The sequence below is a fragment of the Proteiniclasticum sp. genome (assembly GCF_003514505.1).
Classification (GTDB): domain Bacteria; phylum Bacillota; class Clostridia; order Clostridiales; family Clostridiaceae; genus Proteiniclasticum.
Window position 1 is genome coordinate 1 of the sequence record NZ_DOPX01000026.1, and the last position, 115,343, is coordinate 115,343.

The window sequence follows — 115,343 nt, forward strand, 5'->3', positions numbered from 1 at the left end:
TTTAGCTGTGGGAGTGTCAAAGGGCAAAATCAGCCGGACGTAACAAGGTTGTTTCTGACCAGCTGGCCAGCTGAATCTCAATACAGAAAAGCTCCTGGTTCCAAAACCAGGAGCTTTTCTATGCGGCTTCATATTTTATGATTCAAGACTCTGAGAGGATTGCACGTACTCTTGAATTATTGTACATACTATTGGGTCTTTCATTGGGAATCCTCTGGAGGACTTTCTTCGCATTCTCCAGTTCTCCAAGATCATACAGGTACAGTCCATAGGTGTAGAGCACTTCTTCAAAATACACACCGTCTGGGAATCTTGTCAGATATTCTTCATACCATTTCTTTGCGTCCTCAGCTTTTCCCTGCCTCTGATACGTATTGGCAAGATAAAACACAGCTTCAGACTTGTACTCAGGGATCTCTCCATTGTTCAGAATATGGTGAAACGCTTCCGCAGCTCTGTCATAATTGCCTGCTCTAAAGTCAGAAAGCGCTTCATCGTGCACTGCAACCTCATCCTCTGAGAAGACTCTGCCTGGAGTCACTGGACCAGGTTCTTCGGTGACAGGCGGCTCCTCCTCTGGCTCTTCAACTACAGGTGGTTCCACTGGAGTCTCAACTGGAGTTTCAACTGGCGCTTCAGGCTCTGGATTCTCCTCAGGTTCTTCTACAGATGGTTCTTCCTCTTTTGCCACTTCTTCACCTGGCTCCTTGGGTGCAGTGAAATCCAGTGCTCTGGATAGACTATATCCTGCTACCCCAAGAAAAACGAGAAGAATCAGAAATGAGGCCAAGGATTTTCCAGGATTCTTTCTTTTTTTCACAGATAACACCGACAGCTCATCCAGATATCTCAAAGCCTTCTCATTGCTGGTGTCAAGCAGTAATGCCTTATTCATATATTCTCTAGCATCGTCCAGACTGCCATTCAGAAAATGGCAATGCCCTATATGAAGAAGAAGTCCAACCATTTCAGGTTCCCGTTCGAAAAGATCTTTGAATACGCTGATGGCTCTTGTGTAATCACCTTGATCTTCTGCTCGGATGGCTTCTTTATATAATTTCTGAAAATCCTGGGCAGTTTCCACTCTATACTTCAGTAAGTATTCCACAGCCTTGTTGTCCCTGGCCTTCACAGAAATACTCTTATTCCAATAGTACTTTGCTTTGTCAAAGTTGCAGAAGAGATACTCACAATATCCCAGAAGGTTCATTATTTCAGTATCTTCTGGATTTACCGATAGGCTGCTTTCCAATATATCTCTTGCTTTTGAAATATTATTTTCTTCTAATGCGACTTCCGCTTCTTTCAAATTCTTGCTTGCTTGTTCCATTCGCTACCTCTCCTATCCTGTCTTCTGGCCACAACTCCACATGGCACAGTGCAATCAAATGGTATCTGATTTCTGTTCTATTCTATCGTAACTCTAGGGGAAAATCTATGACTTCCAGGTTATTTTCACTTTTTCATCAGATTATCTTCATGAATTTCATACGTTTCAACCCCAAAACAGGAACCAGTTTTAAAGCTACAACTTTGAAACTGGTTCCTGTTTGATCTCGTCTTTTTGTATTGTCTGGACTGCTGGTATTTCCAGTATGCATCAGAAGAGACTAATCCTCTGTGACCTTTCGTATTTCCAATATACTGTCATTATAGGACAAATCCCGCATTACTTTGAGTATATCGAGAGACTTTGGCAAATTCAGTGTATATATACACCCTTTGACGCCTTCTCCAGAACCTCTAATAAAATCCATATCGATGACATGTATGTTCTTCGTATCAAAATAGGTGTCAATAAACTCAATGGTCTTTGATTTCTTAGTGAACTCTACTTCTAGCTTGATGTTTTTTCCACTATGAAACAGTCTGTCCTGAATTTTCTTCAGGGAGATCAGCACAATGACACAGATTACAAGGGCTGCCATACTGATGATGTAATATCCGTATCCGATGGCTAGGCCCAGACAAGCTACCAGCCAGAGTGTTGCTGCTGTAGTCAGCCCTTTAATGGACCCTTTAGTATGAATGATTGTGCCCGCACCAAGAAAACCGATTCCGCTGATCACCTGAGCAGAAAGTCTTCCATAATCCGCTCTAAGAATGTCCTGGAGCCTGCTGTCTTGTAGAACCCTCTGAATGATCTCTTCATTCATGGTTGCCTGAATCAGCGCAATAACGCAAGCACCAATACACACCAGTATATGGGTCCTGAAGCCCGCTGGACGGTTTTTATACTCTCTCTCATATCCAATGAGCCCTCCTGCGAAAACTGCGATACCAAGCCTGAAAAGCACTTCTCTATAATCTATCTCAATCACCTCCTGTTCGTTTTATATCTTAGATTCAGCGCATCTAAACCTTTACATTCTTGTTTATATAGAAGGTCTCCTTATCTTCATAAGGAGACCTCCTCAGTGTATTAAAGATCTTGTATCATATATTTCACTGATGGAAAAGAAAAATCAGCTCGAATTGGACTGGCTTCATAATCTTCAGTTTTGGTCTCTCCAGAGAATACAACCACAGCTGTTATGCCTGCATTGATTCCAGTTTGAACATCTGTATAGAGGCGGTCTCCCACCATGACCATTCCAGATTTATCAAGACCATATTTGTCTGCAATGCTTTCCACTACCTCTTTATTGGGCTTTCCAATGACCTTCGGCTTTTTTCCGGTGGATGCTTCAATAAGGGCTGCCATGGCTCCTGCATCCGGCATAAAAGCATCGTTCGGCAAAGGACAATTAAAATCAGGGTGAGTCGCAATATACTCTACTCCAGCCGCAATATACTCGCATGCTCCCCAAAGCTTTTCATAGGTGAGCGTTGTATCGAATCCAAGCACCACATAATCCACTTCCTGATGTCTTTCTTTCACCAGCTGAAAGCCCTCCATCTCAAATTCCTCTTCCAGAGCAGGCGTCCCGAGCAAATAAATTCTGGCGCCTTCTTTCTTTCTCTTGAGGTATCTTGTGGTGGCTTCCCCTGAGGTGAAGATGTCTTCCTTGTCCGCATGTATTCCCAGCTTGCCTAATTTTTCCACATACGATAGTTTATTTTTCGACGAGTTGTTCGTGAGAAAAATATATCTCTTTCCTTTCTCCTTGATGGTCTCAAGAAAATCCAGAGCACCGTCTATCAGTTCATTTCCGAGGAAAATCGTACCGTCCATATCAAGAAGAAAAGTCTCTTTATCTTTTAATCTATGCAAAACATTTCTCCTTTAATTGAACAAGTTATAGGTGAACAGTGCAACTCCTTCAGAGTAAGTAATGAGAAGCAATACTGCAATAAGTGCAATAATAAACGGCCATACTTCTTTAAGGAAGTCTTCCAGCTTTAACCCGACAATAGTGCATACCGTAAACATCATGGAACCAAATGGCGGTGTCAAACCTCCAATCATGATATTCACAATGAAAATCATACCAAAATGAATTGGATCAATACCAAAGGATACAACCGCCGGTACTAGAAGTGGCGCAAGTATTACCAGAGCCGCTCCACCTTCCAGGAACATTCCAATAAACAGAAGAAGTGCATTAATAACCAAAAGAAGCACAATCGGGCTATCCGTCATATTCATGAGGAACTCCGTAATCATCTGAGGGATTCTTTCTAATGTCAGATAATATCCAAATACTTTAGCACTTGCAATAATAGCCATTACTCCACCGGTACCTTTTACAGTATCCATAAGAATAACAGGGATATGCTCCAGCTTAAGCTCTTTATAAACAAAGAATCCAACAATCACTGAGAAGAATACTGCAACGGCTCCTGCCTCAGTAGGTGTGAACATCCCCATTCTCATACCCATAATAATTACGAATGGAATAACAAGGGCCCAGATTGATTTGATAAACTGTCTGAGAATTTCACCAATACTAGCCATTTTTTGTCTTTGAGGAGTATAGTTACGCTTTGCTGAAATGATATGAACTGCAATCATAAGCGCAATCGTCATAAGGATACCCGGCATATAAGCTGCAAGGAACATATCTCCTACGGTCACATTCGCAATCAGCGCATATAGAATCAGATTGGTTCCAGGAGGAATAACTGGGCTGATGGCTGATGATGCTGCGGTAATCGCTCCGGAAAATGGTAGAGAAAACCCTTTCTTTACCATTTCAGGAACAAGGATTTTAGATTGCATCGCTGCATCTGCGTTCGCTGAACCAGAAATACCACCCATGAACGCACTAAGCAGAACATTTACCTGAGCAAGTCCTCCTTTTGTATGACCTACAAGAACATTGGCGAAATCCATCATCGCACCTGATATTCCTGAATAGTTCATGACAGAACCCATCATGACAAAGAAAGGCACTGCCAGATATGGGAAAGATTCAACTGCTGTTACATACTGCTGAATCACCATTTCTGTAGGCATTGAGTTATTAATGAAAATAAAATAAAAAAGTGATGATCCTATCAGCGAAAACGCAACAGGAATGTTCATGAAAAATAATACAAAGAGAACTATAACCGGTAATAACGCTTCCATTACTCTTCTACCCCCTGATCCTCTGGATCACCAATTTCCAGTTTGACATCCCTCTTCAGGAATACTTTTCTAATGCTCTGCACCAGGAAGTAAATAGAGTAGATGGTGATTAATCCGAACGAAATTACAATAGCAACATATATGAACTTATAAGATAACTCTAAAGCAGCCGTTATCTTTGTGGAATTCATAAAGTAAAGGAAACTAAGGTAAAACATAGTTCCTGATAATACTGTCACTACACTTGAAGTAATCATCAGAACTATTGGCTGATATTTATCTGGAACCAGATTGGTCAGAACTTCAATTCCAATAAGTCCTTTGGTCTTATATGCAGACGCAAGCCCAAGAAAAATTACCCAAACAAATGCTCCAACCGCTACTTCTTCCGTCCAGTTGAAAGTAAATCTTAAAAAATATCGGGTAAAAACATTAATAAGTACAAGAACCGAGGTGATGCTTAAGAAAACTGAACCAATAATCAGTTCAAAATGAACAAAAAAATTACGTAAATGCCCTTTCATCGTGTCCTCCTATTAAACTTAAATTTAAATGCCTAAAATTTTCAATAGCATTCCCCTGATCACAGAGGAATGCTATGAAAACTACTATTCAGCTATTACTGTCCAGCTTTAATCTTGTTCAGTTCCTCTATGATTTTTTCATAGATGCCAGGTGTCCACTGTGGGAACTTTGTGTATACTGGCTCTGCAGCCTTCAGGAATGCTTCCGCATCAACTTCATGGAAGTTCACACCTTCAGCTTTCAGAAGTTCTGCAAACTCGGATTCAGCCTTCACGGTTTCATCCAGATTGTCCTGCATACCCTTTTCAAACTCTTCAGAAATAATAGTTCTCTGTTCTTCGGTCAGTTCATCCCAAAGCTTTGTGGAAAGAACTACTGCAGATACACCAAGAAGGTGGTTGGTCAGAGAGTATTCTTTCACGTTTTCATACTGCTGTGTTCCATAGTAAGTCATGATGGAACCTTCAACACCGTCGATAACACCCTGCTGAATTGCAGCATAGGTATCTGGATATGGCATGGAAACAGGGTTTCCTCCCATAGCTTCGATGGTGTAAGTATACAGCTGGCTTGTGGGAACGCGGATGTTAAGACCCTTCATATCTTCTGGGCTCTTGATTGGCTTCTTGGTCATCATGCTTCTGAAACCAAACACCCAATCCAGTGAAAGCACCTTAGCACCATGCTCTTCTTCCAGCTTCTTGTTCATATCCTGAACCAGAGGAGTTTTTGTCATAGCAAAATACTCATCAAATGTTGTGTACAGGAATGGTCCTGTTACAGCATTGTAGTCAGGCACGTAGTCACCAAGGAAGTTTACACCATCCACCAGGATCCAGTCTGCACCGGAGACAACCTGCTCCATACCATCTTTACCGATTGGAAGAATTCCACCGGTGAAAAGCTTCAGTTCCAGAGAACCGTTGCTTCTCTCATTTACTGCCTCTACTACTTTTTTCAGAGAGATGGCGGTCTGCTCATCGTCTACAAACTTAGTGCTGACGGTGATCTCTTTTTTCTTTGGTGCTTCAGATCCTGTGCCTGATTCACCCTCATTCTTTGCGCCACAAGCAACAATTGTTGTAGCCATCAGAACGGTTGCAATGAGTGTTGCAATTTTCTTCATATAGTACCCCCTAATATTTGTTTGAAACCATATAAAAGCACTGAAGCAATAAGTACCTCAGTACTGATAACGATTTCCTGTTCATTGTTAATTCATAATAGCACAATGTTAAATCCATGTAAAGCTTTAAATTGATGCTTTATTTTATAAAATTATAGTGGTAAAATAAAGGTTTATTTCTTCAGAATAAAAGTCCATGGAATCTCCTAAACTGGGACTCCATGGACTTTTGTCCTTATTGTCTGTTCCACTTCACTTTTGGTCTTTCCTTATGACCATAAATTCGAGGCATGAACTTCTGATCAATGAATGGCGCAAGACCATTCATAATGAGAATTGCAAATCCAACGCCTCCCGGATAGGTGAAAAAGAACCTGAAAAGCGCAGTCAACACACCAGCTCCAACAGCAAAGACTGTCTTTCCTTCTGGAGTCAGAGCCCCCGAGCTGTAGTCTGTCGCCATATAGGTAGCGCCGAAGAACAAGGTGCCCGAAAGCGCATGGGACATCATAAACTCAAAATCGAAGGAAGAAAAAATCCCCATGAGGAGCGTTGTGGTTAGAATGTAGAGCACGGGTATTTTCGGATTGATGATTCTTCTTAAGATCAGATAGAGCATCCCCAAGAGAATCAGTGCTTTACTGGTTTCTCCCACATTTCCCCCAAGATTGAATCCGAAAAACAGATCCCTGAGACCTGGAACCATTTCAGGAACAGAGGTCACACCCCCACCAATGTACTCCAGCGGAGTAGCGGCGGAAACGGCATCAGGTCCCGGAAGGACCCAATTGGTAATCCATGGAGAGAAAAACGCCTTGAGCATGACTCTCGCAGCTACAGCCGGATTAAACACATTTCTTCCGATTCCTCCACCAAACTGCTTTACAACCACGATGGCGAAGACAGATCCGACGACAACACTCCACCATGGGGCGCTGACCGGAAGGCTTAGACCAAGAAGAGCACCTGTCACGAGAGCGCTTCTGTCTTGAATGGTGATTTTCTTGTAGGTCCATTTCTGATAAAGATATTCACTGAGCACTGAAGTTCCCATCCCCAAAGCAATCATCAGGATCACTTTAGGTCCGAAATAATATACGGCTCCAGCTGCAGGAAAGATCAGGGCAATGAGCACTTCAGTCATGATCTGAGCTGTGGTTCTTGGCGTTCTGATATGAGGCGAAGCTCCCTGTTTCAATTTTTTTAGAAGTTCCATTTTAAGCTCCCTCCTTTTTCTTCTCATCCAATGTTCGGATGGCCGCCTTGGCATCTCTGATGTTCTGCAGAAGAGGAATCTTGGAAGGACAAATATAGCTGCAGTTACCGCATTCAATACAGTCCATGGCACCTAAGGCCCTGGCCTTTTCCAAATCTCCCCGTCTGTACGCCTCACTGATGAGGACAGGCTGAAGGTTCACTGGGCAGACATGAATGCATTCCGCACATCTGATGCAGTCACTTTCTTCTCCGATTCTGGACTCCTTCTCATTGAGCGCCGTAATGGCAGTCATGGCCTTCATCACAGGTATTTGAACATCTGAGAGCGTTCTTCCCATCATTGGTCCTCCACTTAAAAGCTTCTCAGGGGACTGGATAAAGCCTCCACAATCCTTCAAAAGGCTCTCCACGGGTGTTCCGATCCTTACCAGAAGATTCTTTGGACTTTTCACTGGCGTACCTGAGACAGAAACCACTCGTTCATAGAGCGGCTCTTTGAACGCTATCGCCCGATAAGAGGCTCTTGCAGATGAAACATTCATCACAACGCATCGGACTTCCGCAGGAAGCCCGGCAGGCCTTACCTCTCTGCCTGTGAGAAGCTTAATGAGATTCTTTTCAGATCCTCTGGGATACATGGTCTTCATGGGCACTACCCGAAGATTTGAAAGGTGCGCACCTGCATTCTCAACCGCTATTATGGCATCTTTTTTGTTATCCTCTATGGCTACATACACATTCTGAAGTTTCGGGAAAAGATACGATACGGTCTCAATTCCTTTGATAATCTCTTCTGTATACTCGAGCATCACCCGATGGTCTGAGGTGGAATAGGGTTCGCATTCTGCTCCATTGATGATCAGCGTGTCAATGACACTGCCTTTGGGAGGATTCAGTTTCACTGCTGTTGGAAAAGCTGCTCCACCCATGCCTACGATACCCGCCTCCTGAATTCTTTCCAGTATCAGCGCAGCCTCAGTGATCTGCTCTGCTTCAGTTTTAATGTCTGCACTCAGCGTATCAAGACCGTCATTCTCCACTATGATGCAATCTGAAAAACCATTTAATGTCGGTCTTTTTTCAATAGCCATGACTGTTCCGGATACGGAGGCATGCACATTGGCTGATATCATCCCTGGAGCTTTTGCAAGAAGGGTGCCGATACACACTTTCTCACCGACGGATACCACGGGTTCAGCGGGTGCTCCAATATGCATGGACATCGGATAAATCAGCTGCTTTGGAATCGTTGCTTGTTCAATGGGTAACCCATTTGTTCTTTCCTTCATCTCATTTGGATGACTGCCCCCATGCTTTCCCATAAAAAATAATCTCATGAAATCATTCCTTTCAAAAGTTCCCTGGAGTTATGGTGTTCATCATACCCCATCTATTCTTAGTATATTATATTTCACGTAAGAGAGGCGGTAATTCACAGATAATTCAAAAAATCCCTCAAATAGGAAAGCCCTTCCCGGGATTTTCCAAAGAAGGGCTTTCTGAAAAAGTACAGTTTTATGCTCTTATAAGGTGCAGCAAGGAGTCTCCCTTCTTGCTGAGTGATATGATTTTCTGATTGGCGCTGCCAATAAAGGGTCTGTCTACTGTTCTTTCATCCAGTATAAAAGGCCCGTCTACAAGAAGGTCCGTTTCTTGGAGAAGTTTCTTCACGGAAGGAGTGTTCATCTGGAGCTTAATAAGGTCCATGTGCGTATAACCCGTATACGTGATGACATTTCCTCCAAGCTTATGAATCTCCTCTCCAAGAAAAGCCAAGGCTTCTCCCTGCAGAAATGGTTCTCCTCCAGATATGGTTATACCGGCTGCGCCACTGTTCTTGTATGCTTTCACAATCTCGGAAGCACCAATGAGTTTTCCGCCTTCTACACTATGTGTCTCAGGATTATGGCATCCTTTGCAGTTGTGCACACAGCCTTGGGTAAAAACTACAAATCGGAGGCCTGGTCCATCTACAATGGACTCCTCAATGATTCCAGAGATTCTGATCATCTTTTCGTCTGAATCAGTTTTCAACCGGTGATTTTGTGAAAGTCTATCAGACATGTTTCACCCTTTCCTGTACTTCTGATCGTTTTGCATCATTGAAACGGTCTAACGTACCTACGAGATACCCGGTGATTCTTCTGATTCTTTCAAATGGAACCTCCAGTGTTTCTACTCTATGGCATTTTGGACAGGTGTCGCCAATCACTCCCTGATAACCACAAACTGGGTCCCGATCCAGAGGATGGTTGATGGAACCATATCCTACCCCTTGATTCTTCATATGTCTGATGATCATTTCCATCGCAGAAGGATTAAACCTGGCATTTCCATCCAGCTCCACATAAGTGATATGCCCAGCATTGGTAAGCTCATGATACGGTGCTTCCAATGAAATCTTCTTCAAGGATCCAACGGGAAAATATACTGGCACATGGAAAGAGTTTGTATAAAACTCATGATTTGTGATTCCAGGAAGACATCCAAATCTTTTTCGGTCAATGTTTACAAATCTTCCTGAAAGACCTTCAGCAGGCGTTGCCAGAAGAGTGTAGTTCAGCTTTTCTTTTGAAGCTCTCTCATCACACTTCCTTCTCATAAATCGGATGATCTCCAGACCAAGTTCCTGTGATGCCTCCTCTTCTCCATGATGGGTTCCGCGTAAAGCAACCAAGGTCTCCGCAAGACCGATAAAGCCAACTGAAAGAGTGCCATGTTTAAGAATCCTATCAATTTCTTCTTCTGCACCAAGAGTTTCAGAGTCAATCCAGACTCCTTCTCCCATAAGAAACGGATAATTCTCCACTCTTTTTCTCTTCTGTATTTCAAAACGGTGTCGAAGCTGTCTGAAGCAAAGTTCCATTCTATCTTCCAGAAGTTCATAGAATTTCTCCAGCGATCCTTCTGCCATGATGCCGATTCTGGGCAGATTAATGGACGTAAAACTCAGATTCCCTCTACCTTTTGTCACTTCCCTATCCGGGTCAAAAACATTCCCCATGACTCTCGTTCTGCATCCCATATAGGATACTTCAGTGTTGTCGTCTCCTTCTTTGTAATACTTGAGATTAAAAGGCGCATCCAGGAAACTGAAGTTCGGGAAGAGTCTTTTGGAAGAAACTTCAATGGCTCTTTGGAAAAGATCATAGTTAGGATCCAAAGCTTCACTGCTGATGCCTTCTTTTACCTTGAAAATCTGGACTGGGAAGATTGGTGTTTCTCCATTTCCAAGCCCATCTTCCGTAGCCTGAAGGATCATACGGATTACAAGTCTTGCTGCCGGTGTGATCCCAGTGCCATAATTGATGGAACTGAACGGTACCTGTGCTCCCGCTCTGGAGTTCATGGTATTGAGATTATGAATCAGCGACTGCATAGCCTGATAGGTGGAACGTTCGATCTTTCTTCTGGCAAGATCGAGAAATTTCCATTCAAATGAAGATGTGTCCCCAGACTTCTCCAGTCCAGCCAGGTAGATGTGAAAATCATTATAGCTTTCAAACTCTGGAAGAGCACCTTTATCCTCAAAACTTCCAAGAAAGAGCTCTTTTTCTTCTCTAAGGTCTTTCATGATCTTTTGGAAAGACTTTTCCACTCCTTTGGCCATGGCATTATCAAAATTCGGTATAGACTGCCCCCCGTGCATTTCATTCTGATTGGCCTGAAGCGCAATGCAAGCAAGAGCAGCATAGCTTTCAATGCTTTGTGGTTCTCTTAAAACGCCATGTCCAGTGGAGAAGCCCCCCTTGAACAGTTTATCCAAATCAATCTGACAGCAGGTTTCGGTAAGAAGATAGAAATCCTTGTCATGAATATGGATATCCCCCTCTTCATGGGCTTTGGCCATTTCTTTGGGCAGTACATAGTGGTCAATAAAATATTTTGAAGACTCCGAACCATACTTCAGCATCATCCCCATGGCGGTATTTCCATCCACATTGGCATTTTCCCGTTTGCCATCATCTGATGCCGCATCCGTATAGGATAGTTTTTTGAATCGTTCCATGAGATAGTCTCGACTCTCACGCAAACTTGCTCTCTCGCTTCGATACAGAGTGTACGCCTTCGCAGTCCTGTACACTCCTTCCTTCATCAGTATAAGCTCAACCAGGTCCTGAATTTTTTCCACTTCTGGCATTACTCCAGTATCTAGAGAAGATACGACAAGGTTTGTCAAGTAATCCAGTTTATCCCCAGTCAGCAGTTCTTCAGGCACTTCACGGTTTGCCTTTTCTATGGCTTCTCTTATTTTAAAATAGTCGAAAGGTACTGTGCTTCCATCTCTTTTTCTGATTTCTCTTGGTGTCCATAAAGGTGTACTATTATTAACCATCTCGTTTCCCCATTTCTAAATTTTTAACACACTTTGTATCATAACATGATTCCATCGTATGTATTTTCTGATTTCATCTGGTTTCTTCTTAGAAATCCCAAATGAATGTCTCCATGTCTTTATGTGAGCGCAGAATCAGCACGTTTTTTCTGCATCACCTCTCTTTCGATCAAATAAAAAAACCTGGCAACGCCAAGTTCAAATCCTACAGAAAATCTGATTTTGCTTGACGCGAGCTGTGCTTACCTCTGATAAAGGATCGGACTATAACCGTTGCGCGACAGTGCTGGAATCTCACCAGGCTTCACTTTCATCAGACACATATTTACTTTATACACTACCATACCCTCATTGAAAGCACAATCCTTGAAACTTTTTTCTGACTGCTCTGCCCTAGTGCAATAATCGTGTTGATCTCTCTATCCATGTGAAGAAAAAAGGAGCGGCCCTCTATAAAGCAGGCCTGCTCCAGCATCAATATCTTCTCTATGAAGGTTCACAGTTTTTCAATACTACACTGCTTTTTTATTTTTCGATGGACTTTTTTTAAATCCAGTCTTGTTTACATGGCTCTTCTTCGAAAAACTCTGTGAAGACTGGTTTACTCCTGATTTCTGTTTCTGCTTCTGCTGCTTTTGCTGTTGCTGTTTTTGGTCCACAGGTTTTGTCTGTGTATCCACAGCATCGAGAATCTCCAGTGGATACTTATGGTCTTTCACTTCAGGAATCCTTTTGCTGATCAATTTTTCAATATCCCTTAAAAGATTTACCTCTGCAACATCACAAAAGGAGATGGCAATGCCTCCAAGCCCCGCTCTTCCAGTTCTTCCGATTCTGTGGACATAAGTCTCAGGAACCTCAGGAAGATCAAAGAGTATCACATGGGAAAGTTCTTCTACATCTATCCCTCGGGCAGCGATATCTGTCGCTACCAGAATTTTCGTTTCTCGGTCTTTGAAATTCTTCAGCGCCAGCTGCCTTGCTGTCTGTGACTTGTTTCCATGGATGGCTTGAGCTTTATAGTTCATTTTGACAAGAGCTTTCACAATTTTATCCGCTCCATGCTTCGTTCTTGAGAAAACAAGAACACGGTCCATCTCCAGCGTTTCAAGGAGACTGGTCAATAGATGGATCTTATTCACCTTATTCACTTTATAGACACTCTGTTCTATGGTATCTACCGTTGACGCCACAGGAGTAATGGTGACCTTAGAAGGTTTTGATAAAATTGAGTTTGCCAGCACCTCTATTTCCTTCGGCATGGTAGCTGAGAAGAAAAGAGACTGTCTGTCTGACGGAAGATGGGTGATGATTTTACGGACATCGTGAAGCATCCCCATATCCAGCATCATATCTGCTTCATCCAGCACAAAATGCTCTACATCTTTTAAAGAAATGAACTTCTGCTGAATGAGATCCAAAAGTCTTCCTGGCGTTGCTACAAGTATATCAATCCCTCTACCCAGCACTTCAGTCTGTGGATTCTGGGATACACCACCAAAAATAACCGTGGTCTTCAGTTTCAGATATTTGCTGTAGGTCTTAAAACTGTCACTGATCTGAATGGCAAGCTCCCTCGTAGGTGCAAGAATCAGTGAACGTATTTTTCTTTTTCCTGAGAAGGTCTGTGTTTGGGATAAAGCTTCCAGAATGGGCAATGCGAAAGCAGCCGTTTTCCCTGTACCTGTCTGTGCACAGCCAAGGAGGTCTTTCCCTTCTAAAAGAAGTGGTATGGACTGTTCCTGGATTGGCGTGGCATAACTGTACTCTGCCTCTTTCAGCGCTTTCTGAATTGGTATGGATAGATTTAAATCGGTAAATAACATAAGTACTCCTTTTGCAGCATCTTATTGTGCTGTATTAAATATTGCATCTTATAAATTCTGGCAAAATCAGAAAAACCATAAAAAACAGGAACACACAATGCGTTCCTGTACATTGAATCCGATTCATTTCTGATGACCAAAACATAATACTGCAAAGAAGTATACAAATGGTCTCTACCTGAAAAGTTGCTTTTAAAAGTATATCATACTTTTTCATTATTTGCTTGATAATTTTTAGCACAGCTTATTTCGAGCTTATTTCGGCTTGTTTCTACCTGAAGTGATATAGTATTCAGAAACCATCCCAAATATCAATTCGAGATTTAACTTCATGAATGCACTCTATTTCCCCTTGGTTCTCATCTTCTCAAAATAATAAATGCCATTCATGATCAATGCGCCTAAAGCAATGTATGCTGCATAGCTGTCTTTCGCACCATGTATGGTGTAGTACTCCACATAGCTCAGACCACTCTCCAGAGCTTCCTGCCGATAAGATGCTTGAGGCCACAAGATCAACCCATAGACAGCAATGGCAAAAACAATGTTCATAACCAGCATTTTTTTCTCTCTCATAACAGCACTCCTTCATTCATATATCTAATAATATAACATAAGCTTTTTTTTGTAAATTCTAATATTTTTGATTTCTGTTATGGTATATTCAGTAAAACCAGTGAAATATTGTATATACAACCGAGGAAAGGGCCGTTCTTTTGTGATTCTCCATATTTTTATTGATTTTTAAGAAATGCACCGTATAATGTAGTATATACCTTCATGGGGATGTATTGGCTTCGACGGGGGTATGGAGCACTTGATAAGCGAGTAGAAGGAAGCTATGGACCTGCTTTAAAAAACTATGGCGAAAAGATAAACGCAGAAGATAATTTTGCACTAGCAGCTTAGTCTGCTACGTTCTACCCGGGATGTCCGCTGCCTGGGATAGAGCGCCGATTAGCGGAAAAACGAGCCTGAGTAAGCTTTGCCTCAGGAACGGAATAAATGAAGCTACCAACGGCCAAGTCTGCTTGTAAACTAAGTCGGAGGGAATTTTAATTACAAAGCTACACTCGTAGAAAGTCCTGTTCTTCGACTTTCGGACAGGGGTTCGACACCCCTCATCTCCACCAGTGCTATCCATAACTGGAAAGCTTTAAACACCCTAGCTCATAATAGAGTTAAGGGTGTTTTTATTTTAATTAACAATTTGTTCGCAAACACCTCTTGATTGCTTCGGAATACCGATGCATAATAAGAACATAAGATAAAACAAAATAACGGAGGTAACTAAAAATGAGAACATGGGAAAGAGACATTTACTACATCGAGGAAGAGGCATTCGACTACAGCCTGCACAAGTTTGTTGTGTACACCCATGATGGTGATGTAATCGCAGAGATCGTTCCAAACTCAATCGAAGATATGGAAGTGGTAATTGCAGACCTGAATAACGGCGCTGATGTTCACGGATGGGAAAATGGTCAGGGCGAAACAATCGTAATACCAGGACGCTAAATTCTAAGGCCCAGAGGGAGCCTAAATCCCTCTTTTTAATGTACCAGGAGGAAAAGACTATGAAAGCAGATCTAAATGTTATTGAGTGGCTCATCAACAGATCAGGTATCAGCAGATACTCCATCTCTAAAGCAACAGGCATCGGCCAAGCGACTTTATCAGACCTTGCAACGGGAAAGACCTCTCTAGATAAAATGACCTTAGGAAATGCCATAAAGCTCACAGAGTATGCGAGTAAATATAATGATATGGAAAGGAGCAAACACATGGACTGTAAGTATTTTGCATCACTAACCAACATCCAGGGAGCTACCTTCGATACGGAAGGATTTGACACCATCGAAGAGGCTAAAGGATGGGCTAAGGAAAGAGGACAGACTTTTTATTTTGGGGAATGGCATGACTACACCGTGAGGATCTATGAGACTGGAAAACTTGATCCCATCGAGGAATACAAAGAGAGGTAGCTTACATCGCTATGAAAAAGCTTAAGGATAACCTTACAGGAAGAACCTTTGGTAGGCTTACAGTATTGGCACCCATTGATGTTAAAGTTGACCGCGGGAGAACTCTTTATGAATCTAGGTGTGAATGTGGTAAGACTATAATTACTAGAAGAGACAATCTTTTATCTGGAGATACAAGAAGCTGTGGATGTCTAAAACTTGAAATAACTAAAGAGCGAACATCTAGAATGAGATCTGTGAATCTAAAGAATGGTACTAACACAGGAAGAATTAAGGACAATAGTATACAGCGCAATAATACATCAGGAGTACGAGGTGTATCCTGGCACAAGAAAAGCGGAAAGTGGACAGTCAGAATTCAGGCAGCAGGTAAGTCAATTTCTCTCGGCTACACTTCCAATCTGGAGGAAGCCAAACAAATGAGAAAGGAAGCTGAAGAGAAGTACTTTAAACCATTACTAGACAATAAAGATTAAAGGGAGCTGAATGCTCCCTTCTTTACTTCATAAGTTTCTTAGGTACCAGTGCATTGTATCTCTCTCATAAGAAATCTTAATCTTGCTCGGGTGATCATCTACAGTGCAGTCGCAGAGATACTCGTACATGACATTACCGTTCCATTTGTTAATCTTCTTGTCTAGAACCTTCAGCACTCGTCCTTTGTATTGCGCACCACCTGCACCAAATCTAAATGTAACAGGTCTAGGCGGTTCACCTGGTTTTGAATAACTCATGACCTCAACTCTCATTAGCTCCTGCATTGATCACTCCCCCTTTTCAAACATTATAGAACATTTGTTCTTAAAATAAAAGAGAGAAATTCTTCTGGGCTGTCAATTAAGACCACGCCATCATTCTCCTGGAACGCTTCTAGGACTCGTGGTCGCACACTTTGTTTCAGTATATGGGACTTGTTGCAGCACGAAAAATAGACCAAGCCACCGATGGTGTTCAAATCATGGTTCTTCTCGCAATAAATACATTTCATAGTTCCTCACCTCCATAAGCTAACTATGCGAGGATCAATGAAAAAGCATCATTAAGCAACTATAATTTTTTCATAAGTGCTGACATTGCACCAAGCAAGATTAAACCAATGAAACTCAACGCTATTACAGGTGCTTTAGGGTATTTTGCACTATCAAGTAATAGTGCAGCAATCACAATAAATCCAATGAGAATAAAAAATAGCATGATCCTCTTAAATACTTTCATATTACCTCTCCTTCTGCGTAATTTACCATAAGTATATCGAACTTTCAGAGAGTTTCATACTTTAGATTGAGACTCTTATGTGCTATACTTCTATAAAGATAGACCCCTATCTTCCCCACACAACGAGGTGTGGGGTAAACTTTTATTGTGGAGGATATTATGGGAAAAACCGAAAATACAAAGTTACTGTTGGCAATACCATCTGAACTCAAAGAGCAGCTGCAGGCTGAAGGAGATAAGGTTCATAGATCACTAAACAATTACATTCTCTGGCTGCTTGTCCACAGGAATGACTCAGAAAACAAATAGAACTTGACCCTACACAAAAAAGTGTGGGGTTTTTTGTGCTCAAAAAAAGCCGGGGTTACCGGCTTACTGTTGTGTCTATTATAGAACGTCTTCTCCAGGATGCTTACTAATTAATTTCGTAATTGAAGTATCCATCTCTAATGCAAGTATTTTATCGTGTAACAATTGAAAAAAAGGGTACCCATCTTTTACTAGCTCAAAGTCTACAATATTAAAATCAAGTATACAAAATCTTGACTCAGTTTTTTCCTTACATAAATAGAACTTTTTAATTAAACCACTTGCATCTTGCCAATTAGTTCCGGTTACACCTTTATACGAAAAAAGTATTCCAAGTTGCTTGGATGTAGTTAAAAGTAAACTAGCAAATTTACCAACATAAGTTACATCAACTTTTTTTGAATAATTCTTACATTCGCATAAGAAGTTATTGAACCTTGGATCTAATAAATTATTTGCTATCATTACCTTAATTGAATTTTTCGATGTTATTACCTGATCTATCTCGTTTGTGCCTGTTCTAACTCCTGGAATAAGATGAAAATAATTGTCATAAACCCCTAGCAGAAATGAAACAAGGTCTTCCAGAGACGCTCTCTTTTCTTCAGTACTCGACTTGCTTGAGTTAATTCTTTTAAAGTACTCAAGCCTATCAGTATATTCTTTCATTTGATCGTCAGTAAGCTTACTAATTTCTTTTAACGAAAACTCTTCATTCATTTCTTTCGCTAGTTCTAACAATGTCATTCCTCTAGTATTCATTATTCCCCCAGAACTTTATATATTAAAATAGCACTATTAACTGAAAAAGTCTCTTCCCCACAGCTTTCACATATAAAGGTTTCAGGAATTAATGCCAATGTCTCAAACACTTCATTAATCCCACTATGTTTATTACAATTCCCACAATATAATTCATAATATCCTTTAACGTAACCAGCTTCTTCTAAATCGCTTAAAAATTGATATACTTGAAAGATGGTGACATTAAATTTCCTTTTAATAACTCCAGGATATATCCAAGATTTATTCTTATATTGCGTCAAAAAATTTTTAATTTCGACTAAAACCCTATCATCATCAATTGTCTTACTTAGAACTTGCTCTATTGGAACTGATATATTTGATAACATGATCCATCCTCTCCATTCCAATCAATACGTTGCTATAATAATGCTGGATTAAGCAATAATCCTCATTCATATAGCGAGTTACTACTTTCACATGTATGCTTCTTGTTTTAGTCTCATTTTCCCAAAGTAACTCGAACCATGGATAATCTGACATTTCTTCTATCTCATAAATAAAGTTTTTCAGTGCATCTTCTAAATCAGGATACTTCCTCAAATCATCAGCGTGATCTTTAATTATATCAACTAATTCACCGATAAATGGTAAAATGTAATCCTCATTATTGCCTACGCTTAATTCTGCTCTTCCACCAGACGACAAATTCATACTTTGACCAATTAACTTAAGACTTTTGTTCTCTTTTGCGATACCATGTAAAAACATTAAATCTATAGGTATTAAAGTGATGTTAAACCTATCTTTTAGATCACTACGTATCAGTTTTACTAAGTTAGAATAAAAGAGAGGATTGTTATTTTTAAATGGCATAAGTAAAGTATCAAACCTAATTTCAATTATTTTGATTGTGTTATGAAAAACAATAACTACTGGGTACTTCAACAATTCTTCTTTACCAGTTGTTGAGTTATAAGCGGAAAACGAAAAACAATATTTCAGAAAATCCATGTCATCAATTGTATATTTAATAGGATCCCCTAACTCTTTATGCGTATGATTTTCTTCAGTTGTATCTATAGTTTGAGAGTTCATCATAATTTGAGGTACAATACTTTCATAATTGTCAATCTCAAAAGGAATAGAATACTTATAATCTTTAATTATTTCCCAGTTTTCAAACTCTTTAACACCTTTTTTACTCTCTTTCAAAATCTTTAGCAGAGCTAACTCATTAACCATATCAGTGATATCCATTGCCTCTTCTTTTGATAGCTGTATTGGAACCTGCCCTGAATATGCTATTTCGGCTTTTATCATTTTTTTAAGAATAAACCGTAACTGTTTTTGGGAATATTTTTTGATTGTGTGTTGTAAGTATTCGATATAGCTTCCGTAATCCATTAAACTCATCCCCCATAATAAATTAAAAATGTATTTAATTTAGCATAAGCGATTTATTATTATATATCAAGACTTATTATACGTCAACAGTAAAAAGCACCCCTTTCGGAGTACTTTAATTACTACCCTATTCTATTTCTTCGCAAATCAATTTGAGTGATTATATTCTGAACTCTTATCATTTGTTCTTTTGAAACTAAACTCGTCTTGATGATGCACCTGTAAGGTTCAATATTGCTTCCACGTTTAGCTTTAAACATTATCCGATGCATTTTGTTTGATAATCTTTGTATAAAGCTAAAAGGAACAAACTCGACTGATTCACCAAGATACTTCTCAATATTCTTCTTGCTGATTAACCACGAGTCAATAAGAACGTCTTTTTGTTCATTCTTGCCTATTTCAATTACTTCGCATATGATTCGAAAAAGGTTCTCAATCTTCTTGTCACAATCATTTTCGACATGTACTTCGATGTAGCCTTGATAGTTTCTCCTGCATTTTGAAGGGAGCCCTTTTCCTGCTCTAAATCTGTCTGAACCAAATTTCAATACAAGAAGTAAATAAAGTAAACCTATAACATACCTTACTACTTCTGAATTAATAGCATAAGCAAAAATGGCTAATACACTAAGTATCAGTAAACTCCCTAAATAATACTCGGTATTTGATATAATTCTTCTCATTCGATCACCTCATTTCTTATATCGAACAAGATCATTATAATTTAAGTAGCAAACTAATATTTTTTTTGTGTTTTAGAACTTGTATGAGATTCACTTTATATACATCACCGACACCCACCGTTCCTTGCCGATTCGGTACCATGCACCAGACTGCTCATATAGCTTCACATTGGCGCCATACTTCAGTGCTCCCACCTTCGCACCTCCTGGAGACTTCCTGACATTCAATCCAGCTGTGGCCGTCACGATCCCCTCCTGTAGCTTTACCTCAATCGGCGTAGCAACCTTTTCTAAAGAGATCCAGTCTGCAGAGACATATCCGGTAGGTGTTTCCCACCAGCCTCCCTGGAGGCCGTATAAGGTCACTGGTGCTCCTTTCTTGAGCTTACCGATAATTGTGTTGCTGACTCCTCTCCCTGACCGCACGTTGAGCACTGAGGCCATGACGTACCCAGTGAGTGACTCTTTGAGATATGTGGTGCTGCAGTACCCTTCAATACCTTTATATCTGACCTTTGCCCAGTTACCAGATGCCGAGTAGATATCCACCTTAGTGCCTTGTGGCATCGTAGCCAAGATTTTAAAGTTGGTGCCAGGACCATATCTCACATTGAGGTTTTCGGAGCAAACCTTCTCATCGATAGGCTTATCAGGTGCTGGTACTACAGGATTGTCCATCGCTTTCTTTACATCATCGCGGAACATATCCATGGTGTAGCCAAACTTAGACCACCAGTGACGAGGATCGCTGTGATTGGATCCTATGCCTAGAAGCCTGGCTTCGTAATGGCCGATGACGTGATCAACCGGAATGTTATACTCTTTACACCACTGAGCGACTTTCTTGATAGTGTTGGACAGTACCTTCCGGAAGTATGCTTCCGAGTGGTCTTTGTCCTCACACATTTCTATCTGCAGACTATAACCATTTGCCTTGCCACCTACACCCCAAGCCCACATATTGAATGGGAGCAGCTGCCAGAACTCCAGATCATCAATGAATGCGTGTACCGCCACCATAATCGAGGATTTGTTCCATCGGTTGAACCACTCCTTGGCCATGACTCCTGGAGTCGCTGTAGAGTGGATAATGATATGTGTAGGCTTGATGCTGATGTTGTTCTTCTTGTTCCAGACGTAGCAGGGATTCTTCAGAATGAACTGTATAAACTCTTTCATGCTACTTCACCTCTTTCTTGATTTCTTCAAGTACTGATGGGCCTTTTTTATTACCTTCTTTGATCTGGATCAGTTTCTCTCTCAGAGGTTCATATACAATGATGCCAGCAGCCGCAAGATTCTCAATTAAAGATAATCCTTCCATGCCGAAATAGAAGAACATTGCCCCACCTCTAATGAGACCTTCTATGCCAAAGTACTCAGTAAGCATAATGTCCACCATATTTGCAAAGGCAATCATGATCCAAATTCCAACTTTCTTGTGAATCCCTTTAATTCCTTTTTCCGAAGATATGATTTTGAGGATGTTACCATAATAGATACCAGTGAAAATGTCTGCTGCCATGGCAAATGCTACTGCAAAAAATAAAATGTCCGCTCCACCTACCATAGCTGAGAATACACCTCCTATACATGCAATGATTCCTCCAAGGGACCATTCTTTCTTACTGTAAGCAAAGAGTTCCATAAATGCTGTTTTGATTAAATCCATTTTCTACACTCCTTTTTCTAAATTAAAAGGACCTTCCATTTCGGAAGATCCCTTACAAGTAGCCTAGCTGTCGGGCTATCTTTTCTAGTAGTTCGTCTTTTTCTTTCTGGGACAATTTCTTGAAGTCTTTACCCTTGAATTTCTCTCGTTCTTTCTGTTCTTTGTCTTTTACTTCTTTGGATTCCCATTTGATATTTGCCATGTTTACACCTCGATCCAGTTTGGAAACTTTTCGAATTCTGTCGCGTTTTCCCTGATGAAATTCATGACCTCTAAATACAATATTCCGTCTACAATTTCTGAGTGAGTAATAGGGTTGAATTCCAAAATTTCAGCCTCTATTTCCTGAACAATACCGTCAGGTAAACCCCTGAAATCAAACGTTTCTTTTTTCCCTTTATAGGTTGCTGTAACTATTCGATTTTCAAAAGAATAGGTTATATTCTCAAATCCTTCAGTAAATACAAAAATCGGACTGAAATATACTCTCATCACTTCCACCTCCCAATTGCAATAATACTAAACAAGATATTAAGAGCGCTAAATGATGTACCTCTAAAAGCTTCAACTCCCCCGACGTTATAAATAGTAGGCGCGGGGCTGTGATTTTTTCCTGTTATAACTGTTCCCCCTTGCCCATATGCTGTGATTGTAGTTGTTGGAACTTCTATGAAAGCCGCGGGATAATCAGGAACAAGTATCTGACCGGAAGCATAAAGTGCACCCCATTGGTTAGCTATTCCAGTATATACATTGTGCCTTTGAACGGTTATCATAAGGCCATTTTCGAATTTATAGGCGACGCCGTTCGCGTTGCTTAAAACCTGACAATTCGTGTTATTCCAAACTTTATTGACACCTTCTTGAACGAACATATCACCATCAATCATAAAATCTATCGACTGTTCTGAAGTAGTGGCTCCGATTGACATATACCCTTTGGTAAACTCCCCAGCAAGAGGGCCGTGCCATCCGCCTAAATATGATTTCCCCTGCATGCTTGAGGCTGTGTTCCAGTCGTGTGAATGTATGCTGCTAAACTTTAAAATGTTTGAACGTAAATATACCTCGAACGCATTTTCATATTCCGCGACTTTGCCTATCGCGATTCCTGTTCCTGAATAATGAAGGTCCATCAAAACAAAGGCGGTACCGATATTGACTAAACTCTGCGCGTTTCCGAAGTAATCACTCAAATAAATCTGAGCTTCAAAAGATTTGTTTTCGTCTGCTGCAACTATAGCAGTCAAAGTGGGATTGTATAAGGTCGTATTGACTGTAACATTTGTCCACGTAGTCGATCCTTTTTCACGATATCTTAGAATCGTAGTCTTTAGGTTTGTGTTGTTTATAGTTGAAATAAGAGATGTTCCTGTCATCTTGATGTAAGCGCCTTGGGGGTTTGGAGATCCATCTGCATTCGCACGGTACGCACTGAATGAAACAACTCGAGCCGAAGAATACGCCACCACAGAAATTGTTTTGGTAGCTGAAGCTGTCCTTCCTCTTGAATCCGTGATGGTCGTAATAATTGTGATCGTCCCACTGAAATTCAAAACACCTGATGTAAATGGAGAAGTGGTCGATGCACTTATCGTATTATTACCTGATTTAATCGTTGTTGTTCTTGATTTTATGGTGCTTCCATAAGATCCTGACTCGTTTAATGTTACCTTAACTTTAGACTTTCCTTGAACGTACTGGCTCTGATATAAATCTACTCCACTTGTCGATATTGAAACTGAAGGCACCATACTATCCGGTACCGTCGCTGTAAATTGTACAGTTTTGGTTCCAATCAGTGTGGTGCCGTTGTATGTCTCACAGGTTATGGTACCTACTCCTGAAGCTGCATTGGGAATCTGGTTTGCCAAGCTAAGCGGAATGGTCCAGGCATGAGAAGTACCAACACCATTAGCGATAGTACCGCTCGCACTACCAAAAGTATATTTTAAAATGTGAGTGAAAGAACTGGAGGCTCTTGGTGTGTTGATCGTTACCGCGCTTCCCATTTCGATATTTCCATCGGATAGGGTCGGTGTCGTTGCACGTGGGATGGTTGTCAGGTTCATTATCCCAGATCCGTTGGCGTTTCCTGTGCTGCTTCCGGACCATGTGATTCCAATATCCATGTAAAAACTGAATGGCACTTCGATCTTTGTACCGTCTGCGTTATGGTAGACAGTACTGGTTCCGGAGGCAATCGTCTTGTCTCCGCTACCTCCGAGGGTAGTCGTTCCGCTGGCCACCGTTACGTTATTAATTTTTACATTGTATGATTTGGAAGCGCTGGACGAAACGTTTGAAGGTCGGTGAAGTATTAAGCTCCATTCCAATACTGAGTAGTTACCATCAATGCTCTGGGATTTCTGGGTAACTATTAATTCTACTGTTGGATTATAGGCGTTAATACCAGGATTCCAAATTACATTGGCCATAAATTACACCACCTTTGTAATGGACATGTTTCCATTGGATCTAGGGACAAAACCAAAGTTTCCAATTCTTAGAGAGTTGATAAACTCACCGTCGGTCACATAAAGCTTATTATCTGACAGATATGCTACTCTGTTTCCAGTTTGATAGAATCCAAGGATATCATTCTCTAATTTCAAGGTGATTTGGTTTCCTGATTCGCCTAAGATTATATTTCCATCCTCAAAGCGAATGTACTTCCTGATCAATTCGAACTCAGCATCTGTCATGCCCTGATTGTTGTTAATCGTCTGTACCAGTTCGTTAAAGCCATACTCATAGCTATTCTTCGTCTGTTCAAAATCAGTCGATACTTCTTGTCTAAATGTTTCCAGCTCTGTCTTTGAGGTGTATATTTCACCAACCTCTGTTCTTAGTCCATCGGCTGTCTGCTCTAGTGTGCTTATAAGTTGTGTCGATACTTGGGTGACCTGTTCGTTGATGTAATCCTGGTCGTCCTCAGGTGCTCTGGTGTAGTCCGTGGCCACATTCCCATTTTCCAGCTTTATTTTATCAACCGTGGAATTGACAACCGTTCCGCTTGGCATTGGATATATGTTTATAAAGTCTCCGGTTGTAACCCCTGAATCTTTCCCTGTGAAAGTCAGAGAAAAGGTCCCGTCCCCGTTGTTTGTAAGTCCACCTAATGCTATTGATCCGCCGTTTAAATAAGCACTGAATCCGGTTTTTCCTGCTCCCAAAGATCCCCACAATCGAATGGTGTAGGTCTTGGTCGTTAGCATTTTTTCGCTCAAGTCGTACCGCTGTGTGGGGTAGGTCGAATTCGTCACCGGTGTGTCTGACTTTAAAAGAAGGTTTCGGCCTCCTACCTTGACGTTGTCGTAAAGCGGGGACCATTGGTAATCAGCAGCGTTAGTGCTTTCTGTTGCAGTGGTTTTGTTATGGGCCAAGCCCAGGAATCTCTTTCCCACGGGACTGTCGCTCATTCCTAATCCAGTCTCGTTATCTGCATACTTAACCCAGGTGTAGGTTGTTTGACCGTTGGTTCCAGCGGGTCCCTGTATTCCTTGATTTCCTTGCGGTCCTTGAATCAACGACCATGTGTAATCAGCGTAAGTACTGGATTCTGTCGCTGTGGTCTTGTTGTATGCGATTCCCATATACTTTTTCCCATCAGGGAAATTGCTCATTCCTGATGTAGGGCTATCCGCGTACTTGATCCATGTGTATGTAGCTTGCCCTTGTGGTCCTTGTGGACCTTGCACTCCTTGAGGCCCCTGATTACCCTGTGGACCTTGTGGTCCATGAACCCCTATAACGATAGGTTCAATGTAGGTGACTGTCGGTGCAGCACTCCAATCGAGTTTCTCATAATTCCACAAATACGGTTTACTTGTACTGGTTGATTGCATCGTTGTAGTCCAGCCAGAAGTAGACCGAGTTACACCCGTTGATGATGCACTAGCCAAATAGTACTCTGTAATACCTGTTAAGGAACGACCTGGAGCACCATCTGTACCATCAATGCTGTAGTTTCCGATAATCACAGGGACGGTGTTCGAACTCGATCCATCTGAAAAATTGATTTTCTCATAGTTCCAAAGATACTTTTTTGTCGAATCCATCGCCTGAATCGAAGTTGTCCATCCAGAAGTGAATGTAGTTACACCGCTGGAAGAGGCTGAAGCAAGATAATACTCTATTATGGACGATACGCTTGTTCCAGTGGGTCCAATAGGTCCTCTTTCGCCAGTAGCACCTTGAGGTCCTTGAGGTCCAGTATCACCTTTAATCTTTACCCAATTGTATTTTGTAGGATCATTACTGTCTGCCTGAACAAAGTCTGTATAGGTTCCGATATATAACTTATCCGTCGATACGGTTGTGCTAAATCCACTGGTTCCAGAAGCATTGTTGGCCCAAGCTGTATGGAAATATGGTGTTTGTCCATCATTTCCTTTGGGACCAGGTAAGCCATTTGAACCATCAGCTCCTTTTACCTTTGTCCAGTTATACAATGCCGGATTGCTGCTGCTTGTTGAATTCGTATCAACATAGATACCGATGTAATCTCTGCTGGGATCTACATGAGAGAAATCAACAGTACCATCCGCACTATTTGCGTATGCGATATGAGTATAAGTCGAAATCCCATCAGCTCCTTTGGGTCCTTGAATACCTTGATCACCTTTAGGCCCCTGCAGCCCCGGAAGTCCTGGATCACCTTGTGGGCCTGGAGGGCCTTCTAAACTGACAAGCCACTCTTGTATCGTTCCAGTAAATCCATTGGCTACTGCTGCTTCATATGCTGACTGACCTTCAGGCCCTGGAGTGAGTTCAATCTCTGAGACAGTCTGGTTGAAACCATCTATAGTCTGCTGCCATTCTGTTCTCGTAACACCATTTTCAATTACTTGCTGTATTTCTCCTGAAATGATTTTGATCTTTGTCTTAATATCTCGAATCTCAAGATTTGTGTTGGGTTTTCCAGTTGAGTTCTTCTCAATATTTGATTTTCCCGGTATCTTCACTGTTTCCCTAAGTCCACCGGTGTATTTCAGTTTCCGATTAAGGATATAGGTTTCCTCTCCATCCACGGTAACTTTGTCTCCTAGTTCTAAACTGAAGTCACCGATCCAGTTAAGCTCTCCTGCCTTATAATCAACTGTAGATATGCTAGAGAAGATGTTTTCCACAACGCTACTAGGGTTGCTCACAAAAATGTTATCAACGATGCTGTATATGTTGGTCCCTGTACCTGAAGATGCTGATTCTTCACCATTTTTGATAATCAGCTTATCGATGATACCTGGAGCAGACTCTGCTTTCTTCCAGTCTATGTAGTGATCCCCTGTGATATTAACCACTGATAGGGAACCAAGGGAAAGTATTGTCAATCGGCCCAACCTATTAATTCTTGCATATCCCCCAGCGAGTTCTGCAATGTATGCGAAAACCTGTCTACAGGTAATTCCCTCATAGACAGGTTCTTCATTAACAATATGATCAGAATTTGGAAATGTTGTTGAATCAAGTACTATTCCCGATTGTGATGCTGCAGAAGCTAATATCTGAGATAGCGTCGCAGGATAAGACAGATTGCTTGTATAGTCCATATCCGCCTTATACATTCTATCTACTAACTCCAGATAAATCTTTGAATTCTTCCTATCTGACTTCTCGACAGTGTATCTTCCAATCGAATGATATTCAACGGATGAATCCGAAAGAGTTACTCCTAATTGAATCTCTACTTCCTTGCCATCGAAGTCATAAAATATTGGACTCAAGGGATCATTACTTATCTCGATTTTTGCGACATCCATGTTTGCGGTACCGATTATAAAATCTTCCTCATCTGTCAGGTAGGAATCAATTTCAATCAGATCCACATCTTCAATGGTCTTATCCAGAAATAATAATCTAGCTTTGATTCTTCTGCTCGATGATTTTATAGCAGTTTTGAATCCAGTTGATGTGCTTATCAAAAGTATCACCTACCTTTCTATGATATTGAAAGAAACTCCTCTGTAGAGCGTTCCTGAATTTGTCTTCAATGCTATTGGTTGCTTACGAGATCCTGCATAAAATGTACCAGTATAATCTCCATCTTCTGCTGTATGGATCGTTGCCTGAAAGAATACGTGCCCCTTCTTAGGATTCACAGCACTTAATATCTGATTTGCTTCAGCCTCTGTGAGCATACCCCATTGTAAGGAAACTGAAATCTTATCATCCACAAAATCCCTAATCATCTTTCCGTTGTTATTTCTTCCAGCTTCTCCATCAAGGGAATTAATCTCCACCTCATAAGGTAAAGGAGATGGCATGTCCACCCCATTGATTTTTAATCCTGTTGCAAGTGCCATTATCTACCACCCCCTAATACTCAATAATCGGAAGGCCTTTCTGCCTTCTTTTTCTATTTAATCTTCTCATAACGACTCTAAACAGCACCTCACCATCTACGGTAGCTTCAAACTCACCATCTCCACCTTCTCCGCTTCCTCTGCTGTCATCAATTTTTGAGGCAAGCTTATCAATCCACTCTGTGTTCCGTTCTAATGGCATTACAGCTTCTTTACCTGCTTCACCGACCATTGCAATAGTTGGTTGATCTATGACTCCACCAGTGGCGAGTTTGGGTATGCTTAGTGTTGCCAAAGGACTTATACTGACTCCAGGGATTAGATTTATAAGCTTTATTGCTCTGTTAATAGCTTTAATAAACCCATTGATGGTTCTCTCTGCAAAGTTGATGATGGAGTTTACAACAGTCTTAAATGCGTTTCCTATTCCCTCACCTATTACCGTTCCGATGGTGGTAAAGGTGTTCTTTATGGTGGCCCATATTCCGGAGAAGAATGATGTAACGCTAGAAAAAGCATTCTTAATGCCATTCCATGCACCTGTAAAGATGTTTTTGAACCAAGATCCAACAGATGCAAACACACCTTTTATTCCACTCCAAATTCCGGAGAAGAAGTTTCCAACAGCGCTGAATGCATTCTTTATGCCATTCCACGCGCCTGTAAATACCCGGCTAAACCATTCTCCGATTCCATTGAATACGTTCTTTATTGTTGAGACTATGCCATTCCATACCTTGCTCGCGGTCTCTTTGATTCCTTCCCAAATCTTTTTGAGCCATGCGGAGATCTCGTCCCAGTTTTTCCAGAGCAGTATTCCTATAGCGATTAATGCAGCAATGGCAGCCACAGCAATTACAACTGGCCAACTTATAGCAGCCATAACCGCAGCCATAACACCACCAGCGGCGGATATAGCGGTCATAATTGGAGCAACAACAGCGGTTATCGCTGTCCACACCCCAATGGCTACATTAACCAACCCCCATGCGGCGGCGATTGATCCAATAATAATGGCAAGTGTTTCTACTGTTTTCTGATTTTCATCAATCCAAGACGAGAAGTTATCGAGACCTATAATCACGTTGTCGAGAACGTCAGTAATAACACCACCAGTCCACTCAGCGAGAGGCTGCAGCATGTTATCCCATAACCACTGGAACAAGGGCTTGAGTGCTTCAATGACGGAGTTTAGAACCTTAAGCGCACCGGCTAATATATCAATAAAAGCAGGCACAACCTTTGTTATGGTCCACTTTCCAAGCGGTATCAGGATGTTATCCTTAAACCACGAAAGACCTGCAAACAGGTTTTGTTTGAGAGTCTCAAATGCATCCTTAAGTCTTCCGAGCGCTTGCCTTGCAGGTTCGAGATAAGGATCTATTTTATCTATAAATGCTTTTAAGGCGTTCTCAAATGCGGATGTATTAATGCCCGGAGAAACGATAGGTGCTATGTCAGAAGCTCCACCGCCTCCACCACCTCCTGCATCATCTGCACCTGGAGTGGACAGGTTCGTGATTTCGTCAAATCCAGCAAGGGATAACTGCATATCCTTAGCAGCTTTCTTACTTGCTGCACCTACACCTGCTATAGCAGCCTTTTGCTTATTAAGGGCCTTTGCAGATGCTGTGGATGCCTTGAAGCTAGACCCACCAAGTACACTAAAGAAAGCGGCCATATAAGTGGTTACTCTAGCAAGGGCACTCATCATAGCATTGAGGGCCGGGAGGATTGTGTTGAAGATAGGGATAAAGGCTACTTGAAGGTTACTCTTAACCACAGCAAGAGAATTAGAAAACTGCTGATTCGTCGCAAGAGCAGACCCTAAGTAACTCATGAATCCACGGATGACTTTATATAGGGTACCCATGATGAGAACTCGTTTAAGAGCACTGTTGATCATACGGCCCATCTTATCGAATCTCTGACCAACTACATCAGCGGTCTTGCCGATAGGCCCTACATTCTTTGTTGCAGCCTTTGCGGTTTCTTTGATTTTGTTACCCGCTTTTTTAAATGAGTCACCAAGATTATTGGCAAGATTACCTGTGCCATTTAGCTTTGCATCCAGATCATTGAGTTTGAATCCCATCTTGTCTGATGCCTCTGTAAGCTTCAAGATGCTCAGCTCAGTGTTGTTTATCTGAGATGCGAGCTTATTCTTCAAATTCGGATTGAGCGCTCTTTCATAGCTCTCTTTGAGTCCTGCAAGCTTATCCTGCTGTATTTCAATCTTCTGGTTCACAAGGTCAAGATGCTGTGTAACCTTGCTTATTTCTGACTGTATGGCCGTGGTATCAATTGGAGCCTTTGCAGCTGCCGGAGGACCTCTTGGACTGACTGATGGAATCACAGGATTCATAGCCGGAATAACATTAGTAGGTGCTGTCTGTGTTTTTGGGACCTTAATTTTCTTTAGGATAGACTGCAGGCTCTTCACAAACTCTTCAGTCTGTTGCTTCATCTTTTCAAGCCCCTCACTGATAGATGCGTTAATATTCTTCATTGCACTATCAATGACCTTCTCCATGCCAGACAACATGCCGCTTGTAGCCTTCTCCAAAGATGATTTTAGAGAGCTTCCAAGGTTGTTCGCCATCTCGCTGATCTGTTTCTGCATGTCCCCCTGGAGGTCTACTTGCAAATTAATCTTACCTACACTTGTTCCTTCTGCCATATTGATCACCTCACTTTTTTACAAAATAAAACACCCGGTATTTCTCCGAGTGTTCTGATATTCAAATTTTATTTAAGCTTCCATTCATTTCCGCATTTCAGGCACTTCATGACGCCTACCTGTTTCTTGCTTGTGAGTGCGCCGACAACTGCGCCTGCTGGGCCTAATGCACTTCCAACGACAGCCCTGCCAACAGATAGCTTCTTGCGTCTGTCCAGAAATTGAACTGATGCGCTTTTGCACTTAGGACAGTAAGGAATGCCTTGAGCATCCATTTCTTTTATCCTTGCTTGTTCTTCCAAATGTTTTTCTTGTGCTTCTTTCATTGAAGCTTTGAGCATATCTTTGAATCCCATGTGTTTACCCCCAATATGTATTATTGAGAATATTGTAACTTTAACTAAAAGCATTTGCAAACATCTTCTCAAGGTTTTGCATCTGCTTTTCTAGTTCTTCCTCTGTATACTCAGTGGCCTGTCTTGCTCTCCATCTGGATCTCTCTGCCTTTTGTTCTGATGTAAAACCTTTAAGGACTTCTTTGTCTTCTTCAGCCCGTATCTGTACCATTTTCCCGAGTGCTGTATCAGCTGAAATGCCATGTAGGAGTCCGCAAAACTCTCTCCATGACATATCATCCACCTGGTTCAATCTGATGCCATACTGCTGCAGAAAAGAGGATTCTACGAGGTCCCAGTCTTCGAACATGTCATACCACTGGATTACTTTTTTCTCTGTTTCTTTACCTCTTCATCTGCAAGTTTTTCCATCTCTTCCAGCTCGATATCTGAGATTGCAGCCATGATTGCATTGACGATGATGGTAAGCTCAGGGATAGTGAGTTCTAGTTCATTCACAAGGTCTAGTGCCTCTTTTCCTAACCCCGCCTCAATGATCATGTCAATTCTCTTAAATTCATCAATATCTTTGTCCTCTGCAATTCCCTTAATCAGGATTGCGGAGTTCTTGGATGTGTACACCTGGAATGACCTGTCTTCGGTCAACTTGATTATAGGCTTCTCATTCTTCAGTCTGTTGACGATATCGTATACTTTAGCCATTGTTTTCCTCCTTGATTGCTTCTATTACTGGCGTTCTTGCCTTGTTCTTGTCACTGGATAGATACTCCACTCGTTCTTTGGATGCCTTGCCTTTTCTTGGGTAAGGATCTCCTTTTACGTAAAGGTGCATCTCGTCTTCCGCATCAATGAAATTTCTGATTACTTTATACTTCACTATTTATACCTCCTGATACAAATAAGAGGGAGGCAATCAGCCTCCCAATATTCTTTATGTGGCTGGGGTGAATGTTGGCTTTCCGTCACAGATAAGCTCAAACTCAAGACCATCAACATTAGTGGAGTCTCCTCCACCTGGAGTGGTTACATTAACCACGCAGTTGAAAGAAAGCTTTGCCCCTGATGGGAATGTCCATTCAGCCTTTGTTGAACAGTCTAGACCATCTTTCCACGCAAGGCTTGCCACATAGTCATTGCCTTCGTCACCCTCATTCCTCTTTCCGGAGAAAGAGATGGAGAGCTTCTTTCCTGTCATGAGTGCTCTTACCCACCCCTCAGTGTTCATAGGGGTCCATTCTTCAACGGTACCATCAATAGATGGGCTAAAAGTCTCAAGGTCAGCAATTGGAACCATATCGGCTGGCAGTGTGCTTGCAAGGCCTGCTTTGCCAATCTTAAATACATTTTTATAAACTGGATATACTCCTGGCATCTTAATACCTACCTTTCCATAATTATTTCGCAATCAATGACAAACTCAAATACTCCTGATTCATCGGCGCCTAAAAAGACCGCCTCAGCATCCCTCATATTGACTCTGATTATCCGCTTACCGTTGATTGCCCCGGCAGCAGACTTGATGTCGTTGTAGATCTCCTGTGCTTTTATCTGGCTTGTCAGTATGTTTCTGTTCCAGTGGACCAATATACGGATTGCGTGCCCTCTATAGCTGGTTTCCTGTCCTATCCCTCTAGGGTTCACAAAGGACCTGCCAGGATACAAAGCGCACCTCATATCTCCTACGTTCAGTGTTCCCACATCCCAAGTACCAGGAATAGCAGTGGAGAGCCATTCATCAAATTTATCTATTGTCATGTAATCAGCCCCCCTGCTTCTTGTTTCCATAGCACCATAAATGTATCTGTTATCCACTCTTTTCGAGGTCCATGGATCCATTCGTCAAGCCATCTACCTCGTGCGTTCACGTGTTTATCCATCCTAAAGTTATACTGAGGATTGAAATACAGTCGCCTTGCATATACAGCACCATAGCATAGATACGCTGTCTTATCCTGAACCACAGTGAAAGAGCTGCTCATGAGGTCTCCATGATCTCTAGGGATAACCTGAGCGAGTTCTACTTCCGTTTTCAGAGCATCAATCAACTTAGGGAGCACCTTATTCATGCTCTCCTGTAGCTTTGCAATGTTCGCCATGTTCAGTTCAACTTTAGCGGTTACTTTCATTTCAGCGTCACCTCAGTACTGTAAACTGAGCCATCAGGATTGAGAATCTTAAGCGTTTCATGTATCTGTCTCTTTGCTCCCTGATACACGATGTAACCCTGAAGCACTGGTTCTGATGGGTTTATATCTCCTCTAAAGATAAACTTCCCTGTGAGCTGAATCAGCTGCTTCTCTGCGGTCATTACAGACTTCCCCTTGGGTTCGTATATTGCCTTACCATTGTGTAGCTCAATTTCGGTAGGTCCATACTTACCAGGTACTTCTTTCACAACCGTACAGGTAGAGTTCTCAAGGAATGTTGGCCACGGTAGTTTTCCTCTCAAAGCTATAGCCTCCTTGAAGTCAGTCCTGTGGATTCGAGATAGCTCAGCGCTTTGTTGCTCACAAGGCTTCCACCAATGTTCTTTGTGCTGTCTTTAAAGCTCATGGAAATAGATCCGGCAGAGAATCCAGACATAGGGCTGTCAATAAAGTCGCCATAAGTCGTAATGAAATCAGCCTGAGAACAGACCGCCCTCTTGATAAGCTTCTTCTGAAACTCTGTGAGATTGTCGAATCCCTTGCCCTCGATTCTTCCGTAACAGGCTTTATTCATCTGGATTGATGCTTCTTCCAAAGCTTTTTCAACCAGTGCTGCATCACCTGTTCCACCGTATTCTTCATAATCACCATAAGTGGCATAGCTCACAGTCTCATCTCCTTTCACGTGGAAAGGGGAGGACTACTTGCCCTTCCCCTTAGCTGGTGTTTTGGGTTCTTCTTCTGGCTCAGACTCAAGAGAAGCAAGCCTTTCTTTCAGAGCTGCATTCTCTTCTTCGAGCGCGATCATTTCAGGTGTTTTCTTTACTGGCTGCTCGATCTTCTGAACCTTGCCATCTTCACCTTTTTCAAAGAGAGAGTACCCGGCATCCAGGTACTTCTCCTTATCATCAGGAGAGATCTTCACCTCTCTGTTTCCTTTAGTTGCTAGTAACATATGTCACCCTCCTCTTACACTTCCGCCTCAGCGTTGATTGCTACGCCAGCAACCTTCTGCTTAATGACAAAAAGGTCCTGATAGCTTCTGTTCTGATAAAGGTGTCCGAAAGCTGATTGTGGAGTTGCCCCCTTAGACCAGATATACACATCAGCAACCTTTACGGGCGCCACGATGGCTGTGTCAGGGTGTACCAGAATCATTCTGATTTGCTTAGCGGATACCGCAGGCACAAAACCTTCAGTGAAATCATAGGCGGTCTTGAATCTTACAGATGGAACCTTCACGAGTTCAACCTCATCAAGAGATCTTACATTTCTGTTGATTGCACGTTCTGCAGAAACATCAACGTTTCTCGCAATTTTTTCTGCATTCTTAATCATTGTGTAGTGTGCAGGTGTCAGGTACAGGATTCTTCCTTCCTGTGGTACTCCTGCCTCGTCCATGTCTTCCATCATTTTGTCAAACTCAGAAAGGATGTTAGCTTCGGTCAGTGCTGTGGTTTTAACCACACCACCGTGAGTTTTGAAATCCTGATACAGTTTAGAGTATCTGTATGCATCGGTTTCAGGGATAGCCTGTTCAGTGTTAAATGTTGAGGTTATGTTTGCAGCTGAAACAACTAAGTTTGTTTCATCGACATCCATGTCATCAACAAAGAAGGAAATGTCTCTGTCGTGGGTCAGCACATATGGTGTGTAGGTGTTGCTGACAGATCCCTTATTTACGGAACCATCTCTTGCATGGTCCTTGTAACCAGTCAATGCAAGAGTAGGGATCTTGATGGTCTCGGCGTTGATGAAGTTATACTTCTTATTTCTAGATAGTGCATCGGAAGTCAGTTCGTTTGCGTACTGCTGTTCAATCTGTCTCTCGAAGCGTTCTGCATAGTTAATTACGTTTGGCATATTTTTTACCTCTCTTTATTTTTTATTTTGTGAGTCCGAACGCTGCATTTATTGCAGCATCAATACCTGGTGTTCCCATGTCTTTACCTCCAGGGTTTCCTACTTTAAAGCCTGCAGCACCTTCAGCGCCTGCCTCTGTTGTTTCAGCCTTAAATAGAAAAGCCTTTGATGTCTTGAGATTGTTAATTTGGTCATCGAGTCCAATGATTGAACCATCATCGTTAATGACCAGTTTGTCCTTGGCCAGTAAGCCAGAGACTAGATCAGTGTCATGAACCTTGTCATTCAGCGCCAGTTTAATAGCGCTTGTGATTTGCAGGTCCTTCATTTTGTTCTGATACTCATTTGCCTGAGTGGTGTTTGTCTCTTGGAGTGATGCTATCTGAGCCTTTAGACTCTCCACATCACCAGTGGACTTCTTCAGTGTTTCAAGCTGAGTATCTCTTTCTTTGATGTTTGTGTTGAGAGTGTTCACCTGTTCTTCAAGTTGTGTGATCTTCACTTTATTGGCTTCGATATCTTTACCATGGATAGCCATAATGCTATCGATAACATCACCTTCAAGTCCAAGTGCTTTGAGTTCTTCTCTTTTCATGTTGTCTCCTTTCTCCTACGCTTTTTACGAGGTCGCTTCTCATAGGTTTCCCTTTACGTGGGATAACGTGATAGGCACTTAATTCAGCGCTATAAAAATCCACCCTGTTACAGATGGATGGATAATATATAGTTGGTCTAAATAAACAATTAGATTTCCATGATTTATTTTGAATTTATATTTATTATGTACTATTATAAAATTTGAAAGGGGGTGAAAAATATGGGAAATCATACAACTGGCGAAAAACCCGGAAAAGGTATCTATACTTGTACTAAATGCGGTACTAAGGTTAGACTTGATGATATGACAGATACCCTTCCACCGTGCCCAAAATGCCATAATACAAATTTCAGAAAGTAAGCAAGTTCTGAATCGTCAAAGGGAGGTGAAATGATGAGTAACAAAAAACAAACATCTGACAAAGTCGCAACAAAAGCTTCCGAAATTCTAAAAGACAATCGATATTCAGACAAGTCTAAATCTGTTGCAGGCAGTGCTCTTTCTCAAACAAAATCTAAGAAAAAATAATTAAACTCACTTATGTTTCCTCATAAGTTGAATTATCCAATCAAATATGAAAGGGGTGAAAATATTTGAAATATAATGCTGAGATACTAACTTCTGATAAGCTGAGACTTGAAGTTAAAGATTTACAGCTCATCACCGATGGTTCTTTCACGTTTACAGAGCAAAACTTTAAAGAATTCATTCTTCAAAGGAATAATTCTTACACATTCGTTGGTGAGGATGAGATTCTTTGTACCGATTTTGACAACATAGTTTATGTATCTATTATGAAGGCAGATTAATCCTCCCTCTCAGGCTTCCTCCTGAGTTGGGTATTGTCCTTCAAATGCTCCCTGAGTTGCTTCTGCAGTTCGCGGAGCCTCTTTTTTTCTCTATCTATATTCTCATCATCAGCCAGCCCAGCAATGATTCTTCTCTGCTCTCGTATAGATCTCTCCAGCCTTCTCTGTTTCTGCCCAGCACGATACCACTTCTCTGATTGCTCGTCATCTGGCACTTTAGGCGGTGTGTTGATGCCCTCATACCATGTGGCGAGGAGATCTTCACAGTTCGGGTGGAAGAGACCCTTCTCAATAGCAAAACTCAGAAGTGGATAGTCTCCATCTTCTTTCTTGCCACCTGAGTACACATCATCAATCAGGATCTTCCCTTGCCATGGTCTGCAATCCTCACACGCGGTTGCATGGGGGATGACAATGACAATGGATATCCCTAGTTCCTGCCTTTTCTTCCCCTCACCCATAAGATATGATCGGTGGTTTGCAGTCCTCAAAGCCATTTCAGCGTAAGAGGCTATATTGACCTCTCGACCGTTGGAATACTTGATTGAGGTGATTCCCTGCTTGAGAAAATCCTTTGTAGCCATGTCCACAGCCTTATTAATATCCACAACGCCATTGTTATGAAATACCTGAGCCTTGAAGATGGTCTCTCTGTAGATGTCATCCATCTTTCTCAGGACTGATTGTTGAGCCATGGTCATGTCTTTCTGGGTCGACTCAATAAGCGCATTGAGTTTCCGGTCATTGGTCTTAAAAAAGTTATCATCCAGTGGCGTAGGTGCTTCCTTCCATGTCTTGGCTGCCTCCTCCACCTTCTCCAATGTCTCTTTCAGTTCCTCGCCTTTTAAGCCGTCTATAATCGGTTCTAATGGCTTTGGCAGTGAAACAGCATAATTCTCCGCTATCTTGATTACTTCTCTCTGTACGCGCCCCTGTGAGGCTCTGTAGGTGTCCATGAGCGTATCGTTCACTGTCTTCTCGATAACCTCTGAGAAGTTGTCTATGATCTTCTTGTTTTCCCTGCGGTATCGTTCTAAGCCTCTCAGCTTTGCTGATTGCCACATCTCAAACTTAAAACCCTCTTTGATTTCCTCACCCTCATGTCTCTTGAGGTTTCTGGATAGTGAGGATAAGAGATACAGTTCCATTTCCTCGAAGATTGAGCGGATGTTATACTTCTTCTTCATCGGTTACTTCATCCTCTCCCTCCTTGTCAGGATCTATATCTTCTTTCGCGTCTGTGAGGTCAACATTGGCGGCACCATCGTTTCTGATTCTCTCTACTTCCTCAGCCTTTTCCTCATCGGTCATGGTGTCTCCGTACATCTCATCAATAGCCTTTTCCAGTGACATAACACCGAGGCTCTTGGCCTTACCCACAGTCTCTACCACGGTAGCAAAGTCAGGTGATGCGTATTCACCGAACGATACTGATACCTCGTATTCACCCGGTGTCTTCTTCGCTATAAGGTCTGAAACTTTCAGCACCATGTTCACTAGTTCAGGGATAACCTCATTCAGCACATCCACGATTCGCTGCCTTGTATAGAGAGTGGTCTTTTCCTTCTCTCTCTGTGCTTCTGCATTGTCTGTTTTCTTTAGGTCGATACCCAATGTGCTTGGGCTTAGGATGCCCTGCAAGCACTGATCCAGGTATGATGCATATGATTGCTGATAGGCTTCATAGTAGATGTCAGGCTGTACCTGATCTATCTTGTCGGTGGCGTTCTCCTTCATGCTGCTGCCAACGCCAATAAACTGATTGTCAAATGGATTACCCCTCAGCACGTGACCTGACTTAGGGTCTTTAGGTAAGAGATCCTCTGGTATATAGGTCTTCACTCGGCCCGCTCTGATTGCATCCAGCCACTGAGATATAACCTCATCCAGTGCGTCAAACATATCAGTCTTGCGGTCATAGATACTCTGGCCACGGTACTGGAATTTCTTCGAGGTGAAGAATTTCATCGGCACCGCCATGATAAACTCACCATCAAAGGTCACATCCTCGATGTAAAGCTCTGGCGCATCCTCGAACGGCACGGGCTTGTCATTGGCATCGTAAAGGAAGTACTTGATATACCCCTTGCCATACGCCTCGACGCGCTTGTAAGTCTTTTTATTGACTACATGAAACTCAGGGAACAGAACCTCATGAAGCCTGCCCCTCTTGTAGCTGTACTCCACATCGGACCCACTGACAAACTCCACTATAGGAACCTCAGTCACATCGGTATCAATCGTGCACTTAAAGGCACCATCACCATCTACTAAGGTATCGTTCACGGCTTCTTCGATGAGTTCCCCAAAGTTGTTGTCCTCTGCGATTTCATCCCATCTCACTTGGTTTTCACTGACAGTATCCCCTTCTATGGGATCAACCTCTACCGCGTCAAAATCACCTGCAACAATGCCTGAGAGTTTATCAGTGATTTCACCAGGTAGTCCGCTGTGAATCTTTCTTATGCGGTTATCCGATGATGGAACTGCACTCCAGAACCTCGCCTGAGTGACTGCATCTTGAACGATTGACTTAAAGAACTGATCCAGTTCTGATGGGTCACCTCGATACCATATACGATTCTTGAGGACGGTTCCTTTATGGTCCAGTACCTCATTGATTTGTATTGATGTCGGCTGTGCAGGGTTGATTCCCAGCCAGTTAAGCATCAATGATTTTATTAGTCCCACTACTTTACCCCTCCTGTTCCTATAATCCCCTTGAATGGGATGAATCCGTACTGACTGGCGTTTATTGTATGATCGTTCCGGTCTTCCGGTTCGTACTTATCTTCTTTCCATGAGTAGCTTTCCAGTTCTGCTATGTGCTTCACACAATGCTCAAGTACCAGGTAATCAACTCTGTTATTACTCCATATCCAACCAAGTTGTAGATGGATTCTGTCTATAACCATCACTTTCTTGTAAGCTGGAATGAAATTGTATAGACATGGGTTTCCTCTCTTATACTTCTGCGCCTCAGTGATTGTTGCTTGGTCTGCGTTGTCAATAAATACATCACGTGCGAACCCCCAGCGCTTTCTATTTCTTTCCAGGAATGCCACAAGATTAACCACCGTGTCCGATGGAGCAATCGGGATTTCTAGGTCTTTGTTGTTCCTCACTTCTTCATCCAGTATGATCAGTTCACCCTTCGTGGTGATGCCCTGGAAAATGAATGATATTGTATCCGGACTCTCTGATGAGTACGCTGTATCCACCCCACATGAGAACTGTTTGAACTTCAATGGATCCTGCTTGTCTTCCATTCTCTTCTTAAGCCATTCCAGAGTTTTAACATTCCTCTGCCTTGAGAAGTTGCTGAAGATAAGCCCTGTTGCCCTTCCTCTTAGCCCTTGAATTTTGTTCTTGTATAGCTTTGTACCTACTGGAACATTGAGTATGATCTGGTCAATCTTCTCTTTAGGCAATCCATGATTGTGCTTAAAAGAAAAGAACCAATGAACCCAACCGGGCTTTGGTTCCTCATTCAGCATATTTAATATCTCTATAGGCGTTCCATTCTTCCACTTATCAAGCGGTCTGGAACAGTTGATGTATTCTTTGTAGACCGGAAGGTTAGGATCATCAGGATTGAGCGTACCCATAAGATAATCACATCGCATGGATGCCTCTCTCACGTAGTCCATATCTGCAATATTGACCTCATCTATGTAAAGACATCCATACTGACCGCCCAGGGCCTTCTTCCACTTTTCCTTGTTGTAATAGCCTAAGACATAGATTATCTTGTCATTGTCTTTATCATCGTCCACAGAGAGCCTTAAGTGCGGTAATGCGTGTTCTCCTTTGCCGGATGGGTTATACTCCACAATCCCTTTCCAGATGTCCAGGATGCCTAAATCCTTTGTGATGATATTCTTTTCAATGGTCCCCTTGTCTAGCCCTGATAGGATGTGAAGCTTCTTGGGTGACTCCCTGACCTTGGTGATGAACTTGAACACTCCTACCGTGGTTTTACCTGCTGCGGTGGTTAAGTTCCCTCGAGAAACTCTACAGGAGCCTTACACTTTAAAAAAGCTTTGAACTTCTTGGATAGAATTAAATTGGTTTCATTCAAGGTCAACCACCCCCTTTAAAGGTCATCTTCGCTGATCTCTTCATCGTCATCATCTGAGAGCTGCTCAATGATCTTGTCCAGTTTCTTGGTGGCGTTGATATTGGTCTCGACCTCTTTCTTGTCCACCCACATGCCATATCTCTTTCCTAAGAGTTCCGCGGCTTTGATGCGGTCTTTGGCAGATACCTCAATATCATCAATAACCTGTTCTCCCAGGCCTGCACCTACAAGAGTTTCTTCCTTGTGTTCCCCTCTCATTACTGCGGTGAGATACTTTAGGACTTCTTCCTGTTTGGCGATTGCCTGGTCTTCTAGTTCCTGCATCCTTTGGTCTATATAAAATCGTATTTGAGGTTTCTTGAGGTTCTCTGCTCCTGTCTGGTAAGCCGCTTTTGGTGCGTACCCCGCATTGATAGCCGATTGAGTAGCATTCCCCGTTGCAATATACTCATCAGCAAACTTCTTCTGTTTTATGGTTAATTTACTCATGAGCCTCACTCCTTTGTATAATAAAAGACACCCCGTAAGGGTGTCTTTTATTATAAGCTATACATTTATGCCGTTTTCAACAGAATTTTCCATTAAATAATTTTCTGATTTCTCCAGCTTGTTGTTATTATCACTGAACCAATTGTTGATCATTTCCATAACACTATCCGAGTGAAACAGCAATGCCTCATATTTCGTTCTTTCTCTTTCTATCGCCAAAATCACTTGATTATAATTTTCTCTTAGTTCGTCAAGCTTGTCTATAGATTCTTCTGAGAAGCTCATTCTTCCGCTAATTTTTTCTTCAAAAGTAACTTCTGCGAATTGTAATAATATCTTTTTCGCTTCTTCATGCTTTTCCTTCAAACTCTTTTCAATTTTTTTCTGTACTTCATGAACTGCATCCTCAGCATAAGCATTGCTAGTAACAGTAAGGTTCATCATGATTCCTCCAATACATTTTCTTTGAGTATAGCAAATATATTGAGATTCAACAATCTTATTTATTCCTCATCTGCTTCATGACCCCATTCTCACGCTTGTAACATCGTTCTTTCATACAGTTTTTAATATCTCCATATGGGTACTCGAGTTTATTGCTGCAATGCATACAAACTAAATATCTACCTTCTTTTAGTGTATATTCAATCTCTCTTGTGATTCCCTTTGTGGCTTTCCCACACTTTGAGCAAATCATCTTAATATCATTGTCAGCCATCCGCTCACCGCCTTTGCAAAATTAAATAGAGACCCGTAGCACTTGAGTGAGTCTCTATCTATAAAAATATATTAAGGAGGCATACTTTTACAGTTCCACCTTAGCACGAAAATAGTTGCCCAGTCTTGCCCTCTTTTAATAACTCATATTCTTGTAAGGCCAATCCATGCATTCGAACTGTTCTGTAATAGCTATAGCCTATCGCCAAAGCGATATCTTCAAAACTATTGTCTTTTGATTTTAAGTATCTGATACCTAATATTCTTCTATAAGCAGGATTCTCAATCCGATTTATTGTTTTAATAACATTCCGTTTAAAATCATAAAGATAATCCACTCTCTTGTTAATCTCTTTCCTAAGTTCGAGCATCTTAGATACTCCATCACTCATCTTGTCATTGCTTCCACTAGACTTTGGCATATCAGACAGCACCGGTGTAATTCTTGTGATACTTGTATATAGCTCTTCTAGCTGTTCTAATAAAAACTTAATCTCACAGTCTAAATGGTGTATTTGCTTCAGTTCCTCTTTAGCGGTCATTTTAACCCCCCCTTACTGAGTCCTAAAAATCGAAGTCTGTATTTGTCTCTCCGGATATGCCGCTGGCGCCTTATAGGATCTCTTGTAGATGGATTCAATTTCAGTGATCACCGCATTGAGGACCTGTTCGGAGAATATCGTCTGGCCATGCTTCATGTGCAAATCATTGGTCTTATCCATCAGCACCTGCCAGAACTCATCTGTTCCGGTTGGAGTGCTATGGTCCTTAAAGAGCTTCCAGGAGTCCGTTATGACTTCATAGTATTTTCTAAGCTCTGATTCAGTCATGTTTTGGATCACTCCAATCAATTTTAGTTCCGCATACACTACAGTACTTCTGACCAGCGTATAATATTTCATTTCTAGGGCATTCTGGGCATCCAGGTCTTTCATGATTATACATATCCATGTAATATCTAGGTTTCTTCGGGACCTGTTTCTCAGTGGCAGCAATGGCAATATTTAAAGGTTCAAGCACTCTTATTCCATCCACTCTAGCTGTTACCAATGCTATTCTCATTCTTTTCAGAACATCCAACGTTTCCTCAGGTTTCACCTCTACACCTCCTCGATCTTTATATATATTCCCGGGATTCTCGCCCAGAACTTTTCGATGATCACACTGGAAAATTGCTGATCTCCTACTTGCAAGTATCCAAGTGCTTCCATACAATCTTCCAAGAGTTTATTAGAATTACCCGCATCTGGTTTTGTATCCTTATACTGCCCATCTCGTTTGCCTTTTATGAGTGGAAAACACCACTTAACTGTTAATCTAAGAGGTCCTTTTAACTTCCTCTCTGGAATGTGTTGACCAAGGTGCGCCATCAGCTTAGCTCTAGCAGCTTCAAGATCATCAGGTTCGTAAAATATTGGTTTCCCTTTTACAACATGTACTTGTTTTTGTTGATGCGTTACTGTAGGTGGAATCATATGCATAAAGAACTCAATCATCTTGAACTACCTCCATTTCCTCGTCTGGTGCCGGGTGAACCTCAGACCCACAAAATGGGCAGTTGATAATCTTCTCTTGCTTCCCATCCTCTTCCGCTGGGAACCCGTCATCTGCTACATCAGTATATAAGCGATTTCCTAAGATGTAGCTTATAATGATCACATCACCAAAATATATGACATTAAAAGACTTGCCTTGTTTGCAGTATTTGCAACCAGTAGGTTTGTTATTCATCCTGCACCTCGATCTCTTCCTTGAGCCATTCAGACAGTTTTTTTAACCCCTTTGTAAATCCATGGTTATTGTAGTAGATATAGAGAATCAGCTTCTCATCGCTGAGTGAACGGATGTAATCGGCTCTTATAATTTTTTTACTCATATTCTTGATAATCCTCCTCAATATTTCTCTTTTTCATTTCTTTCACAATTTCATTCATGAGTGCTGAGTGTGTTTCTCCGACTGCTGGATCATACATACCAGACATCATGATTTTGTATGAACTCTCGATAGCCTGTCTTTTTAAAACATAAAGTTCATCATTTTCGAACTTTGAAAATTTCCTGTTCATTTCATTCTCCTTCCTGATACTTTTTATCAATCTTTCTGCTTTGAAAATTTTGCTTTAGTCATTGGATGAAATGGGACACTCCGTTAAAGGGGGCATGTTCATCTGCCCCTTTACGGTGTACCCATCATGACGGGTGGAGCAGACCTGCGACAGACAAATATTTATATTTATATAGTGTTTTTGTCGCAGGTATTTTGTCCTGTGACAAAAACATACTTTTATGTTAGTGTCGCAGGTTAGGTGCTAAGGGTGTGTCAAAAACATGATTTATGTATTTGTCACAGGTTCGTGTCACAGGTCAATTTATTTTCTATGTACCTGTGACAAAGTCTAATTTTCTGTTTTTGTCGCAGGTTCATGTTTTGTGATCACGGTCTCTTTTCCGTCTTCTTTTAAGGATGAAAATCCACCATGTTCTTTTATTCTTCTCCAAACTGTCCTCTTGGAGATACCTAAATGATCCGCAAGCGCATCCGCTGTGACCTCTTTTCCGTCCATCGAAAGTGATTCAAAAGCTATATCTATTTCAGATATTCTGTCATTCTTTTTGTTCTCTGGAGGCTTCCTTTTTTCAATTGCTTTTTGCCATGGTGGAGTCTCTCCTTCTGGTTTCATATCCTGGAGTGCTCCGTCGCGATCTATCCTATGAACCGGGTAGTCGAACCAGAAGTTGACCGGATTGAACTTAGGGAACTCTCTCAGTGTTCCATCCACTCTCCACGCTGTGCGCTGCTTGAGTGCTGTTAGCCTCTGATTAATGGTATCTGTCCACTCCTGGATCTGATGCTTCTGCAGCGCTGAATCGATATGCTGTGTCATCTTGCTGGCGCTGAGCTCATCATCCTGGTTAACGTGCTGCTGGAAGTATGTCAGGTTATGCTTTTTGATGATCTCCACGGATACTGCAGCAATGACTTTGTTTTCTTCCTGCTTTTTAAATGCGTCGGTAAGCTCCAGCTCTGTGAGATCCAGAAGTGCGTCCGGATCTCTTGCAAATACTCCAGAACCTGATGCACGGTCCATGGCCTTTTTACCGCCCTGGGCGCCTTTAGAGTGATGATGGCAGTATATGACTGCAGTACCAAGCTCAGTGCATATCTTGTCAAACTGATTGGCGAAATGAGCCATTTGATCTGCTGAGTTTTCATCTCCAGTGATGACCTTGTAAATCGGGTCAATGACTACCGCGATGTATTCCTTTTTGGCTGCTCTCCTGATCAGTTTAGGGGCCAGCTTATCCATAGGTACCGACTTACCTCTTAGGTTCCAAATATCGATATTGTCGATGTTGCTTGGAATCAATCCCAGCCCCTGGTAAACGTCCTTGAATCTGTGGAGGCATGATGACCGGTCCAGCTCCAAGTTGACGTACAGGATTCTGCCTTGCTCGCATTGCCATCCTAACCACTGGTGACCTTCTGCGACTGCGATACAGAGCTCAATAAGCGCGTATGACTTACCGGCCTTAGATGGTCCAGCAAGCAGCATTTTATGTCCCTGTCTCATAACATTGTGTATGAGAGGCGGTGACAGCGGCGGGAGGTTGTTAAAGAAATCTGATAGGCTTTCTGGATCCGGTAAATCATCGTTGATTGCCTCTATCCATTCATGCCATTCATTCCAGGTAGGCTTTCCTATGTTTGTTGCGATAAGGAACTGTTTCTTTCCATTTCGGATCACTCCAGGCATCCTGGAGAGCCTTGATGGGTTCTTGTTCTGCGTATCTATGACGAGGCCATTCTTTTTACACACGTTATAGAGATAATCAACGCGCTTCCTGTACTCTTCATAGCTGCCAGCGTCTACTTTGACTATGGCATGGATGCTTTTCTTCCCGGAATGAACCAGGGCTGCTATAGGAAGGTCCAGTTCCAACATGAGAGCGTGCTGCTTATCGAGATCCATGGAGTCGGACTCTACCAGCGCGTATCTGTACTCAGATACATTGGCATTTGAAATACCTTTTCCATCCACTGGATTGAACCGGATCCATGCGCCTACTTCTTCCTTGTAGTCACCAAGTACACTGCCAATGTCACCATCGCATTTGCCTAGAGCATCTATAAGCTGTCCAGCAGTACGGTCCCAGTTACCTTTAGATGGCTTCCATTCACCGTCTGCGTTCTCGTATACTGTTGTTACGTACGAAACATTGTCAGATGTGTCAAAGAGCGTCTCTAGGTACGTGGTAAGTTCTCTGACAGGGTTCCAGTCTTTAGGTTCCTCGATTTCTTTGCCCTCTACCCAAGCCTTGTCTATGACCACGTAATCGCGTCCAATCTCATCATTCCAGTCCAGCTCCCTATCTTCTTTCGATGCTGGTAGCCATCCATTGTCTTTTGCCATCTGCGTGATCGTTGCGCCTGTGACTGGTACTCCGGTACCTCTAAAAGTTGTCCACTTCTGGAAGCACTCTCCAGCTTTATACCTGGAGTCATTGCGACTCCAATTATCCCAGTCAGCTGCAGTGTAGCCCTCATGTTTTAAGGCCATGCCTACATTTGTCCATTCCTGGTAGGAGCACATGCTTGGATTGATATAGCTTAATAATTCAGTTAGGTTAAGCTTGCTTTCATTCATACTGACTCCTTACCAGCCTGCTGCTGATTGTGTTTCTACAGGTGGTTTATACATTTCGGGTGTGATGTCATGAGGAACTTTCCAACCGTTCCCTGCTATTCTGTCAATAAGCTTTCTAGCACTCTCAAACTCCCATGTTCCTACGTGTTTGAAGCCTTTCCCCTCGAGGAATCTGATCTGTTTTGGAGTGGTAAGCCCTTCATTTCGTCTTGCAGATAGTCTGTCTAAGAGGAGAGCTGCCTTTCCTGCATTATCAATTTCATCTGGCATGATACCCATCTTTTCAAGTGCCATGACCTGCTGTTCTGATGCAGGTGCCATCTCCCACCCAAAGGATGGTACGTAATTTGTAAGGTCTTCTGCCTGGATGGACATTTCAAACTGGAGCGGATCCACAAGCTTCTTTTTGCGTTTTCGCATCTCTTCCAATTTCTTGGCCAAGGCTTCTTCTCTTTCTGCTACTATATCAGAGGCCGCTTTCTGTTCAGCTTCTTCCAGGTCCATAGGCATTCCTGCCTCCTGGATGTTCTCGGTCATCTTCTTGGCCACTTCGTCATTCTGTGCGATCAAGTGAGCCGGGTGGCACAATTCATGTCGCTCTGTATGCCATAGAAAGTCTAAAAGAAGGAGATCCTCTTTACCTGGATGTAACCTAGTGCCACGCCCTACCATCTGACTATATAAGCTTCTAACTTTAGTAGGTCTGAGGACTACGATGCAATCTACTGATGGGCAGTCCCATCCCTCTGTGAGCAACATGGAGTTACAAAGCACATCGTATTTCCCAGCTTCAAAGTCTGCCAAGACTTCTGCTCTATCTTCACTTCCACCATTGACCTCTGCTGCGCGAAATCCTTTTTCTTCCAGGATGTCACGGAACTTTTGTGAGGTTCTTATGAGTGGGAGGAATACTACTGTTTTACGGTCTTTGCAGTGCTGGATCATCTCCTCTGCAATCTGATGGAGATACGGATCCAGTGCGTTTCCAAGGTCCGCCGTCTTAAAGTCTCCTGCTTGCTGTCCTACACCTGTAAGGTCCAGTTTTAGTGGTATAGTGAGCGCTTTTATTGGTGATAAAAATCCCTCTTTAATCGCCTTAGGCAGCGTGTACTCATACGCAAGGCTTTCAAAATAACTGCCAAGGTTCTTCATGTCTCCTCGGTCAGGTGTTGCAGTCACTCCAAGGACATTAGCCTGGTTAAAATACTGCAGCACTCTCTGGTATCCATCAGAGATACAATGATGAGCCTCATCCACTACGATTGTATTGAAATATCCTGGATCAAACTGGCTCAATCTCTTTTCTCTCATTAGGGTTTGAACTGATCCGACTACTACTCGGAACCAGCTGTCTAAGCTTGTCTGTTCCGCTTTTTCTGTGGCTGTCATCAGCCCTGTAGACTTGGCCAGCTTGTCCGCTGCCTGATCTAATAACTCTCCCCTGTGAGCGAGGACCAGCACTCTATCGCCGGTCCTTACTCTGTCCTCAATGATTTTTGAAAAAACGATGGTCTTACCTGTCCCGGTGGGGAGTACCAGGAGTGTCTTTTTATTGCCTTTTTCCCATTCTTGGAGGACGGCTGTTTTCGCCGCCTCCTGATATGGTCTTAGTTTCATTTGTCCTCACTCCTTAGAATTTTCCGGGGTTCCATCCTCCTGCAGCTGGTGCCTGCTGATCTTCTGAATAGATCCATTTCTTAACTTCGTTGTACTCTTTACCCTCGTGAGTTCTGTTTCCAATCTCACAGCGTCCTCTGGCTCCTGGTACAAGGTTCCAGTTCATTCTTAATGGTTCTCCTTTTTTCTTGAGACCAAGTGATCCAAAGAAAGAAGATAGTACCCACTCAGTCTTAGAGTGCAAGAGAAGCTTATTCTTGATCACAACTTCACCTTCTGGTGTGTTGATAGCGATTGACACCTCTGCCATAGGGCATGCAGGCATTTTATCGGAACCATTGAATCGTGCACGCTCAAGAAGCTTTACCGTAAATGGGTATTCACCTGGTTCCAGGAGGATAAAAGCATCATCCTTTGTGATTGTGTCATCCCAGCCAAACTCTCTCTCCATGTTGTCAAAATTGTTGTTATTCATAATCAATCAGTCTCCTTTAAATTAAAATTCTACGTATAGGTTTTCTTTATTCTTTTTGATGATTTCATACACCTGGTTCCAGGCTGCTACTAGCACGCCTTGGATAAATCCTGGGTCATAGTTTGCGATTGGTGTGTCGGCTGGATAGTATCCCTTTTGACCAACTACCTCCTGGATCTCTGCGGTGCTCACATTGTTTGCTCTCATAAGTTGTGCAAGTGCTGGAGGGATAGCAGCTGTGATCCCCAGTGGGATATCATAGTTTTCGTCCGGAACAGTAGGATCCATGGTCTTTTGTTCAGGTGGTGCAACCACGGTCTCTTTCTTCACTTCCTGCACTGAAGGTGCCTTAGGTTCTTCCACCTTCGGAGGAGTGATGCTCATAGGCTGAACCTGTTCCTGCTGCTGTGATGCTGGAGCACTTCCATTAAGGATATGAGCAATGTTCGAAAAGCTGAAAGGTAATTCATCCTGTAGGTTATGCCGGTTCTTTGCGTCCCACCATGGAGTACGTGTTGTGTACATGACTCTCTGGTTACCCTGGGCTTTGTTTTTGCCCTTTGTGGCTCCTTGCCCATCTACATTCATGACCATGGTCTTGTAGTTTGCAAAGAGCAGTACATCAGCCCATTCCTTAAGGAGAGGCATAGTCTTCTTTTCCAATTTCATCTGCCAGTGGTCATACCCTCCGACTTCTTCCGGCTGCTCAATCTTTTTAATTTCCGCATGAGCTGTGATCACAATGTTGATGCCCCTATCAATGAGCTCCTGGAGAGCGTTCAGGAATCTTCCAAACTCTTCCTCTAGGTACACATAACCTTTTCCGTATCCAAAGTCCTCAATACCGGTCTTTTTGGATCCTGCTACAATATGCTCTATGGCCAATCTTTCTGCCCAGTCAGCAGTATCTATGGCCAGTGTCTGACAGATATGAGGATTAGCCTTAACGTAAGCCACCTGGTTCATAAGCATTGTCCAGGATGACGGCTTGTCAAATCTTGCTACGTCCATATGGCTTGTGGAGTCTTCTGTGTCGATAAACACTACTCCTGGTGCCTGAGCCGCGAAAGTGGACTTTCCTATGCCTTCGGGACCATACAAAACAATCTTTTGTGGCTTCTTGATAACTCCTTTGCTGATATTCATATTTCTTCCTCCTTAAAATTTTCCTGGCTCCCAAACGGGTGCTGTTGTTACTTCGTTTGCTACCGGTTCTGTTTCATATGGTGTATCGTCCTTGATGTTGTAGCCGTCCTCGATGATAATCTGGCATTCCTCACCGCGGCTGACTCTTGTGGCTATTGCCTGGAGTCCTTCTGATTCAAGCCATGCTCCAAACTCTTTGAGAGTCTTTACATCCATCTGCTCAAGTTTATCCAGGAGGACAAAACCACAGTCTGGATTGAGCTTACGTACGATTGCTGTAGCTACTTTGAGCTGATCGCTGCCGGACATTCCATCCCACATGTAGCCGTTGTAGAGCAGTTCTCCCTCCACTACGGTCAGCCCAGGAAGTGGGAGGTTCGAGTTCTCCAAGAGCAGGCTCTTTTCAGTCCTTACCTTGCTGAGCTCCAGGGATAGCTTGTCGTACTTTTCCTGGTACTCTTTGGCGTCATCCTCGGCCTTTTCTTTATCCAGGTTAGCCCTTACCTTCCGATTGATTTCCTCCACATTTCTGATGGACTTCTCCAGCTCCTCTGTGGACTCGTCATGTAGATCCAAAGCACTCTTAGTGGCGATATCCATGTCAGATAAGATATCAGCTTCCCTGGCTTTTGCCTCCTGCAGCTTACGCTCCAGATCTAAAATAACCTGCCTGATGTTGTCCGCTTGACTCTTGATAAACTCCAGGTTGCGTCGCTTCTTTTGGTTCTCACCATTCCTGGCGAGGATTTCCTGCTGTTGCTGGATCAGGTCTGAGATTGATACTGGTTCCTTAGGGGCATCTGTATAATATGGCTGCTCCTTTGCGTATTTGACCTTCTGGTCAGCTACGACACCCATGGCATGACGCTGGTTATAAAGCTCCTTCTCACGCTGCTCTATTTCAAAGAGTTTTTGACCAACCCCAATCACCTGCAGGAGAGTGTTTGCTTTTTCTTTGGAGGTTGACTCCATAAACTTTGGAAGGTCCAATGCGAACTGGCTCACGAATGAATCTAGTAACTGCTGACCGGCTTTCCCACCGGATGGGTCTGTTACTTTTAGATCACTGTTCTTGCCCTTTCGCTCCACAATTAGACCGTTGCTCATAACGAGCTTTAGGGATGGTGGCAGTGTGGAGTCTTTACGCTGAGGTTCTGATGGCTTGTACTTATTACCTCCGAGAGCCCAGGCAATGGCATCCAGCACCGACGTTTTCCCTTGATTATTGTCACCACCGATGATGGTGAGGCCGTTCTCTGTTGGGTGGATCCTAACGGCTTTAACGCGTTTAACGTTCTCAATTTCGAGCTTGTTAATCTTAAGACTCATTCAATTTCCCTCCAGATCATCTAGATTAATATTTAGTGGTTCTTCGCCTGCCTTATATTCAAGTTCAATTGGAACTATGCTTTCAGGCTTGAAAATAATTTTATACTTATATGGATTAACATCAGCGGTCCCAATCTGTTCCACTGTATATGTCACATTGTCGCTCAACCCCAAAAAGTGCTTTTGATACTGATCAGGTCCAATCTTCGCTGTAACTTCCAACTGCCTGTCTGCATTATCAATGTGGATGGACATGTTACCGATCATCTCCAGGATGTAGGTATTGGTTATGGAGTTATAAAACACCACTCTGCGAGTGACCCTGAACTCATCGGCTTCTTTACTGATGTTATATGACACCGTGTCCGCTTCACTGTTGCATCCGGTAAATACAGTACCGATAAGTAGAAGCATTACTGCGATGACAAGATGTTTCCTATTTCTCATCGATTTTCTCCTCTTTGTCTTGATTCTTTTCCCAGAGTGCCATAGCCTTAGTGATTTCCAAACAGAGCCGTGTTGAGCTACAACCAATTTCATCAGATAATACCTTGATGGAATATGATACACACTCTAGTAGTTCCCCTAGAGCACCTTCCATTTCACCTGACGTAATACCCTCGTACCTTGTGATGTTTATAGTTGCTACCGGTGTTCCTTTTATTTCTTCCATTTTTCATCCTCCTAGTGATATAATTTAGTTGATCAATTACCTTTGCCACTTTTAGGATTGCCGTCCTAAGGTGGCTTTTTCTATTTCTTCATCACATTCCCAATCTTTCATTGGATAGAGCGCGTCTGATCCGTCTGGCTTGCGCACTACATAGCAGTCCGTTGTCTGCAACTTAATCACTCCAGTCTCCTGATATCCACTTTCTCGGTGAGTCATGATTACGTTCATTCCTCTTCCTCCAATCTCAAATCCATTTTCAAAACAGTGATTTCGTTCTCCAGCCATGCCATGAATCTTTGTCTAGATGATTCATCCACTATTTGAGTTCCTTGGTACTGTGGATGTTTAGGCGTATAAATCGACCACCACATATTCTTCCCTTCAATCAGCTGATCTCTCAGTTTTTCTAAATCTTCAAGCTGTTTCAGTTTTTGGGAATTGATTAATATCTGCTCTCGTTTCATTCCTCTTCCTCCTCCTCATCCTCCCATCTAACTGGCATTGCGTATTCTTTTTGATGTAGGCTGTTGCTAGCCTCGCACCACAAAACACTCATAACTAATTCAGCCTGTTCATGGCAATAAGTTCCGAGTATCACCGTTTCACGTTCCAGTTTGGCCAGGATGTTGGTGTCTTTCTCGTTGACCTTGATTGACCTGAATCTTTCGACCTTTAAGACCTGGTCTCCGTTTTGGGATCTAATCCACATTTACTTCACTCCTCAACTTTTCCTCTGCAGCATCTTTGATTACATCCAGCAGCTCATTGGCTAGCTGACTAAGCATCGGCTCATATTTTGCTGTTACTTCAAGTGCCTTGTCTAAAACACCAAGCTGCTCAATTAGTGGTGTCAGATTAATGTCTAAGGTTTGAGACCCCTCGAATTGTACTAAAGTTAAATAGGTTATTTTTTGCATTTATTTCATTCCTCCTTCCAACAGTGCTTTTACGATGGCAGCAGTGCAGGCAATAAAGATGATCAGTTTTGTCAGCCAGGCTAAAAACTTCATACCGAGAGTAGAGCCAGCATCAACAGCGCAGTGAAGATCCCGACGATCATCACTACAGACATAGCTACAGCTTCGATCTTGGTCTCTTCCTCCTGGTACCGGCAATCTCTCCAGTCCTGGATGTCCTTGTAGTTTTTTCTCATGTGATCACTCCTTTCTCTCTTTAGTAATCTGATAAACGTATTCGACCAGCTTGGATATGTACTCTTCTTGATCAATGTCGGTTTCTGTTACAGTTTTACTGAGTAATTTTCCAGTTTTTCTGCAAATCTTCTTACGTACTGCGTAAACCACCTTTACCTCCTTTTAGGTTGAGAATACTCAACTTCTAAAGTAAAAAAATTTCACTTACCTCTTCATCAGTCAAATTAAGCTTAACTTTAATTTTGCGAAGATCATCCACAGTTATCCTAGTCTCCCCGTTGAGTTTTTTATAAACAGCCTGCGAACTGATTTCAAGTGCATCAGCAATATCCTTCACTGTACAGTTCATCTCGAGGAGCTTCATTTTGAATTTTGTCTCGTTCATGGTCTCACCTCCAATCGGTTGAGTATTCTCAACTTGTGTTTATTATAAAGGGGGTTGTTGCATAAAGTCAACCGCAAATTGTAAACTTTTTAAAATTGGTTGATTAATTTCAACCTCTAGTTTAAAATATAGACAACGAAAGGAGGTGAGTTATAGATGAAGCAAAATATCGGAATGTCCATTAAGACGAGAAGAGAACAATTAGATCTTACACAGCAACAGGTTGCTGATTACGTAGGAGTCAGCAAATCAGCAGTATCCAGATGGGAATCTGGAGATGTCGCGAACATGGGAATCGACAAATTATCGAAGTTATCAGAAGTATTATCAGTATCACCACTAGATATAATAAACGAATCAGATTTAACTCTAAAAATAGTACCAAACAAAAATAATACAGCACCAGTTCCGCTTCTCGGATCGATTGCTGCAGGATCTCCGATACTGGCAGAGCAAAACATTGAAGACTATTTTAATCTAGACAAAAAGATCAAAGCTGATTTTTGCCTACGGATAAAGGGAGACAGTATGATCAATGTCAATATCATGGATGGAGACATAGTATTTATTAAAAAACAGGAAGACTTAGACAATGGAGAGATAGGGGCTGTTCTGGTGGGAGATTCAGCAACGCTGAAGCGGTTCTACCGAATGGATGGAGAAGTTTACCTTCAAGCAGAAAACCCAGCATATAAGCCTATAGTGATTTCTGGAGAAGAAGCAATGATCCTTGGGAAAATGGTTGCGAGCTTGAGACAGTACAAATAGACAACAGGGAGCAGTCGCGAAGCTCCCTTTTGTTTTAATTTTAAGAGGTGATTGATTAATGAAAGTAGTTAGCTACTCCCGGTATAGCTCGGACAATCAAAGAGAAGAATCAATAGAAGCGCAACAGAGAGCAATTAACAAGTATTGCGAAGACAAAGGTTACACACTCACTAGAAATTACATAGACCTTGCACTCTCAGCAACCAATGATAATAGACCGGAATTTCAGAAGATGATCAGCGACAGTAAGAGCGGTTTGTTTCAAGCTGTTGTAGTTCACAAGCTCGACAGATTCGCACGTAATCGTTATGATAGTGCAATATATGGCAGAAAGCTACAGCAAAATGGAGTAAAAGTAATCTCTGTAATGGAAAACCTAGATGACTCTCCTGAAAGTATAATTCTTCGATCTGTTATCGAAGGGTACAACGAGTATTATTCTCTTAATCTTGCGCGCGAAACGATGAAAGGACTAAAAGAGAATGCCTATACTGCAAGACACAACGGAGGACAGCCACCTTACGGTTATAGTGTGGGGCCGGATAAAAAATACATAATCAATCCATCGGAGGCTGAAGCGGTCAGAGTCGCGTATAAATTATATTGCGATGGGCTAGGGTATATCCAGATTTCTAATGCTTTGGATGAATTAGGTTATAGGACCAGGACCGGAAAGAGATTTTCCAAGAATACAATCTATGACATGCTTGGCAACGAGAAATATACCGGGGTCTATGTTTATAACAAGAGAGCATCAACAAGTAATGGGATAAAGCAAAATAGAAAACACAAGGATCCGGAGGATATAATCAGGATAGAAGATGGAATGCCTGCAATTATTTCGAAAAATGATTACGAAAAGGTTATGCACATGAGGAATAAGAATAAGCGCATCGGAGGAAAATACAAGAGTGAAGAATATGCGTTATCTGGAATTATAAAATGCGGGAAATGTGGTGGTGCTATGGTCGGCAACAAGTACCAAGGCGGAAGAGACAGAGGTACGCTCTATGTCACTTACCAATGCAGCACGAGAAAAAGAACAAAAGGATGCGATATGAAGTCAATTAATCGAGATTACATAGAATCGGAGGTTTATCTGAACCTAAAGGAAGAAATCTTGGATAAGCTCGAGACCAAAGAGTTTCAAATCAATTTGGCCAACAGAATGGATGAAGGTGGAAAAGAGCTAAAGATAAAGTTGCTTTCCAGTCAGAAGAAACTGGATGACATAAATAAACAGCTCGAGAACATTGTTAATGCGGTTTCCGCGGGTATGGATCCAACGGTTTTTATCGATAAATCTAACGATCTAAACAAACAGAAACAGCAGTTGATGGATGTTATCAGCTCGGCGAAGTTTGAGATCATCGAGGAAAGTATCCAAATGGAAAGAGTTAGGGATACTATAAAAAGAGCTGAAATAGATAAGGATCTCACAGCACTATTTAAAGCAGTTATCAGAGAAGTTGTTGTGACTGAGGATGATTTTGTAGTTGAATATCTAATTATGGATAGGGTATAGCACCCCTCATCTCCACCATTATGATGGTCAAGAAAGCTTACATGGTTAAAGAACCAGTGTTATCAAGCTTTCTTGACCTTTATTATTATCTTTTTTTCTTCGATGCGTGATTATTGCATACACTCAAAACTCATATGACATTATAAATAAGTAGGGAGGCTGCAACTTGAAGAACGAAGAGATTATAAAAGAATATCATAATTATCAAAAAAAAATAGGAACTAGAATCAATCTTTATAGAGAAGTTACTCGGTTATTTGAAGTTAAATGCGCACTATATCCCGGTAGTCATATCGATATTTCTCCATCGTTAGTTATACCACATGTTATATATGTAGATAATTTCAAAGGAAGTATGCGTTTCTTTAAGAATATTGAATTAATAAAAGCAATTATCGAGGAACAAAAAGAATACTTGGAGAAGTGTGAAATATCATTTCTTGGTCAGGATTATACCCAGAAAATGTCCATCGAACCTGTAGATCTTATAATCTCCCAATTCGCTGGATTCGTTGGACAAGCTACTAAGCACCACTTAAAGGTTGGCGGTATCTTACTCTGTAACGATAGCCATGGAGATGCAACATTATCTAGATTTGATGACGATTTTGAACTGATAGGTGTCATGGATCAGAATAATACATTCAGCGACTCAGACTTAAACAAGTATTTTCTTAGATCAAGTGGTGAACCCGTTGATCTGACGGCAGTATATGAAAAAATGAAAGGGCCAAAGTACTCGTTAACCGCTGAAAACTATCTTTTCCGTAAGGTCAAATGATTTCCATCTAGCTGTATCAACGTTACTTTTTGCTTTGCATGTTACTTCTCCTGAAGAGACTTCATGCTTTGGGATAATATTCACATCCAACCCCATCTGATGCCATTGTTTCGGCTTCAGATGGGGCTTTTCATTCTCATATCTATGGGAGATTAGAAACTGTATTCAGTAAACATGTCTAAGATTATTGAGCACCATCTTCATGAAGTCCGGGATTTCATCTGCATGGCTTTTGGAGACATCTTGAAGGTCTTGACAAAAGCTTTGTAGAAGGTGGCATAATCAGAAAACCCACTCTCATAGGCAACTTCAGAAATATTGCGGCCAAGAAGTATCGCATTCTTCGCATGAACAAGCCTTTGCTGAAGTACTGTCTGATAGAACGTCAAGTTATGTTTTTCTTTGAAAAGGTGTGTGATTTTTGACTTACTTACACTAAATATCTCAGACATTCTCTGTAAGGATAAGTCTTCAACATAGTGCTCCTGAATGTAATTAATCATATCTTTCATAAGTTGTACGCTGTCTTTTTTCTCTACCGTTTTAAGCTTTCTATAGTACAAAGTTCTGTTAAGATGAACAAGTGTAGAGATAAAAAGCGCTTCGATGGCTGGAGAACAGCAGATATTATGTTGTACTTTCTCTGAATACATCATAAAGGCAACGGAATGCAGTCCTTGCCAAGTGGCACTTGGTGTTCTTAGTACATAACAGTTCTCTCCGTCCGGAAACTCAAATACTTCCTTGAGCTCTGGATATCTATAAACAAAGCTCCTCCAGAAGTTTTCTTTGAAGTATACAACAATAGAAGCTTTCCACTTCTCAATCTCTCCAAAGCTGGATACTTTTATGTCTGTAGACGCTTTTGTTAATAGAATATCTCCCTCTTCTAAAGAAATAAACTGGTGATCATGCATAAAAGAAAAATCGCTGCACTTACTGAATAGCAGCAGATATCTTTCAGAACAAGTCTCCATATTTTCATCCTCAAGTAGAAACTCTTCTAACGTGCATACACAAAGCTCCTCGTTTCTTTGGTCCATCTTCATCCTCACTCCTCCATTTCTTCAGAACTATACTGTATTAAAATTTTGCTATATTTGAAATGTTTTATATGATTATAGCAATTTTTTCAATGTATTCACAGTGTTATATTGTTATGAGAAAATACGTTTTCAGATGATCAACAATAATTACAACGAGGAGTATAGTATGAAAAAATTTGGTATAAGAGATCAGGTAGGATACCTCTTTGGAGACATGGCCGGAAGTTTTGTGAATCTTTATGTGGATGCTTTTTTCCTTACATTCTGCACCTACGTGCTTGGTGTGAGTCCTACTTTATGGCTTCCCTTTTCTTGGGTGCAAGACTGTGGGATGCAGTCAATGATCCGATTATCGGTTCATTCCCAGACAGATGGTCCCTTGGAAAATCAGGTGATAAGTTCAAACCCTACATTAAGGTTGCTATGTTTCCCTTGGCATTATCTGTAATGCTCGCATTCTACGATGTCTCTCTATGGTCCGAAACATCCAAACATATCTGGATAGTTGCTGTCTATGTGTTTTATGGTATGTGCTATACCGGAACTTCAATGCCCTATGGCTCTTTAGTTGCCGTAATCACAGATGATCCAGTGGAACGCACTAAACTTTCCAGAGCACGCTCCTTTGGCGGTCTCATCGTAGGTGCAGGATTCCTCTCTGCAGTCCCACAGTTCATATTCAATAAGGAAGGGCAAGTGGTTTCAGAAAACTTTTTCTATATCGGTATTTTATTTGGTGTTCTTTCATTACTTAGCTACATCCTGACGTTGAAACTCACCACCGAAAGAGTTCGCCAGAAAAAAGTAGAAACTGAGAAATTCAATTACAGCAAGGTTCTCAAAAGTGTACTGAAAAACCGCCCTCTCATCGGAGTGATGGTCGCAACAGTTGGAAGTCTTCTATATATCACCGGAAACAGCCAGCTTGGCGCGTACATCTATAAAGAGTATTATCATGCGCCTCAGCTCCTGACTCTTGTCTCATTAAGCTCCATTCCCATAATGTTTGTTGCTTTTCCAGTGATACCAAAGCTGTCAGCAAAATACGGAAAGCGGAATTTGATCCTTCTGTCCACCGCAGTAAACTTTGTATTTTCCTTGTTCTTGCTTATTGTTCCCATAAAAGACGTATATCTCTTCCTCCTTCTATATACTATAAGCAATGTCGGCCAAACGGTATTTATCATGCTGATTTGGGCTTTGGTCACAGATACTTTAGATTATCATGAATATATTACAGGAGAGAGAAGTGACGGCTCTTTGTTCTCCATTTACACATTTTCAAGGAAAATCGGTTCTACACTTGCGTCAACATTAGCCAGCATGATGCTGGGAATTGTCGGTTTTGTTTCAGGTGCCGCTGCTCAAACTCCAGAGGTTGCAGAAAACATCAGAACTCTTACAACTGCTGTACCTGTCCTCACCACTCTACTCCAACTCATTGGAATTGGTCTAATTTTCAACTTATCAAAAGAGAGAATGGATGAGATTCAGCTGGAACTGAAAAATAAACGATTATCAACAGCCAACTAAAGGAGGTTTCACATGAGAACTAGAATTTTTTCAAAATTGACCAATGACGAAGCGGAAGCCTACCTGCAAAATTACTCCACCATCATCGTACCAGTGGGAACTGTAGAGATGCACGGAGACTTTCCGCTGGACTGTGAGACGGTGGTTTCTGAAGCCATTGCCTTGAAAATGGCAGAAAAAACAAACTCTGTCATCCTGAACAATCTTCCCTACTTTTACGCAGGTGCTACACTTGCCGGCCGAGGAACTGTCCAAGTAGGAATCCGTGAAGGAATCGATTACCTTTTTGCCATCGCAAAATCACTGAAAAGACAAGGATTCAACCGTCAAATCTATCTCAGCTTCCATGGTCCTGCCCATATGACGCTCAGTCCATTGGTGAGAGATTTTTTTGAGGAGACAAAGACGCCCATACTTTTTGTGGATATCATTATGGCACTTATGAAGCACGCGAAAGACCTGATTCCTAATGGAAATTTCTACGATATTTACGTTGGAGCATACAAAATCATGGGAAGACTTGATGACGTTCCATTAAATCCCGATAAAAAGGAGGAATCATTGACTGAGTCATCCGTATCACAGTTCCAGAATGTCTTTTCCCTGGCCTATCAGTCTGCAGCAGTCGGATACTACTTCGGCGAGAAGTCAGACCACGCACAAACTCCAGTCATAAGAAATGCGGAACAAAGACTGGAAATGGCAGACCGTGGTGTGAAGATCATAGAAGATCTCGTCGAGAAAATTGATCTTCCGTCTATCCTAACCTCATTAGACCAGCTGGACGATTTCTACCATAGTGAAGTGCTGAAAAAATATGGTGAATGGCTCTAAGAAATTTATATACTGAAGTTTATCAAAGAAAGGAAGGATCTCCCTTCCTTTTTATATTTTATAGACGCACCTCTTTTCCATAGGCTCTTCAACTGAATCATTCATCTGTTGAGTCTATTTTCCGTATCTCGTCCTCATAAATGAAGTCGAAAATACCAAGAATTATACCAAGAATTAACAAATTAAAATGTTAATAAATATTTAACTTTTACATGTTATGGTGTAAAATATCAGTATCAGTAAAATACCCAAACAGGTGGTGATAAAATGACACTCTATATCATCGGAGACAGCTTGGTCACAGGATTTGGTGTTGCTAACGGCAAAAGTTGGCTGGACCTCGTTCAGCAAGAATCCACTCAGTCACTGATAAATAAAGGTAATGACGGCGATACAACTTCTGATATACTCCTCCGATTACATGAGGATGTTATTTCCCATACTCCGGACACTATGTTCATCCTTGCAGGAACGAATGATGCATTGGCAGGAAGGACAGCCAATACCATCTACAATAATGTGCTGCAGATCATAAAAGAATGCATCAACTCGGGCATTGTACCGATTATCATTCTTCCTCCATTTATTCATGTGGAAACAGCAGCGAAGCAACATCCTGACTCCAGGGAGTCCTTCGAAAGTGCTTCTACTACACTTAAAAGATACAGAAGACTCATCGAAGACTATTGTATTGATGAGAGAATCGATACCATTGACTTTAATAAAGCATTCATACTCTCAGACGTAGAACTGGAACCTGAACTGTATTATCTGGATGGGATTCATTTCACAGAAATGGCTCATAAAAAATTTGCAGACAAGTTTTTATATAAATATAACTATATTCTGGCTCATAAGAACCCAGCAGACTATATCATCAATTATGATACTGTCATTACCACAGAGAACTGAAATAAGGACCCGCAATGATGCGGGTCCTCATTTTTTTTTGCATTAGTTTTCTTCTTCTTCAACCTCAAAGAATATTTCACGGGAATCAAGATTCACATTGGAAACAAGCACACGAATCTTTTCCCCGAGGGCATACTTTTTGCCAGTCCTTTCTCCGATCAGTGTCATATATCTTTCATCGTACACATAGTAATCATCATAGAGGCTGGTTATATGAACCAGTCCTTCAATGGTGTTTGGAAGCTCCACAAAGAGTCCAAAATTGGTAACAGAAGAAATGATGCCCTCAAACACTTCCCCGATATGCTGCTGCATAAATTCTGCTTTCTTTAGTGCATCCAGTTCTCGTTCTGCATCAACCGCTACTCTTTCCATCTCAGATGCCTGTTTGGATGCTTCAGAGACAATGGGAACCAAGCTTCTGACACGCTTTTCATCGATCTTTCCATGCAAGAACTCCTTAATAATACGATGAATCAAAAGATCCGGATACCTTCTGATGGGAGATGTGAAATGAGAATAGTACGTGGCAGCTAATCCAAAATGGCCAATATTCTCTGGTGCATATCTAGCCTGCATCATACTTCTTAGAAGAAGCTTTGATAGAACTGGCTCTTCCTTCTTTCCTTCCACCTTCTTCAGAACTTCCTGCAACGACTTTGGCTGAATACCTGCATAGAGCTTCACTGGATATCCAAGATTATAAGAAAACTCTGTGAAGGCTTTGAGCTTTTCCTCATCGGGCTCCTCATGCACCCGGTAAATAAACGGCATATGAGTCCAGAACATATGCTCAGAGACTGTTTCATTGCAGACAAGCATAAACTCTTCAATGATCTTATTTGAAATCTCACGGGGATACAGCGATACTTCCACTGGTTTACCCAGCTTATCCAGTTTGATCTTGCTTTCAGGAAAATCAAACTCAATGGCTCCACGCTTTTCTCTCTTCTTTTCAAGGATTCTCTGAAGATCTCTCATGTCTTCGATCATGGGAACAAACTCTTCATATTTTGCAAGGGTTTCATTCATCTCTCCCTGAAGAACTTTTGTGACATCCTCATAGGTTGCCCGGAGCTTTGATTCTATAACAGACTCATAAATTTCATGCTCCACCACTTTACCTTCACCATCAATGATCATATCACAGCTGAGCGCCAGTTTCGGTTCAAACGGATTCAGTGAGCAAAGGCCATTGGATAGTTTTTCAGGAAGCATGGGTATCACCAGATCCAGAAGATACACAGAAGTCGCTCTTTTAAATGCTTCTTTATCCAGGGGTGTATTTTCCCGAACATAATGAGATACATCTGCAATATGAACACTCAGTTTGTACAAGCCGTTTTCAAGTTTCACCACAGATACCGCATCATCCAGGTCTTTTGCATCTGCTCCGTCGATGGTCATGATTTTCTCTCCACGCAGATCCCGTCTTTTAGAAAATTCTTTTTCCTCAGCAGTCTCCGAGAGCGTGTCTGTATAGCTGAGCACTTTTGGTGGAAATGCTTCTGGTAGGTTGAATTTTTTAACCACCGTCAGGATATCCACCCCTTTGTCTCCTTTTTTACCCAAGATCTCTAGGATAATGCCTTCGGGATTTCTGCCTTTCTCTGGCCACTTGGTGATTTCCACCACAACCACATCTCCAGTCTCTGCGAAATTACGGTTGCTTTTTGAGATGAAAACATCATGCTGCAGTTTCTGGTCCTCTGGGCTTACAAATCCAAAGGCTTTTGTCTGTTCGTATACTCCGATGATTTTACTGTTTTTTCTTTCCAGAACTTCTAGAATCTCACCCTCTGCTCGTCTTGTTCCTGCATTCTCACGAATGAGCTTCACTTGAACTTTATCTCCGTTCATTGCAGTTTTCAGAGCATTCTCGGGAACAAAAATATCCCCTTTCCCTTCTCCACGGAAAACAAATCCAAATCCTCTCTTGTTCACATCAATTCTTCCCACATAAACACCATAACGCTCTGGAAGAACAATCTTCTCTTTTTTAATTTTCAGAAGAGAACCTTCTTTTAGAAGCTCCTCCACGGTATTTCTAAGTACTTTTTTTTCCTGTTTATCAAACCCTAAAACTTGTGCCATCTCATCTATCGTCATAGGACGGTACTGATGGTCATTGACCATGGCCAGTATTTTCTCCACTAACATATATGCCCTCCAATCTATTGGTTTTCTTACTTTTACTCGTTATCTTTAGTATACAGAAAAAGTGTGAACGATGTTCGATATTTTTTGGAATACTATATAATACTTCATTATTTTACGAACTATTTACATATTTATTCCAGAAATGATCAAAAAATACAGCAATCAAGCAAAAAAAGCCGGTATATACCCGGCTTGGATCTCAGCTTCTATGAAACAATCAGCTTCAATAATATCCCACCATACTCCACAATGACGGGGGCAAACACCAGTGCGACGATAGACATCAGCTTGATGAGTATATTCATGGAAGGACCGGATGTGTCCTTGAAAGGATCTCCCACGGTGTCACCAACAATTCCTGCCGTATGAGCTTCACTTCCCTTTCCACCATGTTCTCCAGACTCAATATATTTCTTTGCATTGTCCCACGCCCCACCGGCATTGGACATCATAATAGCAAGCAAAACTCCAGTGACAACAGCTCCAGCTATAAGTCCTCCAAGGGTTTCAGCTCCAAGAAGAAGCCCCACCCCCACGGGAATGACAACAGCCAGCACACCAGGAAGAATCATCTCACGAAGGGCAGCTTTTGTGGAAATGGCTACACATCTGTCATAATCTGGCTTTCCTGAGCCATCCATGATTCCATCGATCTCTTTAAACTGCCTTCTTACCTCCATGACCATTTCATTGGCTGCCTTTCCAACAGAGTTCATGGTAAGCGCAGCAAAAAGAAACGGAAGCATTCCGCCGATAAAGAGTCCTACCAGACTTAATGGATTCAGAAGATTGATGCTGGATAACCCTACACTTTCTGCATAGGAAGCAAAAAGAGACAGTGCCGTTAGAGCCGCTGAGCCAATGGCAAATCCTTTTCCCATGGCAGCCGTTGTATTTCCTACAGAATCCAGCTTATCTGTGATTTCGCGCACTTCAGGTGGAAGATCCGCCATCTGTGCAATCCCCCCCGCATTGTCCGCTATGGGGCCATAGGCATCCACTGCAACGGTGATTCCTGTCGTAGAAAGCATACCCACCGCCGCTAGAGATATTCCATAAAGCCCCATGGTGGCATTCTCATTCCCTCCCATGACAAAGTAAGAGAGGAGCACTCCAAGGACAATCAGCACCGTAGGCACCATGGTGGAAAACATGCCAACGCCTAGACCAGATATGATGTTGGTTGCAGATCCTGTCACTGAATCCAGCGCGATGGTCTTGACACTCCTGAAGTCTGCCGAGGTATAGACTTCTGTGATTCTCCCGATTAGAATTCCGATGATGAGACCCGCAGTTACCGCGAAAAATGCATTGTAGGAATCCAGCACTACTTTACTTAAAATAAAAGTGCCCACCATAACAAGAAGCCCCGCCGTATAGGTTCCTGTATTTAGTGCTTTCTGCGGATTTTCCCCATTAGCCTTTGTTGCTATGATGATGCCTATAATAGAGGCTATGATACCTATGGATGAGAGGACCAGTGGAAATACGGCTCCATACTGTTCAAGGACCAGGTAGCCAAGGGTTACAGAAGAAATGATGGAACCCACATAGGATTCAAAAAGATCAGCGCCCATTCCAGCTACATCTCCCACATTGTCTCCGACATTGTCTGCTATAACAGCAGGATTCCGGGGATCATCCTCGGGGATATGCGCTTCCACCTTGCCCACAAGATCCGCACCAACATCAGCGGCTTTTGTGAAGATTCCTCCACCCACTCTGGCAAAAAGTGCGATAGAAGACGCACCTAAGGCAAATCCTGTAAGAGGAATCGCATCCTCTGAAAAGATTGTCAATAAAAACCCGATACCGATAACTCCTAATCCCACGACGCAAAGTCCCATGACTGCTCCACCGGAAAAAGCGATACGAAGCGCTTTATTCTGACTGTGACGTGCCGCTTCCGCGGTTCGCACATTGGCTTTCGTTGCAACCACCATTCCTAAAAATCCGGCTAGGATTGAAAAAACTGCACCCACAAGGAAGGCGAAGGCGGAACGGAGATCCACTGCAATAATCAGAATAAAAAAAACAGCGGTGATGAACAAACTGAGATATTTGTATTCACTCTTCAGAAAAGCCAAAGCCCCCCTGTGAATGTACTCAGAAATCTCTTTCATTCGTTCAGAACCACTGTCCTGTTTTCTGATGTGCAACGCCAGCAGAAAAGCCCAAAAAATCGAAAACATCCCAACAACACCCGTCACAAGAAAAACCGTTTCCATAACATACCCCCATAATATTATGATGAATGAGTTCTCATGTTCCAATGTTATTATAATTTTTCTAAAAATTCAATAAGTTTATCCAAGAAATCCTCATGAAGAGGTAAATTTTCCATACTGTAAGTGGCCAGATTTCCTTCCCGGTCCAGGGGAGAATCCTTCAGTATGTGATTCATGCCTGCAATGACTTCCAGTTTCCCCTCCTGGGAAGCTTCATAAAGAACAGACGCATCTTCCACAGGCACTTGAAGATCCCTGTCTCCGTGCATCACAAGCACAGGAACAGCTATCTCTTCCATGAGCTTTACAGGATCATAAGCGAACCAGGAAATGAGATAAGGCTGCACAGAGGGCCGAAAAAGAGAAAACAAGGAAACAGGAACCTTCGGAACCTCGACTCCATTTTTTAGAGAGGCAACAATCGGTTCTGCAAGGTCCGCCAGATCCTGATCTGCAGATTTCAGCTGATTTAGTATAAGCTCATCCGCGGGTAACGCGGACCCGGAAACAAGAATCAGCGCATCATAAAGAGACGCCTTCAACATAGCCGCTTCTGCGATCAATGCGCCTTCACTGTGTCCTAAAAGAATGAGTCTGGAATATCCAAGTGATTTCAGCTCTTCTGAAATCCTCACCACATCCTCGATGGCAAGATCGAAAGTAAGCTCGCTTTCTTTCTTCACAAGATCTTTGCTTCCTCCAATGCCTCGCTTGTCATACCGAAGAGTCGCATATCCATTTTGTGCAAGTGCTTCCGCAAGAAGCTTCAAATGATTGTTTCCTTGAGCCTGAGGGTTGTTCCCATTGCGATCCGTAGGTCCTGATCCCGGGACAAGTATCACCACAGCTTCTATGATCTTATCTGCAGGATACATCATAGAACCATGCAGTGTTCCTTCCTGAACCTGCAGCACAAATGGTTCCTCTGGAAATGCACTTTTCACATCATCTTTTTCTTCCTTGCCGCAAGCAGTTAAAGTCAGAAGACTTAAGGCAAACATAGTTAAAACTAATTTCGTTACATTCATACCGTATCTCCCCCAACGCAAAAATGCTGCCCGAAGGCAGCATTCATCACTAAATCATATTCATTGCTATGGTATTAATTGCAAACAAGATCGCAGTAATCACAGTAAGCTTCTTCAGGAAAGCTTCCCCGGTTCTTCCACGGTTTTTGCTGAAGAATGAGTCCTGTGAGCTTCCACCTGTAAGACCCTTCAGTCCGTCAGACTTGCTCTGCTGCATTAAAACCAGCGCAATCATAATAATGGCCAGAATAAATTCCACAATAATCAAAACAGTTTCCATACTATCCCTCCTGATTCACTAACATCTTATTCTAGCATACTTCTTCTTCTGCCACAATAAGAGGATACAATTCCATGTGATTTCTCTCTCCTATGATACCATAAAAGTCCTCTACCTCATAGATTTTGCAGAAAATAACAGAGGTGCTTTCAAAAGAAAGCACCTCTGACTATTTACGTTAAAGCACTACTTCTTCAGGTTGAAGAATCCGTTCAGACCTCTGTACTGAGCTACTTCATCCAGTTCTTCTTCAATTCTGAGAAGCTGGTTGTACTTCGCAACTCTTTCACTTCTGGCAGGAGCACCTGTCTTGATCTGACCTGCATTGAGAGCAACAGCCAGGTCAGCGATGGTCGCATCTTCAGTTTCTCCAGATCTGTGGGAGATGACTGCAGTGTATCCAGCTCTGTTTGCCATTTCAATAGCATCCAGTGTTTCTGTCAGGGAACCAATCTGGTTCAGCTTGATCAGAATGGAGTTTGCAACGCCTCTTTCGATACCCATCTTCAGTCTTTCTACGTTAGTTACGAACAGATCGTCTCCTACAAGCTGAATCTTGCCGCCAAGCTTTTCTGTGATCAGCTTCCAGCCTTCCCAATCTTCTTCAGCCATTCCATCTTCAATGGAGATGATTGGATACTTTTCAACCAGTTCAGCATAGTAGTCTACCATTTCAGCTGGTGTAAGCTTTCTGCCTTCACCCTTCAGGTTGTACATACCATCTTCGAAGAACTCAGAAGAAGCTGGGTCCAGAGCAATAAACATATCCTTGCCTGGTGTGAATCCTGCTTTTTCAATGGCTTCAATGATAACCTGAATTGCTTCTTCATTGGAGTTCAGGTTTGGAGCGAATCCACCTTCATCACCAACACCAGTAGCAAGTCCCTTGTTCTTCAGGATACCCTTCAGCACATGGTAAGTCTGTGAGCACATCTGAATTGCCTGGGAGAAGCTTTCTGCTCCTAAAGGCATAATCATGAACTCCTGAAGATCCACGTTGTTGTCTGCATGGGATCCACCATTGATGATGTTCATCATTGGTGCTGGAAGAGTCTTGGCATTTACGCCTCCGATGTACTGATAAAGTGGAAGACCTAAAGAGCCTGCCGCAGCCTTAGCCACTGCCAGAGAAACACCCAGGATTGCATTGGCACCAAGGTTGCCCTTGTTCTTGGTTCCGTCCAGCTCAATCATCAGCTTGTCGATCATCACCTGATCAAATACGTTGAGTCCAATGATTTCAGCAGCGATCTTGTCGTTAACATTCTCTACTGCCTTCAGAACACCCTTACCGCCAAATACTTCCTTGTCACCATCTCTCAGCTCAACTGCTTCGAACATACCTGTGGAAGCACCTGATGGAACAGCTGCGCGTCCTACAGTGCCATCTTCCAGATATACTTCCACTTCAACAGTTGGGAATGCTCTGGAGTCCAGAATCTGTCTTGCAACAACATCAATAATTTCTACGTAGTTTTTCATGAATGAATTCCTCCTTGGAATCAAATATATTTTTTGTTGGTTACTTGGTTAGCAGGGAATGTCCTGTCATTTCCACAGGAATCTCAAGACCCATCTCTTCCAGCATGGTTGGCGCTAAATCAGCAAGCTTGCCGCCTTCCATGAGTTTCTTCTCTGGATTGTTGGTCACATAAATTAGAGGTACTGGATTTGTTGTATGGGCGGTCATTGGACCACCAGTAACATAATCGATGAGCTGCTCTGCATTTCCATGGTCTGCTGTGACAAACACCGTTCCATTCTTTTCAAGAACCTTATCAATGACTCTCTTCATGAAGGTGTCTATATTCTCCAGAGCATTCACTACAGCTTCCATGACGCCGGTATGACCTACCATGTCAGGATTTGCATAGTTCAGGATCACAAGACCGTAGTCTTCATTGTCCATGGCCTCGCAAACTTTCTCAGTGATACCTTCTGCACTCATTTCTGGTTTCAAATCATAAGTGGCCACCTTTGGTGATGCCACAAGCACACGGTCTTCTCCAGTATTCGGCACTTCCACGCCACCATTGAAGAAGAAAGTAACGTGAGCATACTTTTCAGTCTCCGCAATTCTCAGCTGCTTGATGCCATGATCTGCCACATACTTACCTAATGTGTTGTCGAAATTCGTTGGCAGATAAGCCACATGGACATTCTCCAGTGTGTTGTCGTACTGTGTTAAGGTAACATAGGTCAGATCCAGAGTTTCTCTTTCAAAGCCTGCGAATACCTTATCATTCAGCGCTCTTGTCATTTCTCTTCCACGATCCGGTCTGAAGTTGTAGAAAATGACAGAATCACCATTTTTGATGGTGGCTGTGGGGTTTCCTTCTGTTCCAATCACAGTAGGCAGTACAAATTCGTCCGTCACTCCACCTGCATAAGTATCTACCATGCATGCTTCAGCGGACTCCTTGTATTCTCCCTTGCCATACACAAGAGCATTGTAAGCTTTCTCCACTCTTTCCCATCTGTTGTCTCTATCCATGGCGTAATAACGTCCACTGATGGTCGCAATCTTTCCAACACCAACCTCTGAAAAATAAGCTTCCAGCTCTTTGACAAACTCGATACCGGAGGTTGGGGACACATCTCTGCCGTCCATGAATCCATGAACATAAACACGGCTTAGGCCTTTATCTTTTGCAAGCTTTACCAGTGCTTTGATGTGATCAATGTGGGAGTGGACTCCTCCATTGGATAAAAGCCCAAGAAGGTGAAGATCTCCACCATTCTTTATAGCATTGTCCACAGCAAGATTCAGGTTCTCATTGCTGAAGAAATTCCCTGTCTTGATTTCGTGGGTAATTTTGGTCAGTTCCTGGAAGATGACTCTTCCGGCACCGATGTTCATATGGCCAACTTCTGAGTTTCCCATCTGTCCTTCGGGAAGACCCACCGCAAGACCTGAAGCCTCTATGGTAGTATGAGGATAGTTTTCCCAGTAGTAGTCAAAATTGGGAAGATTTGCAGCTTTTACCGCATTTCCCAGGGTGTTGTCTGTTAAGCCGAATCCGTCCAGGATCATCAGCATTACAGGTTTTTTCATGAATATTCCTCCAGTTTGTCTTTAGATCGCAGGGAAGAATGAGTCTTCCCTGCTCTTGGAAGCTTCGCTTCTTCACAATAATAGACTTAGAAATTTACAATCTTTGAAAAATCGTCTGCTAAAAGACTGGCTCCACCAACGAGTGCGCCATCGATGTCAGACATGCCCATCTGTTCCTTGATGGTGCTTGGCTTTACAGAACCGCCATACTGAATACGAACGGCTGAAGCGATTGCAGCACCATACAGAGTACCAACCATATCTCTAATTTGCCCAATGGTCTCATTGGCTTGCTCACTTGTTGCTGTCTTTCCTGTGCCAATGGCCCAGATTGGTTCATAAGCAATGACGGTTTCTTTTGCATCTTCAGGGCTTACTTCAAAGAACGCTTTGTTGATCTGATTTTCAATTACATCCTTGGTGGTTCCGTTTTCTCTTTCTTCCAGAGATTCTCCCACACAAAGGATTGGCTTCAGACCATGTCTGTATGCTGTTTTCAGCTTCATGTTCACAGTCTCGTCTGTTTCATTGAAGTACTGTCTTCTTTCAGAATGTCCGATGATGACATATTCCACTCCGAGAGCAGTCAGCATCGCAGGTGCGATTTCACCGGTGAATGCGCCTTTCTCTTCGAAATGCATATTCTGTGCACCCACTTTAACATTGGTGCCTTTCAGCTCTTCCACAAGTGCGGGAAGCTGAATGTAAGGAGCACAGATGACAACATCTGCTTCTGCATCCTTCACCAGTTCCTTCAGTTCTCTTGCAACTTTCACCGCTTCTTCCACAGTGTAGTGCATCTTCCAGTTACCAGCAATAATTGGCTTACGCATTATGTCGCCTCCTCTATTTATCGTTCAGGGCTGCAATACCAGGAAGAACCTTGCCTTCCAGGAACTCAAGTGATGCGCCGCCTCCAGTGGAGATGTGGCTCATCTTGTCACCAAATCCAAGAATGTTGACCGCAGCAGCAGAGTCTCCTCCACCGATGACTGTTGTCGCATCCGCTTCTGCCATAGCTTCCGCTACTGCGATGGTTCCTTTGGCAAAATTCTCAAATTCGAAGACACCCATTGGCCCGTTCCAGATAACGGTTTTCGCGCCCTTTACCGCATCTGCATAAAGCTTCGCGGACTTTGGTCCAATATCCAGTCCCATATATCCTTCAGGAATATTCTGGTCTTCTGTTGTTACAGGTTCTGCATCTGCACTGAACTTGTCTGCAACCACGTTATCCACAGGAAGAAGAAGCTCAACGCCTTTTTCCTTGGCTTTGTCCATCATATCCTTCGCGTAATCTACTTTATCTTCTTCCAGAAGAGAAGTTCCTACGGTATATCCCATTGCCTTCAGGAAGGTATAGCTCATACCGCCACCTATGATGAGGGTATCCACTTTATCCAGAAGCGCATTGATGACATTGATCTTGTCTGAAACCTTCGCTCCACCAAGAATCGCAACAAATGGTCTTACTGGATTGTTTACCGCTTCTCCCAGGAACTTCAGTTCCTTGTTGATGAGATATCCGGCAACGGCAGTATCCACAAACTTTGTTACACCTTCTGTGGAGGAGTGGGCTCTATGTGCGGTACCGAATGCATCATTCACATATACCTCACAAAGCTCGGAAAGATCTTTGGAGAAGGCTTCTCCATTTTTGCTTTCTTCTGTTCTGAATCTGGTGTTCTCCAGAAGAACCACGTCTCCGTCGTTCATCTCTGAAACGGCTTTACGTGCATTCGCACCTACCACTTCATCATCTGCTGCAAAAACAACTTCCTTCTCAAGAAGTTCTGAAAGTCTTTTTGCTACTGGAGCCAGTGTGAACTTGGCATCTGGTCCCTTTGGTTTTCCAAGATGGGAACAGAGAATGACTCTTCCTCCATTGTCCATGAGATACTTGATGGTTGGCAGTGCGCCTAAGAGTCTGTTTTCATCGGTGATGGTTCCGTCTTTCAGCGGTACGTTGAAGTCGCATCGGACCAGTACTTTCTTGCCTGAAACCTTTATGTCTTCAATGGTCTTTTTATTATAACTCATTCTTTTCACCTCGAATTTTATTACACCTTGAAAAGGTCTGGCCCCATAGCCAAGACTATTCGACCAGACCTTTCTGTTTTAAATGTTACTCAGCGTCTACCTTTGCTGCATAAGCAACCAGGTCTACCAGCTTGTTGGAATAACCCCATTCGTTGTCATACCAGGATACAAGCTTTACAAAGTTGTCGTTCAGGGAGATTCCTGCGTCTGCATCGAAAATACTGGTTCTTGGGTCATGGATGAAGTCTGTGGAAACCACAGCATCTTCTGTGTATCCAAGGATACCCTTCAGTTCATTTTCGGAAGCTTCCTTCACAGCAGCCTTGATTTCTGCATATGTTGCTGGCTTTTCCAGTCTGCAGGTAAGATCTACAACTGAAACGTTGATGGTAGGAACTCTGAAGGACATACCTGTCAGTTTGCCGTTCAGTTCAGGAATAACCTTTCCTACTGCCTTAGCAGCACCAGTGGATGATGGAATGATGTTAGCAGCTGCAGCTCTTCCACCTCTCCAGTCCTTCTTGGAAGGTCCGTCAACAGTCTTCTGTGTAGCTGTTGTGGAGTGAACAGTAGTCATAAGACCTTCAACAATACCAAACTTGTCGTTGATTACCTTAGCTAGAGGAGCCAGGCAGTTTGTTGTACAAGAAGCATTGGAGATTACGGTCATATCCTTTGTGTAGCTCTTGTTGTTTACGCCCATAACGAACATTGGAGCGTCAGCTGAAGGTGCGGAAATAACAACCTTCTTAGCGCCACCCTTCATGTGAGCGGATGCCTTGTCGATGGTGGTGTTGATTCCGGTACATTCAAGAATATACTCAGCTCCTACACTCTTCCAGTCGATGTTTCCAGCTTCCATTTCAGAGAAAATCTTTACAGTTTCTCCATTGACGATGAGGCTGTGGTTTGCTTCGTCCACTTCAACTGTTCCTGTGAACTGTCCGTGTACGGAATCATACTTGATCATGTATACCATGTAGTCTAAATCGATGAAAGGATCATTGATTCCTACCACTCTTACTTCTGGATTCTCTAGAGCTGCTCTGAATGCAAGTCTACCAATTCTACCAAAACCATTAACACCTACTAAAACTTCTGCCATTTTTAACTCTCCTCCTAAAATATGTTTATTTATTTAAAACTCATTGTATTGAGATTTTAATATCGATACGATTTTTCTTGCAGCGCCCTCATCTGTAATGAGGACTGCATTGTCATTCTTCAATCGGACTGCCTCAATGGCTTCTGCCTTTGATGAGCCCCCAGTTACGGCAATAAGATGTCTTACCTTACTGAAATCATCCAGAGATACACCTACAGAATTGATCTTCCTGATGACCCTGCCATTTTTCCCGAAATAGGCACCAAAAGCTTCTCCTACAGCACCATCCACTATGAGTTCAGAGATTTCATCCTCCGACAGGCCTCTGCGCTTAGCCATTTTGTCCGCTCTACCAATTCCAAGCACAACAATCTGGGCTTTCCGTATGAGATCCACCACTTCTTTGATTTCACGCTCTTTTAGGAGCACTTCCAGTGACTCACTGCTCAAATTATCCGGCACATTCAAAAGCTTATATCCTGCATTCACTTTCTCAGCTAATGCGGCTACCACATTGTTCGACTGAATATCCAGGATTTTTCCTAGGCTTCCTCGTGCAGGAACGATGAGATTGTCTCTGAAATCCATTTTGGGGAAGCTGGTCACCATTTCTTTGATGGTGCTTCCGCCCGTGAGCGCAATAATATCCCGGCTTCGAATGACACTGGATAAGTATAGCGCTGCCACGTTTCCCAGCTCTCTTTTCACATTCGGATCTTTATCAGAGTCTCCGGGAACCACGATGATTTTCTGATAGCCCAATTCTCTCTTGAGCACAGTCTCCATATCATCCAAACCTTTGATTTCAGAAACCAGTGCCCTCAGATTGTTCAGCATATCAATGCCTTTCTCTGTTAAACTGACACCAGGCAAAGACACATCAATGAAGTCCATGGACTTTAAGAAATCCAGATCTCCACGTACGGTTCGTTCTCCCAGTTCCAGCTTTTGGGACAAGGTTCGTCTTCCAATGGGCTGATGATTGAAGATGGTCCTTAAAATGTTGTAGCGCCTTTCAAGCAGCGCAGTGGCTTCAGGAATAATCTTCTGCTGAATTTTTAAGAAACTATTCACCTGAATTCACCCCTGCACTTTTTTGTCCCACCATATCCATTTTTGTCCCACAGGTACATTATACTCCATACACTCCTATTTTAAAATAGATTTATGTAAAAAAAGAGAAGAATACTGTAAACAAATCATTAACTCTCAGTGCATATTATGAATGGAATTGGAACCCAAGGATTTAATGTGCTTTTATCAGAAGTTCCAAACTTGTCATTCATCACGTCCTGGCGTACATATTTGTCCCACTGAAGTTCTGCCATATTATTAGTTCTACTAGCAGCCAACTCTGTGCTATAATAAAACCAATTAAATTTTACACAATTGGAGACTGTGAAGCCTCTTTATCTGAATATCAGGAGGTCCTATATATGACAAATCACGAAAAAACTACGGCACATACAAAAACGACGATGCTGATCTTCGGGGGAACAGGTGACCTGACCCACAGAAAACTGATCCCAGCACTGTACCAGCTGGAAATCAACGGGTTTCTCCCTAAGGATTTTTCAGTTATTTCCATTGGGCGCAGAGACAAATCATCAGATGAATACCGTAGTGAGATTCTGGAATCCACCAAGAAATTTTCTTCGAGAAACTTTGAAGAAGAGAGTTATGAGGAGTTCTCTAAAAAGGTATCCTATTTCAAACTGAAATTTGAAGATGCGGAAGACTACAAAGAGTTGAAAAACCTCCTTGAGCAGTCCAATAAGGACGAACACAAAGAAAACAGCTATCTCTTTTATCTGGCAGTTTCTCCCGATTATTTCAGCGAAATCGTACACCAGCTTGAAAACAGCGGTATCAGAAAAATGGACTCAGCATGGCAGAGGCTTGTCATCGAAAAACCCTTCGGTCAGGATCTTTCCAGTGCTGAAAACCTCAACGCTTCCATTTCAGAAGTGTTCGAAGAAAAAGACATTTATCGAATCGATCATTATGTAGCCAAAGAAATGATCCAGAACACCCACATGCTGAGATTCCAGAACGCAATCTTTGAATCCATCTGGAACAGGCACCACATAAACAATGTTCAAATCACTGTACTTGAAAAGGAAGGCGTGGGCACTCGAGGTGGATACTATGACCACACAGGTGCACTGAGGGATATGGTTCAGAACCATTTGCTGCAGCTTTTGGCAGTCACTGCGATGGAACCACCAAAATCACTGGATGCAGATGATGTGCGAAATGAAAAAGTCAAAGTCTTTGAAAAGCTGGTGCCTTTCCAGCCAGAAACCTTGAATGAGCAGCTGATTCTTGGCCAGTATTCCGGATACAAAAAAGAAGATAAGGTCTCAGATTCGTCTCAGACAGAAACACTGGTGGCCACAAAGGTCTACATTGACAATGAACGGTGGAAAGGTGTGCCTTTCTATCTACTCACTGGAAAAGCATTAAAGAACAAAACCGCTCAGATCACCATAGAGTTTAAGAAAAGCAGTTTATATGGTGAAGAAAAAGACAGTGAGCCAAATATTCTGGAAATCAAAATCCAGCCAGATGAAGGCATCACTCTTCATCTCAATGTGAAAAAACCTGGCGTGGTGGATCAGATGGCTATGGTGGAAATGGACTACTGCCAAAGCTGTCTCTATCTGTTCAATTCTCCTGACTCTTACGAAAAACTCATTCTGGATGCGCTACATGGAGACTCCACTCTTTTCACAAGATGGGATGAGCTTCAGCTCACCTGGAAGTATGTGGATGCCATATTCAGCTCTTTAGGCGAGGATCGCACCTCATATCTGGAATCCTACGAAAGAGAGTCCAACGGGCCTGAGTCCTTGGATACTTTCATACATTCAGGTGCAAGAAAATGGTGGTACCGGAATCGGGAATATTAGACAAAATAAAACAGCTGCACGAAGCAGCTGTTTTATTTTATCCACTATTTTAGGTACATATTTAGTGTAATGTAAGTTCAGGCATAGAGGTCGTGGTCACTACAGGTTCTCCATCCTTGTGGGAGAATTCAGCAAAGTCATACCGATACGTAAAACCAAGTTTATCTTTCATGACCACTGCAAGGCGAATCTGATCCAGCTTTGTCGCTTTCACAGAAAGGCTTCCCACACCTCCTTCATAAACAAGAGCATCAGGGATATCCGTGTCTGATTTGGAAAGATCGCCCCGCTCCATGACTACCCCGTTCTTTTCCAGGATGTACTCCGAGCGCACAAGTTCCCAATCTTTTTTCGCAGATATCATCAGTTCTGTGCTGAAGGACAAATTGAGCTCTTCTCTTTCGCCATTATAGGTAGAGTTAAAATCCAGCAGATTGAATGAAGTGTCTGCAATGTATGTCTTATATAGCTCAGGCTCATTGACAAGATTCTCAATCCGCTTCTCTCCATATTTCTCGACCATGAGATCAATGCGGATGGGCTCCAGAACATTGACTTCCCGGTCCACAGAATATGTGGTGTCGTTCAGCAGATGAGCCTCCATCAGCACAGCCTCCTGGTCTCCTGACTCAATGGAAGCGTAGACCCTGGCACTTGGATCCATGGACCTTAGTTTGAATTCTATATGAAGAAGGGCGGTTTTCTCCTCTTCATCCACCAGATCAGATATTGTCCAGTTGACATCCTCTAATATGGACTCCACATGACCACCAACCTTCATGGCGTCTTCCACCAAAGTGTCGATGTTGTCCTCCAGATATTTGATCCGATTGGTATTGATGTTCACTTGTTTATTCGCGCTCCAAACCACCTGAAGCAGCACCACATTAATTAGAATTGAAATCCCCAGAAAAACCGACACACCAGTCAGAATATGCTTATATCGCATGTTTTGCCCCCTCGTCCCATACGCTGCCCAAAGCGTACAGTCTCATTCTGTCCATCATTTACTGCAATAATTCCAGATCATCATAGATTATCATCTGATTCTTCCATTATTTTAGCTGATTTTTGTCAGTAATTCTACCAATTTCTTATAATATGCTTAATTTTTAATAAGAAACTGTTATTCTTTGATTTTTATAGGTGTCATCCTCAATGAGATCTACAACTGCAGAGGCGAAATCTTCCATGCTGATGAAGGATTTTCCTTCTCCATCCGTAAGAAGACGATCATCTGCTCCGATTCTATATTTCCCTGTTTTCTCATCAGCTTCAATGGTTTCTGCGGGACTTACATTAATCCAGTCAAACTTCTTTCCTTCAAGGCTTTTATAAATGTCCAGCGCTCTTTTGTGGATATCAGATATTGGCTTCACGAAATCAGGAAATCCTTCTTTTTCCATGAGCATTCTGCCGTCGGGTAGAAGAAGACTGCCTGCGCCACCTACGGTGATCAGCTTCTTTACAGCTGCCTTTTCTGCCACTTTAATCAGATTCTCTGTGGCGGTGAGAAAACTCTCCAAATCGTTTAGATCCGGACTGATGGCGCTGATGAGCACCTCATTTTCCAGTGCCATCACATGTCCTGAAATCACTTTCTCATTCATAATGTCACCCTCACATCCGATGATCAGTGTGCTTCCGGGCAGATCAAAAGCATTTCTTGAAATCGCTGTGATGACATAACTTCTTTCGATGAGTTCCATAAGAATTCTGGACCCTATTTGTCCTGTGGCACCGAGTATTGCTATCTTTTCCATGTTTTCCTCCAATTTAACCTGCATAAACTGCAGTGTAATTTAAATTTTACGCAATTATATTGTAAGACATTTTTATCATCTTAGCAAATGCAGCAGACTCATTATGTCAGATTTCTCATCCAGTTTCTTTGATATGGGTCAAAAACAAAGAGAGAAGGGCCACCTTTTCTCACGGTTTCCCCTTCTCTCTTTCTCTTTTGTTATAACTTATAGAGGCTTATGGACGTTCCTTCAATATCCATGGACAGGATACGAAGATACGCAGACATCTTATCTAAACTTGTCATCAGTTCCACCTTTGACTCTATCGCTGCTCTTCTGATTCTAAAGCCATCTCGTTTCACATCATTGCCTTTGGTGGGTGTATTGAGAATCATATCCAGTTTCTGCTGCTCGATGAGATCCAGGATAGATGGTTTTTCTTCCTCCAGTTTATGAACAAGCTCTGATTCAATTCCCCATTCATAAAGTTTTCTTCTGGTACCCTCGGTTGCGTAAAAGTGGAATCCAAGAGTCCTCATCATTCTGGCCAGGGGCTCAAACTTCTCCTTGTCCGCATCTCCAAGGGTGACGGCAATGTTTTTTCGTTCAGTCCTCAACTTGATGCCAGCCCCCAGAAATCCTTTGTACAGCGCTTCCTCCAAGGTATGGCCAGCGCCGAGCACTTCTCCCGTGGAACGCATCTCCGGCCCTAGGGAAGCCTCCACCTGGGGTAGCTTCTCAGTAGAAAACACTGGCACTTTTACCGTGGAGCCTTCAATCTCCTTATAAAGCTCTATACCGTATGGCATCTCTCTCAGTTTTCTGCCCAGCATTACTTCCGTAGCAATGGCTATGACCGGTAAACCTGTAACTTTTGTCATATAAGGCACAGTCCTGCTGGCTCTAGGATTCACTTCGATGATATAAAGATCCTCTTCTTTTACGATGAACTGCAGATTCATCATCCCCACGATATTCAACGCCTTTGCTAAAGTTCTCACCACTTGAAGAACCCTTTCTTTCATCTCCAAAGACACATTTACCGGCGGATAGATGCTGACGCTGTCTCCTGAATGGACGCCAGCATGCTCCAGATGTTCCATGATTCCTGGCACAAGTACATCTTCTCCGTCACATATGGCATCCACCTCCAGCTCCATCCCATCAATATACTGATCGATGAGCACCGGTGTCTTCTGGTCTTTCATAAAGGCATTCTTCAGATAATAGTTCAGCTCCTCTTCTCCATGGCAGATTTCCATTCCCTGTCCTCCCAGGACATAAGAAGGCCGGACTAAGACAGGATATCCAGCTTCCCGTGCAAAGGCCTCTCCCTGCTCCACATTCCAGACTCCTTTTCCTATTGGCCGTTTAATGGCATACTGCTCCAGTATCGCCTCAAACTTCTCTCTGTCCTCTGCAGCATCAATGGCTTCTGGTGCTGTACCTAAGATCGGCACATTTTTTTCCAGAAGGAATTTTGACAGTTTCACTGCAGTCTGACCACCAAATTGGAGGATCACTCCTTCAGGTTGTTCCAGCGCGATGATATTATAGACTTCTTCTTCCGTTAATGGTTCGAAATAGAGTTTGTCAGAAATATTAAAGTCCGTACTGACCGTTTCTGGATTGCTGTTCACAAGAATTGTTTCATAGTTGAGGTTCTTTAACGCTTTTATGGCATGAACACTGGAATAGTCAAACTCAATGCCCTGACCGATGCGGATGGGACCGGAACCAATGACCATGATTTTCTTTCTTCCCGATGGCACTGATTCTGACACCTGATCATAAGTGGAGTAGTAATAGGGCGTTCTTGCATCGAATTCTCCTGCGCAGGTATCCACCATTTTATAGGCGGGATGGATGTTCCACATCATTCTCATCTCAAAAATCTCATTGGGTGAGGTTTTTACAAGATCTCCAATCCCTTTGTCAGAAAACCCTTTCTGCTTGAGATTTCTTAGAATCTCCTCGGTGATGTTCTCCTTTTTCATGGATTCCAGCTGCTGCTCTAGTTTTACAATGCCTTGGATCTTATGGAGAAAATACCGGTCAATCCCAGTTTCCTGAGAGAGCTTCAATATATGCATCCCTCTTCGTAAAAGCTCTGCCAGATAGAAGATCCGTTCATCATTGGGATACATCACTTTTTCCTTTAATGTGAGAAAGCTCATATTTCTTGCTTCCTCATGGCGGAGTGCGTACTTTTTGATTTCCAGAGACCGCAGTCCTTTCAGCAGAGCACTTTCAAAACTGTTGCCGATGGACATGATTTCTCCTGTGGCCATCATCTTCGTGCCCAGCTTCCGGTCTGCTGTATAGAACTTGTCAAAGGGCCATTTGGGGATCTTCACCACCACATAGTCAAGAGAGGGTTCGAAGGCCGCGGTGGTTTTGTCTGTCACAGCATTGGGGATTTCATGGAGATGATACCCCAGCGCAATCTTCGCTGCAACCTTTGCAATGGGATATCCGGTAGCCTTGGATGCAAGAGCGGATGATCTGCTCACCCTTGGATTGATTTCTATCACCGCATACTGAAAACTATGGGGGTCTAAAGCAAACTGCACATTGCATCCGCCTTCGATACCCACTGCATCCACGATATGAAGCGCTGAACTTCGGAGCATCTGGAGTTCTTTATCTGTAAGCGTCTGAGCTGGTGCTACAACGATGGAGTCTCCTGTATGAATCCCAACAGGATCCACATTTTCCATGCTGCAGACTGCGATGGCGGTACCATTACTGTCTCGCATGACTTCAAACTCGATCTCTTTCCATCCTTTCACCGATTTTTCCAGAAGCACCTGATGCACACGGCTCAGCATAAGACCCTTTTCTGCGATGAGAAGAAGCTCCTCCTCATTTTCTGCGATGCCTCCTCCAGTCCCCCCCAATGTATAGGCCGGTCTAACCACGATTGGAAACTTGAGCATTTCCGCAGCTTCTTTCACCTCAGAAAGGTCGGAAACAATGAGGCTCTCCACCACCGGTTCTCCGATCTCTTCCATAAGATTTCTGAATATCTCCCGGTCTTCTCCTTTTCGTATGGAGTTGATGGATGTGCCAAGCACTTCCACCCCGTGGGCTTCCAGTACACCAAGATCGTACAGTTCCAGGGCCAGATTCAGTCCGGTCTGCCCTCCCATGCCTGGAAGGAGCCCCTGAGGTTTTTCTTTTTCTATGATTCTCGTAACAACCTCCACCGTCAATGGTTCCACGTAAACGATATCCGCCGTTTCCTTGTCTGTCATGATGGTTGCAGGATTGGAGTTCACAAGCACAACCTCCATTCCTTCTTCCCGGAGACTTTGACAAGCCTGGGCACCTGAGTAGTCAAATTCAGCACCCTGGCCGATGACAATGGGTCCAGAACCTAGGACAAGCACTTTTTTCAGATATTCTTTCTTAGGCATACTCTCTCTCCTTTTCCATCTCCAGCATCTGGTCAAAAATCACGCCTGCATCAGAAGGCCCCGGAGATGCCTCCGGATGAAACTGCACACTTCGCACCCGCAGCCTTTCTTCGCAAATCCCTTCTACAGTACCATCTTGAAGGCTTCTATGGGTAATGGATACCCCTTCTGGAAGCACGGTCACCACATATCCATGATTCTGACTGGTGATGAAGACCTTCCCGGTTTCCAGGTCTTGTACCGGATGATTGGCGCCACGATGACCATAAAGAAGCTTTTCCGTTTTTCCACCCAGGGCAAGGGCCAGCAGCTGATGTCCAAGGCATATGCCCAGCAGCGGCACTTTCCCCATGAGCTTTTTTACTTCCTGTAGAATCTCCTGGTATGACTCCGGGTCTCCTGGGCCATTGGACAGGAGAACTTTATCCGGATGCTCCGAAAGTATGACTTCCGCTTTGGTATCCGCAGGAAAAACTGTGACTGTCCAGTCTCTTTTCACGATCTCCTCCAGAATCCCTCTTTTGATGCCAAAATCCATCACAGCTACATGATGTTTTCCGCTTCCAAGGGTATACCGCTCTTTGGTGGTCACCGCAAGGGCCGGCTTCTCATTGTCAAAGCTTTGAAGCTTCTTTCTTATTTCTGTTGCAGTCTGTCTTCTGTCAGATAATAGACCTTTCATGGTGCCATGTTCCCGAAGAACTCTGGTCAGGGCTCTGGTATCGACAGATTCCATCCCGGGAACTCTGTGATGCTCGAGAAAATCTGGAAGGGGAATCTCACACCGGAAACCTGATGGCTCTTTTACAGCCTCCCGTACAATGAGCGCTTTCAGCTTGGGTCCATCGGACTGAAGATCTTCCAGGGTGATTCCGTAATTTCCTACCAGGGGCTGCGTGAGCACAACCATCTGTCCATGGTAGGAAGGGTCTGAGAGCAGCTCCTCGTATCCAGTCATCCCTGTATGAAAAACCACCTCTCCTATGGTTTCTTTCATTTCACCAAAAGACTGACCTTCGAAAACCATCCCGTTTTCCAAATGTAGAAAAATTTTCATGATTCCTCCTAAAATATGGTTCTGCTTCCGGGTTTCACAACTTCCATTCCACTTCTGCAAAGGGGACAGTCCTCTTTTTCATAGGTGCTGAACTGATAGGACACAGCACTGATTACAGGCAGATCCTCCAGCATGCTTTCTCCTCTTCGGTCGATGATGGATGCCACTGCAACCACCTCTGCACCATAGGCCTCCAGAACCTTCCGGGTCTCCAGTGTAGATTTTCCAGTGGTGAGCACATCTTCAGAGATGACCACCCTATCGCCTTTCTTCAATTCAAACCCTCTGCGAAGACTCATGACTCCATCTGTTCTTTCAGTAAAAATGGCTTCAATCCCCAGCTGTCTGCCAAGTTCATAAGCGACCAGAATCCCTCCCATGGCTGGTCCCACAATTTTGTCTATCTGCATTTCTTTCAGTTTCTCTGCTACAGGCTTCAGGATCACTTCTGCTTTGTCGGGGAATCTCAGCACTTTCGCACATTGCACATATCCTCCGCTGTGTTTTCCAGATGACAGCAGAAAATGTCCACTGAGCACCGCCCCAGTTTCTGCCAGTATTTCTTTGATCTTTTCTTCCATTTTCTATTCCTCCCACATTCCCTTTACACGATGCCTCGGATTTCTCCAATGTTCATCAGGTTTTCTTTTTCACAGTATCTTTCTAAATCTTCCACCATTTCTTTTCCCAAATATGGATTTACAAACTGTCCCGTTCCGATCATCACTGCAGCAGCACCAGCCATGAGAAAAGAGAGGGCATCTTTATAGGATACGATACCTCCCATTCCCACCACAGGCACTTTTACAGCCTTTACCGCCTGATGCACCATCCTTAATGCAATGGGTCTTACCGCAGGCCCTGAAAGGCCTGCATAGGTCTGATCAAAAACCACTTTCTTTTTATCCACATCAATGGCCATTCCCTGCACCGTATTGATCAGTGAGATGGCATCCGCTCCAGCCTCTTCACAAGCCTTTGCCATGTCCCCGATATGAGTCACATTGGGAGAGAGCTTGACCATGAGTTTATGTTTTGTGGCTTTTCTCACCGCTCTTGTAACTTTTTCTGCGCTCTTTGGATCCACACCAAAGGCCATTCCACCTTCTTTCACATTGGGGCAGGAGATGTTCAGTTCCAGCACATCTATGTCCGCTTCATTGAGAAGTCTGGCACCTTCCACATACTCTTCCAGTGTGTTTCCCCCCAGATTCACCACAAGCAAAGAGTCAATGGCTCTCATTCTCTTGTACTCTTCCTCAAGATATCTCCCCACAGAAGGATTCTCAAGTCCAATGCTGTTCAGAATTCCGGAAGGTGTTTCCCAGATCCGGATTCCTGAGTTTCCTTCTTTTGGGTAAAGCGTGAGTCCTTTACTCGATATCCCCCCCAGGAGACTTGGTTCGTAAAAGGAACGGAACTCCTCTCCATACCCAAATGTTCCTGATGCTGCAATGATCGGATTCTTCATGGTAAACCCTAAGAACTCTGTCTCCAGCCTATTCATAGAATACCTCCTCACCGGGGAATACCGGACCTTCTTTACATACTCTTTTGTTACCTTCCTTTGTATTGCAGGTGCAGCCAAGACAAGCTCCTACTCCGCAGGCCATATGTTTTTCCAAGGAGACGAAGACTGGTTTCCCGAACTCTTTGCCGTGGCTGGAGACTCTTCTCATCATCACCTCAGGGCCACAGGTGTAAAACACATCATACTTTTCATAGTCCACTTCTTCTGAAACATAACCACCGAAATTTAAGATGAGCGGAAGATTCAGTTCTTTGAAAACATCTACCACAGCATTTTCCTTCTGGAATCCGAGATACAGTGTAATCTCTTGATCCGGGTTCAACTCTCTCATGCGTTTTGCCGTATAGAAGAGTGGTGCTGCTCCCATACCGCCCCCCACCAGGGCAATATTCCGGCCTTCTGGAGTCAGATCAAATCCTTTGCCGAAAGGGCCATAGAAGTCAATCTCCATGCCTTGAGAAAGCCTTGAAAACTCTTTGGTTCCTTCTCCTATGACTTTATAAAGAAATGAGATGCTGTCTCCCTGAACATCAAAGATACTGAGAGGTCTCGACAGTAATGGAAAGCTGCCTGCGCTTCTTATCATAAAAAACTGGCCAGGTTCTGCATTCCCTTCATACTGTGCACGAAGAAGATACATCTCGTCGCCAAGAAATCTGTTTTCGAGAATTACTGCCATCCGATCAGATCCTCCTTCATGACAAGAGCTGCTTCACGGGCGAAGGAGGCAAAATCCATTCCTTCTGTTTTCCCAACATGAGCAGCGATGATTCCTCTGGAAGAGTTCACCACACCATTGATTCTTTTTTGGAACACTGGTCTTATATCCTCTCCTCTTCCACCCTGGGCACCATACCCTGGAATCAGGAAGAACATATTCGGGTAAAGCTCTGAGAGTTTTTCAAACTCCTTTGGATAAGTCAGCCCTGCCACAGCGCCCACCGCACTGAAGCCCGAAACACCCTGATAAGGTCTGCCCCATTTCTCTAAAAGATCCCCCATATGGAGATACAGCTCTTTCTCCCCTGAAATGAGTTCCTGAAGATCCCCTGCACTCTCATTGGAGGTATGGAGAAGTACAAAAATCCCTTTCTCCTTCTCCGTCAAATATGGATAAAACGGAGATACCGCATCTTCCCCCATATAGGCATTCACTGTGACAATGTCTGCTTCAAACTCCCCTGTCAGATGGGCTTTGGCATATTCTGACTGCGTAGCGAGAATGTCTCCTCTTTTGATGTCTCCGATGGATAGAATATTCTTCTCTCTCAGATATGCAAGGGTCTTTTTATAGGCTTCAAGACCCTGAAGTCCCATGGCTTCGTAATAAGCTATCTGAAGTTTGAAACAGGCAGCCAGATCCTCCGTATGGTCGATGATCTGCTTATTGAAGTGAAAAACCTTCTCAGATAAGGACCAGTCCTTCTCTTTCACTTCTTTTGGCAGATAACTTAATGCGGTGTCCAGTCCCACACAGATGGGGCTTTTTTCCAGAGCCTCTTTTTGAAGTCTATCGATGATCATAGTATATTTCTCCTCTCTTTATGGTCATTTTCACCTGACCTAGTACTCTTCTCCCAGCAAAGGGTGTGTTTTTACCCCGAGAGATCAAGTCGTCCGGATGGATCTCTGTGATTTTATGAAGATCCACCAGAACCAGGTTGGCCTCTCTTCCTATTTCAAAGGATCCCATGGGAAGTCCCAGTTTTTTTGCTGGATTCTCACTTAAGAGTTCCACCAGCTTGGATACTGAAAGGTCATTTTCCTGGAAGACAGTATGATACATGGAAAATGCATATTCAATATTGGATAAACCCGGCATGCCTTCCAGTTTGTCCTTTGCTGTATGTGGCGCATGATCTGTGGCTAAATGATCTATGGTGCCGTCTTTGATCCCCTCGATGAGCGCTTTCACATCTTCCTCTTTGGCAAACGGCGGATGAACCTTATAGGGTAGAGAGTGTGCAAAAAGGTGGTGGGGCGTGACTTCACAGGTGACTTTAATTCCCTGCCTTTTTGCTGCTCTGATCAGATCCACTGTTTCTTTTTCCGATACATGACATATATGGAGATTTCCACCAATCCTGCTGTTCAGCTCCAAGTATTTTCTTGTATACTCTGCCTCCGGCTCACAGTGGCAGGACACCGTGAAATCCAGTTCTTTGGAGTACTCCAGAGCTTTTTCCATAACTTCCATTGAGTCCAGGTTCTTCCCGTCATTTGAGAACATCGTAGTTACGGATCTCAAAGACTGAAAATCAACCAGTGCATTCTCAGTGTTTTGAAACTCCTCTGTCACCGCGGAAACCTGAGTCAGATCGCATAATGAGAGCTTCTTTGCTTTCTCGAGGTTTCTTATTACTTTTTCTTTTGTATCGGTGACAGGTTTCGTATTGGCCATGGCCGTAAGGTGGACGAATCCGCCTTTCAGTGCTGCACGCATGCCTGATTCCATATCTTCCTTCTCTGGAAATCCAGGTTCTCTCAGATGAGTATGAAGATCCACAAAAGCGGGCAGAAGTGCATAACCCTTTCCATCCACTACATGTTCTCCCAGAGGAAGCTGTTCCGGCAGAATCTCCTTAATGAGTCCATTCTCAATCACTAGGCTGCCTTTCAGTTCCTTTTGGGCATCGATCATGATCACATTGGTTATTATCATATCTATCTCCTTATAAGCTGGTATAGGTATCGCAGTAGCTGCATCGGTACATTTTTTTATCCACACTGCTGAGAAAGAAATCCGGATATGGAATCTCCTCCTGATGCGTGATGCACCTTGGATTCTTGCATTTCATGATTCCAGTGACTTTCTCTGGCAGTGTGAGCTTGATTTTTTTCACCCGCATTCCGTCTTCAATGTAGTTCACTGTGCTATTGGGATCCAAAAGACCAAGAACAGTCAGGTCTATACATAAATCTGTTTCTATCTTAATGAGGTCCTTCTTTCCCATCTTGTCACTGGGCACGTTCTGTAAAAGTACTACAACCTCTTCGATGTCCATGAGTCCAAGCTCCCGATAGATCCGGAATCCAGATCCATTTCTGATATGGTCAAGTACGATACCTTTTTTAATGTCAGATACATTGATCATGAAATCTCCCCCTTCTCCAGTAAAGTCATTATTAATGCCATTCTCACATACATGCCAAGTTTAGCCTGCTGAAAGTACACTGCTCTCGGATCGGAATCCACATCCTTTGCAATCTCCATGACCCTTGGAAGAGGATGCATGACAATGAGCTCTTTTTTCGCTTTTTGAAGTTTATCTTTAGACAGCACATAGAAATCTTTCAGTCGTTCATATTCTTCCGCACTGAAGAACCGCTCTTTCTGAACCCTGGACATATAGAGCACATCGGCTTCGGTTAACGCATCCTCCAGACTTTCCATTTCCATGTAAGTATCTGCAGACAAAGAATCTTTGATGTACTCGGGCATTCTCAGCTCCTTAGGCGAAACAAAGAGGAACTTGATTTCTGGGTATCTGCTCAAGGCTTTCACCAAAGAATGTATGGTCCTTCCAAAGAGAAGATCCCCACAGACAGCCACAACCAGATGATCCAGCCTTTTTTTATAGCTGCGGATGGTCATAAGGTCTGTCAGTGTCTGAGTGGGATGCTGGTGTCCTCCATCTCCGGCATTGATCAGCGGCATGGCTGACAGATACTGGGAAGCAAGTCTTGCAGCACCTTCTTTAGGATGTCTCATCACTGCCACATCTGCATAACACTCCACAGTTTTCAAAGTATCGCCCAGACTCTCCCCCTTCGCCACCGAAGACCCGCTCGGGTCATCAAATCCTATGACTTCTCCCCCAAGTCTTAACATGGCAGCTTCAAAACTGAATCGGGTTCTGGTGGAAGGCTCGTAAAAAAGACTGGCTAAAAGATTTCCTTTGCACACATCCAAATACTTTTCCGGATGCTGCTGAATCTTCTCTGCCAGTCTAAAGAGCTTTTCAAGCTCTTCCATTGTAAAATCCTGTGAGTCCAATAGATGCCTTGCCTTGTTCATTTTGTCCACTTCCTTTTATAAAAAATTCCATGAAAAAAGCCTTCCCGATAATTGGGAAGGCATCTACTTACGAATACACTCAGCAAGAATCTTCACTCCTGCTAAAATGAGAGGTGACCTGCCTGTATTTATTCTGCGAACAAAATACACCAGTCTCCTTCAATAATTCATACCTTCCTGATCTCTCGTATCAGATTAAAAGTAGTTTTTTCATTTCCCCCATTCTACTGGAGATGGGTCTCTCTTGTCAAGGATTCTACCGTAAAAAATAAGAAAATAAGAAAAATAAGATGTGCAGAAAAAGAACAGCAAAAAAAGGAGACGCTTACCTTGATAAGCACCTCCTTAACAGCTCACTTATTCCGCTTCGCCAAGGTATTTCTCGCAGGATATCGCTGCCACTGCGCCATCTGCTGCTGCAGTAACTACCTGTCTTATGGTGGTTTCTCTGATATCCCCTGCCGCAAAGACTCCAGGCACATCGGTTCTCATATAAACATCTGTGATGATTTCACCAAATTCATTCATTTTGATCTTTCCCTGGAAAAGATCTGATATGGGCTTATACCCTACAAATACAAACACACCTTCCACCTGAAGATGTGATTGTTCTCCTGTCAGCACATTCTTCAGCCTTAAACCTGTCAGAAGGCCTTTTTCCTCCGTTGCTTCTTCCACAACAGAATCCAGGATGAATTCAATCTTCTCATTCGCCTTCGCTTTATCCACCAGATACTGAGCCGCTCTAAACCCTTGTCTGCGGTGTATGATGGTCACCTTTGATGCAAATTTAGTCAGGTACAATGCCTCCTGAAGTGCTGAATCTCCACCGCCAATGACTGCAATGGGGAAATCCGTATAGAAATCCGCGTCACAGGTGGCGCAATAGGATACACCTCTGCCTCTCAGCTCTTTCTCTCCTTTGAATCCAACCATTTTAGGTTCTGCACCAGTAGCGATGATGACCGTTTTGGCCTGATATTCGCCTTTGGCGGTCTTGATCACCTTGATTTTCTCATCCAGCTGCACATCTATAATATCTTCTTTGATAAAATTCGTTCCAAAAGCTGCTGCCTGCTTTCTCATCTTTTCAGAAAGTTCCGGACCTGTAATCCCGATATCTGTTCCAGGATAATTGTCCACTTCAAATGTGGTTGCTACCTGTCCACCATAAGTTGCCTTCTCAATGAGTAAAGTGTCCAGTTTCCCTCTGCCTGCATATAAAGCTGCAGAAAGACCTGCAGGGCCTCCCCCCAAAATGATGGTATCGTAAATATGTGTCATAATGATCCTCCCCATGAATTCTCTTGTTCTATCATAATATAGATGTGGTTTTCATGCCATACCCTATTCTTATATTATACCCTATCCGGGTGTTTTGTAAATAGATTGCACGCAATTAAATATAGTGCTTGATAACGAGAAAGAGAGTGTCTTAGCGACACTCTCCATAACTTTATGCACTTAGGCAGAAAACGCCTACCAATTTAGGTCCAGCATGAACACCGAGAACGCATCCAACCTGTATCTCATAATAGCCAATGCCTTTATCTTCCAGATGTTTGATGACGGCTCTATTGGTCTCACTATCCAAAGAGTTGATTACCACAACTTTGGAACCTTCTCGTACAGGTGTGTTATCGATGAAGGATTTCAAAGCACTTAGTGCCTTTTTGCTTCCTCTTACCTTATCCATCATTTCAAGTTTTCCGTCTTTCAATGAAATCAGAGGTTTGATTCCAAGAAATCCTCCAATAGCGCCTACAGACTTGGGAATTCTTCCACCTTTGGCAAGAAACTCCAATGTATCAAAGGTAGCAAGAAGCTTTACTTCTTTTGCCGTTTTTTGAATTACTTCCACAACTTCTGAGAAGCTTTTCCCTCTTAAAATCATTTCCCCAGCTTCGACCAAGGATAGGAAAATCACACCAGAAACCCCTTCCGTATCAATGATGGTCACATCTTCCGTCTCCAGCATATCCTTAGCGATCACAGCCGATTGAAGTGTTCCTGAAAGGTGGGAGGAAATATGCACTGAGATGATCTTGTATCCTTCATCCAGATACTGCTTATAAACATCATGAAACTCCTGAGGATTCACCTGGCTTGTTGTAGGAAAAGGTCCTCCATTAAGTACCCCTTGATACATTTCTTCCAAAGAAATGGACTCACCATCTTTAAAACTCTGGCTCCCGATATGCACAGTCAGAGGCAATACATGAATATCATATTTTTTAATAAGTTCTGGGGTAAGATCACTTGTACTATCCGTAATCAGTTTAATTTTCTCCATTTGCTCCACTCCAATTTCTATTCTTTTTATTTGTCTTTCAAAATAATTTCTGTACTGAAAGTATACATTTTATGCTTTGAAGCTCAAAATAAAATGGAGGAAACTAAGAAAATTTTAAGAACTGATGGTTTTCCGGACACCTGACATGGACATGGCTTTGTGAAGAAGCACTGCAGCTCCTGTATTGAGAACTGAAGTAGGGAGGACAATGCCTACATACAGTGCGCTGAATGAAATGGGTGCTCCGCTGACATAAAGCCCCACTGACAAGAAGATCAGCCCACTGATCAGGGTTCCGAACAAGGTCCCTAGGAGTATTTCATTCTTTGGTTTCATGAGGTGAGAAAAGTTTTTGTGTACAGAGAAAAGTAACGTTCCTGTTATTGCTTTATCCACAAGATTGGCAATTTGACCTCCGGGAAATGTTGTGGTCATGGCAGTAATGATTCCACAGACCAGAGATACCGCCACTGCTTCTTTATAGGTATCCATCAGAAGCAGTGAGAGAAACATCATCACAAGAAGAAAATCCATCTTCATTCCACCAAGAAAAGGTACCCCTGGCACCAGCTGGTGAAGAATATAACCAAGAGCAATCAGCAGGGCAGCATACGTCATTTTTTTTACGTTCATAATCAAACATTCCTTTCAGATTCATATTGAAGAAGTCTTTTTGATGACTAAGTAGCACTGTCTTTCACCACATACCGATTCCTCCTTTCAAAATAAAATGGCAACAAAAAAGACTCCACCCACACAGGGCGAAGTCACTCGCGTTGCCACCTGATTTCGCGTATTGAAAATACGCATCTCATTTTCAGATACTAACATATCCTATCCCTTGTAACGGCGGGCACCCGTCAGATACTACTGCTATAGATTCTATAGGTTCGCTCTGCCTCTAGAAAGTCCATTCGGTCACGAAATTCTATGGAAGTTCCACCCATCTTCCACTCTCTTTAAGAATCCTCACTGACGTACTTCTCTTTCTCACGGAGTTTCATTTTTTTTGATTATATACCCCACAGAAAAAATATGCAAGAAAAACCTCCTGAACATTCGTCCAGGAGGCTAAAAGACAACTGAGGTTTTTGATGCTTATCTCTGAGATTTATCGTAAGGGATACCTTCTGCTTTAGGCGCTCTAGACTTCTTGGATGTGAAGGCAAGAACCACCATAGTCGCAACATAGGGAAGCATCTTATAGTAGGTCTGATTGATGCCTAGGTTGTTCAGGAATGGTATCAGTGAAACAGAATACGCAAGAGTTCTTAAGAATGCAAAGAACAGAGCTGCTCCAAAAATCCGAATTGGTTTCCACTGACCAAAAATCATAACAGCCAAAGCAAGGAATCCAAATCCAGCGACTCCTGTATGACCGTTGATATTTCCATCTAATACACCGATGGAGTAGAAGAATCCACCGATTCCGCCAAGGACACCCGAAATGCTCACTCCAGCATATCTCATGACATAAACATTGATTCCTACAGAATCTGCAGCTTGTGGATGTTCTCCACAGGCTCTCAGTCTTAGACCAAATCTGGTTTTATAGAAAATTATGGTTGCAATCACAAGGAAAACCAGACCAATATACACTGTAATATAAGTATTCTGGAAGAATAGTGGTCCAATTACTGGAATGTCACCCAATCCTGGTACACTTCTTATAAAGAATCTCACATTTGTCGTAACACCATCAGAATTGAAGAACATCTTAGAGAATAAGAGCACCATGGCTGGAATCAGCATATTCAAAGATGTACCTGTAATGGTCTGATTGGCCTTCATGGTCACTGCTGCAAAGGAGAGCAGCAGTGAGTAAATAAATCCAGCAACCGCCGCTACCAGCATTCCAGTAAGGAGTATCGTCTGAGGTCCCATCCCTGTGCCTTGAACGTTATATACATACAAAGCACCAAAGTAAGCTCCAAAAAGCATGATACCTTCAAGACCGATATTAATCACACCACTTCTCTCACTGAACATTCCGCCCAAAGCTACAAGAAGAAGGGGAATTGCAACTGGAAGCATATTTTGTATGAGATAATATAAAGTTTCCATTATTTCGCCTCCTTTGTATTGCTGGACGCATCTTTATCCCCAATACTCTTTGCTTCAGAGACTTTATGTCTTCTTTCTCTTAAGTTCTTTAAGAACTTTGCAAAGCCTGCGTTCATAATCATAGCAAATGCAGAGAAGTAAATGATGACTGCAATAACCACATCGATGATCTCAGGTTTAAAACCATGAAGGCTCGCCAGTGTTCCACCTCTCTGGATGTGAGAAATAAACACAGAAGAGAAAATGATACCAATGGGATGTGCACTTCCAAGAAGTGCTACCGCAATACCATTGAACCCGTTGGCAGCGATGATGTTGATTGGTTCATAAGTCATACTGCTTCCTGCAATGGCTGATGGAGCCAGAATAGCGAAAGCACCACCTAAGCCCGCCAGACCACCAGCAATGACCATGGTCAGGATGATATTTCTTTTTCCTTTCATACCTGCGTAATCTGCTGCAGTCTTATTGAATCCCGTGGCCTTCAGTTCATATCCAAAGGTGGTCTTCTGAAGGACGATATAAAGAATAACACCGATGATCACCGCAAAAATGATACCAAAATTCACATTGGATCCTTCCACACCTAGTGTTGGAATCTGCACATGCTTTGGCAGATAATTGGTTCTTGTAGTGGAAGAAACATACATGGTTCCATTCCCTTGAATCAGCATATCCACCAGATACATACCAATATAGTTGAACATAATGGATGTGATAACTTCATTTACATTCAGAAGTGCTTTGAAGATACCAGGAATGAATCCCCAGATCATACCACCCACAAGACCTGCAAGGATAGCCACTACCCAGTGAATACCCTGTGGCAGGTCCCACATGAATCCGACATAAAGAGCAAAGAACATACCCATGGTATACTGGCCTGATGCACCAATATTGAAAAGGCCCATTTTAAAGGCAAATCCAACTGCAAGACCGGTCATCAGGATTGGAGTCGCAAAATAGAACACATCTCCAATTCTCTGGAATCCTCCGCTCACGACACTTTCAAACCCTTTAAATGCATTACCGGCATCTGCCACAAGCATGACAATGAATCCGAATACAAGTCCTAGAACAATGGCCAGAAGTGCCGCTGTAAAAGAGGAGAATCCTTTGCTGTGCGTCATATCTTTCAGTTTTTCGCCAAAACTTTTTGCATTCTTTTTATCCTGCATAACTAGTCTCCTTTACAGTATCCCGCTTAGCACCGGACATATAGAGTCCGAGTTCTTCCACGGTTGTATTCTTAGGATCCAGTTCTCCAACAATCTCGCCTTCATACATAACGAGTATACGATCGCTGACATCCATAACTTCATCCAGTTCCAGAGAAACCAGAAGTACGCCTTTTCCTTTGTCTCTTGTTTCCACAAGCTGTTTGTGAATATATTCTATGGCACCAACATCAAGACCTCTAGTTGGCTGTACTGCCACAAGAAGTTCATGCTTCTTATCGATTTCTCTCGCAATGATGGCCTTCTGCTGATTACCACCAGACATACTTCTAACCTGAGTCACGGGTCCCTGTCCACTACGTACATCAAAACGGCTGATTAAGGTTTCAGCATACTTTCTCATGGCATCAAATTTCAGGAATCCGTTTTTCTGGAATTCTGGCTGCCAGTATCTTTGAAGAATTAGATTCTCCTCCAAGCTGTAGTCCAGTACCAGACCATGCTTATGTCTGTCTTCAGGAATATGACTGATTCCTGCAACAGAACGCTCTCTGATGGATGATTTTGTAAGATCCTTACCAAGAAGAGAAATGGTTCCACCTGACATTTTCTCAAGTCCGGTGAGGGCAGAGACAAACTCAGTCTGACCATTTCCGTCAATTCCAGCTAAGCATACAATTTCACCCGCTCTTACATCGAAAGAAACATTCTTCACTGCATTGTTCTTATGGGTCTTGCTGGGTACAGTGACATTGCGAACAGACAGTACCACATCTTTAGGTTCTGCTGGTGTCTTCTCAACACTGAAGCTGATGTCACGTCCAACCATCATCTTGGAAAGCTCTTCCTTTGTGGTATCCTTTACATCGACGGTACCAATATATTTACCTTTACGCAGAACAGTACAGCGATCTGCTACTGCTTTGATCTCATTCAGTTTATGCGTGATAAACAGAATGGATTTTCCTTCCTCAGCAAAGCCTCTCATAATCTGCAGAAGTTCTTCTATTTCCTGTGGTGTAAGAACAGCCGTTGGCTCGTCAAAGATGAGGATTTCGTTTTCTCTGTAGAGCATTTTAAGAATTTCCACTCTCTGCTGCATACCTACAGATATTTTTTCAATCACTGCATCCGGGTTTACTTTAAGACCATATTTTTCGCTTAATTCGACAACTTTTTTCCGTGCCTCAGCCTTTTGAAGGAAGCCCATTTTATTTGGCTCAACACCTAGAATGATATTCTCAAGCACAGTAAAAATCTCCACCAGCTTAAAATGCTGATGTACCATTCCAATTCCCAAGGCATTGGCATCATTTGGGTTATTGATCTTGACGACCTTCCCATCTTTCAGAATTTCGCCTTTTTCTGCCTGATACAATCCAAAGAGGACGCTCATCAGCGTAGATTTTCCTGCACCATTCTCACCAAGCAGTGCATGAACCTCACCTCTTTTCAAGTTGAGGGTTATATTGTCGTTCGCGATAATACCGGGGAATTCTTTTGTTATATTTTTCATTTCAATAATATAATTTTCCACTTTAACCTCTCATTATCACTTTATTTTTTAGTTGGAAAATGGGGGAAAACTCACGCCTTCCCCCATTGATAACTCATACTTGCATAAGGCAAAGGCCACTATGACATGAATGCTTTACCTTACTATCTTACAGAAACCTTAACTTTAGCCAGTCCAAGACCTGCAACAAGCTCTTCAGCAGTAGCGTATCCTGTTTCAGCTGCAACTTCAATGTTTCTAACTGGCACTACAGATCCATCAGCAAGTGTTGCAAATACCTTATCGTATGCAGCCTTGTCAAAGGACTCGAATCTGTCGAATGCATCAGCCTTGTCATCTCCGATAACGATGGTTGGAAGACCAACACCGTCATTGGCAGCGTTGAAGTATGTGGTTGTTCCACCATAGGTATCCCAGCTGTTTGACTTGTAGATTGCGTCAAGAACAGCAACTACAGATGCAGCAAGTCCCTTTGTAGCAGAAGTGATAACAGTTTCGCTGTCATATCTCTGGTCAACGTCAACACCTATTACCTTAGCATCGGATTCAGAAGCTGCGGACATTACAGACTTACCAACTGCTCCACCAGCAGCGAAAATTACTTCGATGCCTTCCTGGTACATGGTCTTAGCTGTAGCCTTGTTGGTGTCGTTCTCTTCAAAGTTTCCTGTGTAGTGATAGATTGCTTCGATAGCACCATCAGCAAGTCCAAGCTCTGCTGCTGCTGCTTCAGCTCCCTGAAGGTATCCATAACCGAAAGCCTGTACAGCTGGTACAGCCATACCACCCATGAATCCAAGCTTTGTCATGCCGTCCATTACAGCAGCATATCCAGCAAGGAAACCGGACTGTTCTTCGGAGTACATTACAGATGCAACGTTCTTTTCAGTTTTGAAAGTAGCGTAGTCAGCTGTATGAGGTGCTCCATCAAGAAGGATGAACTTCACTTCTGGGTACTTTGTCTGTGCTTCATAGATTGGCACTTCAAAAAGGAATCCAGGAGTAACGATTACTTTTGCTCCACCAGTTACAGCAAGATCGATGGCTGCAAGGTATCCAGCATCAGAAGCTTCTTCTGGCTTGTAGTACTTATGAGTGATGTTGTTGGCTTCTGCAAACTCAACTACACCTTCCCATGAACCCTGGTTGAATGACTTGTCGTCAATATTTCCCTTGTCGGTGATCAGAGCAATTTCGAATCCTGAGCCTTCGCCTTCGCCTTCAGACTTAGATCCGCAACCAACCACGATCATACCAACCATCAAGATTGACATAACAATTGCAAGCATTTTTTTCATTAAAAAACCCTCCAAATAATTCGTTCGACTTTAATGTCGTTGGTCTTATTATATCTTTTTTACAAAAAAACCACAACTATTATCGTCTCTGAAATGCCGTAATGTACGTGTTTTTTTTGAAAATCACACTTATATTATGAACAAACAGTGAATAAACCTGTATCGTTTACAGTAAAAATAAAAGAACAGATTTTCAAACCCATTGAAAACCAGTTCTTTTGGTAATATACCGAACTTTTTATATATTTATACCATATTTGGATATCCCATTTGTCTCAATGCTTCATAAGCTACAATAGCTACAGTATTCGACAGATTTAGACTTCTTGTTGTTGTCTCAATCATCGGTATCCTGAACAGCTGTTCCTGGTTTTCCGCCATAATATACTCTGGCAGTCCGCTGGACTCTCTTCCAAAAACAATAAAGTCATTATCCTGAAACTTCACTTCAGAATGAAACTTCTTTCCTTTGGTACTGGAAAAGTAAAAAGTGGCATCTGGATACTTCTCCCTCAGTTCCTCATAACTGCTGTAAAGTGTCACATCAAGTTCCTTCCAGTAGTCCAGTCCTGCTTTAGCTACAGTTTTATCATCAATGTGGAACCCCATTGGACCTATAAGATGGAGCTTTGCCCCCGTAAGTACGCAAGTTCTCCCAATATTTCCCGTATTTTGTGGTATTTCAGGTCTGAATAAAACGATATTGATCACTTAACTACCCCTCGTTCAGTATGAATTTCTCAATTAATGTAGCAACACCGTCATTCATATTGCTTTCCGTGATATATTTTACATAAGGGAAAACACTTTCCATGGCATTCCCCATAGCCACAGGCATTCCAACAACCTGAAGCATAGGCAGATCATTTTCTGAATCTCCCACGGCAATAATCTCTTCCGCATGAATGCCCAGCTCTTTTGCCAAAGCCAGCACACCCAGTCCTTTATCCGCCTTGTAGGAGGTGAACTCCACATTATCTGCACCGGAGCTTACAACTTTCACTCGCTTGTTTTTCATCACTTCTTCTTTGATGGAAGCGATCTTATCCATGGATGGGAACACAATTCCTTTTTGTATGGTATTTCCAGTCTCAGATAAAATATCTTTTAAGGTGAACTCCTCATTGATATATCGGATATGGATTCTCCGATTCTCTGGAAGTGTTTTGCTAAGCCTTTCATAGCGACCGACATAGTCTCTGTACTCTGCAACATACATGGTTCCATGGTTGTACCAGTTGATTCTGGTGTCGTATTTTTTCAAAGTTTCATCTATGCTGAGTATATCTTCAAGAGCCAAGTTCTCTTCGTAATAAACCACTTCTCTATCACGGTCACTGACATAAGCTCCGTTAGAAGATACAATGGGGTCTGTAAGACCCAGCTCATCCGAATACTGCAATGCGCTCTGATGCATTCTACCTGTGCTCAGCGCAACCACAATCCCTTTTTCTTTGGCTTTCCTCACCGCATTTTTTACCCGTTCTGAGACGGTCAGATCATCACGGATCAGTGTTCCATCAATATCAATACAAATCATTTTATACATTCTATATCCTCCTGGCCTCATTTCTACTATCATATCATATTACAGAAAATGCTTTTTCATAAAAGCAAAGATTGGGCCACGATAATCCTTCACGATACCGTATACATCTTCATAAAACTCCTGTCTTTGAGTAAACTCGCCAGGTTCTCCACTGAACTCTTCTTTATAGACTTCTGAAACAAGTGTCTCCATCTGAGTTCGGATTTCCTCGTCTTTGATTCTGGCTGCCATCTCCAAATAAGTTTCTCCTGGTTCTTTCCTGTAATAAATGAATGAGAAAAGTTTCAGCATTTCTCTGAAATAAGGTTTTAGTGATCCGCTGTTTATCATCCTCTGACGCTTCATCTTTTTATAAGCTGCCCTAGATGCAGCTGCCATCAAAAGAAGCCCTATAACCAGAAGGATCACATTTCTTCTGGTCCGCTCTATCTTCTGTTCTTCCGGACTTTGTCCTGGAGTATCCGTACCTTCTTCTTCTGGTGGAACTTCAGTTTCTGGCGTTTCAGATGGTGTTTCCACCCCTTCTTCACCTTCTGGATTTTCTACTTCCGGTTCTTCTCCATAAATCAGCTCCCGAGGAGTTCCTGTTGCATCAAAAATCTGCCAGATATCATTTTCTTCGTCAACGAGCACCTCAGTCCAGGCATGAGCATCACTGTTTCGTATGATATATTCTCCATCGACAACCTCTTCCGACATTTTGAATCCTTCCACATATCGGGTGGGTACTCCCGCTATCCGAAGCATCACAGTCAGAGCTGTCCCAAAATAAACACAGTATCCTTCTTGTACTTCAAACAGAAAGTAATCCACAAAATCTGTATTTTCCGGGAGAGCTCCTGGCGTGAGGGTATAACTGTAATTCTCTCTAAGATAGTTTGTCAGCACCTCCGCTTTTTCATAGTTACGCATGGAGTCGTCCACAAGGCTGTTCACAAGATCCACCGTTCTTGGTGTCAAAGTGCTGTGGATCTGCAGATAAGGACTGTACTTCATGTAGAAATCTGAGGCATGGACATTCTTCGGAAGTCTTCTGATATGATCCTCGATGAGATCTTCTCTGAAGTACGTAATGTCATAATTATTGATGACCGTTTTATTGCTTGTGTAGGTGCTTCTTTCATCATTATAAAAGAGCAGTGCCAGATTATTGGAGAATGCCACTTCTTTTGTATAAATGCTGCTGAAAAGGTTTGATGTCATTTCCACAACGGGTCTGATCTCTAATCTTCTAAGATCTTCATTCACTGTAAGTCTTTCATAGTATGCTGTCTTTTCGGAAGATAGACTTCCATTGGGCTCATATTCAACCACATCTCTAGCCCAGCGGTCTCCCAAATACTCCGTTCTCACAGTTCCTCTTAAATAAATAGGTTCCTCTCCAAAGGCTCTCATTACCTCATCTTCACTGATGGAGATGTCTCCTCCAAGAAGCGTTTCTGAATCATTGTACCCAGTCATGGCAATGCCGAAGGGATCTCTGATGCTTGAGCCCGTGATGCTTCCTTGGGGCACGACCTGACCATTGAAATAATTGAAGAGTCTATCAGAATATATTCCCTTCGCCTCCACATCTATAAATGCAGATCCAATTGTGATGATGAGAGTAAGGACTACGGCTTCAACGAGTCTTCTATTGCGATTTATTTTAAGCACTTTAGCTTCCTGATCCACAAGAGTTGTTCTGTAGAAAAGAAGACTGAATGCCCACACAGGAACAAAAAATCTAGCATACTCATAGGTATTGCCATAATAATCTACGATCCATAGAAAGAGGAGCAGCCCCATATCCAGAATCACCATATTGTATGGAAAAATATACAAAGTCAAGCTCAGTATCACTGCCCCAGTGAGCATCATGACTTTCAGCACATTCAGAAAGTCTGTGAACTGAATGCTCAGACCATCCATGATGGTGGCGTTGATGACTGCGATATCTGAGGGAATCTGCAGTAGATCAATGGTTCTCACCGCATGGTAAAGAAAGTATGCTGATACTGCACCGAGTAAAAAGAAACCAATCCGGTAATAAAGATTCTCTCCTTTCAGCATCCCTAAAAAACCCAAAGTCAAGAGAACTGGCAGCAATGCGAAGGCCATAATCTCTGTATGCTTGAATCCCTCAATAAAATATGCACTTTCCATGACCATCCCCATGATGATCATATTAAAAAAAATGATCACCAGTGGAATGACTTTATTTTTTAATTGGCTCATACTTATTCCCCTATATATTTCAGTGTGATTCCTTCATAGTCCGCATCTTTTTTCAGGTCATCCTCCACGGCAAACCAAGTGATGGCATTGTATTTATCTTTCAGTTTCAACACCACCTTGGTCAGAAGCGGATTTCTGTTGCCTGTGAAAAGGATAATGGAAGAAGCACTTTGAAATAAATCCGTTTTCTCATTCATAAAGTCCTGCATTGGCTTTTTCCCGTTGGAATCATGATCCACCATATACTCCACCAGAGCTTCATGCTGACTCATTCTTCGAAGATCAAACTCTTTCCTTTCCAATCCATTGATCACAACTTTATGTTCTTTTCCCTCTTTCAGAAGAAGAGCTGACACTGCAAGAGCCTCGGCTACCAGGGCTTCTTCTTTTGCCCCATCCTGATCCAATCTGTAAATCTCTTCACACATATCAATGACAAGGAGGTAATCAATCCCCTTGTTCTGTTCGCCTCGTCGGACATAAAGTTCTCCATATTTTGCAGAAACCTTCCAGTTGATCCGTTTCAGACTGTCTCCGACATTATATCTTCTCATTTCTCGAATCATATGGGGATCTTCGAGATTTGACCTGGACTGTTTGATCCCTTCGCTGCCCACACCAAGTTCAAAGAGAGTTTCCGGAAGCACCCTGGATTTAGGGTATACCCTCACACTTTCATTTCTCAGATTTTTTCTGACAGTAAATATATTGAAAAAATCCCGAATCTCCAGACTCAGATTCTGAAACTCATAAGTTCCTCTCTTGGGAAAATAGAAATGAAACATGATCTGCGCTCTATTCCGTGCACTGACGCTCCGGGTCTCAATCTCGGTATACTTGTTGATCGCTGTGACATAAGGCAGAAAAAGCCTTGAATCATTGTAAATCTGAAGATTCAGCTTACCTGTCTCAAAGACCTCATATCGATCCTTCATATAGATCAGTTTACCAGATACTTTTCCTGAGAAAACCGTAATATAAGCCACTCCTAGAACAAACATACTGATCATGATGAAATATAATGAAGTGAACACAATCCCACCAATTGTATAATAAAGCACGATAGAAATCAGAAGACCGATGATAAACCTAAAATCCATCTTCATGGCTATGCATCCATTCTTGGAGGCTCCACAGAAGCTACTATGAGCTGCACAGCTTCATAGGCACTGCTGCCTTGTCCTCTGGCATAAGAAGAAAGAATCAGCCTGTGGGCCAGGACCATTCCCGTATTCTCCTTCACATCCTCCGGAATCACATAGTTTCTCCCCTGCATCAAGGCTGATGCCTGACTGATCCTCATGAGGGCAATGGAAGCTCTGGGACTTGCACCGAGTGCAAAAAACTTGCTTTCTCTTGTTTCTTTGACAATATCCACAATATACTTATAGATACCTTCTGTAACCTTCACTTCTCTGGTTTTTCTCTGGAGCATCATCACATCTTCTTTGGAAGCAACAGGTCCGATATTTTCAATGGGAATCTCCTCTCTGGTATTCCGAAGTATATGCATTTCATCCTGAATGGAAGGGTACCCCATTTTGATGCGGATCATAAATCTGTCCAGCTGAGCTTCCGGCAAATTGAAGGTTCCTTCGTACTCAATGGGGTTTTGGGTGGCCATGACAAAAAATGGTCTTTCCAGTAAATAACTCTTGTTTCCTTCAGAAACCTGAGTTTCCTCCATGACTTCCAAAAGTGCTGCCTGTGTTTTGGGCGACGTACGGTTGATCTCATCAGCCAAGACCACATTTGCAAAAACAGGTCCTTTTCGGAACTCAAAACTCATCTCCTTCTGATTATAAATGGATACCCCCAATATGTCCGAAGGCAGAAGGTCTGGCGTAAACTGGATTCTGGAATAGCTGAGATTTAAACTCTTGGCCAGAGCTTTCACAAGGGTGGTCTTTCCGATTCCCGGGATATCTTCAATGAGGATATGTCCTCCTGCCAAGATTCCCTTCAGGATATTTTTTACGACATTATTCTTACCGATGATTACTTTTTCCACATTCTGTTCAATCTTCTTTACATATTCCATTTAGCGATGCTCCTTTATTCCTGAATAACTCAAGAAAGTTCTCTTAATTTTCTGCTGTCTTATTCATTTTAACATAGGAGTTGTGTATAAATTATAAATTTATGGTTACAATCACAATAGAAAAAGACTTTCCCCAGAAAAACAGGGAAAGTCTTATCATTTATTTATTAACCATTGGCTCCAGTTGCTGGTGCTTCTGGTACTGGAGTTTCAGGGGCAGGTGCTGGAGCCGTTTCTTTTGGCTTTGTTCCTACACGAGTGACTCCGTCTACTTTTCTATAACTGTCCTGAGAAATCAGTTCAGTCTTCACTACTTTACCGTCTTTGATGGTCTGTCTGTAGGTTTTTGACGTATAGCCTGTGACTGGCTTCTTTTCCACCACTTCTTCTCCAACAAACAGCGTATTGTCCTCGACTTTTGTCATACTAGGTTTCAATACAGATGTAGTTTCACTGAATACTTTATAGCTGTATCCGCCTAAATCCGCCTGATGTCCATAAATGGAAACGCTCAGATTATTGTTGTCTCCATAGGCCTGGATATACACAGGGTTCGGATAGTTGTTCGTGAACTTGAGATCAAGGTATGGACCATATACTACAGCGTCCATGCCTGGTTTCAGATAAGCAACTGCCATGGAGTGGTTTCTTCTCTGTTCAATGCCCATATTGCTGTGAAGCGCTGCCTGATACAGGGTGCTGGAAACCTGACAAAGTCCGCCACCAACGCCTTCTTCCACCTTATCTCCCACAAATATACCAGCATTTCTAAACCCTGCCGCAATGGTGATGGGGCCAATTTCTGCATTATAGCTGAAAGTCTCCCCTGGCATTACCACAGTTCCGTTGATGAGAGAAGCTGCAAAACCAACATTGTGCTTTCTGCCAGCCGCTGATGTAGAATAATTTGTTGTATATGTGGACAGTCTTCCATCGATTTTTCTCAGCGCATCTGAGGTCACCTTGGGTTCATCAATCACTAAAGACGCTTCCACCTTAGAATCCGGTTCGAGTTTCGGCAACACTTCCTTGAGACTGGCAATGAGCTTCTCCTCTTCCAAAACCATACCGGTCTGATGCTCAGTCACAGCAAATCCATCACCGCTTTTCTTGATGGTTGCATTCTTCGCATTGACATTGATTTCAGACGCCACAGACTTCACATACTCCGTAAGCTTCTCTTCAGAATAAGTATAAGGAACTTTCACCTCTTCCATGGTTTTAGAATAGATTCTCTGGAGTTTCTCCATTTCATCTGCATCTTTCCCTGCGGATACAAGTTCTTCTGCAACGGACTGTGCATCAAGCACTGGGTCTAAATCTCCAAGATTCAGCTTGAACTCTCTGTCTTTTACAACCACTGTAATGGCATTTGCTTTTACGGCCTCAAGAATTTTAGTTTCCAAAAGTTTTTTCACCTCTGGAAGCGTAAAACCTGAAAGGTCTTCTCCCATAACAGAAACACCAGGATAAACCTTATCCTGCCACTCTGCTATGACTTTTTTATTTTGGGCTTCTTCCATTTTTCGCGCAGTTTCCACCGCGGATACATGAATCGCCTCCTGTTTCTCCCATTCTTTTTCCAGGGCATAACTTCTGTAAGCCATGGTTCCAGCCCCAGATAATGTAAGTACAAGTATAATAGCTACAATTAATTTTTTCTTCATATACTGTTGGGTAATCCCTTCCTCCTTCATGCGATTTCATTTGTCTTTCAATTCCAAGTAGCTTTATTTTACCACAGAATCTAAAAAATACTTCACAAAAAAATTACATTTGTTTGTTAATTTTATGAACAAGTCATTTGCTGCTGACAGTTCTTTCGGCTACAGTACAGAAAAAGCTCTGGTGTGTTCTATACAGAAAACAGCATTTGCGATAGGATAGAGGTATCTAAGCTAGGAGGGATTATTATGGCTTTTGAAACTACTGTAAGAGAAACGCTGAAATCATTGATTGAGATTCACAGCCCCACAGGCTATCATGTGGATGTTATGAAGTACATCGAAAACACTTTGAACTCTATGGAAGTACCTTTCAAGACAACAACAAAGGGCGCTGTTCTGGTTACGTTACCTGGAAAATCCGAAGAAGGCAGGCTTTTTTCCGCCCATGTGGATACGTTGGGTGCCATGGTGAAATCATTGAAGAGCAAGGGCACCTTGGAGTTCACACTCATCGGTGGATATATGTATAATACACTGGAATCCGAAAACTGCACTGTGATGACATCTACCGGAAAGACATACTCAGGTACAATTCAAACCATCAAACCTTCCGTTCACATTGATGGACAGGAAGCAAGATCTCTGGAAAGAAAGCAGGACACCATGGAAATTGTACTGGATGAAAAAGTCTTCAATGCATCTGACGTAAGTGCTCTGGGGATTGAAGTAGGTGATTTTGTTTTCATTGACCCAAAACTTCAGTTTACAGAGAAGGGCTTCATCAAATCCCGTTATCTGGATGACAAAGCCAGTGTGGCTGTCCTTCTGGAAGCCATTTCAGCTTTGAAGTCCGTTCCACTAGAAAAAACCATCCACTTTTTCATCTCTAATTATGAAGAAGTGGGTCATGGAGCCAAAGCCGCTTTACCAGAGCATCTTACAGAATTTATTGCTGTGGACATGGGTGCTCCTGGTAACAATCAGAACAGTTCTGAATACAAAGTGAACATCTGTGCAAAGGACAGCTCTGGTCCTTATGATTACGAACTGAGAAGAACCATGGAGAGCATCTGTAAAGAGAATCAGATCCCCTACGCTACTGATATTTATCCCTTCTATGGTTCTGATGCTTCCGCTGCTTTGGGATCAGGATATGATATTCGTGCAGGGCTCATCGGTCCTGGGGTGTTTGCTTCCCATGGTTACGAAAGAACCCATATGGAGTCATTAAAAGCCACCTATGACCTCATTATTGAACTGGCAAAAAGATAATCATGAAGCCAAAAAACCTCTCCAGAATGAAGGAGAGGTTTTTTAGTTCATCTATTTCGCGCGAAGCTTTAATGAAGACTGTATGATACGATCCAAGAGGCCTTGATAGCTGAGTCCTATGCCCTTAGCACTCTTCGGGAACAAGGAGGTTCTCGTCATCCCTGGAAGTGTGTTGATTTCCAGAAGATAGGGCACTCCATCTCTGACAATAAAATCCACTCGGGCGTACACATCGCATTTCAATGCTGAAAAAGTTGTCAACGCCAGCTCATTGATTTCGGACTGAAGCGCTTCTTCATATTCTATGATCACTTCCTCCGCTCCACCATCCTCATATTTGGACTGATAATCAAAAAATCCTCCCTTCACAGGCTTGATGATCAGAGTAGGCAAAGCCTCTCCATCCAAAATCGGCACTGTGATTTCATCCCCTTTGATAAACTCCTCCACCATGACCTCGGAATCAACTTTCAGTCCTTCTTTGACACCTTCTACAACTTCATCGAAGGATTTACAGATAAATGTGGCTACAGAGGATCCTCCTCTATTCGGTTTCACTACCACAGGATATTTTAATGATTCCACCATTTCTTTTGTTACATCCGTAGCATTTTTTACAACAAACCATTCGGCTGTCCTTACCCCATGATTTCTGAGCACTGTCTTTGTCAGGTCTTTATCCATACAGAGAGCACTGGAGAGCATACCACACCCTGAGTATGGAATCTCCAACGAATCCAGAATACTCTGAACCGTCCCATCCTCTCCATATTTACCGTGAAGAGCCAGGAGAGCAAAATCAATCCCTTTTACTTTTTCAAATATGTCTGTTTTGGTATCCAGGATAATCTCTACACCCTCATAACCATTGAAATTAATATGATTCAGTATTTCTCTGCCGGAAGACAGAGAAACCTCCCTTTCACTGGAAATACCACCCATGATTACACCAATCTTCATTATCTACACTCCATTTTCTTATACATTAAAACTCTAAACTCCATTATTGCACCAATCATTTTTTCTTTCAAGACCATAGAATCATGGTTAATCGCTTACAAAAAAATAAAAAGGCAGCTTTTGCAAGCTACCTGTCTGAAGTCTGAAGATCTGAAAACTCAATGTCCACACGATTTGTCGTTTTCTCATAGAAATCAATAATGCTGCTCGCATCCGACTCTCCAGGAATTCTTTCATCAGGCAGAACGAGACGGAATGTGGTCCCAACATGAAGCTGGCTTTCCACCACACAATCTCCTCCCATGAGATTCATAAGTTTCTTTACAATAGACAGCCCAATTCCCGTTCCCTCATTATCTCTGGTGGTAGATTTGTTCACCTGTATAAACCTATCAAAAATTGTATCCACATTTTCAGGCGCAATACCAATCCCTGTGTCTTTCACATCAATAAAGATCTTGCCCGCCTCTTCATCCATGGTGAGATTCACAAAAATTGTGCCCCCATCTTTGGTGAACTTGATGGCATTGCTTAACAAATTGAGCAGTACCCGTTCCATGGACGGAAGATCAAACTGAACGATATGTTCTTCCACTTCCGTGTCAAAAATAATCTTCAGTCCTTTATTCTCCGCATAATGAAGAATGGACATGACCGTGTCTTCTGTGAAGGTGATAATATCATAATTGTGCATATTCAGTTTATAAAAACCGGAATCCACTTTTGTGATGTCCAGAATATTCGAGACAATACGCTGCAGTCTATAAGAGTTATGTCTGATGAGCCCCGCATACTTTTCTCCTTTTTCCGCATCAAACCCAGAAATCTCCATCATATCCAGTGCTGAAAGGATCACATTGATAGGTGTTCGCAGTTCATGGGACATATTTGCAAAAAACTCGTTGAACATTTTCTCATTTTCAGCAGCGATATAGAGTTTCCGAAGATTCGCCTCATTTTCTATCCTCAGCTCATGAAGCTTCACGGAGTTTGTCACATTTCTTAAGAAAACCAACATCTGCCACTTATCTTTTTCTACACTGATGAGACGGAAATTCGGTTCAACATATACATCCTGCCCTTTCTGGTCTTTCACCTTGAGGATATCAAGTTTCAGAATTTCTCCATACTGGATTTTATTACCGATTTCGCTAAGTTCTCTATAGGAAAGCCCCATGAATCGCTCTTCCATTGGATTTCTGACAAACCGGCTGTTTGGGATATTTTTGAAGTCATTGTATACCATGTCGTTTGCTTCAATGACTCTGTTTTTGCCGATATCATAAAGAAAAATGAAATCCGGAATCAGATTGAAGAAGCTCCGATATTTGTATTCAGACCGTTCCAGCGACTCCTGCATTGCTCTGATGACGGTGATGTCTTTAGCCGTGATACAGAAAATCTCTTCCGTATCCTGTTCAAGATAAACCACATCCACATCCAAAATATATTGCTTGCCTTCCATTTCCAGTTTCATAGAGGCAGAATAATTCATATTGTATTTGATAACTTCGTACTTCTCACGGATGTATCCTGACAAGTATGAATCCAGATATTTTCTGTAATGATTGAAGAACTGCTTATATTTTGCATTGGCATAGAGAATTTCATATTTCGAGTTCACAAACACCGTGATATTCTCGTTATACTCTGCCGACTTAAAAAACATAAAAAGACTCTGCTTCAGCTCATTTGTTTTGATAATCAAAGCATCTTTCTCTTTAATAATCCTGTAGAAAGCCACAGGTACAAATACGAGAAATGTGCTGTAGGTGAAAAGCATGAGCCTGTCTGATACAAAAAAAAGTCTCGTATCTGAAAATTGCACTGCCAGGCTCTCTGTGAAAACTGCTGAAAAATAAAGCAGACTTGTATAATAGACAGATAAATTCATGACATTCTTTTTCGTGAAAAAGGTGTGGTAATACCACCCTCCCAGAAGAGGAACCGTTGCAAGCATCATAAGCTCGAAGACCATCAGACTGGAATCCTGGAAAACCACAGCATTCTTGAACACATAGTAGTTGAGCACGGTAAAGGCTATGAGTATGACAAGGATGGACCATACCATAACTTTCATGTTGATCCGGATCACTTCATTGTACGAAAATGCTGCTGACATTGTAAATATCAGCATGATTAGCATGATGAGGTAAAACCCAAGAAAAATGGAGCTTATTCTGCCGTCAATGAGGAAGAACCTGTTGCTGTATTCGATGATGGAACCAAAAAAGAACGAGAAAGCCAGGACACTGAAATACGCTTTCTTGGTGTACGATGCATAAAAAAACAGCATGAGTGCGGACAGGCCCGCCATAACCACAGTAGACGCACCGTTACTTTCCAGAAGATACTCATTTCCGAAACGCTGTGCCACAAACGCAAAAAAATAAGACAGACCGAAGAGCATAAAAAGGGTCAGAAGAATCAGCCCATTGGCAGCAATCAGGGTTCCGATGGTTTGTTTTGATTTCAACAGGCTCACATCCTTCCGAAAATACGACTACTTCTCTTTTGGCATCAGCGTCTTTTTATTCTTCTTGTAGTAGGTGCAGAGATGATTGAGGGGGCATGCTCCACATTGAGGCGATCTGGCAGTGCAGATCCTTCTTCCGTGGAAAATGAGCAGGTGATGCGCATCAATCCATAGATTTTTGTCCAGCTTCTTCATCAAAGATTCTTCTGTTTTTTCTACGGTTTCTTCTTTGACGATTCCTATGCGGTTTGCCACACGGAACACATGGGTATCTACGGCAATGGCAGGAACGCCATAGGCATTGGATAGAACGACATTGGCAGTTTTTCTGCCTACACCGGGAAGTAAAACCAGCTCTTCCATGGTGCGAGGGACTTCTCCTCCATGCTTCTCTTTCAGGATCGGAAAAAGCTTCATCAGATTACTTCCCTTGGATCTGTAAAGCCCTATGACTTTAATGTAGCTTTCAAGCTCCTCCATGGTCATCTGCAGGAAGTCCTCCAGTGTCTTATACTTCTGAAACATCTTCTCTGTAACTTCATTCACTTTTTTGTCCGTCGCCTGTGCCGACAAAATCGTTGCTATCAGTAGCTGAAGCGGCGTTTCATGATGGAGCTCGCATTTTGCATCCGGATGGGTCCGGTATAGGATTTCCAGCACTTCTTTATTCTTTTTGTTCATTATATATCCTTTCTATACTCGATACACTCCCTGATATTCTGTGGGAAGAAGCTCTGCGATACGGGTCATGATGTAGTTCAGGGCAAAGAGATCATACTCTTCCTTGGACTGCTCTGGTGTTTTTTCTGGGACTCTAAAACTCTTCCCGACTCTTAAATCTATGATTCCCTTATGCAGTTTCTCTCCAGTCATATTCCCGTCCTGATTGATGGGCAGAACCTTTTCTGATCCTGTCATGCCAAGAGGCACAATCTTCGCACCGGTCATTCTGGCAATGAGAAGTACTCCTTTCTTGCCTTCAATCATAGAACCGACTCTGGACCTGGTGCCTTCCGGGAAAATCATCACATTCTGACCACTACGCAAAAGATTGATGATCTCTTTCATTGCCGCCTTATCCGGGGAGTTGGGCTTGATGTTGATGCTCTTGAAGACCTTTTTAAAGAGCCCTGTAAACAGATCGCTGGATAATTTCTGTCCTGCCACGAAGGTGAGATCATACTCAGGCAGCACCGACTGTATGGCTGGGCCGTCTATATTGCTCAGATGATTGCATACAAACAGAATCGGCTCGTCTTTCCCGGGCAGATTCTCTCTATTATGAAGCTTCACCGTAGCAATCTTTGTGAAGATATACTTTAATCCTCTTTTAGCCACAAATCTCTGGACACTTTCTGGTGATGAAGCCAAAGCTTTCAATATCATTTTTCTCAAAATTATTACCCCTTTTACTTTACTGATTCTAATTATAGGTTGAAAATCTTCTCCAGTCTATGGTAGTACTCCCGGAGATACTCTGTAGGCAGCTTTTCCGCATCCAGTGTATTGCCCTTTCTCACGAGCTCCACCATGGCGTTTCTCTGAAGCAGCTTTTTCCCCCGCCATCCAGAGGATGTCTCTTTGTACTTCAGAAACTCCTGATTGTTGAGTTCTAAGAGTTCCAGAAGATTGGGATACTTCATATACTCTCGAGGTCTGAAAGCCTCAATAGAGCTGGTATTCACCTTTCTGTTGAGAGGACAGGATCTTTGACAGGTATCACAGCCAAACAGCCTTCCTTTAAAGAGGAGAAGGTCCTCATCAGGCACTTCCTTGCTCTGGGTAATGTATGACATACATCTTTTGGTGTCATACAACTCACTTCCTAAAATTTGAGTCGGACATGCTTTGATGCAGTTGGTGCAGTCTCCGCAAATGGTATGTAGAGGAATCTCCTGATAATCCCGTTCCCGGGTCTCCAGGACCAGATTTGTAAGGATCTCCCCCAAGAAAACATAACTTCCGTACTCTTTTGTGATGAGCATATGATTCTTTCCAATTTCGCCTACATAAGAAGCATAGGCGATATATCTCTCCGGCAGAGAATTGTTGTCCGCAAAGACCTTTGCTTCATATCCATGACTTCGGATCACTTCTGCCACTTTCTCCAAATAGTCTTTCACAACAATATGATAATCCTGACCTAAGGTGTAAAGAGAAAAATACCCTTCTTTATGGATATAAGCATCATAAAAATATGGAAATGCTACAGATATGATTGTTTGTGCATTTTCCATTTCCGATTGGAGGTTCACTTTTCTCATCAGATCATTTTCTTCAAAGGACGTTGTGAAATTCCTTTCTTCTCTTTCTCTGAAATAAGCCAGGCTGTCACGGGAAAGCGCCTGGGCTTTCATAAACCCATAATGCCTTAGCCCCAGGTTTTCAAGCTTTTCTATGACCTTACTCTGTATTCCTTCTGCTGACATGCCATCCCCTCCCGATCCTTCATTACTCTTATTATAGTCGAAGTATCCTCAGAAAAAAACCGAAAAAAGAAGCTTCTCCGTCACCAGAAAAGCTTCCTTCAGTTATATATAGTTATAGTGGAGAAACCGCACTTCAGATTCCTCATTCTTCTGCACCAGGATTCGGGCAGGAATGCCCACAGCGGTTGCTCCTGCTGGCACACTTTTCAGCACCACAGAATTGGCCCCTACCTTAGCACCACTGCCGATGGTGATGGGTCCGAGTATTTTTGCTCCAGCTCCAATGAGCACTCGGTCACCGATATCAGGATGCCTTTTAGGCGCATCACAATCCGTTGCACCAAGGGTCACCCCATGATAAATGATACAGTCATCTCCTATGGTGGTGGTCTCACCGATGACAACGCCCATACCGTGGTCTATGAAAAGCCTTCTGCCAATTTTCGCTCCAGGATGGATTTCAATCCCTGTGGTGAATCGCGCAGTCTGACTGATCAGTCTTGCCAGAAAGAACAGTTTTTTTCTATAAAAGAAATGAGCCATCCGGTAAGCAAAGAGGGCGTGTATCGTCGGGTACAGCAGGAGCACCTCCAGATAGGACTTTGCCGCTTTATCATTTTTTAACACATTTTTTATATCTTCATGCAGCCCTCTAAACATTTTACACCTCTACTCTAACTGATTAATCAAATAGTCCCATGGAAATATACTTTTCTCCACCATCTGGAGCCACCGTAACAACCTTTTTTCCTTTACCGAGTTTACGTGCAACTTCAAGTGCGCCATAAAGGTTTGCCCCCGATGAGATTCCGATGAGAACGCCTTCTTCCTGCCCAAAGGTTTTAGCTGTGCTGAAGGCGTCTTCCGTGGACACTTTCAGGATTTCATGAACAAATTCTCCATGGTAGTTGTCCGGAACAAACCCAGCACCAATTCCCTGGATCTTATGAGGACCAGGATTTTCTCCGGATAGGACTGCAGAGGTGGCTGGCTCTACTGCCACAATCTTTACATTTTTGCCATGCTCTTTTGCATACTGTCCAAATCCGCTGATGGTTCCACCTGTGCCCACCCCTACAACAAAAGCATCCACATCTGGAAGGTCTTCAAAAATCTCTTTTGCAGTGGTCTGATAATGCTTATTAGGATTTGCCTGATTCATAAACTGCTGTGGTATGAACCCAAGAGCACCAACTTCTTCTTTGATCTCTCCAGCTTTCTTGATGGCACCTTTCATTCCTGTGGCTGCTTCAGTCAGCACAAGTTCCGCGCCATATGCCTTAATAAGGGCTCGTCTTTCCTGGCTCATGGATTCCGGCATCACAATGATCACTCTGTATCCCTTCGCCTTTCCAAGCATGGCAAGAGCAATACCAGTATTACCACTGGTGGGCTCAATAATCACAGAACCTTCTTTCAGTATACCTTTCTTTTCAGCTTCCTCCAGCATTCCAAGAGCAGCTCTGTCTTTTGTACTTCCGGCGGGATTCATTTTTTCCAGTTTCACATATACTTCTGCACGGTTTTCCGCATCAAATCCATTTACTTTCAGCAGCGGTGTTCCGCCAACAAGTTCAATCGCATTTTGATAAATCATGTATTTTCAACCTCACTTTTATATCCTAGTAGATTACTAGGAATTCTGTTGTAAATATTACATCAAGCACAATCTTTTGTCAATAAAATATGTACTGGAGAAGAAAACATCTGTATCGGAAAAAGAAGAGGCGCTATTAAGCCCCTCTTATCCCGTCTTATTCCTTAGATATGATTAGGATCCACCCCCAGAACTTCTATTCCTCCTGCGATGCATTGAATATGAAGCGGAAAGTCCGGACCACGCTCTCCATCGATGTCGCTGACGATGAGTTCATCCGTTGTTTCAATAAACAGTTCCTTCGTCTGGAAATAGAGAAGTCCCACCGGATCTTCCAGATGATCCCCCCTCAGCATTTTTGCCAGAAGAGGAACTATTTCCTTAAAACTGGCTTTGATCAGAATCACATCCAAAAGTCCATCATTGGCTTTTGATTTGTAGGCAAAATCCAGATTCCCTGCGGTTCGTCCATTGAACACAAGAAGCGCATACATATCTCCATCATACTTTTTTTCTTCCGATGTGAACTTCACAGGAATTTTTCTGAATGTGGGAATCTGTTCCAGACCTTTAATGTAATAGGCCAGCTTACCGATGGCATTTTTTAATTCACTGTGTGTTTTCTGCGACACATCTGTTAATAGACCTGTACTGGCTACATTGATAAAATATTTTTCGTTGATTTTGCCCACATCCATCTTCATAGGTGGCAGCCTGAACATTTTTTCCAAAGCTTTCGAAATATCCTTTGGTATTCCAATATACTTGGCATAATCATTGGCAGTTCCCATGGGCAGGATCCCGATGGGCAGCCTGATGTCTCTTTCCATCATATAATTGATGAGAATATCCACTGTACCGTCGCCACCTGCAATGAGAATCTGACTGTAGCCCTCATGGATGTCCTCCATGGCAACAGCCATGTTATGTTCCTCATCCAGTCTTTCAGGGACTACCCGGTATCCATGTTTCTGATGCACATCGATTACCTCGTCCAGTTTATCCATGATATAGTTGTCTCCTGCATAAGGATTGTAGATAAATTTCACTTTTTTCATGGGATTCCTCCGAAATCATTCTTCTTAGATTCATTATATCGCAGATTTCATTCTTATGTGAGTATGAACTGCCTTTGATTCTATCTCTTTATTCTAGATCTTGATAATAGAACTCTGTGAGACTTTTCTATACAGTAACAGAAACTGGTCTTTCTTTCCATTCTGCCGCTTCATACACAGACAAGATCTCTTTCCCCTTTCTTTGCTTCTGCTTTCTATGAATTGCTCCTTCTTCTGAAAAAAGATTTTGTGAATCTCTCCATATCGTTTATAATAGATATATTCATGAAATTTTTAACGAAAGGAGAAGGATAATTTCGGCATTATCCGTACTTATCTATGCAAAGAGGATTTATCCCAAATATTTTAACATTCCTTAATCTCTCCCTGGGAATTCTCTCCATCATTGCTACGGTGAAAGGAGATTATCTGAACTCTGGACTCTTTATTCTAGGTGCTGGACTCGTTGACCGTTATGACGGAAGAATCGCTAGACTGCTCCATGCGGAAAGTCCCTTGGGAAAAGAGCTGGATTCTCTTTCAGATCTCGTTTCCTTTGGCGTTGCTCCTGCCATCCAGGCCTACTTTATGTTTGGTCTGGAAGATCTCACTCTTCTTGGCATCCTTCCAGTGCTTATTTTTCCAGTGGCAGGTTCTTACCGCCTGGCAAGGTACAATTCTCAGCACTTTGACGGAGTGTTCATGGGGCTGCCCATCACCATTGCGGGATGTGTGCTGACACTGTTTCTTCTGCTTCTTAGAAACAGTCTCAATCTAAGATTCCTTGTCATCTTCCTGATGTTCTCATTAGCCTATCTTATGGTTAGCACCATAAAACTTCAAAAACGTTAGTAAAAAAGCCTGTCAGTTTTCAAACTGGCAGGTTTTTGTTCATTATACCCTCATTCTCTCATTCGACAGTTCATTGACATAAAATAACAATTGATAATTTCTTGACAATTATATCGTAATAACGTAATATATCGATGTAACGATTGAGAGAGGGGATTGAGATGGAGAACAACATAAATAAATTCACAAACGCAGCTGAACTCTTAAAGACATTGGGTCATCCGGTGCGTCTTTGTATACTGAAAGGAATCTTGGCCACTGGAGGATGCAATGTGACCCATATGACAGACTGCCTGAATCTTCCTCAGTCCACCATTTCCCAGCACATTCAGAAGCTGAAAAGCGCCGGAATCATCGAAGGAGAACGGAAAGGGCTGGAAATCACCTATAAACTGGTCCATGACAAAGCACGACAGATTATTGAAAGTATTGAACTTCAGGAGGATAAATAAATGAGTAAGACACTGATCATTGGTGGAGTCGCCGCTGGAGCATCCGCTGCCGCAAGACTTCGAAGACTGGATGAATCCATGGAAATTATAGTCTTTGAAAAGGGACCTTATATTTCCTTTGCAAACTGCGGACTTCCCTATCACATCGGAGAAGTCATCAAAGAAAGAGACCAGCTGATTCTTCAGACACCTCAGGCCATGAAGGACCGTTTCAACCTGGATGTCAGAGTTTTTTCCGAGGTGGTGAAAGTGGACGCTGAGCGAAAACTCGTCACAGTCCACAGCAAGGAGAAAGGATTCTACGATGAATCCTTCGACTATCTGGTGATTGCTCCGGGAGCAAAACCAGTGAAGCCACCAATTCATGGGATTGACTCTTCCCTGATCTTCTCCCTGAGAGATATCAATGATATGGACAAGATCAAAGAAAAGGCGGAAAAGAATCTCAAAGGAGAAGTCATTGTGATTGGTGGAGGATTCATCGGTATTGAAACCGCAGAGAATCTTCACGAGCGTGGCATGAAAGTTTCTTTAGTGGAAGCAGCTCCTCATATCCTTGCTCCCTTTGACTCTGAAATGTCCATCCAAGCAGAACACGAGCTGGAAGAACATGGCATTTCCCTTCACATCAATGATGCGGTCTGCGCTTTTGAAGAAATCGATGGACGCATTCAGGTAGAACTTTCCTCCGGTAAGATATTGAAAGGCGATTTTGTGGTGTCAGCCATCGGTGTTACCCCAGACACGGCATTCCTCAAAGACTCCGGCATTTCTTTAGGTGCAAGAGGACATATCCTTACGGACGAATATCTTCGCACCAACTATCCTTATATCTTCGCTGCTGGAGATGCTGCAGAAATCACAGATTACATGATGGGTGGGAAGACCGCTATTCCCTTGGCTGGACCTGCCAACCGTCAGGGAAGGATCATCGCCGACAACATCGCAGGACGCAATGTAGTTTATAAAGGGGCCATCGGAACGTCTATACTTAAGATTTTTGATCTCACCGCTTCTTCCACAGGTATGAATGAACGTGTGGCGAAGATGAAAGGTCTTCAGCCTAAGTCTATCTTCATCCATCCAAACAATCATGCGGGTTATTATCCCGGCGCAACGCAGCTGACCATCAAGCTCGTTTTTGATGAGAACAGAAAAGTGCTTGGCGCTCAAGCTTTAGGGTATGAGGGTGTTGATAAGTTCATCGATGTCATTGCCACTGTGATTAAGTTTGGAGGTACCGTGGATGACCTGAAAGAACTGGAGCTTGCCTATGCTCCACCTTACTCCAGCGGAAAATCCCCTGTAAATATGGCTGGATTTGTAGCGGAGAACACCTTGGATGGTCTGGTGGATAACGTGACACTGGATGATTACGAGAAGAACTTTGATCCAAAGACCATGCTGCTTGTGGA

125 protein-coding genes, 1 other RNA gene and 1 other annotated feature (1 of these 127 running past the window's edge) are annotated in these 115,343 nt (G+C 42.6%); of the genes, 19 read left to right on the top strand and 107 right to left on the bottom strand.

From position 1 onward, the window contains the following. Positions 1 to 142: 142 nt before the first annotated feature. From DEF30_RS08060 to DEF30_RS08115, 12 genes are all read right to left on the bottom strand, one after another. Positions 143 to 1,330: a tetratricopeptide repeat protein gene (locus DEF30_RS08060; RefSeq protein WP_294098027.1), complete on the bottom strand. Its 1,188-nt coding sequence runs from the start codon at positions 1,328 to 1,330 to the stop codon at positions 143 to 145. Positions 1,331 to 1,610: 280 nt separating this feature from the next. Next, entirely contained in the window at positions 1,611 to 2,321 is a 711-nt protein-coding gene (locus tag DEF30_RS08065; protein WP_177213453.1) for an MgtC/SapB family protein, read from the bottom strand. Between the two features lie 101 nt (positions 2,322 to 2,422). Continuing rightward, complete coding sequence (locus DEF30_RS08070) at positions 2,423 to 3,214, bottom strand: HAD-IIA family hydrolase (RefSeq protein WP_294098033.1); 792 nt, start codon at positions 3,212 to 3,214, stop codon at positions 2,423 to 2,425. A 12-nt stretch (positions 3,215 to 3,226) separates the two neighbouring features. Continuing rightward, complete coding sequence (locus DEF30_RS08075) at positions 3,227 to 4,513, bottom strand: TRAP transporter large permease (protein WP_074910694.1); 1,287 nt, start codon at positions 4,511 to 4,513, stop codon at positions 3,227 to 3,229. After that, positions 4,513 to 5,037 (bottom strand): TRAP transporter small permease, encoded by a 525-nt coding sequence (locus DEF30_RS08080; protein ID WP_074910697.1) that lies wholly within the window; start codon positions 5,035 to 5,037, stop codon positions 4,513 to 4,515. Before DEF30_RS08080 ends, DEF30_RS08075 begins: the two co-directional genes overlap by 1 nt. A 95-nt stretch (positions 5,038 to 5,132) precedes the next feature. After that, a complete protein-coding gene (locus DEF30_RS08085; protein ID WP_294098042.1) occupies positions 5,133 to 6,164 on the bottom strand; it encodes a C4-dicarboxylate TRAP transporter substrate-binding protein in 1,032 nt (343 codons plus the stop codon). 235 nt (positions 6,165 to 6,399) lie between these two features. Then, the gene (locus tag DEF30_RS08090) at positions 6,400 to 7,380 is read right to left on the bottom strand and encodes an RnfABCDGE type electron transport complex subunit D (protein ID WP_294098044.1); all 981 of its coding nucleotides are present in this window, start codon (positions 7,378 to 7,380) and stop codon (positions 6,400 to 6,402) included. Position 7,381: 1 nt separating this feature from the next. Beyond that, positions 7,382 to 8,719, bottom strand: a complete 1,338-nt coding sequence (gene rsxC, locus DEF30_RS08095) for an electron transport complex subunit RsxC (protein ID WP_366409586.1) — start codon at positions 8,717 to 8,719, stop codon at positions 7,382 to 7,384. A 178-nt stretch (positions 8,720 to 8,897) separates the two neighbouring features. Continuing rightward, positions 8,898 to 9,392, bottom strand: a complete 495-nt coding sequence (locus DEF30_RS08100) for a 4Fe-4S single cluster domain-containing protein (RefSeq protein WP_294098604.1) — start codon at positions 9,390 to 9,392, stop codon at positions 8,898 to 8,900. A gap of 46 nt (positions 9,393 to 9,438) precedes the next feature. Further along, positions 9,439 to 11,718 carry an anaerobic ribonucleoside triphosphate reductase gene (locus DEF30_RS08105; protein WP_294098045.1) on the bottom strand — a complete coding sequence of 760 codons (2,280 nt, stop codon included), beginning with the start codon at positions 11,716 to 11,718 and terminating at the stop codon, positions 9,439 to 9,441. A 512-nt stretch (positions 11,719 to 12,230) separates the two neighbouring features. Then, complete coding sequence (locus tag DEF30_RS08110; RefSeq protein WP_294098046.1) at positions 12,231 to 13,544, bottom strand: DEAD/DEAH box helicase; 1,314 nt, start codon at positions 13,542 to 13,544, stop codon at positions 12,231 to 12,233. 342 nt (positions 13,545 to 13,886) lie between these two features. Next, on the bottom strand, positions 13,887 to 14,120 hold the full coding sequence (locus DEF30_RS08115) for a hypothetical protein (RefSeq protein ID WP_294098050.1): 234 nt from the start codon (positions 14,118 to 14,120) through the stop codon (positions 13,887 to 13,889). 206 nt (positions 14,121 to 14,326) lie between these two features. Here DEF30_RS08115 and ssrA point away from each other — a divergent pair. The 4 genes from ssrA to DEF30_RS08135 all read left to right on the top strand — a co-directional run bounded on the left by ssrA (position 14,327) and on the right by DEF30_RS08135 (position 16,005). Further along, positions 14,327 to 14,677: a transfer-messenger RNA gene (ssrA, locus tag DEF30_RS08120) on the top strand. Between the two features lie 163 nt (positions 14,678 to 14,840). After that, positions 14,841 to 15,062 (top strand): hypothetical protein, encoded by a 222-nt coding sequence (locus tag DEF30_RS08125; RefSeq protein ID WP_294098053.1) that lies wholly within the window; start codon positions 14,841 to 14,843, stop codon positions 15,060 to 15,062. Positions 15,063 to 15,121: 59 nt separating this feature from the next. Further along, entirely contained in the window at positions 15,122 to 15,529 is a 408-nt protein-coding gene (locus DEF30_RS08130) for a hypothetical protein (protein WP_294098054.1), read from the top strand. Between the two features lie 11 nt (positions 15,530 to 15,540). Beyond that, a complete protein-coding gene (locus tag DEF30_RS08135; protein ID WP_294098055.1) occupies positions 15,541 to 16,005 on the top strand; it encodes an AP2 domain-containing protein in 465 nt (154 codons plus the stop codon). 27 nt (positions 16,006 to 16,032) lie between these two features. Here DEF30_RS08135 and DEF30_RS08140 read toward each other — a convergent pair whose 3' ends face one another. The 3 genes from DEF30_RS08140 to DEF30_RS08150 are packed head-to-tail and all read right to left on the bottom strand — an operon-like array spanning position 16,033 to position 16,744. Beyond that, positions 16,033 to 16,290 (bottom strand): hypothetical protein, encoded by a 258-nt coding sequence (locus DEF30_RS08140; protein WP_294098057.1) that lies wholly within the window; start codon positions 16,288 to 16,290, stop codon positions 16,033 to 16,035. A gap of 23 nt (positions 16,291 to 16,313) precedes the next feature. Next, the gene (locus tag DEF30_RS08145) at positions 16,314 to 16,517 is read right to left on the bottom strand and encodes a hypothetical protein (RefSeq protein WP_294098060.1); all 204 of its coding nucleotides are present in this window, start codon (positions 16,515 to 16,517) and stop codon (positions 16,314 to 16,316) included. A 59-nt stretch (positions 16,518 to 16,576) separates the two neighbouring features. Next, positions 16,577 to 16,744, bottom strand: coding sequence for a hypothetical protein (locus tag DEF30_RS08150; RefSeq protein WP_294098062.1), 168 nt, complete (start codon positions 16,742 to 16,744; stop codon positions 16,577 to 16,579). 159 nt (positions 16,745 to 16,903) lie between these two features. Here DEF30_RS08150 and DEF30_RS08155 point away from each other — a divergent pair, with 159 nt between their 5' ends. Further along, positions 16,904 to 17,053 (top strand): hypothetical protein, encoded by a 150-nt coding sequence (locus tag DEF30_RS08155; protein WP_294098064.1) that lies wholly within the window; start codon positions 16,904 to 16,906, stop codon positions 17,051 to 17,053. Between the two features lie 78 nt (positions 17,054 to 17,131). Here DEF30_RS08155 and DEF30_RS08160 read toward each other — a convergent pair whose 3' ends face one another. The 24 genes from DEF30_RS08160 to DEF30_RS08275 form a co-directional block, all read right to left on the bottom strand. Then, positions 17,132 to 17,815 (bottom strand): hypothetical protein, encoded by a 684-nt coding sequence (locus tag DEF30_RS08160; RefSeq protein WP_294098066.1) that lies wholly within the window; start codon positions 17,813 to 17,815, stop codon positions 17,132 to 17,134. Next, positions 17,815 to 18,186, bottom strand: coding sequence for a hypothetical protein (locus DEF30_RS08165; protein ID WP_294098068.1), 372 nt, complete (start codon positions 18,184 to 18,186; stop codon positions 17,815 to 17,817). Before DEF30_RS08165 ends, DEF30_RS08160 begins: the two co-directional genes overlap by 1 nt. Then, entirely contained in the window at positions 18,143 to 19,204 is a 1,062-nt protein-coding gene (locus DEF30_RS08170) for a hypothetical protein (RefSeq protein WP_294098070.1), read from the bottom strand. The genes DEF30_RS08165 and DEF30_RS08170 overlap by 44 nt, the downstream gene beginning before the upstream one ends. Positions 19,205 to 19,326: 122 nt before the next feature. Beyond that, positions 19,327 to 19,890 (bottom strand): hypothetical protein, encoded by a 564-nt coding sequence (locus DEF30_RS08175; RefSeq protein WP_294098071.1) that lies wholly within the window; start codon positions 19,888 to 19,890, stop codon positions 19,327 to 19,329. A 90-nt stretch (positions 19,891 to 19,980) separates the two neighbouring features. Continuing rightward, positions 19,981 to 21,069 carry an SH3 domain-containing protein gene (locus DEF30_RS08180; protein WP_294098073.1) on the bottom strand — a complete coding sequence of 363 codons (1,089 nt, stop codon included), beginning with the start codon at positions 21,067 to 21,069 and terminating at the stop codon, positions 19,981 to 19,983. A 1-nt stretch (position 21,070) separates the two neighbouring features. Beyond that, positions 21,071 to 21,562: a phage holin family protein gene (locus tag DEF30_RS08185; RefSeq protein WP_294098074.1), complete on the bottom strand. Its 492-nt coding sequence runs from the start codon at positions 21,560 to 21,562 to the stop codon at positions 21,071 to 21,073. A 52-nt stretch (positions 21,563 to 21,614) separates the two neighbouring features. Continuing rightward, on the bottom strand, positions 21,615 to 21,764 hold the full coding sequence (locus DEF30_RS08190; RefSeq protein ID WP_294098076.1) for a hypothetical protein: 150 nt from the start codon (positions 21,762 to 21,764) through the stop codon (positions 21,615 to 21,617). A gap of 2 nt (positions 21,765 to 21,766) precedes the next feature. Then, positions 21,767 to 22,054 (bottom strand): hypothetical protein, encoded by a 288-nt coding sequence (locus DEF30_RS08195; RefSeq protein WP_294098078.1) that lies wholly within the window; start codon positions 22,052 to 22,054, stop codon positions 21,767 to 21,769. Then, on the bottom strand, positions 22,054 to 24,000 hold the full coding sequence (locus DEF30_RS08200; protein ID WP_294098079.1) for a DUF859 family phage minor structural protein: 1,947 nt from the start codon (positions 23,998 to 24,000) through the stop codon (positions 22,054 to 22,056). Before DEF30_RS08200 ends, DEF30_RS08195 begins: the two co-directional genes overlap by 1 nt. Before the next feature lie 3 nt (positions 24,001 to 24,003). Further along, positions 24,004 to 27,486, bottom strand: coding sequence for a hypothetical protein (locus tag DEF30_RS08205; RefSeq protein WP_294098080.1), 3,483 nt, complete (start codon positions 27,484 to 27,486; stop codon positions 24,004 to 24,006). Positions 27,487 to 27,495: 9 nt separating this feature from the next. Next, on the bottom strand, positions 27,496 to 27,867 hold the full coding sequence (locus DEF30_RS08210; RefSeq protein ID WP_294098082.1) for a DUF6711 family protein: 372 nt from the start codon (positions 27,865 to 27,867) through the stop codon (positions 27,496 to 27,498). 13 nt (positions 27,868 to 27,880) lie between these two features. Then, the gene (locus tag DEF30_RS08215) at positions 27,881 to 30,547 is read right to left on the bottom strand and encodes a hypothetical protein (protein WP_294098083.1); all 2,667 of its coding nucleotides are present in this window, start codon (positions 30,545 to 30,547) and stop codon (positions 27,881 to 27,883) included. Between the two features lie 68 nt (positions 30,548 to 30,615). Further along, positions 30,616 to 30,975: a hypothetical protein gene (locus tag DEF30_RS08220; RefSeq protein ID WP_294098084.1), complete on the bottom strand. Its 360-nt coding sequence runs from the start codon at positions 30,973 to 30,975 to the stop codon at positions 30,616 to 30,618. Further along, the gene (locus tag DEF30_RS08225; RefSeq protein WP_294098085.1) at positions 30,944 to 31,252 is read right to left on the bottom strand and encodes a Gp15 family bacteriophage protein; all 309 of its coding nucleotides are present in this window, start codon (positions 31,250 to 31,252) and stop codon (positions 30,944 to 30,946) included. The genes DEF30_RS08220 and DEF30_RS08225 overlap by 32 nt, the downstream gene beginning before the upstream one ends. A gap of 14 nt (positions 31,253 to 31,266) precedes the next feature. Beyond that, complete coding sequence (locus tag DEF30_RS08230) at positions 31,267 to 31,605, bottom strand: hypothetical protein (RefSeq protein ID WP_294098086.1); 339 nt, start codon at positions 31,603 to 31,605, stop codon at positions 31,267 to 31,269. Then, positions 31,598 to 31,780 carry a hypothetical protein gene (locus DEF30_RS08235; protein WP_294098088.1) on the bottom strand — a complete coding sequence of 61 codons (183 nt, stop codon included), beginning with the start codon at positions 31,778 to 31,780 and terminating at the stop codon, positions 31,598 to 31,600. The genes DEF30_RS08230 and DEF30_RS08235 overlap by 8 nt, the downstream gene beginning before the upstream one ends. A gap of 54 nt (positions 31,781 to 31,834) precedes the next feature. After that, positions 31,835 to 32,275 (bottom strand): hypothetical protein, encoded by a 441-nt coding sequence (locus DEF30_RS08240; RefSeq protein WP_294098089.1) that lies wholly within the window; start codon positions 32,273 to 32,275, stop codon positions 31,835 to 31,837. 8 nt (positions 32,276 to 32,283) lie between these two features. Further along, the gene (locus tag DEF30_RS08245) at positions 32,284 to 32,658 is read right to left on the bottom strand and encodes a hypothetical protein (protein WP_294098091.1); all 375 of its coding nucleotides are present in this window, start codon (positions 32,656 to 32,658) and stop codon (positions 32,284 to 32,286) included. After that, entirely contained in the window at positions 32,655 to 33,029 is a 375-nt protein-coding gene (locus DEF30_RS08250) for a hypothetical protein (protein ID WP_294098092.1), read from the bottom strand. Before DEF30_RS08250 ends, DEF30_RS08245 begins: the two co-directional genes overlap by 4 nt. After that, entirely contained in the window at positions 33,026 to 33,352 is a 327-nt protein-coding gene (locus tag DEF30_RS08255; protein WP_294098093.1) for a hypothetical protein, read from the bottom strand. The genes DEF30_RS08250 and DEF30_RS08255 overlap by 4 nt, the downstream gene beginning before the upstream one ends. Positions 33,353 to 33,354: 2 nt before the next feature. Next, on the bottom strand, positions 33,355 to 33,735 hold the full coding sequence (locus DEF30_RS08260) for a hypothetical protein (RefSeq protein ID WP_294098094.1): 381 nt from the start codon (positions 33,733 to 33,735) through the stop codon (positions 33,355 to 33,357). Between the two features lie 15 nt (positions 33,736 to 33,750). Continuing rightward, positions 33,751 to 34,005, bottom strand: a complete 255-nt coding sequence (locus DEF30_RS08265; RefSeq protein ID WP_294098095.1) for a hypothetical protein — start codon at positions 34,003 to 34,005, stop codon at positions 33,751 to 33,753. Positions 34,006 to 34,019: 14 nt separating this feature from the next. After that, complete coding sequence (locus DEF30_RS08270; RefSeq protein ID WP_294098097.1) at positions 34,020 to 34,913, bottom strand: capsid protein; 894 nt, start codon at positions 34,911 to 34,913, stop codon at positions 34,020 to 34,022. Positions 34,914 to 34,935: 22 nt separating this feature from the next. Then, a complete protein-coding gene (locus tag DEF30_RS08275) occupies positions 34,936 to 35,508 on the bottom strand; it encodes a phage scaffolding protein (protein WP_294098098.1) in 573 nt (190 codons plus the stop codon). 222 nt (positions 35,509 to 35,730) lie between these two features. Here DEF30_RS08275 and DEF30_RS08280 point away from each other — a divergent pair, with 222 nt between their 5' ends. From DEF30_RS08280 to DEF30_RS08290, 3 genes are all read left to right on the top strand, one after another. Next, the gene (locus DEF30_RS08280) at positions 35,731 to 35,871 is read left to right on the top strand and encodes a hypothetical protein (protein WP_294098100.1); all 141 of its coding nucleotides are present in this window, start codon (positions 35,731 to 35,733) and stop codon (positions 35,869 to 35,871) included. 30 nt (positions 35,872 to 35,901) lie between these two features. Beyond that, entirely contained in the window at positions 35,902 to 36,039 is a 138-nt protein-coding gene (locus tag DEF30_RS08285; protein WP_294098625.1) for a hypothetical protein, read from the top strand. Between the two features lie 65 nt (positions 36,040 to 36,104). Beyond that, entirely contained in the window at positions 36,105 to 36,320 is a 216-nt protein-coding gene (locus tag DEF30_RS08290; RefSeq protein WP_294098101.1) for a hypothetical protein, read from the top strand. Here the strand turns inward: DEF30_RS08290 and DEF30_RS08295 are convergent. The 25 genes from DEF30_RS08295 to DEF30_RS08415 all read right to left on the bottom strand — a co-directional run bounded on the left by DEF30_RS08295 (position 36,317) and on the right by DEF30_RS08415 (position 53,032). Then, positions 36,317 to 37,507 carry a phage minor capsid protein gene (locus tag DEF30_RS08295; protein ID WP_294098102.1) on the bottom strand — a complete coding sequence of 397 codons (1,191 nt, stop codon included), beginning with the start codon at positions 37,505 to 37,507 and terminating at the stop codon, positions 36,317 to 36,319. The two genes, DEF30_RS08290 and DEF30_RS08295, sit on opposite strands and share 4 nt — an antisense overlap. After that, positions 37,491 to 39,011: a capsid protein gene (locus DEF30_RS08300; protein WP_294098104.1), complete on the bottom strand. Its 1,521-nt coding sequence runs from the start codon at positions 39,009 to 39,011 to the stop codon at positions 37,491 to 37,493. The genes DEF30_RS08295 and DEF30_RS08300 overlap by 17 nt, the downstream gene beginning before the upstream one ends. After that, positions 39,011 to 40,285, bottom strand: a complete 1,275-nt coding sequence (locus DEF30_RS08305) for a terminase (protein WP_366409600.1) — start codon at positions 40,283 to 40,285, stop codon at positions 39,011 to 39,013. The genes DEF30_RS08300 and DEF30_RS08305 overlap by 1 nt, the downstream gene beginning before the upstream one ends. A 131-nt stretch (positions 40,286 to 40,416) precedes the next feature. Next, positions 40,417 to 40,890, bottom strand: a complete 474-nt coding sequence (locus DEF30_RS08310) for a terminase small subunit (RefSeq protein ID WP_294098106.1) — start codon at positions 40,888 to 40,890, stop codon at positions 40,417 to 40,419. A 57-nt stretch (positions 40,891 to 40,947) separates the two neighbouring features. Then, on the bottom strand, positions 40,948 to 41,334 hold the full coding sequence (locus DEF30_RS08315; RefSeq protein ID WP_294098108.1) for a hypothetical protein: 387 nt from the start codon (positions 41,332 to 41,334) through the stop codon (positions 40,948 to 40,950). A gap of 55 nt (positions 41,335 to 41,389) precedes the next feature. Next, complete coding sequence (locus DEF30_RS08320) at positions 41,390 to 41,608, bottom strand: hypothetical protein (protein WP_294098110.1); 219 nt, start codon at positions 41,606 to 41,608, stop codon at positions 41,390 to 41,392. Between the two features lie 100 nt (positions 41,609 to 41,708). Next, positions 41,709 to 42,149, bottom strand: coding sequence for a hypothetical protein (locus DEF30_RS08325; protein WP_294098111.1), 441 nt, complete (start codon positions 42,147 to 42,149; stop codon positions 41,709 to 41,711). Positions 42,150 to 42,161: 12 nt separating this feature from the next. Continuing rightward, the gene (locus tag DEF30_RS08330) at positions 42,162 to 42,437 is read right to left on the bottom strand and encodes a hypothetical protein (RefSeq protein WP_294098113.1); all 276 of its coding nucleotides are present in this window, start codon (positions 42,435 to 42,437) and stop codon (positions 42,162 to 42,164) included. Next, entirely contained in the window at positions 42,430 to 42,705 is a 276-nt protein-coding gene (locus tag DEF30_RS08335) for a hypothetical protein (RefSeq protein ID WP_294098114.1), read from the bottom strand. The genes DEF30_RS08330 and DEF30_RS08335 overlap by 8 nt, the downstream gene beginning before the upstream one ends. 2 nt (positions 42,706 to 42,707) lie before the next feature. After that, positions 42,708 to 43,103, bottom strand: a complete 396-nt coding sequence (locus tag DEF30_RS08340; RefSeq protein ID WP_294098116.1) for a RusA family crossover junction endodeoxyribonuclease — start codon at positions 43,101 to 43,103, stop codon at positions 42,708 to 42,710. A gap of 227 nt (positions 43,104 to 43,330) precedes the next feature. Continuing rightward, positions 43,331 to 43,483 carry a hypothetical protein gene (locus DEF30_RS08345; RefSeq protein ID WP_294098118.1) on the bottom strand — a complete coding sequence of 51 codons (153 nt, stop codon included), beginning with the start codon at positions 43,481 to 43,483 and terminating at the stop codon, positions 43,331 to 43,333. Continuing rightward, a complete protein-coding gene (locus tag DEF30_RS08350; protein WP_294098120.1) occupies positions 43,476 to 43,673 on the bottom strand; it encodes a hypothetical protein in 198 nt (65 codons plus the stop codon). Before DEF30_RS08350 ends, DEF30_RS08345 begins: the two co-directional genes overlap by 8 nt. A gap of 330 nt (positions 43,674 to 44,003) precedes the next feature. Further along, positions 44,004 to 46,253 carry an AAA family ATPase gene (locus tag DEF30_RS08355; protein WP_294098122.1) on the bottom strand — a complete coding sequence of 750 codons (2,250 nt, stop codon included), beginning with the start codon at positions 46,251 to 46,253 and terminating at the stop codon, positions 44,004 to 44,006. Positions 46,254 to 46,262: 9 nt separating this feature from the next. Beyond that, positions 46,263 to 47,870 (bottom strand): DEAD/DEAH box helicase, encoded by a 1,608-nt coding sequence (locus DEF30_RS08360; protein ID WP_294098124.1) that lies wholly within the window; start codon positions 47,868 to 47,870, stop codon positions 46,263 to 46,265. Between the two features lie 13 nt (positions 47,871 to 47,883). Further along, positions 47,884 to 48,345 carry a DUF669 domain-containing protein gene (locus DEF30_RS08365; RefSeq protein ID WP_294098125.1) on the bottom strand — a complete coding sequence of 154 codons (462 nt, stop codon included), beginning with the start codon at positions 48,343 to 48,345 and terminating at the stop codon, positions 47,884 to 47,886. A gap of 21 nt (positions 48,346 to 48,366) precedes the next feature. Next, positions 48,367 to 49,491: an ATP-binding protein gene (locus DEF30_RS08370; protein ID WP_294098127.1), complete on the bottom strand. Its 1,125-nt coding sequence runs from the start codon at positions 49,489 to 49,491 to the stop codon at positions 48,367 to 48,369. A 12-nt stretch (positions 49,492 to 49,503) separates the two neighbouring features. Next, entirely contained in the window at positions 49,504 to 50,820 is a 1,317-nt protein-coding gene (locus DEF30_RS08375) for an AAA family ATPase (RefSeq protein ID WP_294098129.1), read from the bottom strand. Further along, positions 50,821 to 51,267: a hypothetical protein gene (locus DEF30_RS08380; RefSeq protein WP_294098131.1), complete on the bottom strand. Its 447-nt coding sequence runs from the start codon at positions 51,265 to 51,267 to the stop codon at positions 50,821 to 50,823. After that, complete coding sequence (locus tag DEF30_RS08385; protein ID WP_294098133.1) at positions 51,257 to 51,493, bottom strand: hypothetical protein; 237 nt, start codon at positions 51,491 to 51,493, stop codon at positions 51,257 to 51,259. The genes DEF30_RS08380 and DEF30_RS08385 overlap by 11 nt, the downstream gene beginning before the upstream one ends. Positions 51,494 to 51,544: 51 nt before the next feature. After that, on the bottom strand, positions 51,545 to 51,709 hold the full coding sequence (locus DEF30_RS08390) for a hypothetical protein (protein ID WP_294098134.1): 165 nt from the start codon (positions 51,707 to 51,709) through the stop codon (positions 51,545 to 51,547). A gap of 8 nt (positions 51,710 to 51,717) precedes the next feature. Next, positions 51,718 to 51,957, bottom strand: a complete 240-nt coding sequence (locus DEF30_RS08395) for a hypothetical protein (protein ID WP_294098136.1) — start codon at positions 51,955 to 51,957, stop codon at positions 51,718 to 51,720. Then, entirely contained in the window at positions 51,954 to 52,202 is a 249-nt protein-coding gene (locus DEF30_RS08400) for a hypothetical protein (protein ID WP_294098138.1), read from the bottom strand. Before DEF30_RS08400 ends, DEF30_RS08395 begins: the two co-directional genes overlap by 4 nt. Further along, the gene (locus tag DEF30_RS08405) at positions 52,192 to 52,410 is read right to left on the bottom strand and encodes a hypothetical protein (protein WP_294098141.1); all 219 of its coding nucleotides are present in this window, start codon (positions 52,408 to 52,410) and stop codon (positions 52,192 to 52,194) included. Before DEF30_RS08405 ends, DEF30_RS08400 begins: the two co-directional genes overlap by 11 nt. Positions 52,411 to 52,499: 89 nt before the next feature. After that, entirely contained in the window at positions 52,500 to 52,646 is a 147-nt protein-coding gene (locus tag DEF30_RS08410) for a hypothetical protein (protein ID WP_294098144.1), read from the bottom strand. A 185-nt stretch (positions 52,647 to 52,831) separates the two neighbouring features. Further along, positions 52,832 to 53,032 (bottom strand): helix-turn-helix domain-containing protein, encoded by a 201-nt coding sequence (locus tag DEF30_RS08415; protein ID WP_294098147.1) that lies wholly within the window; start codon positions 53,030 to 53,032, stop codon positions 52,832 to 52,834. Between the two features lie 156 nt (positions 53,033 to 53,188). Here DEF30_RS08415 and lexA point away from each other — a divergent pair, with 156 nt between their 5' ends. The 3 genes from lexA (at position 53,189) to DEF30_RS08430 (ending at position 56,106) form a co-directional block, all read left to right on the top strand. Continuing rightward, complete coding sequence (gene lexA / locus DEF30_RS08420; protein WP_294098149.1) at positions 53,189 to 53,800, top strand: transcriptional repressor LexA; 612 nt, start codon at positions 53,189 to 53,191, stop codon at positions 53,798 to 53,800. A gap of 58 nt (positions 53,801 to 53,858) precedes the next feature. Further along, entirely contained in the window at positions 53,859 to 55,325 is a 1,467-nt protein-coding gene (locus tag DEF30_RS08425; protein WP_294098151.1) for a recombinase family protein, read from the top strand. 166 nt (positions 55,326 to 55,491) lie between these two features. Further along, on the top strand, positions 55,492 to 56,106 hold the full coding sequence (locus DEF30_RS08430) for a hypothetical protein (protein ID WP_294098152.1): 615 nt from the start codon (positions 55,492 to 55,494) through the stop codon (positions 56,104 to 56,106). A 200-nt stretch (positions 56,107 to 56,306) separates the two neighbouring features. Here the strand turns inward: DEF30_RS08430 and DEF30_RS08435 are convergent, their stop codons facing one another. After that, on the bottom strand, positions 56,307 to 57,155 hold the full coding sequence (locus tag DEF30_RS08435) for an AraC family transcriptional regulator (RefSeq protein ID WP_294098156.1): 849 nt from the start codon (positions 57,153 to 57,155) through the stop codon (positions 56,307 to 56,309). 294 nt (positions 57,156 to 57,449) lie between these two features. Between DEF30_RS08435 and DEF30_RS08440 the strand changes: the two genes are divergently transcribed. The 3 genes from DEF30_RS08440 (at position 57,450) to DEF30_RS08450 (ending at position 60,431) form a co-directional block, all read left to right on the top strand. Continuing rightward, positions 57,450 to 58,685 (top strand): glycoside-pentoside-hexuronide (GPH):cation symporter, encoded by a 1,236-nt coding sequence (locus DEF30_RS08440; protein WP_366409609.1) that lies wholly within the window; start codon positions 57,450 to 57,452, stop codon positions 58,683 to 58,685. A gap of 12 nt (positions 58,686 to 58,697) precedes the next feature. Continuing rightward, positions 58,698 to 59,519, top strand: a complete 822-nt coding sequence (locus tag DEF30_RS08445; RefSeq protein WP_294098157.1) for a creatininase family protein — start codon at positions 58,698 to 58,700, stop codon at positions 59,517 to 59,519. Positions 59,520 to 59,786: 267 nt separating this feature from the next. After that, positions 59,787 to 60,431, top strand: coding sequence for a GDSL-type esterase/lipase family protein (locus tag DEF30_RS08450; RefSeq protein WP_074910726.1), 645 nt, complete (start codon positions 59,787 to 59,789; stop codon positions 60,429 to 60,431). 42 nt (positions 60,432 to 60,473) lie between these two features. Here DEF30_RS08450 and rnr read toward each other — a convergent pair whose 3' ends face one another. The 10 genes from rnr to DEF30_RS08500 all read right to left on the bottom strand — a co-directional run bounded on the left by rnr (position 60,474) and on the right by DEF30_RS08500 (position 73,401). Then, complete coding sequence (gene rnr, locus DEF30_RS08455) at positions 60,474 to 62,591, bottom strand: ribonuclease R (protein WP_294098160.1); 2,118 nt, start codon at positions 62,589 to 62,591, stop codon at positions 60,474 to 60,476. 206 nt (positions 62,592 to 62,797) lie between these two features. Continuing rightward, positions 62,798 to 64,819 carry a sodium-translocating pyrophosphatase gene (locus DEF30_RS08460; RefSeq protein ID WP_294098162.1) on the bottom strand — a complete coding sequence of 674 codons (2,022 nt, stop codon included), beginning with the start codon at positions 64,817 to 64,819 and terminating at the stop codon, positions 62,798 to 62,800. 50 nt (positions 64,820 to 64,869) lie between these two features. Further along, positions 64,870 to 65,847: an alpha/beta fold hydrolase gene (locus DEF30_RS08465; RefSeq protein ID WP_294098164.1), complete on the bottom strand. Its 978-nt coding sequence runs from the start codon at positions 65,845 to 65,847 to the stop codon at positions 64,870 to 64,872. 49 nt (positions 65,848 to 65,896) lie between these two features. After that, positions 65,897 to 66,127, bottom strand: a complete 231-nt coding sequence (gene secG, locus DEF30_RS08470) for a preprotein translocase subunit SecG (protein WP_031573518.1) — start codon at positions 66,125 to 66,127, stop codon at positions 65,897 to 65,899. Positions 66,128 to 66,313: 186 nt separating this feature from the next. Continuing rightward, positions 66,314 to 67,609 carry a phosphopyruvate hydratase gene (gene eno / locus DEF30_RS08475; RefSeq protein ID WP_294098169.1) on the bottom strand — a complete coding sequence of 432 codons (1,296 nt, stop codon included), beginning with the start codon at positions 67,607 to 67,609 and terminating at the stop codon, positions 66,314 to 66,316. Positions 67,610 to 67,649: 40 nt separating this feature from the next. Next, positions 67,650 to 69,182 carry a 2,3-bisphosphoglycerate-independent phosphoglycerate mutase gene (gpmI, locus tag DEF30_RS08480; protein ID WP_294098171.1) on the bottom strand — a complete coding sequence of 511 codons (1,533 nt, stop codon included), beginning with the start codon at positions 69,180 to 69,182 and terminating at the stop codon, positions 67,650 to 67,652. Positions 69,183 to 69,268: 86 nt separating this feature from the next. Beyond that, on the bottom strand, positions 69,269 to 70,015 hold the full coding sequence (gene tpiA / locus DEF30_RS08485; protein ID WP_294098174.1) for a triose-phosphate isomerase: 747 nt from the start codon (positions 70,013 to 70,015) through the stop codon (positions 69,269 to 69,271). Between the two features lie 13 nt (positions 70,016 to 70,028). Then, entirely contained in the window at positions 70,029 to 71,222 is a 1,194-nt protein-coding gene (locus DEF30_RS08490; RefSeq protein ID WP_294098176.1) for a phosphoglycerate kinase, read from the bottom strand. An 85-nt stretch (positions 71,223 to 71,307) separates the two neighbouring features. After that, positions 71,308 to 72,327, bottom strand: a complete 1,020-nt coding sequence (gene gap / locus DEF30_RS08495) for a type I glyceraldehyde-3-phosphate dehydrogenase (RefSeq protein WP_031573528.1) — start codon at positions 72,325 to 72,327, stop codon at positions 71,308 to 71,310. A 33-nt stretch (positions 72,328 to 72,360) separates the two neighbouring features. After that, entirely contained in the window at positions 72,361 to 73,401 is a 1,041-nt protein-coding gene (locus tag DEF30_RS08500) for a sugar-binding domain-containing protein (protein ID WP_294098180.1), read from the bottom strand. A gap of 362 nt (positions 73,402 to 73,763) precedes the next feature. Here DEF30_RS08500 and zwf point away from each other — a divergent pair, with 362 nt between their 5' ends. Then, complete coding sequence (gene zwf / locus DEF30_RS08505) at positions 73,764 to 75,239, top strand: glucose-6-phosphate dehydrogenase (RefSeq protein WP_294098182.1); 1,476 nt, start codon at positions 73,764 to 73,766, stop codon at positions 75,237 to 75,239. 61 nt (positions 75,240 to 75,300) lie between these two features. Here the strand turns inward: zwf and DEF30_RS08510 are convergent, their stop codons facing one another. The 24 genes from DEF30_RS08510 to DEF30_RS08625 form a co-directional block, all read right to left on the bottom strand. Next, entirely contained in the window at positions 75,301 to 76,188 is an 888-nt protein-coding gene (locus tag DEF30_RS08510) for a hypothetical protein (RefSeq protein WP_294098184.1), read from the bottom strand. Between the two features lie 163 nt (positions 76,189 to 76,351). Continuing rightward, positions 76,352 to 77,002 (bottom strand): NAD(P)H-binding protein, encoded by a 651-nt coding sequence (locus DEF30_RS08515; RefSeq protein ID WP_294098186.1) that lies wholly within the window; start codon positions 77,000 to 77,002, stop codon positions 76,352 to 76,354. Between the two features lie 200 nt (positions 77,003 to 77,202). Further along, positions 77,203 to 80,403 carry a carbamoyl-phosphate synthase large subunit gene (gene carB / locus DEF30_RS08520; RefSeq protein ID WP_294098192.1) on the bottom strand — a complete coding sequence of 1,067 codons (3,201 nt, stop codon included), beginning with the start codon at positions 80,401 to 80,403 and terminating at the stop codon, positions 77,203 to 77,205. Continuing rightward, entirely contained in the window at positions 80,396 to 81,460 is a 1,065-nt protein-coding gene (locus tag DEF30_RS08525; RefSeq protein WP_294098194.1) for a carbamoyl phosphate synthase small subunit, read from the bottom strand. Before DEF30_RS08525 ends, carB begins: the two co-directional genes overlap by 8 nt. Positions 81,461 to 81,468: 8 nt before the next feature. After that, the gene (gene pyrE, locus DEF30_RS08530) at positions 81,469 to 82,041 is read right to left on the bottom strand and encodes an orotate phosphoribosyltransferase (protein WP_294098197.1); all 573 of its coding nucleotides are present in this window, start codon (positions 82,039 to 82,041) and stop codon (positions 81,469 to 81,471) included. 23 nt (positions 82,042 to 82,064) lie between these two features. Then, positions 82,065 to 82,967: a dihydroorotate dehydrogenase gene (locus DEF30_RS08535; RefSeq protein ID WP_294098199.1), complete on the bottom strand. Its 903-nt coding sequence runs from the start codon at positions 82,965 to 82,967 to the stop codon at positions 82,065 to 82,067. After that, on the bottom strand, positions 82,960 to 83,670 hold the full coding sequence (locus DEF30_RS08540; RefSeq protein WP_294098201.1) for a dihydroorotate dehydrogenase electron transfer subunit: 711 nt from the start codon (positions 83,668 to 83,670) through the stop codon (positions 82,960 to 82,962). The genes DEF30_RS08535 and DEF30_RS08540 overlap by 8 nt, the downstream gene beginning before the upstream one ends. Continuing rightward, a complete protein-coding gene (gene pyrF, locus DEF30_RS08545; RefSeq protein WP_294098204.1) occupies positions 83,661 to 84,515 on the bottom strand; it encodes an orotidine-5'-phosphate decarboxylase in 855 nt (284 codons plus the stop codon). The genes DEF30_RS08540 and pyrF overlap by 10 nt, the downstream gene beginning before the upstream one ends. Then, complete coding sequence (locus DEF30_RS08550) at positions 84,502 to 85,653, bottom strand: dihydroorotase (RefSeq protein WP_294098208.1); 1,152 nt, start codon at positions 85,651 to 85,653, stop codon at positions 84,502 to 84,504. Before DEF30_RS08550 ends, pyrF begins: the two co-directional genes overlap by 14 nt. 10 nt (positions 85,654 to 85,663) lie before the next feature. Next, complete coding sequence (locus DEF30_RS08555) at positions 85,664 to 86,086, bottom strand: aspartate carbamoyltransferase regulatory subunit (protein ID WP_294098211.1); 423 nt, start codon at positions 86,084 to 86,086, stop codon at positions 85,664 to 85,666. Then, positions 86,083 to 87,009, bottom strand: a complete 927-nt coding sequence (gene pyrB, locus DEF30_RS08560) for an aspartate carbamoyltransferase (protein ID WP_294098214.1) — start codon at positions 87,007 to 87,009, stop codon at positions 86,083 to 86,085. The genes DEF30_RS08555 and pyrB overlap by 4 nt, the downstream gene beginning before the upstream one ends. 357 nt (positions 87,010 to 87,366) lie before the next feature. Further along, entirely contained in the window at positions 87,367 to 88,293 is a 927-nt protein-coding gene (trxB, locus tag DEF30_RS08565; RefSeq protein ID WP_294098215.1) for a thioredoxin-disulfide reductase, read from the bottom strand. Between the two features lie 172 nt (positions 88,294 to 88,465). Continuing rightward, entirely contained in the window at positions 88,466 to 89,302 is an 837-nt protein-coding gene (locus tag DEF30_RS08570; protein ID WP_294098216.1) for a DegV family protein, read from the bottom strand. Between the two features lie 114 nt (positions 89,303 to 89,416). Then, positions 89,417 to 89,935 (bottom strand): tryptophan transporter, encoded by a 519-nt coding sequence (locus tag DEF30_RS08575; protein ID WP_294098218.1) that lies wholly within the window; start codon positions 89,933 to 89,935, stop codon positions 89,417 to 89,419. A gap of 121 nt (positions 89,936 to 90,056) precedes the next feature. After that, positions 90,057 to 90,305 (bottom strand) — a binding site (T-box leader). A gap of 95 nt (positions 90,306 to 90,400) precedes the next feature. Beyond that, on the bottom strand, positions 90,401 to 91,366 hold the full coding sequence (locus tag DEF30_RS08580) for an ABC transporter permease (RefSeq protein ID WP_294098220.1): 966 nt from the start codon (positions 91,364 to 91,366) through the stop codon (positions 90,401 to 90,403). After that, positions 91,366 to 92,544, bottom strand: a complete 1,179-nt coding sequence (locus tag DEF30_RS08585) for an ABC transporter permease (protein WP_074910791.1) — start codon at positions 92,542 to 92,544, stop codon at positions 91,366 to 91,368. The genes DEF30_RS08580 and DEF30_RS08585 overlap by 1 nt, the downstream gene beginning before the upstream one ends. Next, a complete protein-coding gene (locus DEF30_RS08590) occupies positions 92,534 to 94,081 on the bottom strand; it encodes an ABC transporter ATP-binding protein (RefSeq protein ID WP_074910793.1) in 1,548 nt (515 codons plus the stop codon). Before DEF30_RS08590 ends, DEF30_RS08585 begins: the two co-directional genes overlap by 11 nt. 122 nt (positions 94,082 to 94,203) lie before the next feature. Then, entirely contained in the window at positions 94,204 to 95,358 is a 1,155-nt protein-coding gene (locus tag DEF30_RS08595; RefSeq protein WP_294098229.1) for a BMP family ABC transporter substrate-binding protein, read from the bottom strand. A gap of 246 nt (positions 95,359 to 95,604) precedes the next feature. Further along, positions 95,605 to 96,069 (bottom strand): tRNA (cytidine(34)-2'-O)-methyltransferase, encoded by a 465-nt coding sequence (locus DEF30_RS08600; RefSeq protein WP_294098232.1) that lies wholly within the window; start codon positions 96,067 to 96,069, stop codon positions 95,605 to 95,607. 4 nt (positions 96,070 to 96,073) lie between these two features. Further along, the gene (locus tag DEF30_RS08605) at positions 96,074 to 96,907 is read right to left on the bottom strand and encodes a Cof-type HAD-IIB family hydrolase (protein ID WP_294098233.1); all 834 of its coding nucleotides are present in this window, start codon (positions 96,905 to 96,907) and stop codon (positions 96,074 to 96,076) included. A gap of 39 nt (positions 96,908 to 96,946) precedes the next feature. Beyond that, entirely contained in the window at positions 96,947 to 99,124 is a 2,178-nt protein-coding gene (locus DEF30_RS08610; RefSeq protein WP_294098235.1) for a transglutaminase-like domain-containing protein, read from the bottom strand. 2 nt (positions 99,125 to 99,126) lie between these two features. Further along, positions 99,127 to 100,230 carry a DUF58 domain-containing protein gene (locus DEF30_RS08615; RefSeq protein ID WP_294098237.1) on the bottom strand — a complete coding sequence of 368 codons (1,104 nt, stop codon included), beginning with the start codon at positions 100,228 to 100,230 and terminating at the stop codon, positions 99,127 to 99,129. Positions 100,231 to 100,232: 2 nt separating this feature from the next. Then, entirely contained in the window at positions 100,233 to 101,165 is a 933-nt protein-coding gene (locus tag DEF30_RS08620) for a MoxR family ATPase (protein WP_294098239.1), read from the bottom strand. Positions 101,166 to 101,332: 167 nt separating this feature from the next. Further along, positions 101,333 to 102,832, bottom strand: a complete 1,500-nt coding sequence (locus DEF30_RS08625; RefSeq protein WP_294098241.1) for a VanW family protein — start codon at positions 102,830 to 102,832, stop codon at positions 101,333 to 101,335. Positions 102,833 to 103,078: 246 nt separating this feature from the next. Between DEF30_RS08625 and DEF30_RS08630 the strand changes: the two genes are divergently transcribed. After that, complete coding sequence (locus DEF30_RS08630) at positions 103,079 to 104,104, top strand: M42 family metallopeptidase (protein ID WP_294098243.1); 1,026 nt, start codon at positions 103,079 to 103,081, stop codon at positions 104,102 to 104,104. A 51-nt stretch (positions 104,105 to 104,155) separates the two neighbouring features. On the opposite strand, the gene DEF30_RS08635 is transcribed toward DEF30_RS08630, so the two are convergent. From DEF30_RS08635 to DEF30_RS08670, 8 genes are all read right to left on the bottom strand, one after another. Beyond that, the gene (locus DEF30_RS08635) at positions 104,156 to 105,064 is read right to left on the bottom strand and encodes a D-alanine--D-alanine ligase (RefSeq protein WP_294098245.1); all 909 of its coding nucleotides are present in this window, start codon (positions 105,062 to 105,064) and stop codon (positions 104,156 to 104,158) included. A 127-nt stretch (positions 105,065 to 105,191) separates the two neighbouring features. Further along, entirely contained in the window at positions 105,192 to 107,540 is a 2,349-nt protein-coding gene (locus tag DEF30_RS08640) for an ATP-binding protein (protein WP_294098247.1), read from the bottom strand. A 27-nt stretch (positions 107,541 to 107,567) separates the two neighbouring features. Then, positions 107,568 to 108,221: an endonuclease III gene (nth, locus tag DEF30_RS08645; protein WP_294098249.1), complete on the bottom strand. Its 654-nt coding sequence runs from the start codon at positions 108,219 to 108,221 to the stop codon at positions 107,568 to 107,570. A 12-nt stretch (positions 108,222 to 108,233) separates the two neighbouring features. Continuing rightward, a complete protein-coding gene (locus tag DEF30_RS08650; RefSeq protein WP_294098606.1) occupies positions 108,234 to 108,926 on the bottom strand; it encodes a lysophospholipid acyltransferase family protein in 693 nt (230 codons plus the stop codon). A gap of 41 nt (positions 108,927 to 108,967) precedes the next feature. Continuing rightward, positions 108,968 to 109,969 carry a tRNA epoxyqueuosine(34) reductase QueG gene (queG, locus tag DEF30_RS08655; RefSeq protein WP_294098251.1) on the bottom strand — a complete coding sequence of 334 codons (1,002 nt, stop codon included), beginning with the start codon at positions 109,967 to 109,969 and terminating at the stop codon, positions 108,968 to 108,970. 102 nt (positions 109,970 to 110,071) lie between these two features. Continuing rightward, the gene (gene epsC / locus DEF30_RS08660) at positions 110,072 to 110,629 is read right to left on the bottom strand and encodes a serine O-acetyltransferase EpsC (RefSeq protein WP_294098252.1); all 558 of its coding nucleotides are present in this window, start codon (positions 110,627 to 110,629) and stop codon (positions 110,072 to 110,074) included. A 22-nt stretch (positions 110,630 to 110,651) separates the two neighbouring features. After that, positions 110,652 to 111,566, bottom strand: coding sequence for a cysteine synthase A (cysK, locus tag DEF30_RS08665; RefSeq protein ID WP_294098254.1), 915 nt, complete (start codon positions 111,564 to 111,566; stop codon positions 110,652 to 110,654). A gap of 164 nt (positions 111,567 to 111,730) precedes the next feature. Beyond that, complete coding sequence (locus tag DEF30_RS08670) at positions 111,731 to 112,624, bottom strand: YegS/Rv2252/BmrU family lipid kinase (RefSeq protein ID WP_294098256.1); 894 nt, start codon at positions 112,622 to 112,624, stop codon at positions 111,731 to 111,733. 339 nt (positions 112,625 to 112,963) lie between these two features. Here DEF30_RS08670 and pssA point away from each other — a divergent pair, with 339 nt between their 5' ends. The 3 genes from pssA to DEF30_RS08685 all read left to right on the top strand — a co-directional run. Further along, on the top strand, positions 112,964 to 113,476 hold the full coding sequence (pssA, locus tag DEF30_RS08675; protein WP_294098259.1) for a CDP-diacylglycerol--serine O-phosphatidyltransferase: 513 nt from the start codon (positions 112,964 to 112,966) through the stop codon (positions 113,474 to 113,476). Positions 113,477 to 113,637: 161 nt separating this feature from the next. Continuing rightward, entirely contained in the window at positions 113,638 to 113,928 is a 291-nt protein-coding gene (locus tag DEF30_RS08680) for a metalloregulator ArsR/SmtB family transcription factor (RefSeq protein WP_294098262.1), read from the top strand. Beyond that, positions 113,929 to 115,343, top strand: partial view of an FAD-dependent oxidoreductase gene (locus tag DEF30_RS08685; RefSeq protein WP_294098265.1) — the 5' portion only. 1,033 nt of this gene lie beyond the right edge of the window; 1,415 of the gene's 2,448 nt are visible here — the first part of the coding sequence; the start codon lies at positions 113,929 to 113,931; the stop codon falls past the right edge of the window.

Coding starts and splice junctions, on each gene's coding strand:
- DEF30_RS08615 (WP_294098237.1), bottom strand. CDS start 100,230: ATGAAGATGGATTTTAGGTTTATCATCGGTCTTCTGATTTCTATCGTG.
- DEF30_RS08390 (WP_294098134.1), bottom strand. CDS start 51,709: ATGACTCACCGAGAAAGTGGATATCAGGAGACTGGAGTGATTAAGTTG.
- gap (WP_031573528.1), bottom strand. CDS start 72,327: ATGGCAGAAGTTTTAGTAGGTGTTAATGGTTTTGGTAGAATTGGTAGA.
- DEF30_RS08225 (WP_294098085.1), bottom strand. CDS start 31,252: ATGTTCGAAGACTGGGACCTCGTAGAATCCTCTTTTCTGCAGCAGTAT.
- DEF30_RS08240 (WP_294098089.1), bottom strand. CDS start 32,275: ATGCCAGGAGTATATCCAGTTTATAAAAATGTATTTAAGATTGGCAAA.
- zwf (WP_294098182.1), top strand. CDS start 73,764: ATGACAAATCACGAAAAAACTACGGCACATACAAAAACGACGATGCTG.
- DEF30_RS08460 (WP_294098162.1), bottom strand. CDS start 64,819: ATGGAAACGGTTTTTCTTGTGACGGGTGTTGTTGGGATGTTTTCGATT.
- DEF30_RS08185 (WP_294098074.1), bottom strand. CDS start 21,562: ATGGATTTAATCAAAACAGCATTTATGGAACTCTTTGCTTACAGTAAG.
- DEF30_RS08385 (WP_294098133.1), bottom strand. CDS start 51,493: ATGGAAGAAATAAAAGGAACACCGGTAGCAACTATAAACATCACAAGG.
- DEF30_RS08370 (WP_294098127.1), bottom strand. CDS start 49,491: ATGAATATCAGCAAAGGAGTTATCAAGAAGCCACAAAAGATTGTTTTG.
- trxB (WP_294098215.1), bottom strand. CDS start 88,293: ATGACACATATTTACGATACCATCATTTTGGGGGGAGGCCCTGCAGGT.
- DEF30_RS08080 (WP_074910697.1), bottom strand. CDS start 5,037: ATGAAAGGGCATTTACGTAATTTTTTTGTTCATTTTGAACTGATTATT.
- DEF30_RS08525 (WP_294098194.1), bottom strand. CDS start 81,460: ATGAAAATTTTTCTACATTTGGAAAACGGGATGGTTTTCGAAGGTCAG.
- eno (WP_294098169.1), bottom strand. CDS start 67,609: ATGAAAAACTACGTAGAAATTATTGATGTTGTTGCAAGACAGATTCTG.
- DEF30_RS08535 (WP_294098199.1), bottom strand. CDS start 82,967: ATGAATAGGCTGGAGACAGAGTTCTTAGGGTTTACCATGAAGAATCCG.
- DEF30_RS08315 (WP_294098108.1), bottom strand. CDS start 41,334: ATGATGAACCTTACTGTTACTAGCAATGCTTATGCTGAGGATGCAGTT.
- DEF30_RS08425 (WP_294098151.1), top strand. CDS start 53,859: ATGAAAGTAGTTAGCTACTCCCGGTATAGCTCGGACAATCAAAGAGAA.
- DEF30_RS08285 (WP_294098625.1), top strand. CDS start 35,902: ATGATGAGTAACAAAAAACAAACATCTGACAAAGTCGCAACAAAAGCT.
- DEF30_RS08585 (WP_074910791.1), bottom strand. CDS start 92,544: ATGCAGGATAAAAAGAATGCAAAAAGTTTTGGCGAAAAACTGAAAGAT.
- DEF30_RS08510 (WP_294098184.1), bottom strand. CDS start 76,188: ATGCGATATAAGCATATTCTGACTGGTGTGTCGGTTTTTCTGGGGATT.
- DEF30_RS08605 (WP_294098233.1), bottom strand. CDS start 96,907: ATGTATAAAATGATTTGTATTGATATTGATGGAACACTGATCCGTGAT.
- pssA (WP_294098259.1), top strand. CDS start 112,964: ATGCAAAGAGGATTTATCCCAAATATTTTAACATTCCTTAATCTCTCC.
- DEF30_RS08625 (WP_294098241.1), bottom strand. CDS start 102,832: ATGAAGAAAAAATTAATTGTAGCTATTATACTTGTACTTACATTATCT.
- DEF30_RS08195 (WP_294098078.1), bottom strand. CDS start 22,054: ATGAGAGTATATTTCAGTCCGATTTTTGTATTTACTGAAGGATTTGAG.
- DEF30_RS08145 (WP_294098060.1), bottom strand. CDS start 16,517: ATGAAATGTATTTATTGCGAGAAGAACCATGATTTGAACACCATCGGT.
- DEF30_RS08550 (WP_294098208.1), bottom strand. CDS start 85,653: ATGATAATAACCAATGTGATCATGATCGATGCCCAAAAGGAACTGAAA.
- carB (WP_294098192.1), bottom strand. CDS start 80,403: ATGCCTAAGAAAGAATATCTGAAAAAAGTGCTTGTCCTAGGTTCTGGA.
- DEF30_RS08555 (WP_294098211.1), bottom strand. CDS start 86,086: ATGATCAATGTATCTGACATTAAAAAAGGTATCGTACTTGACCATATC.
- DEF30_RS08435 (WP_294098156.1), bottom strand. CDS start 57,155: ATGAAGATGGACCAAAGAAACGAGGAGCTTTGTGTATGCACGTTAGAA.
- DEF30_RS08410 (WP_294098144.1), bottom strand. CDS start 52,646: ATGAGAAAAAACTACAAGGACATCCAGGACTGGAGAGATTGCCGGTAC.
- DEF30_RS08610 (WP_294098235.1), bottom strand. CDS start 99,124: ATGAGCCAATTAAAAAATAAAGTCATTCCACTGGTGATCATTTTTTTT.
- DEF30_RS08340 (WP_294098116.1), bottom strand. CDS start 43,103: ATGATTGAGTTCTTTATGCATATGATTCCACCTACAGTAACGCATCAA.
- DEF30_RS08345 (WP_294098118.1), bottom strand. CDS start 43,483: ATGAGTAAAAAAATTATAAGAGCCGATTACATCCGTTCACTCAGCGAT.
- rsxC (WP_366409586.1), bottom strand. CDS start 8,719: ATGAGATTATTTTTTATGGGAAAGCATGGGGGCAGTCATCCAAATGAG.
- DEF30_RS08405 (WP_294098141.1), bottom strand. CDS start 52,410: ATGCAAAAAATAACCTATTTAACTTTAGTACAATTCGAGGGGTCTCAA.
- DEF30_RS08075 (WP_074910694.1), bottom strand. CDS start 4,513: ATGGAAGCGTTATTACCGGTTATAGTTCTCTTTGTATTATTTTTCATG.
- DEF30_RS08650 (WP_294098606.1), bottom strand. CDS start 108,926: ATGATATTGAAAGCTTTGGCTTCATCACCAGAAAGTGTCCAGAGATTT.
- DEF30_RS08060 (WP_294098027.1), bottom strand. CDS start 1,330: ATGGAACAAGCAAGCAAGAATTTGAAAGAAGCGGAAGTCGCATTAGAA.
- DEF30_RS08135 (WP_294098055.1), top strand. CDS start 15,541: ATGAAAAAGCTTAAGGATAACCTTACAGGAAGAACCTTTGGTAGGCTT.
- DEF30_RS08190 (WP_294098076.1), bottom strand. CDS start 21,764: ATGGCAAATATCAAATGGGAATCCAAAGAAGTAAAAGACAAAGAACAG.
- DEF30_RS08445 (WP_294098157.1), top strand. CDS start 58,698: ATGAGAACTAGAATTTTTTCAAAATTGACCAATGACGAAGCGGAAGCC.
- pyrE (WP_294098197.1), bottom strand. CDS start 82,041: ATGGAAGAAAAGATCAAAGAAATACTGGCAGAAACTGGGGCGGTGCTC.
- DEF30_RS08620 (WP_294098239.1), bottom strand. CDS start 101,165: ATGGAATATGTAAAGAAGATTGAACAGAATGTGGAAAAAGTAATCATC.
- DEF30_RS08635 (WP_294098245.1), bottom strand. CDS start 105,064: ATGAAGATTGGTGTAATCATGGGTGGTATTTCCAGTGAAAGGGAGGTT.
- DEF30_RS08330 (WP_294098113.1), bottom strand. CDS start 42,437: ATGACTGAATCAGAGCTTAGAAAATACTATGAAGTCATAACGGACTCC.
- DEF30_RS08165 (WP_294098068.1), bottom strand. CDS start 18,186: ATGTTATCAAATATATCAGTTCCAATAGAGCAAGTTCTAAGTAAGACA.
- epsC (WP_294098252.1), bottom strand. CDS start 110,629: ATGTTTAGAGGGCTGCATGAAGATATAAAAAATGTGTTAAAAAATGAT.
- DEF30_RS08440 (WP_366409609.1), top strand. CDS start 57,450: ATGGCTTCCCTTTTCTTGGGTGCAAGACTGTGGGATGCAGTCAATGAT.
- DEF30_RS08250 (WP_294098092.1), bottom strand. CDS start 33,029: ATGAAAGTAACCGCTAAAGTTGAACTGAACATGGCGAACATTGCAAAG.
- DEF30_RS08360 (WP_294098124.1), bottom strand. CDS start 47,870: ATGAAACTAAGACCATATCAGGAGGCGGCGAAAACAGCCGTCCTCCAA.
- DEF30_RS08295 (WP_294098102.1), bottom strand. CDS start 37,507: ATGAAGAAGAAGTATAACATCCGCTCAATCTTCGAGGAAATGGAACTG.
- DEF30_RS08365 (WP_294098125.1), bottom strand. CDS start 48,345: ATGAATAACAACAATTTTGACAACATGGAGAGAGAGTTTGGCTGGGAT.
- DEF30_RS08350 (WP_294098120.1), bottom strand. CDS start 43,673: ATGAACAGGAAATTTTCAAAGTTCGAAAATGATGAACTTTATGTTTTA.
- pyrB (WP_294098214.1), bottom strand. CDS start 87,009: ATGAACAAGGCAAGGCATCTATTGGACTCACAGGATTTTACAATGGAA.
- DEF30_RS08265 (WP_294098095.1), bottom strand. CDS start 34,005: ATGTTACTAGCAACTAAAGGAAACAGAGAGGTGAAGATCTCTCCTGAT.
- DEF30_RS08110 (WP_294098046.1), bottom strand. CDS start 13,544: ATGTTATTTACCGATTTAAATCTATCCATACCAATTCAGAAAGCGCTG.
- gpmI (WP_294098171.1), bottom strand. CDS start 69,182: ATGAAAAAACCTGTAATGCTGATGATCCTGGACGGATTCGGCTTAACA.
- DEF30_RS08320 (WP_294098110.1), bottom strand. CDS start 41,608: ATGGCTGACAATGATATTAAGATGATTTGCTCAAAGTGTGGGAAAGCC.
- DEF30_RS08450 (WP_074910726.1), top strand. CDS start 59,787: ATGACACTCTATATCATCGGAGACAGCTTGGTCACAGGATTTGGTGTT.
- lexA (WP_294098149.1), top strand. CDS start 53,189: ATGAAGCAAAATATCGGAATGTCCATTAAGACGAGAAGAGAACAATTA.
- DEF30_RS08580 (WP_294098220.1), bottom strand. CDS start 91,366: ATGGAAACTTTATATTATCTCATACAAAATATGCTTCCAGTTGCAATT.
- DEF30_RS08215 (WP_294098083.1), bottom strand. CDS start 30,547: ATGGCAGAAGGAACAAGTGTAGGTAAGATTAATTTGCAAGTAGACCTC.
- DEF30_RS08280 (WP_294098100.1), top strand. CDS start 35,731: ATGGGAAATCATACAACTGGCGAAAAACCCGGAAAAGGTATCTATACT.
- DEF30_RS08105 (WP_294098045.1), bottom strand. CDS start 11,718: ATGGTTAATAATAGTACACCTTTATGGACACCAAGAGAAATCAGAAAA.
- DEF30_RS08355 (WP_294098122.1), bottom strand. CDS start 46,253: ATGAATGAAAGCAAGCTTAACCTAACTGAATTATTAAGCTATATCAAT.
- DEF30_RS08325 (WP_294098111.1), bottom strand. CDS start 42,149: ATGACCGCTAAAGAGGAACTGAAGCAAATACACCATTTAGACTGTGAG.
- DEF30_RS08515 (WP_294098186.1), bottom strand. CDS start 77,002: ATGGAAAAGATAGCAATACTCGGTGCCACAGGACAAATAGGGTCCAGA.
- DEF30_RS08540 (WP_294098201.1), bottom strand. CDS start 83,670: ATGGCAGTAATTCTCGAAAACAGATTTCTTGGCGACGAGATGTATCTT.
- DEF30_RS08140 (WP_294098057.1), bottom strand. CDS start 16,290: ATGCAGGAGCTAATGAGAGTTGAGGTCATGAGTTATTCAAAACCAGGT.
- DEF30_RS08100 (WP_294098604.1), bottom strand. CDS start 9,392: ATGATCAGAATCTCTGGAATCATTGAGGAGTCCATTGTAGATGGACCA.
- DEF30_RS08375 (WP_294098129.1), bottom strand. CDS start 50,820: ATGAGTCTTAAGATTAACAAGCTCGAAATTGAGAACGTTAAACGCGTT.
- queG (WP_294098251.1), bottom strand. CDS start 109,969: ATGTCAGCAGAAGGAATACAGAGTAAGGTCATAGAAAAGCTTGAAAAC.
- DEF30_RS08270 (WP_294098097.1), bottom strand. CDS start 34,913: ATGCCAAACGTAATTAACTATGCAGAACGCTTCGAGAGACAGATTGAA.
- DEF30_RS08155 (WP_294098064.1), top strand. CDS start 16,904: ATGGGAAAAACCGAAAATACAAAGTTACTGTTGGCAATACCATCTGAA.
- DEF30_RS08400 (WP_294098138.1), bottom strand. CDS start 52,202: ATGTGGATTAGATCCCAAAACGGAGACCAGGTCTTAAAGGTCGAAAGA.
- DEF30_RS08465 (WP_294098164.1), bottom strand. CDS start 65,847: ATGAATGTAACGAAATTAGTTTTAACTATGTTTGCCTTAAGTCTTCTG.
- DEF30_RS08595 (WP_294098229.1), bottom strand. CDS start 95,358: ATGAAAAAAATGCTTGCAATTGTTATGTCAATCTTGATGGTTGGTATG.
- DEF30_RS08230 (WP_294098086.1), bottom strand. CDS start 31,605: ATGGCTAAAGTATACGATATCGTCAACAGACTGAAGAATGAGAAGCCT.
- DEF30_RS08245 (WP_294098091.1), bottom strand. CDS start 32,658: ATGACAATAGATAAATTTGATGAATGGCTCTCCACTGCTATTCCTGGT.
- DEF30_RS08180 (WP_294098073.1), bottom strand. CDS start 21,069: ATGAAAGAGTTTATACAGTTCATTCTGAAGAATCCCTGCTACGTCTGG.
- DEF30_RS08395 (WP_294098136.1), bottom strand. CDS start 51,957: ATGAAACGAGAGCAGATATTAATCAATTCCCAAAAACTGAAACAGCTT.
- DEF30_RS08570 (WP_294098216.1), bottom strand. CDS start 89,302: ATGGAGAAAATTAAACTGATTACGGATAGTACAAGTGATCTTACCCCA.
- tpiA (WP_294098174.1), bottom strand. CDS start 70,015: ATGCGTAAGCCAATTATTGCTGGTAACTGGAAGATGCACTACACTGTG.
- pyrF (WP_294098204.1), bottom strand. CDS start 84,515: ATGATCATCGATAGACTTCAAAAAGAGGCTCTGGAAAAAAGCCCCATC.
- DEF30_RS08175 (WP_294098071.1), bottom strand. CDS start 19,890: ATGAGAAGAATTATATCAAATACCGAGTATTATTTAGGGAGTTTACTG.
- DEF30_RS08210 (WP_294098082.1), bottom strand. CDS start 27,867: ATGGCACTTGCAACAGGATTAAAAATCAATGGGGTGGACATGCCATCT.
- DEF30_RS08085 (WP_294098042.1), bottom strand. CDS start 6,164: ATGAAGAAAATTGCAACACTCATTGCAACCGTTCTGATGGCTACAACA.
- DEF30_RS08130 (WP_294098054.1), top strand. CDS start 15,122: ATGAAAGCAGATCTAAATGTTATTGAGTGGCTCATCAACAGATCAGGT.
- DEF30_RS08090 (WP_294098044.1), bottom strand. CDS start 7,380: ATGGAACTTCTAAAAAAATTGAAACAGGGAGCTTCGCCTCATATCAGA.
- DEF30_RS08200 (WP_294098079.1), bottom strand. CDS start 24,000: ATGGCCAATGTAATTTGGAATCCTGGTATTAACGCCTATAATCCAACA.
- DEF30_RS08380 (WP_294098131.1), bottom strand. CDS start 51,267: ATGAGAAATAGGAAACATCTTGTCATCGCAGTAATGCTTCTACTTATC.
- secG (WP_031573518.1), bottom strand. CDS start 66,127: ATGGAAACTGTTTTGATTATTGTGGAATTTATTCTGGCCATTATTATG.
- DEF30_RS08115 (WP_294098050.1), bottom strand. CDS start 14,120: ATGAGAGAGAAAAAAATGCTGGTTATGAACATTGTTTTTGCCATTGCT.
- nth (WP_294098249.1), bottom strand. CDS start 108,221: ATGAACAAAAAGAATAAAGAAGTGCTGGAAATCCTATACCGGACCCAT.
- DEF30_RS08630 (WP_294098243.1), top strand. CDS start 103,079: ATGGCTTTTGAAACTACTGTAAGAGAAACGCTGAAATCATTGATTGAG.
- cysK (WP_294098254.1), bottom strand. CDS start 111,566: ATGATTTATCAAAATGCGATTGAACTTGTTGGCGGAACACCGCTGCTG.
- DEF30_RS08415 (WP_294098147.1), bottom strand. CDS start 53,032: ATGAACGAGACAAAATTCAAAATGAAGCTCCTCGAGATGAACTGTACA.
- DEF30_RS08160 (WP_294098066.1), bottom strand. CDS start 17,815: ATGAATACTAGAGGAATGACATTGTTAGAACTAGCGAAAGAAATGAAT.
- DEF30_RS08150 (WP_294098062.1), bottom strand. CDS start 16,744: ATGAAAGTATTTAAGAGGATCATGCTATTTTTTATTCTCATTGGATTT.
- DEF30_RS08575 (WP_294098218.1), bottom strand. CDS start 89,935: ATGAACGTAAAAAAAATGACGTATGCTGCCCTGCTGATTGCTCTTGGT.
- DEF30_RS08275 (WP_294098098.1), bottom strand. CDS start 35,508: ATGAAAAGAGAAGAACTCAAAGCACTTGGACTTGAAGGTGATGTTATC.
- DEF30_RS08170 (WP_294098070.1), bottom strand. CDS start 19,204: ATGGATTACGGAAGCTATATCGAATACTTACAACACACAATCAAAAAA.
- DEF30_RS08490 (WP_294098176.1), bottom strand. CDS start 71,222: ATGAGTTATAATAAAAAGACCATTGAAGACATAAAGGTTTCAGGCAAG.
- DEF30_RS08310 (WP_294098106.1), bottom strand. CDS start 40,890: ATGAGTAAATTAACCATAAAACAGAAGAAGTTTGCTGATGAGTATATT.
- DEF30_RS08125 (WP_294098053.1), top strand. CDS start 14,841: ATGAGAACATGGGAAAGAGACATTTACTACATCGAGGAAGAGGCATTC.
- DEF30_RS08670 (WP_294098256.1), bottom strand. CDS start 112,624: ATGAAAAAAGTGAAATTTATCTACAATCCTTATGCAGGAGACAACTAT.
- rnr (WP_294098160.1), bottom strand. CDS start 62,591: ATGTTAGTGGAGAAAATACTGGCCATGGTCAATGACCATCAGTACCGT.
- DEF30_RS08680 (WP_294098262.1), top strand. CDS start 113,638: ATGGAGAACAACATAAATAAATTCACAAACGCAGCTGAACTCTTAAAG.